105 protein-coding genes and 6 tRNA genes are annotated in these 90,963 nt (G+C 66.7%); 76 read left to right on the forward strand and 35 right to left on the reverse strand.

What is annotated here, in order from left to right:
• Positions 1 to 178: 178 nt before the first annotated feature.
• The gene (locus tag IE191_RS09485) at positions 179 to 451 is read left to right on the forward strand and encodes an HU family DNA-binding protein (RefSeq protein WP_191324124.1); all 273 of its coding nucleotides are present in this window, start codon (positions 179 to 181) and stop codon (positions 449 to 451) included.
• Positions 452 to 541: 90 nt separating this feature from the next.
• Here the strand turns inward: IE191_RS09485 and rlmB are convergent, their stop codons facing one another.
• Positions 542 to 1,390 carry a 23S rRNA (guanosine(2251)-2'-O)-methyltransferase RlmB gene (gene rlmB, locus IE191_RS09490; RefSeq protein ID WP_191324125.1) on the reverse strand — a complete coding sequence of 283 codons (849 nt, stop codon included), beginning with the start codon at positions 1,388 to 1,390 and terminating at the stop codon, positions 542 to 544.
• A 188-nt stretch (positions 1,391 to 1,578) separates the two neighbouring features.
• Between rlmB and IE191_RS09495 the strand changes: the two genes are divergently transcribed.
• Positions 1,579 to 1,664 (forward strand) — tRNA-Tyr (locus tag IE191_RS09495).
• Between the two features lie 52 nt (positions 1,665 to 1,716).
• Here IE191_RS09495 and IE191_RS09500 read toward each other — a convergent pair.
• Entirely contained in the window at positions 1,717 to 1,962 is a 246-nt protein-coding gene (locus tag IE191_RS09500; RefSeq protein WP_229815220.1) for an Ogr/Delta-like zinc finger protein, read from the reverse strand.
• Between the two features lie 103 nt (positions 1,963 to 2,065).
• Here IE191_RS09500 and IE191_RS09505 point away from each other — a divergent pair, with 103 nt between their 5' ends.
• Positions 2,066 to 2,725 carry an XRE family transcriptional regulator gene (locus IE191_RS09505; RefSeq protein ID WP_191324126.1) on the forward strand — a complete coding sequence of 220 codons (660 nt, stop codon included), beginning with the start codon at positions 2,066 to 2,068 and terminating at the stop codon, positions 2,723 to 2,725.
• Here the strand turns inward: IE191_RS09505 and IE191_RS09510 are convergent.
• Entirely contained in the window at positions 2,707 to 3,066 is a 360-nt protein-coding gene (locus IE191_RS09510) for a hypothetical protein (protein ID WP_229815221.1), read from the reverse strand. The genes IE191_RS09505 and IE191_RS09510 overlap by 19 nt on opposite strands.
• A 121-nt stretch (positions 3,067 to 3,187) precedes the next feature.
• Between IE191_RS09510 and IE191_RS09515 the strand changes: the two genes are divergently transcribed.
• Together IE191_RS09515 and IE191_RS09520 are read left to right on the forward strand one after the other, a co-directional pair.
• Positions 3,188 to 3,937: a phosphatidylserine decarboxylase gene (locus IE191_RS09515; RefSeq protein ID WP_191324128.1), complete on the forward strand. Its 750-nt coding sequence runs from the start codon at positions 3,188 to 3,190 to the stop codon at positions 3,935 to 3,937.
• A 5-nt stretch (positions 3,938 to 3,942) separates the two neighbouring features.
• Positions 3,943 to 4,734 carry a CDP-alcohol phosphatidyltransferase family protein gene (locus IE191_RS09520; RefSeq protein ID WP_191324233.1) on the forward strand — a complete coding sequence of 264 codons (792 nt, stop codon included), beginning with the start codon at positions 3,943 to 3,945 and terminating at the stop codon, positions 4,732 to 4,734.
• Here the strand turns inward: IE191_RS09520 and IE191_RS09525 are convergent.
• Positions 4,706 to 5,008, reverse strand: coding sequence for a hypothetical protein (locus IE191_RS09525; RefSeq protein ID WP_191324129.1), 303 nt, complete (start codon positions 5,006 to 5,008; stop codon positions 4,706 to 4,708). The two genes, IE191_RS09520 and IE191_RS09525, sit on opposite strands and share 29 nt — an antisense overlap.
• Before the next feature lie 532 nt (positions 5,009 to 5,540).
• On the opposite strand from IE191_RS09525, the gene rpsB reads away from it, so the two are divergent.
• From rpsB to IE191_RS09665, 28 genes are all read left to right on the forward strand, one after another.
• Entirely contained in the window at positions 5,541 to 6,296 is a 756-nt protein-coding gene (gene rpsB, locus IE191_RS09530) for a 30S ribosomal protein S2 (RefSeq protein ID WP_191324130.1), read from the forward strand.
• A gap of 125 nt (positions 6,297 to 6,421) precedes the next feature.
• The gene (gene tsf, locus IE191_RS09535; protein WP_191324131.1) at positions 6,422 to 7,348 is read left to right on the forward strand and encodes a translation elongation factor Ts; all 927 of its coding nucleotides are present in this window, start codon (positions 6,422 to 6,424) and stop codon (positions 7,346 to 7,348) included.
• Between the two features lie 224 nt (positions 7,349 to 7,572).
• Positions 7,573 to 8,298, forward strand: coding sequence for a UMP kinase (pyrH, locus tag IE191_RS09540; RefSeq protein WP_191324132.1), 726 nt, complete (start codon positions 7,573 to 7,575; stop codon positions 8,296 to 8,298).
• 3 nt (positions 8,299 to 8,301) lie between these two features.
• Positions 8,302 to 8,859 carry a ribosome recycling factor gene (gene frr, locus IE191_RS09545; protein WP_191324133.1) on the forward strand — a complete coding sequence of 186 codons (558 nt, stop codon included), beginning with the start codon at positions 8,302 to 8,304 and terminating at the stop codon, positions 8,857 to 8,859.
• Positions 8,860 to 8,936: 77 nt separating this feature from the next.
• Positions 8,937 to 9,581: a polyprenyl diphosphate synthase gene (gene uppS, locus IE191_RS09550; RefSeq protein ID WP_229815232.1), complete on the forward strand. Its 645-nt coding sequence runs from the start codon at positions 8,937 to 8,939 to the stop codon at positions 9,579 to 9,581.
• Between the two features lie 73 nt (positions 9,582 to 9,654).
• Positions 9,655 to 10,311 (forward strand): phosphatidate cytidylyltransferase, encoded by a 657-nt coding sequence (locus IE191_RS09555; RefSeq protein ID WP_229815222.1) that lies wholly within the window; start codon positions 9,655 to 9,657, stop codon positions 10,309 to 10,311.
• A complete protein-coding gene (locus IE191_RS09560; RefSeq protein WP_229815223.1) occupies positions 10,308 to 11,501 on the forward strand; it encodes a 1-deoxy-D-xylulose-5-phosphate reductoisomerase in 1,194 nt (397 codons plus the stop codon). The genes IE191_RS09555 and IE191_RS09560 overlap by 4 nt, the downstream gene beginning before the upstream one ends.
• Positions 11,498 to 12,646, forward strand: a complete 1,149-nt coding sequence (rseP, locus tag IE191_RS09565; protein ID WP_191324136.1) for an RIP metalloprotease RseP — start codon at positions 11,498 to 11,500, stop codon at positions 12,644 to 12,646. The genes IE191_RS09560 and rseP overlap by 4 nt, the downstream gene beginning before the upstream one ends.
• Before the next feature lie 230 nt (positions 12,647 to 12,876).
• Positions 12,877 to 15,525, forward strand: a complete 2,649-nt coding sequence (bamA, locus tag IE191_RS09570) for an outer membrane protein assembly factor BamA (RefSeq protein WP_191324137.1) — start codon at positions 12,877 to 12,879, stop codon at positions 15,523 to 15,525.
• Complete coding sequence (locus tag IE191_RS09575; RefSeq protein WP_191324138.1) at positions 15,525 to 16,217, forward strand: OmpH family outer membrane protein; 693 nt, start codon at positions 15,525 to 15,527, stop codon at positions 16,215 to 16,217. The genes bamA and IE191_RS09575 overlap by 1 nt, the downstream gene beginning before the upstream one ends.
• Before the next feature lie 20 nt (positions 16,218 to 16,237).
• A complete protein-coding gene (gene fabZ, locus IE191_RS09580) occupies positions 16,238 to 16,711 on the forward strand; it encodes a 3-hydroxyacyl-ACP dehydratase FabZ (protein ID WP_191324139.1) in 474 nt (157 codons plus the stop codon).
• A gap of 232 nt (positions 16,712 to 16,943) precedes the next feature.
• Positions 16,944 to 17,174 (forward strand): 50S ribosomal protein L31, encoded by a 231-nt coding sequence (gene rpmE / locus IE191_RS09585; RefSeq protein ID WP_191324140.1) that lies wholly within the window; start codon positions 16,944 to 16,946, stop codon positions 17,172 to 17,174.
• Positions 17,175 to 17,346: 172 nt separating this feature from the next.
• Positions 17,347 to 17,838: a MarR family winged helix-turn-helix transcriptional regulator gene (locus tag IE191_RS09590; protein ID WP_191324141.1), complete on the forward strand. Its 492-nt coding sequence runs from the start codon at positions 17,347 to 17,349 to the stop codon at positions 17,836 to 17,838.
• Between the two features lie 107 nt (positions 17,839 to 17,945).
• Entirely contained in the window at positions 17,946 to 18,416 is a 471-nt protein-coding gene (locus tag IE191_RS09595; protein ID WP_191324142.1) for a GspH/FimT family pseudopilin, read from the forward strand.
• Positions 18,413 to 18,796: a type II secretion system minor pseudopilin GspI gene (gspI, locus tag IE191_RS09600; protein ID WP_191324143.1), complete on the forward strand. Its 384-nt coding sequence runs from the start codon at positions 18,413 to 18,415 to the stop codon at positions 18,794 to 18,796. The genes IE191_RS09595 and gspI overlap by 4 nt, the downstream gene beginning before the upstream one ends.
• The gene (gene gspJ, locus IE191_RS09605; RefSeq protein ID WP_191324144.1) at positions 18,793 to 19,362 is read left to right on the forward strand and encodes a type II secretion system minor pseudopilin GspJ; all 570 of its coding nucleotides are present in this window, start codon (positions 18,793 to 18,795) and stop codon (positions 19,360 to 19,362) included. Before gspI ends, gspJ begins: the two co-directional genes overlap by 4 nt.
• A complete protein-coding gene (gene gspK / locus IE191_RS09610) occupies positions 19,359 to 20,297 on the forward strand; it encodes a type II secretion system minor pseudopilin GspK (protein WP_229815224.1) in 939 nt (312 codons plus the stop codon). The genes gspJ and gspK overlap by 4 nt, the downstream gene beginning before the upstream one ends.
• A 130-nt stretch (positions 20,298 to 20,427) precedes the next feature.
• A tRNA-His gene (locus IE191_RS09615) sits at positions 20,428 to 20,504 on the forward strand.
• A 205-nt stretch (positions 20,505 to 20,709) separates the two neighbouring features.
• Positions 20,710 to 21,438, forward strand: coding sequence for a heme ABC transporter permease CcmC (ccmC, locus tag IE191_RS09620; RefSeq protein WP_191324146.1), 729 nt, complete (start codon positions 20,710 to 20,712; stop codon positions 21,436 to 21,438).
• A 28-nt stretch (positions 21,439 to 21,466) separates the two neighbouring features.
• Positions 21,467 to 21,622: a hypothetical protein gene (locus IE191_RS09625; RefSeq protein ID WP_191324147.1), complete on the forward strand. Its 156-nt coding sequence runs from the start codon at positions 21,467 to 21,469 to the stop codon at positions 21,620 to 21,622.
• Positions 21,619 to 22,071 (forward strand): cytochrome c maturation protein CcmE, encoded by a 453-nt coding sequence (ccmE, locus tag IE191_RS09630; protein ID WP_191324148.1) that lies wholly within the window; start codon positions 21,619 to 21,621, stop codon positions 22,069 to 22,071. Before IE191_RS09625 ends, ccmE begins: the two co-directional genes overlap by 4 nt.
• Positions 22,068 to 24,011, forward strand: coding sequence for a heme lyase CcmF/NrfE family subunit (locus IE191_RS09635; protein ID WP_191324149.1), 1,944 nt, complete (start codon positions 22,068 to 22,070; stop codon positions 24,009 to 24,011). The genes ccmE and IE191_RS09635 overlap by 4 nt, the downstream gene beginning before the upstream one ends.
• Complete coding sequence (locus IE191_RS09640) at positions 24,008 to 24,568, forward strand: DsbE family thiol:disulfide interchange protein (RefSeq protein ID WP_191324150.1); 561 nt, start codon at positions 24,008 to 24,010, stop codon at positions 24,566 to 24,568. Before IE191_RS09635 ends, IE191_RS09640 begins: the two co-directional genes overlap by 4 nt.
• The gene (locus tag IE191_RS09645) at positions 24,565 to 25,005 is read left to right on the forward strand and encodes a cytochrome c-type biogenesis protein (RefSeq protein ID WP_191324151.1); all 441 of its coding nucleotides are present in this window, start codon (positions 24,565 to 24,567) and stop codon (positions 25,003 to 25,005) included. Before IE191_RS09640 ends, IE191_RS09645 begins: the two co-directional genes overlap by 4 nt.
• Complete coding sequence (locus tag IE191_RS09650; RefSeq protein ID WP_229815225.1) at positions 25,002 to 25,715, forward strand: tetratricopeptide repeat protein; 714 nt, start codon at positions 25,002 to 25,004, stop codon at positions 25,713 to 25,715. The genes IE191_RS09645 and IE191_RS09650 overlap by 4 nt, the downstream gene beginning before the upstream one ends.
• A gap of 142 nt (positions 25,716 to 25,857) precedes the next feature.
• Positions 25,858 to 27,837, forward strand: coding sequence for a potassium transporter Kup (locus IE191_RS09655; RefSeq protein ID WP_191324152.1), 1,980 nt, complete (start codon positions 25,858 to 25,860; stop codon positions 27,835 to 27,837).
• A 95-nt stretch (positions 27,838 to 27,932) separates the two neighbouring features.
• The gene (locus tag IE191_RS09660; protein ID WP_191324153.1) at positions 27,933 to 28,970 is read left to right on the forward strand and encodes an HWE histidine kinase domain-containing protein; all 1,038 of its coding nucleotides are present in this window, start codon (positions 27,933 to 27,935) and stop codon (positions 28,968 to 28,970) included.
• The gene (locus IE191_RS09665) at positions 28,967 to 29,335 is read left to right on the forward strand and encodes a response regulator (RefSeq protein ID WP_191324154.1); all 369 of its coding nucleotides are present in this window, start codon (positions 28,967 to 28,969) and stop codon (positions 29,333 to 29,335) included. Before IE191_RS09660 ends, IE191_RS09665 begins: the two co-directional genes overlap by 4 nt.
• A gap of 19 nt (positions 29,336 to 29,354) precedes the next feature.
• Here IE191_RS09665 and IE191_RS09670 read toward each other — a convergent pair whose 3' ends face one another.
• From IE191_RS09670 to IE191_RS09695, 6 genes are all read right to left on the reverse strand, one after another.
• Positions 29,355 to 29,702: a hypothetical protein gene (locus IE191_RS09670; RefSeq protein WP_191324155.1), complete on the reverse strand. Its 348-nt coding sequence runs from the start codon at positions 29,700 to 29,702 to the stop codon at positions 29,355 to 29,357.
• A gap of 68 nt (positions 29,703 to 29,770) precedes the next feature.
• Complete coding sequence (locus IE191_RS09675) at positions 29,771 to 30,427, reverse strand: inner membrane-spanning protein YciB (RefSeq protein ID WP_191324156.1); 657 nt, start codon at positions 30,425 to 30,427, stop codon at positions 29,771 to 29,773.
• Positions 30,424 to 31,350 carry a signal recognition particle-docking protein FtsY gene (ftsY, locus tag IE191_RS09680; RefSeq protein WP_191324157.1) on the reverse strand — a complete coding sequence of 309 codons (927 nt, stop codon included), beginning with the start codon at positions 31,348 to 31,350 and terminating at the stop codon, positions 30,424 to 30,426. Before ftsY ends, IE191_RS09675 begins: the two co-directional genes overlap by 4 nt.
• The gene (locus IE191_RS09685; RefSeq protein WP_191324235.1) at positions 31,347 to 32,495 is read right to left on the reverse strand and encodes a MiaB/RimO family radical SAM methylthiotransferase; all 1,149 of its coding nucleotides are present in this window, start codon (positions 32,493 to 32,495) and stop codon (positions 31,347 to 31,349) included. The genes ftsY and IE191_RS09685 overlap by 4 nt, the downstream gene beginning before the upstream one ends.
• 55 nt (positions 32,496 to 32,550) lie before the next feature.
• Entirely contained in the window at positions 32,551 to 33,372 is an 822-nt protein-coding gene (gene dapF / locus IE191_RS09690) for a diaminopimelate epimerase (RefSeq protein ID WP_191324158.1), read from the reverse strand.
• A 51-nt stretch (positions 33,373 to 33,423) separates the two neighbouring features.
• Positions 33,424 to 35,091 carry a putative bifunctional diguanylate cyclase/phosphodiesterase gene (locus tag IE191_RS09695; protein WP_229815226.1) on the reverse strand — a complete coding sequence of 556 codons (1,668 nt, stop codon included), beginning with the start codon at positions 35,089 to 35,091 and terminating at the stop codon, positions 33,424 to 33,426.
• A 322-nt stretch (positions 35,092 to 35,413) separates the two neighbouring features.
• Here IE191_RS09695 and ffh point away from each other — a divergent pair, with 322 nt between their 5' ends.
• From ffh to IE191_RS09740, 9 genes are all read left to right on the forward strand, one after another.
• Positions 35,414 to 36,901 carry a signal recognition particle protein gene (ffh, locus tag IE191_RS09700; RefSeq protein WP_191324159.1) on the forward strand — a complete coding sequence of 496 codons (1,488 nt, stop codon included), beginning with the start codon at positions 35,414 to 35,416 and terminating at the stop codon, positions 36,899 to 36,901.
• 38 nt (positions 36,902 to 36,939) lie between these two features.
• Positions 36,940 to 37,326, forward strand: a complete 387-nt coding sequence (gene rpsP / locus IE191_RS09705; RefSeq protein WP_191324160.1) for a 30S ribosomal protein S16 — start codon at positions 36,940 to 36,942, stop codon at positions 37,324 to 37,326.
• Between the two features lie 15 nt (positions 37,327 to 37,341).
• The gene (gene rimM, locus IE191_RS09710; protein WP_191324161.1) at positions 37,342 to 37,830 is read left to right on the forward strand and encodes a ribosome maturation factor RimM; all 489 of its coding nucleotides are present in this window, start codon (positions 37,342 to 37,344) and stop codon (positions 37,828 to 37,830) included.
• A 30-nt stretch (positions 37,831 to 37,860) separates the two neighbouring features.
• A complete protein-coding gene (locus IE191_RS09715) occupies positions 37,861 to 38,133 on the forward strand; it encodes an AbrB/MazE/SpoVT family DNA-binding domain-containing protein (protein WP_191324162.1) in 273 nt (90 codons plus the stop codon).
• Positions 38,133 to 38,519: a type II toxin-antitoxin system VapC family toxin gene (locus IE191_RS09720; protein ID WP_191324163.1), complete on the forward strand. Its 387-nt coding sequence runs from the start codon at positions 38,133 to 38,135 to the stop codon at positions 38,517 to 38,519. The genes IE191_RS09715 and IE191_RS09720 overlap by 1 nt, the downstream gene beginning before the upstream one ends.
• An 81-nt stretch (positions 38,520 to 38,600) precedes the next feature.
• Positions 38,601 to 39,503: a tRNA (guanosine(37)-N1)-methyltransferase TrmD gene (trmD, locus tag IE191_RS09725; protein ID WP_191324164.1), complete on the forward strand. Its 903-nt coding sequence runs from the start codon at positions 38,601 to 38,603 to the stop codon at positions 39,501 to 39,503.
• Positions 39,481 to 39,861 carry a 50S ribosomal protein L19 gene (rplS, locus tag IE191_RS09730; RefSeq protein ID WP_191324165.1) on the forward strand — a complete coding sequence of 127 codons (381 nt, stop codon included), beginning with the start codon at positions 39,481 to 39,483 and terminating at the stop codon, positions 39,859 to 39,861. The genes trmD and rplS overlap by 23 nt, the downstream gene beginning before the upstream one ends.
• Positions 39,862 to 39,956: 95 nt before the next feature.
• Complete coding sequence (locus IE191_RS09735; protein WP_191324166.1) at positions 39,957 to 42,215, forward strand: S9 family peptidase; 2,259 nt, start codon at positions 39,957 to 39,959, stop codon at positions 42,213 to 42,215.
• 98 nt (positions 42,216 to 42,313) lie between these two features.
• Positions 42,314 to 43,339 carry an aspartate-semialdehyde dehydrogenase gene (locus IE191_RS09740; protein ID WP_191324167.1) on the forward strand — a complete coding sequence of 342 codons (1,026 nt, stop codon included), beginning with the start codon at positions 42,314 to 42,316 and terminating at the stop codon, positions 43,337 to 43,339.
• Between the two features lie 81 nt (positions 43,340 to 43,420).
• Here the strand turns inward: IE191_RS09740 and IE191_RS09745 are convergent, their stop codons facing one another.
• The gene (locus tag IE191_RS09745) at positions 43,421 to 44,089 is read right to left on the reverse strand and encodes a hypothetical protein (protein ID WP_191324168.1); all 669 of its coding nucleotides are present in this window, start codon (positions 44,087 to 44,089) and stop codon (positions 43,421 to 43,423) included.
• Positions 44,090 to 44,417: 328 nt separating this feature from the next.
• Here IE191_RS09745 and IE191_RS09750 point away from each other — a divergent pair, with 328 nt between their 5' ends.
• From IE191_RS09750 to IE191_RS09765, 4 genes are all read left to right on the forward strand, one after another.
• The gene (locus IE191_RS09750; protein WP_191324169.1) at positions 44,418 to 45,218 is read left to right on the forward strand and encodes a sulfite exporter TauE/SafE family protein; all 801 of its coding nucleotides are present in this window, start codon (positions 44,418 to 44,420) and stop codon (positions 45,216 to 45,218) included.
• The gene (locus IE191_RS09755) at positions 45,218 to 45,988 is read left to right on the forward strand and encodes an alpha/beta fold hydrolase (protein ID WP_191324170.1); all 771 of its coding nucleotides are present in this window, start codon (positions 45,218 to 45,220) and stop codon (positions 45,986 to 45,988) included. The genes IE191_RS09750 and IE191_RS09755 overlap by 1 nt, the downstream gene beginning before the upstream one ends.
• 81 nt (positions 45,989 to 46,069) lie before the next feature.
• Entirely contained in the window at positions 46,070 to 47,905 is a 1,836-nt protein-coding gene (locus IE191_RS09760) for a M2 family metallopeptidase (RefSeq protein ID WP_191324171.1), read from the forward strand.
• 189 nt (positions 47,906 to 48,094) lie between these two features.
• Positions 48,095 to 48,616, forward strand: coding sequence for a YbjN domain-containing protein (locus tag IE191_RS09765; RefSeq protein ID WP_191324172.1), 522 nt, complete (start codon positions 48,095 to 48,097; stop codon positions 48,614 to 48,616).
• 103 nt (positions 48,617 to 48,719) lie between these two features.
• Here IE191_RS09765 and IE191_RS09770 read toward each other — a convergent pair whose 3' ends face one another.
• Entirely contained in the window at positions 48,720 to 49,178 is a 459-nt protein-coding gene (locus IE191_RS09770; protein ID WP_191324173.1) for a hypothetical protein, read from the reverse strand.
• Between the two features lie 66 nt (positions 49,179 to 49,244).
• A complete protein-coding gene (locus tag IE191_RS09775; protein ID WP_191324174.1) occupies positions 49,245 to 49,754 on the reverse strand; it encodes an SspB family protein in 510 nt (169 codons plus the stop codon).
• 83 nt (positions 49,755 to 49,837) lie between these two features.
• Between IE191_RS09775 and hisB the strand changes: the two genes are divergently transcribed.
• From hisB to IE191_RS09855, 16 genes are all read left to right on the forward strand, one after another.
• Positions 49,838 to 50,431: an imidazoleglycerol-phosphate dehydratase HisB gene (gene hisB, locus IE191_RS09780; protein ID WP_191324175.1), complete on the forward strand. Its 594-nt coding sequence runs from the start codon at positions 49,838 to 49,840 to the stop codon at positions 50,429 to 50,431.
• Complete coding sequence (hisH, locus tag IE191_RS09785) at positions 50,424 to 51,053, forward strand: imidazole glycerol phosphate synthase subunit HisH (protein WP_191324176.1); 630 nt, start codon at positions 50,424 to 50,426, stop codon at positions 51,051 to 51,053. The genes hisB and hisH overlap by 8 nt, the downstream gene beginning before the upstream one ends.
• Before the next feature lie 124 nt (positions 51,054 to 51,177).
• Positions 51,178 to 52,341: a glycoside hydrolase family 130 protein gene (locus IE191_RS09790; protein WP_191324177.1), complete on the forward strand. Its 1,164-nt coding sequence runs from the start codon at positions 51,178 to 51,180 to the stop codon at positions 52,339 to 52,341.
• Between the two features lie 227 nt (positions 52,342 to 52,568).
• Positions 52,569 to 53,294, forward strand: coding sequence for a 1-(5-phosphoribosyl)-5-[(5-phosphoribosylamino)methylideneamino]imidazole-4-carboxamide isomerase (gene hisA / locus IE191_RS09795; protein ID WP_191324178.1), 726 nt, complete (start codon positions 52,569 to 52,571; stop codon positions 53,292 to 53,294).
• A gap of 29 nt (positions 53,295 to 53,323) precedes the next feature.
• Positions 53,324 to 54,085: an imidazole glycerol phosphate synthase subunit HisF gene (gene hisF, locus IE191_RS09800; protein WP_191324179.1), complete on the forward strand. Its 762-nt coding sequence runs from the start codon at positions 53,324 to 53,326 to the stop codon at positions 54,083 to 54,085.
• A 64-nt stretch (positions 54,086 to 54,149) separates the two neighbouring features.
• Positions 54,150 to 54,479, forward strand: a complete 330-nt coding sequence (locus tag IE191_RS09805; protein WP_191324180.1) for a phosphoribosyl-ATP diphosphatase — start codon at positions 54,150 to 54,152, stop codon at positions 54,477 to 54,479.
• A 58-nt stretch (positions 54,480 to 54,537) separates the two neighbouring features.
• Positions 54,538 to 54,915 (forward strand): histidine triad nucleotide-binding protein, encoded by a 378-nt coding sequence (locus tag IE191_RS09810; protein WP_191324181.1) that lies wholly within the window; start codon positions 54,538 to 54,540, stop codon positions 54,913 to 54,915.
• A gap of 72 nt (positions 54,916 to 54,987) precedes the next feature.
• The gene (gene ybgC / locus IE191_RS09815) at positions 54,988 to 55,455 is read left to right on the forward strand and encodes a tol-pal system-associated acyl-CoA thioesterase (protein WP_191324182.1); all 468 of its coding nucleotides are present in this window, start codon (positions 54,988 to 54,990) and stop codon (positions 55,453 to 55,455) included.
• Positions 55,452 to 56,162, forward strand: a complete 711-nt coding sequence (gene tolQ / locus IE191_RS09820; RefSeq protein WP_191324183.1) for a protein TolQ — start codon at positions 55,452 to 55,454, stop codon at positions 56,160 to 56,162. The genes ybgC and tolQ overlap by 4 nt, the downstream gene beginning before the upstream one ends.
• Before the next feature lie 3 nt (positions 56,163 to 56,165).
• The gene (gene tolR, locus IE191_RS09825) at positions 56,166 to 56,657 is read left to right on the forward strand and encodes a protein TolR (protein WP_191324184.1); all 492 of its coding nucleotides are present in this window, start codon (positions 56,166 to 56,168) and stop codon (positions 56,655 to 56,657) included.
• Positions 56,658 to 56,662: 5 nt separating this feature from the next.
• Entirely contained in the window at positions 56,663 to 57,673 is a 1,011-nt protein-coding gene (gene tolA / locus IE191_RS09830) for a cell envelope integrity protein TolA (RefSeq protein ID WP_191324185.1), read from the forward strand.
• Positions 57,670 to 59,073, forward strand: coding sequence for a Tol-Pal system beta propeller repeat protein TolB (tolB, locus tag IE191_RS09835; RefSeq protein ID WP_191324186.1), 1,404 nt, complete (start codon positions 57,670 to 57,672; stop codon positions 59,071 to 59,073). Before tolA ends, tolB begins: the two co-directional genes overlap by 4 nt.
• An 88-nt stretch (positions 59,074 to 59,161) precedes the next feature.
• On the forward strand, positions 59,162 to 59,683 hold the full coding sequence (gene pal / locus IE191_RS09840; RefSeq protein WP_191324187.1) for a peptidoglycan-associated lipoprotein Pal: 522 nt from the start codon (positions 59,162 to 59,164) through the stop codon (positions 59,681 to 59,683).
• 121 nt (positions 59,684 to 59,804) lie between these two features.
• Positions 59,805 to 60,347, forward strand: coding sequence for a J domain-containing protein (locus IE191_RS09845; RefSeq protein WP_191324188.1), 543 nt, complete (start codon positions 59,805 to 59,807; stop codon positions 60,345 to 60,347).
• Positions 60,348 to 60,376: 29 nt separating this feature from the next.
• A complete protein-coding gene (locus IE191_RS09850) occupies positions 60,377 to 61,558 on the forward strand; it encodes an acyl-CoA dehydrogenase (RefSeq protein WP_229815227.1) in 1,182 nt (393 codons plus the stop codon).
• A gap of 139 nt (positions 61,559 to 61,697) precedes the next feature.
• Complete coding sequence (locus IE191_RS09855; protein WP_191324189.1) at positions 61,698 to 62,087, forward strand: hypothetical protein; 390 nt, start codon at positions 61,698 to 61,700, stop codon at positions 62,085 to 62,087.
• Between the two features lie 188 nt (positions 62,088 to 62,275).
• On the opposite strand, the gene IE191_RS09860 is transcribed toward IE191_RS09855, so the two are convergent.
• A complete protein-coding gene (locus IE191_RS09860; RefSeq protein ID WP_191324190.1) occupies positions 62,276 to 63,229 on the reverse strand; it encodes a glutaminase in 954 nt (317 codons plus the stop codon).
• Positions 63,230 to 63,321: 92 nt separating this feature from the next.
• On the opposite strand from IE191_RS09860, the gene trhO reads away from it, so the two are divergent.
• Positions 63,322 to 64,164 (forward strand): oxygen-dependent tRNA uridine(34) hydroxylase TrhO, encoded by an 843-nt coding sequence (trhO, locus tag IE191_RS09865; RefSeq protein WP_191324191.1) that lies wholly within the window; start codon positions 63,322 to 63,324, stop codon positions 64,162 to 64,164.
• Between the two features lie 6 nt (positions 64,165 to 64,170).
• On the opposite strand, the gene IE191_RS09870 is transcribed toward trhO, so the two are convergent.
• From IE191_RS09870 to IE191_RS09890, 5 genes are all read right to left on the reverse strand, one after another.
• Positions 64,171 to 64,247: transfer RNA gene (locus IE191_RS09870), tRNA-Pro, on the reverse strand.
• 66 nt (positions 64,248 to 64,313) lie between these two features.
• The gene (locus tag IE191_RS09875) at positions 64,314 to 65,123 is read right to left on the reverse strand and encodes a GNAT family N-acetyltransferase (protein ID WP_191324192.1); all 810 of its coding nucleotides are present in this window, start codon (positions 65,121 to 65,123) and stop codon (positions 64,314 to 64,316) included.
• A gap of 142 nt (positions 65,124 to 65,265) precedes the next feature.
• Positions 65,266 to 65,341, reverse strand: a tRNA-Ile gene (locus IE191_RS09880).
• Positions 65,342 to 65,404: 63 nt separating this feature from the next.
• The gene (locus IE191_RS09885) at positions 65,405 to 66,391 is read right to left on the reverse strand and encodes a polysaccharide deacetylase family protein (RefSeq protein ID WP_191324238.1); all 987 of its coding nucleotides are present in this window, start codon (positions 66,389 to 66,391) and stop codon (positions 65,405 to 65,407) included.
• A 56-nt stretch (positions 66,392 to 66,447) separates the two neighbouring features.
• A complete protein-coding gene (locus tag IE191_RS09890; protein ID WP_229815228.1) occupies positions 66,448 to 68,343 on the reverse strand; it encodes a histidine kinase dimerization/phospho-acceptor domain-containing protein in 1,896 nt (631 codons plus the stop codon).
• A 317-nt stretch (positions 68,344 to 68,660) separates the two neighbouring features.
• Between IE191_RS09890 and IE191_RS09895 the strand changes: the two genes are divergently transcribed.
• Positions 68,661 to 69,128 carry an Lrp/AsnC family transcriptional regulator gene (locus tag IE191_RS09895; protein ID WP_191324193.1) on the forward strand — a complete coding sequence of 156 codons (468 nt, stop codon included), beginning with the start codon at positions 68,661 to 68,663 and terminating at the stop codon, positions 69,126 to 69,128.
• A gap of 45 nt (positions 69,129 to 69,173) precedes the next feature.
• On the opposite strand, the gene IE191_RS09900 is transcribed toward IE191_RS09895, so the two are convergent.
• The 9 genes from IE191_RS09900 to aroA form a co-directional block, all read right to left on the reverse strand.
• On the reverse strand, positions 69,174 to 70,637 hold the full coding sequence (locus tag IE191_RS09900; RefSeq protein ID WP_191324194.1) for an AMP nucleosidase: 1,464 nt from the start codon (positions 70,635 to 70,637) through the stop codon (positions 69,174 to 69,176).
• A gap of 110 nt (positions 70,638 to 70,747) precedes the next feature.
• The gene (gene rplI / locus IE191_RS09905; RefSeq protein WP_191324195.1) at positions 70,748 to 71,341 is read right to left on the reverse strand and encodes a 50S ribosomal protein L9; all 594 of its coding nucleotides are present in this window, start codon (positions 71,339 to 71,341) and stop codon (positions 70,748 to 70,750) included.
• A gap of 12 nt (positions 71,342 to 71,353) precedes the next feature.
• Positions 71,354 to 71,578: a 30S ribosomal protein S18 gene (rpsR, locus tag IE191_RS09910; protein ID WP_011445073.1), complete on the reverse strand. Its 225-nt coding sequence runs from the start codon at positions 71,576 to 71,578 to the stop codon at positions 71,354 to 71,356.
• 3 nt (positions 71,579 to 71,581) lie between these two features.
• Positions 71,582 to 71,944: a 30S ribosomal protein S6 gene (rpsF, locus tag IE191_RS09915; RefSeq protein WP_191324196.1), complete on the reverse strand. Its 363-nt coding sequence runs from the start codon at positions 71,942 to 71,944 to the stop codon at positions 71,582 to 71,584.
• 142 nt (positions 71,945 to 72,086) lie between these two features.
• Positions 72,087 to 73,235, reverse strand: a complete 1,149-nt coding sequence (locus IE191_RS09920; protein ID WP_191324197.1) for an acyltransferase family protein — start codon at positions 73,233 to 73,235, stop codon at positions 72,087 to 72,089.
• A gap of 133 nt (positions 73,236 to 73,368) precedes the next feature.
• Positions 73,369 to 73,788: a PilZ domain-containing protein gene (locus IE191_RS09925; protein WP_191324198.1), complete on the reverse strand. Its 420-nt coding sequence runs from the start codon at positions 73,786 to 73,788 to the stop codon at positions 73,369 to 73,371.
• A 162-nt stretch (positions 73,789 to 73,950) separates the two neighbouring features.
• Positions 73,951 to 74,577, reverse strand: a complete 627-nt coding sequence (locus IE191_RS09930) for a (d)CMP kinase (RefSeq protein WP_191324199.1) — start codon at positions 74,575 to 74,577, stop codon at positions 73,951 to 73,953.
• Positions 74,574 to 74,849 (reverse strand): CBU_0592 family membrane protein, encoded by a 276-nt coding sequence (locus tag IE191_RS09935; protein ID WP_191324200.1) that lies wholly within the window; start codon positions 74,847 to 74,849, stop codon positions 74,574 to 74,576. Before IE191_RS09935 ends, IE191_RS09930 begins: the two co-directional genes overlap by 4 nt.
• The gene (aroA, locus tag IE191_RS09940; RefSeq protein WP_191324240.1) at positions 74,846 to 76,168 is read right to left on the reverse strand and encodes a 3-phosphoshikimate 1-carboxyvinyltransferase; all 1,323 of its coding nucleotides are present in this window, start codon (positions 76,166 to 76,168) and stop codon (positions 74,846 to 74,848) included. The genes IE191_RS09935 and aroA overlap by 4 nt, the downstream gene beginning before the upstream one ends.
• A 235-nt stretch (positions 76,169 to 76,403) precedes the next feature.
• On the opposite strand from aroA, the gene IE191_RS09945 reads away from it, so the two are divergent.
• The 3 genes from IE191_RS09945 to IE191_RS09955 all read left to right on the forward strand — a co-directional run bounded on the left by IE191_RS09945 (position 76,404) and on the right by IE191_RS09955 (position 77,128).
• Positions 76,404 to 76,721, forward strand: coding sequence for an FYDLN acid domain-containing protein (locus IE191_RS09945; protein ID WP_191324201.1), 318 nt, complete (start codon positions 76,404 to 76,406; stop codon positions 76,719 to 76,721).
• Positions 76,722 to 76,907: 186 nt separating this feature from the next.
• Positions 76,908 to 76,983 (forward strand) — tRNA-Ala (locus IE191_RS09950).
• A gap of 69 nt (positions 76,984 to 77,052) precedes the next feature.
• Positions 77,053 to 77,128: transfer RNA gene (locus tag IE191_RS09955), tRNA-Ala, on the forward strand.
• Between the two features lie 67 nt (positions 77,129 to 77,195).
• Here IE191_RS09955 and IE191_RS09960 read toward each other — a convergent pair.
• Positions 77,196 to 77,762, reverse strand: coding sequence for a carboxymuconolactone decarboxylase family protein (locus IE191_RS09960; RefSeq protein WP_191324202.1), 567 nt, complete (start codon positions 77,760 to 77,762; stop codon positions 77,196 to 77,198).
• A gap of 74 nt (positions 77,763 to 77,836) precedes the next feature.
• A complete protein-coding gene (locus IE191_RS09965; RefSeq protein ID WP_191324203.1) occupies positions 77,837 to 78,772 on the reverse strand; it encodes an isopenicillin N synthase family dioxygenase in 936 nt (311 codons plus the stop codon).
• 63 nt (positions 78,773 to 78,835) lie between these two features.
• On the opposite strand from IE191_RS09965, the gene IE191_RS09970 reads away from it, so the two are divergent.
• The 3 genes from IE191_RS09970 (at position 78,836) to IE191_RS09980 (ending at position 79,982) form a co-directional block, all read left to right on the forward strand.
• Complete coding sequence (locus tag IE191_RS09970; protein ID WP_191324204.1) at positions 78,836 to 79,270, forward strand: EVE domain-containing protein; 435 nt, start codon at positions 78,836 to 78,838, stop codon at positions 79,268 to 79,270.
• Between the two features lie 126 nt (positions 79,271 to 79,396).
• Positions 79,397 to 79,579, forward strand: coding sequence for a CsbD family protein (locus IE191_RS09975; protein ID WP_191324205.1), 183 nt, complete (start codon positions 79,397 to 79,399; stop codon positions 79,577 to 79,579).
• 154 nt (positions 79,580 to 79,733) lie between these two features.
• On the forward strand, positions 79,734 to 79,982 hold the full coding sequence (locus tag IE191_RS09980; RefSeq protein WP_191324206.1) for a hypothetical protein: 249 nt from the start codon (positions 79,734 to 79,736) through the stop codon (positions 79,980 to 79,982).
• 6 nt (positions 79,983 to 79,988) lie between these two features.
• On the opposite strand, the gene IE191_RS09985 is transcribed toward IE191_RS09980, so the two are convergent.
• Complete coding sequence (locus IE191_RS09985; protein ID WP_191324207.1) at positions 79,989 to 81,407, reverse strand: MFS transporter; 1,419 nt, start codon at positions 81,405 to 81,407, stop codon at positions 79,989 to 79,991.
• A gap of 236 nt (positions 81,408 to 81,643) precedes the next feature.
• Here IE191_RS09985 and pgsA point away from each other — a divergent pair, with 236 nt between their 5' ends.
• The gene (pgsA, locus tag IE191_RS09990) at positions 81,644 to 82,237 is read left to right on the forward strand and encodes a CDP-diacylglycerol--glycerol-3-phosphate 3-phosphatidyltransferase (RefSeq protein ID WP_191324241.1); all 594 of its coding nucleotides are present in this window, start codon (positions 81,644 to 81,646) and stop codon (positions 82,235 to 82,237) included.
• Positions 82,238 to 82,303: 66 nt separating this feature from the next.
• Here pgsA and IE191_RS09995 read toward each other — a convergent pair whose 3' ends face one another.
• The 4 genes from IE191_RS09995 to rnd all read right to left on the reverse strand — a co-directional run bounded on the left by IE191_RS09995 (position 82,304) and on the right by rnd (position 85,475).
• The gene (locus tag IE191_RS09995) at positions 82,304 to 82,627 is read right to left on the reverse strand and encodes a GIY-YIG nuclease family protein (protein ID WP_191324208.1); all 324 of its coding nucleotides are present in this window, start codon (positions 82,625 to 82,627) and stop codon (positions 82,304 to 82,306) included.
• A gap of 126 nt (positions 82,628 to 82,753) precedes the next feature.
• Positions 82,754 to 83,359 carry a YitT family protein gene (locus IE191_RS10000; protein ID WP_191324209.1) on the reverse strand — a complete coding sequence of 202 codons (606 nt, stop codon included), beginning with the start codon at positions 83,357 to 83,359 and terminating at the stop codon, positions 82,754 to 82,756.
• Positions 83,356 to 84,252, reverse strand: coding sequence for a hydrogen peroxide-inducible genes activator (locus IE191_RS10005; RefSeq protein ID WP_191324210.1), 897 nt, complete (start codon positions 84,250 to 84,252; stop codon positions 83,356 to 83,358). Before IE191_RS10005 ends, IE191_RS10000 begins: the two co-directional genes overlap by 4 nt.
• The gene (gene rnd / locus IE191_RS10010; protein ID WP_191324211.1) at positions 84,249 to 85,475 is read right to left on the reverse strand and encodes a ribonuclease D; all 1,227 of its coding nucleotides are present in this window, start codon (positions 85,473 to 85,475) and stop codon (positions 84,249 to 84,251) included. The genes IE191_RS10005 and rnd overlap by 4 nt, the downstream gene beginning before the upstream one ends.
• A gap of 183 nt (positions 85,476 to 85,658) precedes the next feature.
• Between rnd and aspS the strand changes: the two genes are divergently transcribed.
• The 5 genes from aspS (at position 85,659) to IE191_RS10035 (ending at position 90,886) form a co-directional block, all read left to right on the forward strand.
• On the forward strand, positions 85,659 to 87,440 hold the full coding sequence (gene aspS, locus IE191_RS10015) for an aspartate--tRNA ligase (RefSeq protein ID WP_191324212.1): 1,782 nt from the start codon (positions 85,659 to 85,661) through the stop codon (positions 87,438 to 87,440).
• Between the two features lie 139 nt (positions 87,441 to 87,579).
• Entirely contained in the window at positions 87,580 to 87,816 is a 237-nt protein-coding gene (locus tag IE191_RS10020) for an acyl carrier protein (RefSeq protein ID WP_028657713.1), read from the forward strand.
• A 127-nt stretch (positions 87,817 to 87,943) separates the two neighbouring features.
• Complete coding sequence (gene fabF, locus IE191_RS10025) at positions 87,944 to 89,200, forward strand: beta-ketoacyl-ACP synthase II (protein WP_191324213.1); 1,257 nt, start codon at positions 87,944 to 87,946, stop codon at positions 89,198 to 89,200.
• A gap of 56 nt (positions 89,201 to 89,256) precedes the next feature.
• Entirely contained in the window at positions 89,257 to 90,240 is a 984-nt protein-coding gene (mltG, locus tag IE191_RS10030; RefSeq protein WP_191324214.1) for an endolytic transglycosylase MltG, read from the forward strand.
• Between the two features lie 121 nt (positions 90,241 to 90,361).
• Positions 90,362 to 90,886 (forward strand): 2'-5' RNA ligase family protein, encoded by a 525-nt coding sequence (locus IE191_RS10035; RefSeq protein WP_229815229.1) that lies wholly within the window; start codon positions 90,362 to 90,364, stop codon positions 90,884 to 90,886.
• Positions 90,887 to 90,963: the final 77 nt, after the last annotated feature.

Consider the following 90,963-nt stretch of genomic DNA (forward strand, 5'->3'; position numbering starts at 1 on the left):
CGCAACATCGTTGCGCGCGGCTTTCTCATGGCTGGAACGGCCCCGTTTTCCGGGATAAATTACGGGTTTCCCCTGCTTTTGCCTTTGACAGCAGTTTTTTTCTCGGCTCTTTTCCGCCGCACCCAAAATCGTGATTTTCCAACGCTTGCTATCCTGTAATTGGTAGGGGGTTCCGCACATGAACAAGAACGATCTGATCAGCGCTGTCGCCGACGTGAGCGGCCTGTCGAAGGGCGATGCCGTCAAGGCCGTGGAAGCCGTGTTCGAATCCATCACCGGCGCTCTGTCCAAGGGTGACGAAGTGCGCCTGGTCGGTTTTGGCACGTTCTCGGTGGCCAAGCGCAAGGCGTCGACCGGCCGCAACCCCCGCACGGGCGAACCGATGGCGATCAAGGCTTCGGCCCAGCCCAAGTTCAAGGCGGGCAAGGGCCTCAAGGACGCGGTGAACTGATCGCGCCAATTCCCGCAAGGCAAAAAGGGGCCGCGTCGCATGCCGACGCGGCCCCTTTTTTGTTGTGGAAAAAGAAATGCGTGCGGGCTGTCAGTCTTCCTCGGTCGCGCGCGTGGCGGCGGCATAGAGCGCAATGGCGGCCGCGTTGGAGACGTTGAGGCTTTCGATCGCCCCGCTGATCGGCAGCCGCGCGATGGAGTCGCAATGCTGCATCACGTTGTGGCGCATGCCTTCGCCTTCGGCGCCCAGCACCAGCGCCACCGGGCCGGCCGGCAGGGCATGGGGAAATTCGCTGGTGCCTTCGCCATCCAGGCCGATGCGCCAATAGCCGGCCTCGGAAATCGATTCGAGCGCGCGGGCCAGATTGACCACGCGCACCCACGGCACCACTTCCAATGCGCCCGATGCCGACTTGGCCAGCGTGCCCGATTCGGGCGGGGCATGGCGATCCTGGGTGATCAGCGCGGCCACATCGAACGCGGCGCAACTGCGCAGAATCGCGCCGACGTTGTGCGGGTCGGTCACCTGGTCGAGCAGCACCAGAGTGCGGCCTTCGGCTTCATCCAGCACGTCATCCAGCGCCACGTCATCCAGCGGCAGGCATTCCAGCACCAGGCCCTGGTGCGGCGCGTCGCGCGCCACCAGCCGGGCCAAGTCCACCGCCTGGGCATATTCCACCGGCAGGTCGCGCGGTAGTTCGGCGTCATGATCGTCCAGCATTTCCTGGATCGCTTCGCGTGTGCCCCACAGCTTCTTGGCCGTGCGGTTCGGGTTGGTCAGCGCCGCTTCCACCGCGTGGCGGCCCCACAGCCGCACCGTTCCGGTGCTGCCCCGGCCCGATCCGCGCCCACCCTGGTTGCGCCCGGCCCGGCCGCGCAACGCGCGCCCCTTCTTGCCACCATCGCGGCGGTTGTCTTGGTCATCATCGTGGCGGGGCATGGCGAACACCTGTGCATAAAAATCAAAAACTGCACTGCCCTTAGCCAGCCCCCCCATTGACAGGCAAGCGATGGTTCGCCAAAGGGCCTCTCACTCGGCCGGACGGACCGGATCGCTTCTCGCGAAACGGCCCATCAAACGCAGGAAAGCCTTGGAAAAGGCGCTCCTCGCACCGGCAAATCTGGTGTGGACAGGTGGCCGAGTGGTTAAAGGCAGCAGACTGTAAATCTGCCCGCGCAAGCGTACGCTAGTTCGAATCTAGCCCTGTCCACCACCAGTACTTCAGCCCGAGCCGGGGGCTGTTCTCCAACAAGCCATATAGCCATTCACGTCCTTTCCGGGCGCTGCGGCAGCGTTACGCGCGGATCGGGCGTGGCGCTGGGGACCAGGCCATAGTCATAGGTCTCGCTGGCCTTCCAGGTATGGCCGCAAACCAGATTGGTGCATTGATAATAGATCTCGCGGTGGGTGTCGGTCACCGGGCGGCTGGACCTGCGCTGGCCCGGCATGCGGCAGTGCGGGCAGCACAGCCGGCCGTGGCGCGCGGGCGGTGGGTTGGTGGGAAGGGACATCGTTCGACTCCGTGTATAGATATATCTATAATGCATTTTCCTATGCGACTGGCAATAGATATATCGATTGCATTTTATAGCTTTATCTATATTCTCGGGGCCCATGACACTGGGTGACCGCATTTCCGCGCGAATCGGCGCGCTGGGGCTTTCGCAGGCCGAACTGGCGCGGCGCGTCGGCATCTCGCAGCCGAGCGTGAACCATCTGATCCGCAAGGGCGCGCAAGGCTCGCGCCATATCCACGCGATTGCGCGCGCGCTGGAAACCAGCGTGGAATACCTTACCGGCGAGACCGACGATCCGGCGCTCGATGGCGAGCGCGCGCCCTCGGTGGCGGTTGTTGCCGGGGCGATGGGGCTGGTGCCGGTGCGCGAGGTCGACCTGGCGATCGGCTTGGGCGCGGCCTATCTCGATCAGCCGATTTCCGATGTGCAGCGCATGTTCCCGCGCGAATGGCTTGATCTCTACACTCGTGCCCCGGCCGAAAGCCTGATCATCGCGCGTGGATCGGGTGACAGCATGATCCCGACCATTCTCGACAACGACTTGCTGCTGATCGATACCACCCAGGCCGTGCCGCGCCTGGCGGACCAGGTCTGGGCCGTCAGCTATTGCGGCCTGGGCTGCGTCAAGCGACTGCGACCGAGCAAGGACGGCGGCTGGCTGTTGATGGCGGACAATCCCGCGATCAGCCCGATCACCGCCTATGACGACGAATTGCACGTGCTCGGCCGCGTCGTCGCCTATTTCCGCAAGATGTAGCGCAGCGCCACGCGCTCCAGCCGGCGCGGGCCGAGCAGGGCCAGTGCTGCCGTGAGGAGCGGAGCGGCGTCTTGCGGCAGCACGCCCAGGCGCATGCCGTACAGGGCAGCCGCCATATAGAGCGGGATGGCCAGGCTTTCGCGCCAGATCAGCCCGGCGCGGCTTGTGGGAAACAGTCGTGGTCCAAGGCGGACCAGCGCCGCGCAAGCGCTCGCGCTGAGGCAGATGATCGCATTGGTCCATAGGGCGGTGTTGAATAAGGGCATCGCAGGTCTCCATTGCTGATAGCCCGGTGTGCACTCGTCTGGCGGCCGGCGCGATGCCATCACGTTGTAGAACAAGGCTTTACAACGAGGTTGCGACATCTTGCGCCATGGCGTCCGTCGATTGGCGCAGGCCCGCGATCGAATGCCTGCATGCCACACGCTTGCCGCGCGCCGCGGCAACGCCTAGACCGCTGCCATGCCTGGTGACATTTTTGACAATCGCGGACGCGGCCATGCCGGTTGGTCCTGGCCCTCCATCCATCCCGAAGGACGCAAGTTCGGCGCCATAGCCGGTGCCATTGCCCTGGCGGCGGCCATATTCGGTGGCAGCATCGTGGCCTGGCCCTTTGTGTTCCTCACGCTGGGCGTGCTCGCGTTCTTCCGCGATCCGGTGCGCGTCACGCCGCGTGACGATCGCTTTGTCGTGGCGCCAGCCGACGGCCTGATCACGCTGATCCAGAAGGTGGCACCGCCGCGTGAACTTTCTGCCGATGATGGCAGCGGCCTGACCGCGATGGACCCGACCCCGGTCACGCGCGTGTCGATCTTCATGTCGGTGTTCGACGTGCACGTGAACCGCTCCCCGATTGGTGGCACGATCCGGCGCGTGGTCTATATCCCGGGCAAGTTCCTCAATGCCGATCTCGACAAGGCGAGCGAGGAAAACGAGCGGCAGCACTTCCTGGTTGAGCGCAGCGACGGCGTGAAGATCGGCTTCACCCAGATCGCCGGCCTCGTGGCGCGGCGCATCGTGCCTTTCGTCAAGAGCGGAGACATTGTTGCGGTGGGCCAGCGCGTGGGCCTGATTCGCTTCGGCAGCCGCGTGGACGTCTATCTGCCGGTGGGCACCGAGCCCAAGGTGTTGATCGGCCAGCGTGTGGTGGCCGGGGAAACGATTCTGGCTGAAATCGGTGATGCGCCGTTGATCGAGGGCATCAGCCAGTGACATCCATCGGGGATGAAGAAGCGTTTTCGGGCGAGGATTTCGGCCGGCACCGGCTGCCGCGTGGGTTGACCCTGCGCGCGCTGGTGCCCAACGCCATCACCTCTGCGGCGCTGTGCTGCGGGCTGACCGGTATTCGCTTTGCCATTGGCGGGGATTTTCGCGGCGCAGTGCTGGCGGTGATCCTTGCCGGCATGCTCGACGGCATCGATGGCCGGGTGGCGCGCCTGATGAAGGCGCAGTCGCGCTTTGGCGCGGAGCTGGACAGCTTGTCCGACGCCATCTCGTTCGGCGTGGCCCCGGCGCTCATCCTCTATCTTTGGTCGTTGCAGCAGATGCCGCGCTTCGGCTGGTTTGCCGCACTGGCCTTGGCGGTGTGTTGCGCGCTGCGCCTCGCGCGTTTCAACGCGCGGATCGACATGGAAGAGCAGCCGCACAAGTCGGCTGGCTTCCTCACCGGGGTTCCGGCGCCGGCCGGGGCAGGGCTGTCGTTCCTGCCGCTCTATCTGTGGATTGCCAGCGGGCGTGACGAACTGCGCCATCCCGTCTTCGTCGCCGCCTGGGCCGCGCTGATCGCGTTCATGATGATCTCGAACATGGCCACGCCGGGCTGGTCCTCGTTCCGTCCGCGAAAGACCATTCGTCTCGAACTGATTGCGCTGACCGGACTGGTCTTCGCCGCCTTGCTGACCGAACCCTGGCTGACGCTGGTGGGCATCTGTGCGCTCTATCTGGCGCTCATTCCGGTCGGTGTCGTGCGCTACGCCCGCCTCAAGCGGCAGCGCGGCGCGCTTTCGTAACAGTCACCGCAGGGGAAGCCACCGGACGGGGGGCGGCGCGACGCACGGTGCGCGGTACCGGCAGCATGGCCGGGGCGATATCGACCATCGGCGCCTCGATCAGGCGAGCGAGGAAGACACGATCGCGGTCCAGCGCGTCTGCCTGCTCCAGTGCGCGCGCATCGGCGAGCACCTGGCGGATGGCGCCGAGCTGGCCACGCCAGGTAGCCGCGACGGCAACCAGGGCTGCAACGCCGGCGCCGGCAATGACGAGCGAAGCGAGAGTGGCGAGCATGGCGATGCCTTTCCGAAGACAAGAGGGCTGGTGGCCAAACCGGGCGACCTGTGCCCAAGGCTTGACAGCAAGCGCTTGTGTTGTGGATAACTCGATCATTCCTGAACGGTTCCTGTTTGAACCGTTGACGTCCTGAATGTTCCACTTTTGTTCCAGCGCGTCAACTGGAATTTCAAGCGCTTTGGTGCGGTCACTAAGTGCTTGTGCTTATATCGAAAATCGATGGAACTCCGCGGGCCGTCCGCGCGCCTGGTGATCGAATCGGTCGCGATCAGGCGTTTCGGGGCTGCGTCGGGCGGCTTTTGAGTCTGGGTCCGAAAGTTATCCACGCGAATCACCACTAGGGGTGTTTCCGGTGGCGTTGCGGTTTCCCCCGCGCTATGGGCGCCGCAGCCCAGCGGTGATTCGCGGCAGTTCCGCCGCCATCATGACAGCAGGGCCAGTCCACATGGGGCGCGCACATACCGGTGCCAGCAGCGGGTTTCTCCGCGCGGTTCCAGCGCTCCAGAGGTGAAACCGGAAGGAAATGACTATGGCGGCTCCCGTCGTCACCATGCAGCAATTGATCGAGGCCGGCGCCCACTTCGGCCACCAGACCCACCGCTGGAACCCGCGGATGAAGCCGTACATCTTCGGCGCCCGCAACGGCATCCACATCCTCGACCTGTCGCAGACCGTTCCGCTGATGTCGCGCGCGCTCGAATTCATTGCCGCCACGGTCCAGGCCGGTGGCAAGGTGCTGTTCGTGGGCACCAAGCGCCAGGCGCAGGAACCGATCGCCCAGGCCGCTCGCGCCGCTGGCCAGCACTATGTCAACCACCGCTGGCTGGGCGGCATGCTCACCAACTGGAAGACCATCTCGGGCTCGATCAAGCGCTTCAAGGCGCTGGAAGAACAGCTTTCGGGTGACACCACCGGTCTCACCAAGAAGGAAGTGCTCCAGCTCACCCGCGAGCGCGACAAGTTCGAACTCTCGCTCGGCGGCATCCGCGACATGGGCGGCATTCCCGACGTGATGTTCGTGATCGACGCCAACAAGGAAGAGCTGGCGATCAAGGAAGCCAACGTCCTGGGTATCCCGGTCGTCGCCATCCTCGACTCGAACGTGTCGCCCGAAGGCATCGCGTTCCCGATCCCGGCCAACGACGACGCCAGCCGCGCCATCCGTCTCTACTGCGAAGCCGTGGCCGCTGCGGCCACCAAGGGCGGCCGTGACGCTGCCTATGCTTCGGGCGTGGACCTGGGCGCGATGGACGAACCGGTTGCCGAAGAAGCCATCGAAGGCTGATCGGTTTCCGGCATGACGGCGGCGGCGCTCATCCGGGCGCCGTCACCGAATTGTCCCGTTTCATGAAGTAGGGCCGCGGCGCGTGTTGCTGCGGCCGCACCGTTTCAGACATAAGGACCAACGCGATGGCTTACACCGCCGCTGACGTGAAGAACCTGCGCGAGCGCACTGGCGCCGGCATGATGGATTGCAAGAAGGCGCTCGACGAAGCCGCCGGCGATTTCGAAGCCGCCGTTGACGCGCTGCGCGCCAAGGGCCTGGCCGCTGCCGCCAAGAAGTCGAGCCGCACCGCCGCCGAAGGTCTGGTGGGCGTGGCCGTTTCGGGCACCAAGGGCGTGGCCGTCGAAGTCAACTCGGAAACCGACTTCGTCGCCAAGAACGACCAGTTCCAGGACTTCGTGCGCAAGGCGACCGAAGTGGCCCTGGAAACCGGCGCTGCCGACGTGGAATCGCTCAAGGGCGCTGCCTACCCCGACGGTGGCACCGTAGCCGACAAGCTGACCAACAACGTCGCCACCATCGGTGAAAACCAGCAGCTTCGCCGCATCAAGCACGTCGCCGTGTCGAACGGCATCGTCGTGCCCTACATGCACAACGCCGCTGCCACCAACCTCGGCAAGATCGGCGTGCTCGTCGCGCTCGAATCCGAAGCCGGCGCCGACGTGCTGGAGCCGCTGGGCAAGCAGATCGCCATGCACATCGCCGCGGCTTTCCCGCTGGCGCTGAACGCTGACGACCTCGATCCCGAGCTGATCGCCCGCGAACGCAAGATCGCCGCCGAAAAGGCCGCCGAAAGCGGCAAGCCCGCCGAAGTGCAGGCCAAGATGGTCGATGGCGCCGTGGCCAAGTATGCCAAGGAAAACGCCCTGCTGTCGCAGTTGTTCGTGATGGACAACAAGACCCCGATCTCGCAGGTCGTGGAAGCCGCCGGCAAGGCCGCTGGCACCAAGATCGCCCTCGTTGACTACGTCCGCTTCCAGCTTGGCGAAGGCATCGAGAAGGAAGAGACCGACTTCGCTGCCGAAGTGGCGGCTGCTGCCGGCCTCAAGTAAGCTTCGCTTGCTGTGCGTCCCCGCGCGGCGGGGGCCGGCCTTGCCATCGGGCAAGGCGCAGGCCCCTGTTGCAGCGGGGACGTTTGCGTTTGCGAAAACCGCACCCGCGCCCTTGGCACGGCCGGTGCGCTGCGTATAAGGGCGCGAACCGAGGGTGGTGGGGGCCACAGGTCGTGCCAGCCGCCATCCCACCCGACCCCCTAGTTGCGAGATCCGGACGCCCCATGACCAGCCCTGCAAAGTTCAAGCGCATCCTGCTCAAGCTTTCGGGCGAAGTGCTGATGGGCAACCAGCAGTTCGGCATCGACACCGATTTCGTCGCCGCTCTGGCCGCCGAAGTGAAGGCGGCAAAGGAAACCGGCCTGGAAATCTGCCTGGTGATCGGCGGGGGCAACATCTTTCGCGGCATGGCCGGCGCGGCCAAGGGCATGGACCGTGCCCAGGCCGATTACATGGGCATGCTCGCCACGGTGATGAACGCGCTGGCGATGCAGTCCGCGCTGGAAAAGCTCGGCGTCGATACCCGCGTGCAGTCGGCCGTGCAGATGGACCAGGTGTGCGAGCCGGTGATCCGCCGCCGCGCCGAGCGTCACCTGGCCAAGGGCCGCGTGGTGATCTTCGCTGCCGGCGTCGGCGCGCCCTATTTCACCACCGATTCCGGCGCGGCCCTGCGCGCGGCGGAAATGCAGTGCGACGCGCTGTTCAAGGGCACCAGCGTCGATGGCGTCTATAACGCCGATCCCAAGAAGGATCCGGCGGCCAAGCGCTTCGATACCATCGACTATGACACCGTCCTGGCCCACAACCTCCAGGTGATGGACGCCTCGGCCGTGGCGCTGTGCCGCGACAACAACATTCCCATCGTCGTGTTCTCGATCCGCGAGCAGGGCAATCTTGCCCGCGTGCTGGCCGGAGAGGGCACGCAGACCATCGTTCGGAAGGAAGCCTGATCCATGGCAAAGTATGACAAGGCGGACCTTGAGCGCCGCATGAAAGGCGCCGTCGAATCGCTCAAGGGCGATCTTGCCGGCCTGCGCACCGGCCGCGCCAACACCGCGCTGCTCGATCCCATCACGGTCGAAGTCTATGGCAGCCACATGCCGCTTAACCAGCTCGCCACCGTCTCGGCGCCCGAACCGCGCCTGCTCTCGGTGCAGGTGTGGGACAAGTCCAACGTCGGCCCGGTGGAAAAGGCGATCCGTTCGGCCGGCCTGGGCCTCAACCCGATCAACGACGGCAACAACCTGCGCCTGCCGATCCCCGATCTGACCGAGGAACGCCGCAAGGAACTGGCCAAGCTCGCCAGCAAGTATGCCGAAGGCGCGCGCGTCGCCGTGCGCAACGTGCGCCGCGATGGCATGGAAGCCTTGAAGGCCGACGAGGCCAAGAAGGAAATCTCGGAAGACGAGCGCAAGCGCCTGGAAACCGAAGTCCAGAAGCTGACCGACGACACCATCAAGGCCGTCGACGAAGCCGCTGCCCATAAGGAAAAGGAAATCCTGGGCAAGTGAGCGCCGCGCCGGTTCCCGTGCCGCAGGTGCGCGATGGGGGCGATGGCGCCCCCCTGGCCCGCCACGTTGCCATCATCATGGATGGCAACGGGCGCTGGGCCAAGAAGCGCTTCATGCCCCGTGCCTTTGGTCACAAGCGCGGCGTCGAAGCCGTGCGCGCGGCCGTCCGCGCCGCCGGAGACCTGGGGCTGGAGGCGCTGACGCTCTATGCGTTCAGTTCCGAGAACTGGAAGCGCCCGGCCGACGAGATTTCCGACCTCATGGGCCTGCTGCGCACGTTCATCCGCAGCGACATCGACGAGATCGACCGCAACGGCGTGCGCCTCAAGATCATTGGCGAATATCGCGCGCTGGCGCCCGATCTGGTTCAACTGATCGACGATGCCGTGGCGCGCACGGCCGGCAACACCCGGCTGACTCTGGCGATCGCCCTCAACTATGGCTCGCAGCAGGAAATCGCCCGTGCGGCGGCCCGCGCGGCGGCCAAGGGCGAAATCACTCCCGAAACCATCGCGGCCGAGCTGGACACGGCAGACCTGCCGCCGCTCGACCTGCTGATCCGCACCTCTGGCGAAGTGCGCCTGTCGAACTTCCTGCTGTGGCAGGCGGCCTATGCCGAGATGGTGTTCACCCCGGTGCTGTGGCCCGATTTCACCCCCGATCACCTGCGCCAGGCGCTGGACCAGTTTGCCGAGCGGGAGCGGCGCTTTGGCGGACGCTGAGCCTTCGGAGGCCACGAGCACCGCACCGGCCAAGCGCTCCGACTTGCCGGTCCGCGCAGCGTCGGCTGTGGTCATGCTCGCTGTTGCGGGCCTGGCGGTGTGGCGCGGCGGTGTGGCGCTCGATGCGTTCATCGCGCTGGTCGGCCTCGTCGTGTTCGGCGAATATGTCCGCCTGGTGGCGCGCATCGCGCCCGATCCGGCGCGGATGGGCGCGGCGGTGATCACCGGGGCAATCTACATCGGCTGGGGTGCGCTGGCGCTGATCGTGATGCCCACGCCCTTGCTGGTGGCGGTGATGGGGCTGGTCATCTGCACCGATACCGGCGCCTATTTCACCGGCCGCGCGCTCGGCGGCCCCAAGATCGCGCCGCGCATCAGCCCATCCAAGACCTGGTCGGGCCTGGCGGGCGGCATGGCGGCGGCCGGGCTGTGGACCGGGTTGTTCACGCTGGGTGGCGCCTGGATGATCAGCGGGCTCGGCCCCACCGGCCCGAGCCTTGCCGAAGCGCTGCACATCGCCAACCTCGGCGTTGCCGTGCTGGCCGGGGCGGTTCTCGCCGTGGCGGCGCAGGCCGGCGATTTCTACGAATCCTGGCTCAAGCGGCGGGCCGGCGTAAAGGATTCCTCGCGCCTCATTCCCGGCCACGGCGGCTTTTTCGATCGGGTTGACGGGCTGCTGCCGGTGGCGATCATCGTCGGCACGGCCTGGGCGCTGGGCGCGCCGGCATGAATTCGATCTTCGACATGAGCAACGGCATGAGCGTGCAGCGATCCATCACCGTTTTGGGGGCAACCGGCTCGATCGGGGCTTCCACGCTCGATCTGGTCCGGCGCAATCCCGGCGCGTTCCGCGTCGAGGCGCTGACGGCCCATGCGCAGGTGGCTGAACTCGCGGCGCTGGCGCGGGAATTTTCCGCGCGCCTGGCCGTCGTGGCCGATCCGGCGCGACTGGCTGACTTGCGCGCGGCGCTGGCCGGCTCCGGCGTGGAAGCGGCAGCCGGCCCCGAGGCCCTGGTCGAAGCCGCCGCGCGCGGCGCCGACATCACTGTGGCTGCGATCGTCGGCTGCGCAGGGCTGGCCCCGACCATGGCCGCGATCGAATGCGGCAAGATCGTTGCGCTCGCCAACAAGGAAGCGCTGGTTTCGGCGGGCGAGGTGATGACTGCTGCCGTCGCGCGCAGCGGCGCGACGCTGCTGCCGGTCGATTCGGAGCACAACGCCATCTTCCAGTGCCTGGCCGGCAACGCGCCCGAGCATGTGCGGATGATCACGCTGACCGCCAGCGGCGGCCCGTTCCGCGATTGGACCGCCGATCGCCTGGTTCACGCCACCCCGGCCGAGGCGGTCAAGCATCCCAACTGGTCGATGGGCGCCAAGATCAGCGTCGATTCGGCCACGATGATGAACAAGGGGCTGGAGTTCATCGAGGCCTACCACTTGTTCCCGGTGGGCGTGGAGCGGCTGCGTATCCTGGTCCACCCGCAGTCGATCGTCCATTCGATGGTCGAATATCGCGATGGCTCCACCCTGGCCCAGCTCGGCCCGTCCGACATGCGCGTGCCGATTGCCTCGTGCCTTGCCTGGCCGGCGCGGATGGACACGCCGTGCGCGCCGCTCGACCTGGCCGAGATTGGCGAGCTCACGTTCCGCCGCCCCGATGAATCGCGCTTTCCCGCCACGCGCCTGGCGCGTGAGGCGGTCCTGGCCGGTGGCGCCGCGCCGGCTGTGCTCAACGCCGCGAACGAAATTGCGGTGGCCGCGTTCCTGGCCGGTAAGATCGGGTTCACCCGGATCGTGGCATGCGTGGAAGCCGTGCTGGATCGGGGCCTGCCGCCGCCGCCCGCGTGCCTCGCGGATGTGATTGCGGTTGACCACGAAGCCCGCTTGCGCACACATGCGTGCATGGAGCCCGTTCGTTGATGCAGACCCCCGGCGTATTGATCAGTTTCCTGGGCTTCGTGCTCGTGCTGGGGCCGCTGGTCTTCCTCCACGAGCTGGGGCACTACCTCGTCGGCCGCTGGTGCGGGGTCAAGGCCGATGTCTTCTCGATCGGCTTCGGCCGGGAACTGGTCGGCTGGACGGACAAGCGCGGCACCCGCTGGAAGCTCTCGCTGCTGCCCCTGGGCGGCTATGTCCAGTTCGCCGGCGACATGAGCCCGACCAGCAAGCCCTCCGCCGAATGGCTCGCCCTGCCGGCGGCCGAGCGCAACCGCACGTTCCAGGCGAAGGCTTTGTGGCAGCGCGCGCTGATCGTGCTGGCCGGGCCGGTCACCAATCTGCTCGTCGCGCTGGTGATCCTGTCCGGCTTTACCATGGCCTATGGCAAGCTGGTGGTGCCGCCTGTGGTTGGCGTGGTCCAGCCCGGCTCGGTGGCGGAAAAGGCCGGCATCCGCGTGGGCGATCGCATCGTGGCGCTGCGCGGTGGTGCGGTGGATACGTTCCTCGACGTCAAGCGGCTGGTGGCCGAGCATCCCGGCGAACCGCTGGGCCTGGTGGTGGAACGCGACGGCAAGCGCCAGGCGCTGCCGGTTGTCGCGGCGCTCCGCAGCGACGCTGATCGCTTTGGCAATGTTCAGAAAATCGGCTTCATCGGCATCGGCCCGGCCAGTGTGCAACTGGTGCGCGTCGGTCCGCTCCAGGCCGTGGGCGAGGGCGCCCGGCAGATGCGCGACATCGTCGACACGATGGTCACCGGTGTGGTCCAGATCGTCACCGGCCGGCGCGAAGTGAAGGAACTGGGCGGCCCGATCAAGATCGCCAAGTTCTCGGGCGAGCAGCTCGTCTCGGGTTGGCAGCCGTTCGTGTTCTTTGTTGCGCTGATTTCGATTAATCTGGGATTCATCAATCTCTTGCCAATTCCTGTGCTCGACGGTGGGCATCTGGCCTTCTACGCGGCAGAGGCGGTGCGCCGCCGGCCGGTCAGTGCGCGTGGCCAGGAATGGGCTTTTCGCACCGGGCTGGCGCTGGTGGTGGCGCTGATGCTGATCGTCACGGTCAACGATGTCGCCTCGCTCGACCTGTTCGGTGCGCATGGCCTGTTTGGAGCAAAGGTTTTCGGCGGCTGATCCGTTGGATCAGGGCCGCAAGCGCACACGATGATGGGCCAGGGGCCGGGCAGGGGGCCTGGCATGGCCGGTGGCGCATTATTTTCCACAATCTGCGGGGCGAATGCGGTGCCTTGCACCATGCTTGCTTGATTGGCACAGCGGCATCGGGCACAGGGCTGCGGTGCCGGAATCCGGCAACCGCCGATCGTGGCGGAACATTACGAATTCAGACGGGATGGCGCTTGGTGATGAATGAACGGTACGCGAGCCTGACCGCCCCCACCGCTGGGCGGGCATCGAGCCCGGCGGCGGCGCGGGTTTCGACTCTCGCGGTGGCGCTGCTCGCCTCGACCACGCTGGCCAATCCGGCATTGGCGCAGGCCGTAGCCAAGGCCAAGCCGGCCGATGCTGCTCCGGCCACGGCGCCCGCGCCGGCAGCCCCGGCCCAGCCGGTCGAACTGGTCCGCTCGATCACCATCGATGGCGCGCAGCGCCTGGAGCCGGACACGATTCGCTCCTACATCCGCCTGCGCGAAGGCGATCGCTATACCCAGGCCGCGGCCGACCAGGTGCTCAAGGACCTGTTCGCCACCGAACTGTTCGCGGATGTCCAGGTGCGCAACAACGCCGGCGCGGTGACCATCCAGGTCAAGGAAAACCCGGTCGTCAACCGCATCATCCTGGAAGGCAACAAGCGCCTCAAGGAAGACAAGATCCTGCCCGAGATCAAGCTCGCGGCGCGCCAGATCTTCACCCGTTCCAAAGTGCGCGCCGACGTCTCGCGCATCATCGAGCTGTACAAGCGCCAGGGCCGATTCGCCGCCTCGGTCGAGCCCAAGATGGTCATGCTCGACCAGAACCGCGTCGATATCGTGTTCGAGATCAGCGAAGGGCCCAAGTCCAAGGTTCGCCAGATCAACATCATCGGCAACCAGCAGTTTTCCGATACCGAACTGCGCAGCGAGATGGTGACCAAGCAATCGCGCGCGTTCCGCCTGTTCTCGTCGGGCACCAGCTACGATCCCGATCGCCTCGCGTTCGACCAGCAGAAGCTGCGCCAGTTCTACCTGACCAAGGGCTATGCCGATTTCCGCGTGGTTTCGGCCGTGGCCGAACTGACGCCGGACAAGAAGGACTTCATCATCACGTACGTGGTGGAGGAAGGGAAGCGCTACAAGTTCGGCGACGTGAAGGTCGATAGCCAGTTGCGCGAGATCGACGGCGACAGCCTCGTCAAGAAGCTGCCGATGAAGCCGGGCGACTGGTACAACGCCAAGCTGGTGGAAGACACTGTCGACAGCCTGAGCGAAACCGCCGGCAGCCTGGGCTACGCCTTTGCCAACGTGCAGCCCGATTTCGCGCGGAACAAGGATGACCTCACCATGGGCATCAACTTCCGCATCGCGGAAGCGCCGCGCGTCTATGTCGAGCGGGTCGATGTCAATGGCAACACGCTGACGCAGGACAAGGTAATCCGTCGCGAATTCCGCCTTGCCGAAGGCGATGCGTTCAATTCCTACCAGATCAAGCGCTCGTCCAACCGCATCAAGTCGCTGGGCTATTTCCAGGAAAAGTTCGAGGTCGAGCAGAAGCCGGGCACCACGCCCGATCGCATCGCGCTCGAAGCCAACGTGGAGGAAAAGCCCACCGGGCAGCTCCAGCTCTCGGCCGGCTTCTCCAGCCTCGAAAGCTTCATCTTCCAGGCCTCGATCCAGCAGAACAACTTCCGCGGCCGCGGCCAGACGATCGGTCTCTCGGTCGACTATTCGTACTATTCGCGCAGCGTGCAGGTGAGCTTTACCGAGCCCTATCTGTTCGATCGCAACATCTCGATGGGCGTGGACGTCTATCGCCGCGATTACAACAGCTTCAACTACCTCAATTCCAACCGCAACACGACCTACAAGCAGACCACCACCGGCTTCCAGGTGCGCGCCGGCGTGCCGCTGACCGAGTACATGTCGCTGATCGGTCGCTACACGTTCAACGTCGACGACGTGACGCTGGACGAGGCCACCTATTATCTCAACGGCGTTTGCAGCCCGCTGCTTGCCGGCCGCTACCTGTGCGATGCCATCGGCCATCGCACCAGCTCGATCTTCGGCACCTCGATCGTCTATGACACGCTCGACAACCGCATGCGCCCGACCAAGGGCACCTCGTGGCTGCTCAGCGGCGACATCGCGGGCCTGGGCGGTTCGGTGAAGTATGCCCGCATCACCGCCAATGCGGCGCATTACTGGCCGCTGGGCAAGGGCTTCGTGTTCAGCCTGCGCGGCGAGGGCGGCGCGATTCACGCGCTGGCCAGCCGCTCCACCGATCCGACCATCGACGACGTGCGTCTGACCGACCGCTTCTTCCTGGGCCAGCCCCAGATGCGCGGCTTCGACATTCGCGGGGTGGGCCCGCGCGTGCTGCGCAAGTACTACTCGCGCAATTCGGACGGCACGTTCGGCGCGATCACCACCGACCGCAACTCGTGGGCCGACGACGCGCTGGGCGGCAAGTACTACTACATCGGCCACGCCGAGCTGGAGATCCCGCTGGGCGCCGGCGCCCGCGAAATGGGCCTGCGTCCCTCGATCTTCATGGACGCGGGCGCGGTGTGGGGCGTGACCAAGCCCGCCACCAGCACCGGCGTCGTGCTCTATACCGATGCGCTGACCGGCAAGATCACCACGGCCGCCAATGCGTCCGACGGTACGGCCAACAGCACCTACCAGAAGTACGACGAAGTCTACGTCGGCAATTCGCCGCAGCCGCGCGTCTCGATCGGCATCGGCGTCAACTGGAACTCGCCGTTCGGCCCGTTCCGCATCGACTTCGCCAAGGTCTTGAAGAAGGTCGACGGCGACGACACCCAGCCCATCACTTTCAACGTGGGAACCCAGTTCTGATGAAACTCCGCTTTGCCTCGGCCCTGATCGCGGGCCTGATGATCTCGGCTGCCCCCGCAGCCATGGCTGCCGCTCCCGCAGCGCCGGCCGCTTCTTCCGGACCGGTTGCCAATGGCATCGCCTTTGCCAACCCGCAGGCGATCGTCGGCTCGTCGTCGGCCTACCAGACCGCGATGCAGCAGCGCCCGGTGACCTACAAGGCCCAGATCGACCAGGCCAAGACCCGCAGCGACCAGATCAACGCCCAGCTCAAGCCGCTGGCCGACAAGTTTCAGGCCGACCAGAAGAACCCCAAGGCCGATCGCGCCGCGCTGGAAGCCGAACTGGGCCAGATCCAGCAGATCCAGGAAGACGGCAAGCGCGAAATCCAGCAGATCCTCGCGCCGCTCAACCTGGCCGAGCAGTATGTGATCGAGCAGATCTCGGACAAGCTGGACGATGCAACGCAGCGCGCCATGACCAAGCGTGGTGCCAAGATCCTGCTCGACAGCCAGGCCGTGGTGAAGGCGGACCCCTCGTCCGATATCAGCCGCGATATCCTGACCGAACTCAACGCCCTGATCCCCACCGCGCAGCTCGTGCCGCCGGCTGGCTGGATGCCGCGCGCGCAGCGTGAAGCTGCCGCCCAGCAGGCGCAGCAGCAGCAGGCAGCGCCGGCCGCTTCGGGCGCCAAGGCGCCGGAAGGCCGCTGAGCCAAGGCACCGGGGGCAAGATGACTCAGGACGTCCAGGCCGAAACGGCCACGCCGCTGTCGTTCGACGTGACCAAGGTGATGGCGGCGCTGCCGCATCGCTATCCCTTGTTGCTGGTCGATCGTGTCGCCTCGCTCGTGGTGGGTGAACGCATCCACGCGATCAAGGCGGTGACCATGAACGAACAGTTCTTCCAGGGTCACTTCCCCGGCCGCCCGATCATGCCCGGCGTGCTCCAGATCGAGGCGCTGGCCCAGGCGGCCGGCGTCCTCGCGGTGGAATCGCTCGGCCTCGCGGGCTCTGGCAAGCTGGTCTATTTCATGGCCATCGAAGACGCCAAGTTCCGCACCCCGGTGGAGCCGGGCTGCCTGCTCGATCTTCACGTGGAAATCACGCAGATGCGTTCGCGCGTCTGCAAGTTCGCAGGCAAGGCCATGCTGGGCGACAAGATCGCCACGGAATGCAGCTTCACCGCGATGATCGCCGATAGCTGACGCTTTTATTCGGCGTTTGCACGCCGAAGTGCGGCGCCGGCCCTCTCCCCCACCCGGCCTCCCATAAGATACCTCTGTAGGAAGACCGGGCGACGGAGAGGGCCGGCGCCGCACCAAGCTCAATACGCAGACTCGACAAGCGGCGCCCTTTCGATTAGGGGCGCCGCTTTCGAGATTACATCACCCGTTTCCCAGCCGCCGGTCGGAACCGGCGGCCCATCGGAGCAGTCCCATGAAGGCCAACATCCACCCCGACTACCACTTCATCAAGGTGCAGATGACCGACGGCACCGTGTTCGAAACCCGCTCCACCTGGGGCAAGGAAGGCGACACGCTGGCGCTCGACATCGATCCCACCTCGCACCCGGCCTGGACCGGTGGCAACCAGCGTCTGCTGGACCAGGGTGGCCGCGTGGCCCAGTTCAACAAGCGTTTCGGCGGCCTCACCCTCAAGAAGGGTTGAGCGTCCGTGCCGTGCGGGTGAGGCCTTTGGGCTTGGCCCCGGCGCAGGAAAGGGCGGCTTCGGCCGCCCTTTTTCGTATCTGGCCGGTCCGATGCGCCCCCACGTGGCACTCCTGTGAAATCTGCCGTCATGCGCGCTTGCCATGGCCCGCCCGCGCCATAAAGGTAACGCGATGCAGCCAACCTCTTCCCATCCCGCTTCCGCAACGCCCGGTTCGTCGACACCCGGCACTTCAGGCACGTCGCTCGATCGCCTGCTGGGGTATCAGTTGCGCCGCGCCTCGGCAGTGATGATGGCCGATCTCGCGCGCGAACTGGCCGACCTGGAAATGCGCCCGGCGGAAGTCACCGCGCTGCTGGTGATCGCCGAAACGCCGGGCTGTTCGCAGACCGAAGTGGGGCAGGTGTTGGGGATCAAGCGCGCCAACATGGTGCCGATCGTATCCCGCCTGATGGATCGCGGCCTGATCGATCGCGAGCGTGCCGATGGCCGCAGCCACGCCTTGCGCGTGACCGAGACCGGCGCAGAAGTGGTGGCCGACGCGCTTGCCCGGATCGAGCGGCACGAAGCGCGTTTCTCCAGCCTGTTCGACACGGCCACGCTCGATGCGCTGCACGCCGCCTTGCCCCTGATTCGCGGCCAGCGCGACGATAGCGACGGCTGAACGGCGCGGCGCCGGCAGCAGGATCACTCGAAAGCGGAGCGGCTTGGCTCCGAACCGGCCCCGGCCGTGCTTGCTCGCGCGGCCCATGCGGCGCAATCGCTGGCAGCATGAACCCTCCGCGCGCGCCGCTGGCCGAGGCCGGCTTTTCCCTGGTGGAACTGATCGTCGCGCTGGCGATCGCCGCGCTGGCCGCCACGGCCGTGGTGCTCGCGCTGCCCGGCCGCGCCGCGACGCCCGCGCAAGAGGCACAGCGCCTGGCCGCCCGCCTGGCCGCTGCGCGCGATCTCGCGGTGATCGGCGGGCATCCGGTTGCGGTCACGATCGATCCGTCCGGTTATGCCTTTGCCGTGCGCCGCGATGGCCAGTGGACGGTGCCAGCCGATCCGCGCCTGCATCGGCGTGTCTGGCCTGTCGGGCTGGCCGTGACCGGAGCGGCCACGGCGCGGCGCGCGGTCTTCGATGCGATGGGCCTGCCTAACGCGCCTTTCGCCGTGCGCCTGCGCGCCGATGGCGCCACGGTGCAAGTGTTGGTCGCTGGCGACGGCGCGGTCACCCTGGGCGGCGCGGCTCCGCCATGACCCATCCCGCATCACGCTCTCGTCGATCGGTCGAAGCCGGTTTCACCCTGCTCGAAGTGCTGGTGGCGCTGGCGATTTTTGCCCTGGCGGCCCTGGCCCTGTTGCGCCTCCAGGCCACCAGCCTGGCCAGCAGCGGCGCGCTTGACCGCCGCCTGGTGCGCGCGGTGGAGGCAGACAATCGCGCCGTCGAATGGCGCACCGATCCCGCGCCGCCGGTTGCCGGCGTGGCGGGTGGTGTCGTGGTCAATGGCGGCCGGCGTCTCGCCTGGCAGCGGGTGGTGCGGCGCGATGGGCCAGTCTGGGTGGCGCAGATCACCGTGCGCGCACTCGATGCGCCGCAAGAGGCCAGCGTCGCGCGCGTGGTCCGGGCCGCGCCATGACCGGCACACGGTTCCCGTCGGAGCGCGGCTTCACCCTGGTGGAAATGCTGGTGGCCCTTGCCATCTTCGCGCTGATCGCGGGCGCGGCGCTCGGCCTGTTGCGCGGCGCGGTCACCAGCGAGGCTGCCCTGCGCCGCCATGATGCCACCGCCGGCCAGGTGCGGCGCATGCTCGCGCTGTGGCAGGCAGACCTCAGTCAGGCCGAGCCCCGCCTCGGGTTTGCCGCCAATGGCGGGGAGGGCGCTCCGCTCGTGGCGCTGGTGCGCGATGGCTGGGCCAACCCGGACGGCGCGCCGCGCCCGCCGCTCCAGCGTCTGGACTATCGCTGGACCGGGCAGGCCCTCGTGCGGCGTAGCGCTTCGCACTTGGACGGGGCAGCGCCCGATACCACGCTCGTCGTCCTGCCGCTCTCGACCGTTCCACGCCTGCGCCTGCGCGATGCCGCCGGGCAATGGCACGATGGGCCTTGGCAGGGGGAGGGCCTGCCCGTTGCCGCCGAACTGGTCTTGCAGCCCGCCGGCTTTGCCGGCCCCTTGCGCGTGGTCACCCCGGTGGGGCAGCCGTGACTCCCGTGCCGGCAGGCCATGAACGGGGCGCGGCCCTGCTCGGCGTACTGTTGCTGGTGGCGATCATGGCCGTGCTGGCCAGCCTGATGCTCGATCGGCTGGGCCTGGCGGCTCGCCTTGCCGGCAATCTCGAAGCGCAGGCCGCCGCCCGCCGCGCCCTTGCGGAAGGGGAAGTGCGGCTGCTGGCCGCCATGCGCGATCCGGCCCATCGGCAGGGTGGCGGTGCCTGGCCGGTGCCGCGCGGGCGCATTGCCTGGACGGTGGCGCCCGGCGGCAACTGCTTCAACGTCAACGCACTGGTCGAAGCCATGCCCGATGGGGTGCTGCGGCCACGCCCGGCGGGCCAACTGGAACTGCGCACGTTGATGGTCACGTTGGGGCTGGCGCCGGGCGAGGCGGGGCCACTCGCAGCAGCCATGACCGACTGGATCGATACCGACGGCCTGGCTTTGCCCGATGGCGCGGAAGACACCGCCTATGCAGGTGGACCGCATCCCTATCGCACCGCAGGGCGCCCGCTGGTCACGGTGGGGGAACTGCGCGCCGTGCGCGGCATGACCCCGGCGCTCTATGCCCGGCTTGCGCCATGGCTTTGCGCGCTGCCCGAAGTGGGCACCTCGCCGGTCGCGCTGGCCAGCCTGGTGCCGGGGCAGGGCCGGCTGCTGACGATGTTCGCCCCCGATGCCCTGCCGGTTGCCTGTGCCGAGCAGGTCATCGCCCAGGCGCCGCCGGGCGGCTATGCCGAATTGCCTGCGGCCTTGGGTGCCGAACTCGGGTTGGGCATGGGCGAAATCACGCGCTCCGATCGCTGGCTGCGCGCCCGGTTGGAGGCGACCATCGATTCGCAGGCGTGGCAGGAAGAGCTGTTGATCGACGCCAGCCAACCGCGCCCGGCGATCGTGGCGCGCCATTGGGGTGATCCGGCCGATCGCTGAAAAAGTTATCCCCGGATGCAAGTTTTCGCTTTTCAAGGCGGCGGGATTGTTGCAAGGGCGGCCACCCGAACGGAGCATGCAGCGCAGGCCCCGGACGGAACGCGGAACAACGCCCCAGGGCGCCGCCGTGGCGATCGTAGCTCAGTTGGTTAGAGCGCCGGTTTGTGGTACCGGAGGTCGAGGGTTCGAACCCCTTCGATCGCCCCATTTTCTGCCCTGGGACGCACCACTTCGCAGCGTTCGGGCCTTTCATGCCCTCTTCCCGTATGCTCCGCGCCAGCGATCCGGCGCCGGCATTCTCCCAAAGGCCAGCGGGATAAATCCGCTGTTTCGCTTGCCCTTGATCTGGCGCAATGGCACAGCATGAGGGCCGCGCCATGGCGTGGTGGAGAAGGATCCCAAGTTCAAAAACATGCACGGTTTTGCCAACCCCGCTCGCTTCCTGCGGCTTGCCCGCTGGCTCATGCCACTGTTGCTCGGGGTAGGGCTGGTGCTGGCCTTTGGCGCGCTGGCCTGGGGCCTGCTGATGGTGCCGCCCGACCGGCTGATGGGGCAGACCGTGCGCATCCTGTTCATCCACGTGCCCTGTGCCTGGCTGGGCATGGCCGGCTGGAGCACGATTGCCGTGTCGAGCCTGGTCGAACTGGTCTGGCGCCATCCGCTGGCGGCGATCGCGGCGCGGGCGGCAGCGGTGCCGGGGGCGGTGTTTACCGCGCTCTGCCTGATCACCGGATCGATCTGGGCGCGCCCCACCTGGGGCACCTGGTGGGTGTGGGATGGTCGGCTGACCAGCTACCTGATCCTGCTGTTCCTCTATTTCGGCTATATCGCGCTCGCTGGCGCGGCGCAGCGCGATGCCGCTGCCGGCGGTGGGGCCAGCCGCGTCACGGCGGTGTTCGGCATGGTCGGCGCGATCAACATCCCGATCATCAACCGCTCGGTGGTGTGGTGGAACAGCCTGCACCAGCCCGCCTCGATCACGCTGGGCAAGTCCTCGATCGATCCCACGTTCCTGTGGCCCCTGCTGATCGGCGCGCTGGGCTTTTCCTGCATCTTTGGCGGCGTGGTGCTGGCGCGCATGCGCACGCTGCTGGCCGATATCCAGGCCGAGGCGCGCCTGCGCCGCAAGGCCATGGCCTGACCCGGCCGCTTCACGGAAAACCCCCTCCATGCACGAACGACTCGATCAATGGCATTACGTGGCAGCGGCTCTCACCATCGGGGTGGTGGGCACGCTGCTGCTGGTGGGGCTGACGCTGTGGTCCATGCGGCGGGCCGAGGCGCGGCGCGATGCCGTGCGGAACAAGCGAAAGAACGAGGCATGAGCGCGATCAAGGCCAAGCATCAACGCCTGGTGCTGCTGGTCATTGCCCTGGCGGCACTGATCGGGGCCGGCCTGCTGGCCGCCTGGGCGCTGTCGAAGCAGGCCAGCTATTTCTATGTGCCGAGCGATCTGGTCGCCCATCCCCCCGAACAGGGCCGCGCCGTGCGCCTGGGCGGCATGGTGCAGCGCGGCTCGATCAAGACCATGCCCGATGGCGTGACGATCACCTTCGTGGTGGGCGATGGCAAGGCCACCGTGCCGGTGCGCTATGCCGGGATCACGCCTGACCTCTTCGTGGAAGGATCGGGCGTGGTCGCCGAAGGCCGCATGGAAGGTACCACGTTCGTGGCCGACAACCTCCTGGCCAAGCATGACGAGAAATATGTGCCGCGCGAGATGAAAGACATGACGCAAGCCCAGGCCAAAGCCGTGGTGGCGGAAACCAAATGATCGCCGAACTCGGTCTTGCCGTCCTGTGGATGGCGGCGGCGCTGGCGGTGCTGCAACTGGTCGCTGGTGCCCTGGCGCTGCGGCCCCAGGGCGCGGCGATGCGCGGCGTGGTGCGCCCGGTGGCAGTGATGCAGGGCGTGCTGGTGGCGCTGGCCTTTGCCGCGCTGATCACGCTGTTCATCACCACCGATCTCTCGGTCAAGCTGGTGGCGGAAAACAGCCATTCGGCCAAGCCCTTGATCTTCAAGATCGCCGGCACCTGGGGCAACCACGAAGGCTCGATGCTGCTGTGGGTCACGATCATGAGCCTGGCCGGCGCGTTCGTGGCGCTGGTGGAAAAGCGGCTGGCGGAAAACACCCTGCTCGCCACGCTGGCGGCCCAGGCTTTCGTCAGCCTTGGCTTCTATGCATTCCTGCTGCTTTCTTCCAATCCCTTTGCCCGCCTGCCGCAGCCCGCGCCCGAGGGCGCCGGGCTCAACCCGCTGTTGCAGGATATCGGCCTCGCGTTCCATCCGCCCACGCTCTACGTCGGCTATGTCGGGCTTTCGATCGCCTTCAGCTTTGCCGTCGGCGCGCTGATCACCCGCGATGTCGGCCCGGCCTTTGCCCGCGCCATGCGGCCCTGGGTGCTGGGCGCCTGGATTTTCCTCACCGTGGGCATCACCGCCGGTTCCTATTGGGCCTATTACACGCTCGGCTGGGGCGGCTGGTGGTTCTGGGATCCGGTCGAGAACGCCTCGCTGATGCCCTGGCTGGCGGCCACCGCGCTGCTCCATTCGGTCTCGGTGCTGGCCGCGCGCAACGCCTTGCGCGCCTGGACGGTGATGCTCGGCGTGATCGCCTTCTCGATGTCGATGGTCGGCACGTTCCTGGTGCGCTCGGGCATTCTCACCTCGGTCCACGCCTTCGCCGTCGATCCCGCGCGCGGCAGCTTCATCCTGGCGCTGCTGGCGATCTACATTGGCGGCGCCCTGCTGCTGTTTGCCTTGCGCGCCGGCACGGTGACCGAGGGCGCGCGCTTTGCCTTCGTCAGCCGCGAGGCGGCGCTGGTGTTCAACAACGTGATGCTCTGCGGCATTCTCGGCATCGTGCTGGTCGGCACGCTCTATCCGCTGCTGACCGAGGCGTTCGGGGTCAAGGTTTCGGTGGGTCCGCCCTATTTCAACCCGGTCTCGGCGATCTTTGCCTTCCCCATGCTGGTGGTCATGGCGGTCGGCCCGCTGCTGCGCTGGAAGGATGATCGCGGCGGCCGCGTCGCGCCGATCCTTGCCGTGCCGGCGCTGGTCGCGCTGGCGGCTGGCGGGGCGGCGCTGGCGGCGGGCGTGCGCCTCCTGCCCACGCTGGGCCTCGCCCTTGGGGCCGGGCTTGCCGTGGCCAGCCTGCTGCCCCTGCGCGGGCGCAACCTGCGGCGCACGCCGCTGCCGATCTGGGGCATGGTGGTCAGCCACCTGGGCCTGGCCGTGGCGGCGATGGGCATGGCCAGCGAAAGCGCGTTCTCGATCGAGACACTGGCGGCGCTCAGCCCGGGCGAGACTCGCCAGGTCGGTCCTTATGCGCTGACTCTCGATCGCATCGATCCGGTGGCCGGCCCGAACTGGACCGCGCTCCAGGCCACGGTCTCGGCCCGCTATGCCGGGGGTGAGGCCGACACGCTCACGCCGCAGGCCCGTGTCTTTGCCAATCCGCCGGGTACGCGCACCGAATCCGCGCTGAAAACGCGCTGGAACGGCCAGCTCTACGTGGTGCTGGGGGAAGAGGCGCAGGACGGCCGCTGGCAGATGCGCTTCTGGTGGAAGCCGTTCGTGCCGCTGATCTGGCTGGGCGGCTTGCTCGTCGGCCTGGGCGGTTTCCTGGCCCTGATCGGCCGCGTCGCGCGCGATGTGAAGCGGCTGGTGGCGATCGACAAGATCGCCTTCCGCCGCGAAAGGCAGGGGCGATGAGCGAGACGGTCTCTCCGCCCGCCAAGAAGCCGGGCCTGGCGCTGTGGCTGCCCTTGCTGCTGTTCGGCGGGTTCCTGGCCCTGGTCGTCTATGGCCTGGTCCGGCCAGACAATCGCGAAGTGGCCAGCACGTTCATCGGCAAGCCGATCCCGGCGTTCAGCCTGCCCCCGGCCAGCGCCGATCGCCCCGGCCTGTCCAACGCGCAGTTCGTGGGCGGTAAGCCGCGCCTGCTCAACATCTTCGCCTCGTGGTGTGGCCCTTGCGCGATCGAATCCTCGCAACTGGCACAACTGGCCAAGGCCGGCGCCGAAATCGATGGCGTGGCCATTCGCGACCGCAAGGACGATCTCGCCCGCTTCCTGGCCGCCAACGGCAATCCCTTTGCCCGCATCGGCCAGGACGATCTCAGCAAGGTGCAGATCGGCATCGGCTCGTCCGGCGTGCCGGAAACTTTCGTGGTCGATGCCCATGGCGTGATCCGCCACCAGCATATCGGCGCGATCATGCCCGAAGACGTGCCGGTGATCCTGCAAAAGCTGAAGGAGGCGGAACAATGAAACGGCTTCGTTTCATTCTTGCCGCCGGCCTCGCGCTGGCCACGCCGCTGGCGCCATTGGCCGCGCAGGACAGCCTGCCGCCGGCGCCCTATGCCTATCGCCAATTGCCCGATCCGGCGCAGGAGGCCAAGGCGCAAGCGCTGATGGAAACGCTGCGCTGCCTCAAGTGCCAGAGCCAGTCGATCGCCGATTCCGACGCCTCGATGGCCGGCGACATGCGCAACGAGGTGCGCACCCGGATTGCCGCGGGGGAGGATCCCGAGGCAATCCGCCAGTGGCTGATCGAGCGCTATGGCGATTATGTGAGCTATACCCCGCAGGTGAAGCCGCTGACCTGGCCGCTGTTTGCCGCGCCGGCGGTGTTCCTGGGGCTGGCGGCCCTGCTGCTGCGCGGGCGTTTCCGCCGCGCGCGCCATCTGCGCAAGGATAAGGCATGAGCGTGGGCATGACCTGGGTGATCGTTCTGGGCCTGGCGGCGCTGGTCTTTGTCGCGCTGGTGCTGGTGGCGCGCCTGCCGCGCAGCGGCTGGGAAGTGACCGGGGCGGCGCTGCTGTTCGGCCTGGCCGGCTATGCGCTGCAAGGGCATCCCGGCCTGGCTGGCGCGCCCACGCCGGCGGTGGAAAACCCCGCCGTGGCCGATGCCACGCTGCTGAAAGAACGGCAGCAGATGGGCAACGCCTTTGGCAAGGGGCGCAGTTGGCTGATCCTGGCCGATGGGCTGACCCGGCAGGGGCAATATCGCGCCGCCGCCGATGTGCTGGCCAAGGCGGCGCAGGAAAATCCCGACGATGCCGATATCGAGGTGGCGCTGGGCAATGCGCTGGTGGGGCACAGCGAGGGGCTGATCACCCCGGCCGCGCAATATGCCTTCCGCCGCGCGGCGGAGATCGATCCCACCCATCCCGGCCCGCCGTTCTTCATGGGGCTGGCCATGGCCCAGTCCGGCCGCCTGGCCGATGCCCGCGCACTCTGGGCCGATCTGCTTGCCCGCGCTCCGGCCGATGCGCCCTATCGCCAGGATCTGGCGATGCGCCTGATGCGGTTGGACCAGATGATGGGCGCCACGGGCGAAGCGACGCCGGCAGCCGGGGGCAAACCCGGCGCGGCCACCCAGGCACCGGCCGCCAGCGCGCCTGCGGGACAGTGAAAAATCGGGAACCGCTTGCCACGGATGGCGGTTTGGTCACCATTGCTTCAGGTTGGGCGCCGGTGCTAAGCGCCGCCCCGATTCGGTTCTATTGCGGACCGGACGGTACAATATGGCCCGCGTGGCCGGGGGCAGTTTGGCCATGAACAATGCCGTGGGTGATGCCGTGGGGAGTGCTGCAAGCGCAGGAAATCCGGCCACGGCCAGCGCGGTTGCGCCTGCCGCAACCCAAGAGACCGCAGCTCATCCACACGGTCATGGCCACGGCCAGGCCAGCCTGATCAAGATGGCCGTCGGTGCGGTCGGCGTCGTGTTCGGCGATATCGGCACCAGCCCGCTCTATGCGCTGCGCGATACCTTTGCCGGGCATCATCGCCTGCCGCTGGACCAGACGCATGTCTATGGCATCGTCAGCCTGATGTTCTGGTCGATGATGATCATCGTGACGCTGAAATACGTCTCGGTGATCATGCGGGCAGACAACAAGGGCGAGGGCGGCAGCCTGGCCCTGCTGGCGCTGATCAACCAGCATACCGCCGGCAAGCGCTGGGGGCGCGGCATCGTGCTGCTGGGCGTGTTCGCCACGGCGCTGTTCTATGGCGATTCGATGATCACGCCCGCCGTGTCGGTGATGGGCGCGATCGAGGGCCTGTCGGTCTATCAGCCCAGCATGCAGAGCTGGGTCGTGCCGATGGTGGTGGCGATCCTGATCGCGCTGTTCCTGATCCAGAGCCGGGGCACCGAGCGCGTCGCCACGTTCTTTGGGCCGATCATGCTGGTCTATTTCGCTACGATCGCGGTGCTGGGCGCGGTGAGCATCGCGATGCTGCCGGAAGTGATCGGCGCGCTTTCGCCCCACCATGCCGTGGCGATGTTTGCCGCCGATCCGTTCCGCGGCTTCTTGGCGATGGGCGCGGCGGTGCTGGCCGTGACTGGGGCCGAGGCGCTTTATGCTGACATGGGCCATTTCGGGCGCAACCCGATCCGCGTTTCCTGGCTGGCGCTGGTGCTGCCCGCGCTGGTGCTCAACTATCTGGGCCAGGCCTCGCTGCTGATGCGCGAGGGGCAGGCCGCGCTGGTCAGCCCGTTCTATTACCTGGCGCCCGACTGGTTCCAGTGGCCGCTGCTGATCATTGCCAGCCTGGCGGCGGTGATCGCCTCGCAGGCGGTGATCTCCGGGGCGTTCTCGGTCACGCAGCAGGCGATCCAGCTCGGCTTCATTCCGCGCATGACGATCCGCCACACCAGCACTTCGGCCGGGCAGATCTATATCCCGGTGATCAATTCCGCGCTGATGGTGGCGGTGATCCTCCTGGTGCTGATGTTCCGTCACTCGTCCAACCTTACGGCGGCCTATGGCATTGCCGTGACCGGGGCGATGATGATTGACAACGTCCTGCTGGGCGTGGTGCTGGTCAAGCTGTGGCACTGGCGGCCGGTGCTGGCCTCGGGCCTGCTGGCGCTGTTCATGGCGATCGACCTGGGATACCTGGGCGCCAACCTGACCAAGATTCCCGATGGCGGCTGGGTGCCGCTGGCGATGGGCATCACCATCTTCACGCTGCTGACCACCTGGTCGCGCGGGCGGGCGCTGATGCGGGCAGGGATGGCCGAAGGGTCGATCCCGCTGGAAGTCTTCACCAAGTCTGCCCATTCCAGCGCGGCGCGGGTGGCGGGCACGGCCATCTTCATGGCTTCGGCCTCCAACGGCGTGCCTTCGGCGCTGCTGCACAACATCAAGCACAACAAGGTGCTGCACAATCGCGTGGTGATCCTGACGGTGCAGATTCAGGACGAGCCCTATGTCGATCCGGCGCAGCGGTCAGACGTGAAGGACTTCGGCAATGGCTTCTATCGCCTGAAACTGCGCTTCGGGTTCCTGGAAGAGACCGACGTGCCCGCCGCGCTCAAGACCATCACCACTTGCGGCGAACCGTTCGACATGATGAAGACCAGCTTCTTCCTCTCGCGCCAGACGCTGATCCCGTCGGACAAGCCGGGCATGGCCTTGTGGCGCGAAAAGCTGTTCGCCTGGATGCTGCGCAACGCGGCCAGCGCGATGGAATTCTTCCGCTTGCCGACCAATCGCGTGGTCGAACTGGGCAGCCAGCTAAGGATTTGATCGGAAACGGCGCGGTATCGTCTTGGCGCTTGCGATGGACGTAGCAAACTGCAAAGTCTGGTAAATTCCCTGCGCACAAGGGGGACCGCCCGCGCATGAACGAAGCCGATATCCTGCGCGACATCCTTGATGCGCAGTTGGACATGCTGTGCCGCTTCACGGCCGATGGCACGATCCTGTTTGCCAACACCGCCTATGCGCGGATGATGGGCCATGCGCGGGAAGACCTGACCGGGCGCAACCTGTGGCAGTTCGTCCCGGAAAGCGAGCATGCGGCGATCCGCGCCGAATTGGCCGATCTCACCCCGCAAAATCCTTCGCGTACGATCGAGAACCGGCTGGAGGCGGCCGATGGCAGCGTGCGCTGGACGCTGTGGCGCAACCATGCCTTGGCGTTCGACGCGCAGGGGCGCTGGCAGATGGCGCAGTCCACCGGCATCGACATCACCGAGCGCAAGATGCTGGAAGACCGCCTGCGCCTGTTGCTGGAGGAATTGAACCATCGCGTGAAGAACACGCTGATGGTGGTGCAGGCCATGGCCTGGCAATCGTTTCGGGGCATGGACGGGGCAGCGGAGGGGGTGGAGAACTTCACCGCGCGGCTTCACGCGCTGGCAGCGGCGCACACCATTCTCAGCCGGCGCCAATGGGCCGGAGCGCCGATGGCCGACGTGGTGCGGCAAGGCCTGACAGTGTGCAACGGCGAACTCGGCATGGGCGGGGCGCGGCGAGTCACGGTATCCGGCCCAGACCTGACGATCGGCGCGGCGCCCACCGTGTCGCTGGTGTTGGTGCTGCACGAGTTGGCCACCAATGCGATCAAGTATGGCGCCCTGTCCAACGCGACCGGCACGGTGTCGGTTTGCTGGACGGTGGAAGCCGATGGCCGGGTCAGCCTGGAATGGCGCGAGCAGGGTGGCCCTTCGGTCAGCCCGCCCAAGCGCAGCGGCTTCGGCACCCGGCTGATCCGGGATGCGATTACCCGGCAACTGGGTGGTGAAGCGCTGGTCGATCATGCCCATGATGGCGTGGTGGCGCGCTTCGTCCTGCCGACGGGGCATTTCAATCCCACCGGCATGGCGGCTATCGTCACCAATCCAGAGCTTTCCAATCCAGATGGGGAATCCGCATGACTGACTCCACCTTGCCCCTGGCGGGCCGCCGCGTGCTGGTGGTGGAAGACGAATTCATCGTGGCGGCCATGCTGGCCGATGCCCTGGAAGATGATGGCGCGGACGTGGTCGGCCCGGTCGGCACGCAAGCCGAAGCCGTCGCCGTCGCGCAAGCGGAGGCCATCGATCTCGCCGTGCTGGACTGGAACCTCAATGGCGAGCCGGGATCGCCGGTGGCGCGGGCCTTGCGCGCGCGGGGTGTGCCGTTCGTGATTTCGACCGGCTATGGCGCGGTGGAGGCGGAATTCGCCGATGTGCCGATCCTGCACAAGCCCTATGCCCCAGCTCGCCTCACCGCGTGTCTCGTGGACCTGCTTGGAGGTTGAGCCAGGGCGGCACGGGCGTTCAGTGCTTGAGCGTGTCCGAGGCTTCGTCGGCGCCCTGCTTCACGCGATTGCCAAACTTGTCGGCAGCAGCGCCAGCCTTGTCGGCCGCCTTGTCCAGCTTGCGACCGGCATCGTCTGCCGCCTTGTCGGCAGCCTTGCTGGCGTTGTCGAGCGCCTTGTCTGCTGCGGCAGAGACGCTGTCGGCGGCCTTGTCGGCAGCGCGGCCCGCGTCCTTGGCAGCATCGCGCGCGTCATCGGCGGCGGAATCGGCAGCAGCGGCCGTCTTGTCCTGGGTCTTTTCCGAGCAGGCGGCCAAGCCGGCGCCGGCAAGCAGCAGGGCGGGCAGGGCGAAATAAAGGCGACGCATGTGACGGTCACTCCCGTTCGAGGTGGTTTGCTGTGGCCAACGCAGGACCGGTTTGCGCGGTTCCCCGCTCAATCGTGGGGCGTGGTCGTTTCCGCTTCTTCCACGGCCTGCTCGCCGCCCAGGCCATGGCGCAGCAGCATCGGGATCTGCACGAAGGTGAACAGGAACGAGAGCGCGCTGACGCCCCAGACCTTGGCCGCCAGCCAGCCATCAAAGGTGAGCGCATGGCGCAGCACTTCGTTGAGCGCGGCCAGGAACAGGAAGAACCAGGCCCAGTTGCGCGAGAGCTTGCGCCAGCCGGTTTCGTCCAGCCCGTCGAACGCGCTTTCCAGCAGCATGCGCAGCACGGCCTTGCCGCGCGCCAGCCCGATGAACAGGCCCCCGGCAAACAGCAGGTAGATCACCGTGGGCTTGATCTGGATCCAGAACGGATCGCCCAGGAACACGGTGAGCGTGCCGAAACCCAGGATCAGCGTGGTCGAAAGCCACAGCATCGGCGAAATCCGGCCCAGGCGCCATTTCGACACCACGAGCGCGAGCACCGTGGCGGCCATGAACACCACCGTGCTCTTGGTGATCGCCACCACCGCGCCCACGCCCGAATCCGCGCTCTTGTCCGGGCTGAAATGGCGATAGGCGAGGAAGAACACCAGCAGCGGGCCATAATCGACCGCCAGGTTCACCCACGAAGACTTGGGCTTGGCCTTGTTCTGTGGCTCGCTCACTGGAACACCCCCGCAATCACCTTGGCGACCAGGTCGGGATCGAACGGGCGAAGGTCGTCGATGGTTTCACCCACGCCGATGGCGTGGATCGGCAGGCCATATTGCTCGGCCGCCGCCACCAGCACGCCACCGCGCGCGGTGCCGTCCAGCTTGGTCATGATCAGGCCGGAAACGCCTGCCACATCCTTGAAGATTTCAATCTGTTGAAGTGCGTTCTGCCCGTTGGTGGCATCGAGCACCAACACCACGTCGTGCGGGGCTTCCGGGTTGAGGCGGCCGAGCACGCGGCGCACCTTGGCAAGCTCGTCCATCAACTCGCGCTTGTTGTGCAGGCGCCCGGCCGTGTCGACGATCAGCACGTCGGTGCCCGCGTCAGTCGCAGCCTTGACCGCATCGAACACGATGGAGGCGGGATCGCCACCTTCCGGGCCGGTGACGATCGGAATGGCCAGGCGATCGGCCCAGACTTTCAACTGGCCGATGGCGGCGGCGCGGAACGTGTCCCCGGCCGCGAGCATCACCGAATAGTCCAGTTCCTGGAACAGATGCGCCAGCTTGGCGATCGTAGTGGTCTTGCCCGAACCGTTGACGCCGATCACCAGGATCACCTGCGGGCGCGGGAAAGCCACGATATCGAGCGGCTTGGCCACGCCGCGCAGGATCGTGGCGATTTCCTCGGCCACGGCGCTGCGCAAGGTGAGGTCGTCCAGCCCCTGTTCGAACCGGGCGGCGGCGAGCGTCTTGCGGATGCGGGCGGCGGCGCGCGGGCCAAGGTCCGACATGATCAGCGCATCCTCGATATCGTCGAGCTGCGTATCGCTGAGCCGGGTGGCGCCGCCAAAGCCCGCCAGATTGCCGGCCAGGCGCTCCGAGGTCTTGCGCAGCCCGCCGACCAGACGTTCCGACCAGCTTTCGCTACTCATGCCAGCATTCCTTCTTCGATTCCTTGCGGTGTCAGCGTGATCAGGCTGCCCGGCACGGTGCCGGCAGGCAGGCGATAGGGCGCGAAATCCGGGCCATGGCCGGTGCCGTCGCGTTCGGCAAGCACTTGTGCAGGGCGGCCGACCAGGCCGTGCAGCCAGTCGGCGCGGGTTTGCGCCACGGCGGCGCGCAACTGCGCCGCGCGTTCGCGCACCAGCGGCGGCGGCACGGGCGGCATGCGCGCGGCGGGCGTGCCGGGGCGCGGCGAATAGGGAAAGACATGGCCATGGACGATGCCGGCAGCCGCCACGATGCTCAGGTTGTCGGCATGCATCGCGGCATCCTCGGTGGGAAAGCCGGCGATCAGATCGGCGCCGATGGCCATGTCCGGGCGGTGGCGGCGCAGGGTGTCCACCAGGTCCAGCGCCTGCGCGCGGGTGTGGCGGCGCTTCATCCGCTTGAGCACCATGTCCGCCCCCGATTGCAGCGAAAGGTGCACATGGGGCATCACGCGCGGCTCGTGGCACAAGAGGTCCAGCAGCAGCGGGTCGATCTCGACGCCATCCACCGAAGACAGGCGCAGGCGGGGCAGGGCGGGGAAAGCGCGCAGGATCGCCGCGACCAGATCGCCCAGCCGCGCCGGCTCGGGCAGATCGGCGCCCCAACTGGTCAGGTCCACGCCGGTCAGCACCACTTCCGCCACGCCATGGGCCAGGTGCCCGGCCAGGGTTTGCAGCACCTGCGCGATCGGCGCGGAGCGGCTGGCGCCGCGCCCGGCGGGAATGATGCAGAACGTGCAGGCATGGTCGCAGCCGTTCTGCACCGCCACGAACGCGCGGGTGTGGCGTTCTGATGCCGCCACCGGCACGGGTGGCGCAGGCACCTGCCAGCGCGCGGGATCGAGCTTGGCCGAATTTTCGATGACGCCGTCGACTTCTTCCATCGCGGCAAAGGTGGCCGGATCAATCGTGGCCGCGCAACCGGTCACCAGCAGGCGCGCCTGCGGGTGGTCGCGGCGCAGGCGGCGCACGGCGCGGCGCGACTGGCGCACCGCCTCGGCCGTGACGGCGCAGGAATTGACCACGACGGTGGCGGTCGGCGCGGCGGCCAGCAGGCCCCGGATGGCCTCGCTTTCCGAAAGGTTCATCCGGCAGCCGAGCGTGACGACTTCGGGTGGGGCGGCCTGTTCGGGCAAAGTCGCCTCAGAGGGGGTAGAGCGCGTCGTCGAAAGCGCCTTCGAAGCTGGTGGTGGCCGGGCCGGTCATGGTGATCGTGCCGCCTTCGGGCCAATCGATGCGCAAGCTGCCGCCGGGCAGGTCCACCGCCACGCTGCGCCCCACCAGCTTGCGCCGCATCGCCGCCACGGCCGTGGCGCAGGCGCCGGTGCCACAGGCGCGGGTCAGCCCGGCGCCGCGCTCCCACACGCGCAGGGCAAGGTGATCGGGGCCGATCACGCTGGCGACATTCACATTGACCCGCTCGGGAAAAACCGGGTCGTTCTCGATGATCGGGCCAAGCCGGGCGAGGTCCACCGCGTGGACATCCGGCACGAAGAACACCGCATGGGGATTGCCGACGTTGACTGCCACCGGGTTTTCCAGCGTCTCCCAGCCGAGCGGCATGGCCATGGTGTCCATCGCATAGGCAAGGGGGATGGCGTTCCAGTCGAACCGGGGGGCGCCCATGTCCACGGCGATTCCGGCGTCGGTGGCCTGCGCTTCGATCAGGCCGCCGGCGGTTTCGATGCGGGTGTGCCCGGCGCGTTCGGCGCCGAGCAGCAGGCCCACGGCGCGGCTGGCGTTGCCGCAGGCGCCCACTTCGCTGCCGTCGGGATTGAAGATGCGCATCTTCACGTCTGCCAGCGCCGAAGGTTCGAGTACGATGAACTGGTCGCAGCCGATGCCGGTGTGGCGATCGGCCAGCGCCGCAGCGCGCGCGGGCGAGACCGGCAGCGCGGTTTCGCGCGCGTCGATCACGACGAAATCGTTGCCCAGGCCGTGCATCTTGATGAAGGGAATGCGCATGGCCCGCGATCTAGGCGCCAATGGCCCCCCGCGCAATGCCTGCGCAGTGGATCAGCCGTTCGCGGCGCGATCCTGCGCCGGGGCAGCATCGGCGTGATCGTGGCCGCCGACCAGCAGATCCTCGGCGGCCAGCGCGGCGCGCACGGTCTGCGCGTCCTGCGGTTGGCCATAGAGGAAGCCCTGGCCCTTGAACGAGCCGAGCTTGCGCAGTTCTTCCAGCACGCCTTCGGTCTCGATGCCCTCGGCGGTCAGCGGCAGGTCCAGCCCCTGGCCCAGCGAGGTGATCGCGGCGACGATCGTGGCGCTGTCCTTGCAGCGATCGAGCGTGGACACAAAGCTGCGATCGATCTTGATCCGGTCGAACGGCAGCGAGCGCAATTGCGCGATCGAGCTGTAGCCGGTGCCGAAATCATCCAGGCTCAGGCGGATGCCCTGGTTCTTGAGGCTGGCGACGAGCGAGCGCACCAGCGGCAGGTTTTCGTGCAGGCAGGTTTCGGTGATTTCCACATCCAGCCGGTGCGGCGGGAAATTGGCTTCGACCAGCAGCTTGAGCAGGCGCTGCGCAAACCACGGATCGCGCAGTTGCAGCGGCGAGACGTTGACCGAGAGCGTGAGCGAGGGATCCCATTCGCGCGCATCGATCAGCGCTTGGCGGATCAGCGCTTCGGACAGCTCGGCGATCACGCCGATTTCCTCGGCCACCGGGATGAACACATCGGGCGCAATCAGGCCATGACGCGGCGATTGCCAGCGCGCCAGCATTTCAAAGCCGGAGAGACGGCCGGTGTCGATATCGATCTGCTTTTCGTAATAGGGCACGAATTCGCCCCGCGCGATGCCTTCGCGAATGCCGCTTTCCAGATCGGCGCGAAAGCGCAGTTCCTTTTCCATCGCCGGATCGAACCAGCAGAAGCGGTTTCGTCCGCTGCTCTTGGCCTGGTACATGGCCAGATCGGCGTGGTGCTGGAGCCGCGCCGCGATGGCCGCCTCGTCGGCCTCCTGCGGTATCATCGCGCCATCGCTGCGCGCCAGGCCGATCGATCCGGAAATGTCCACGTTGCAATCGGTCAGATGCACTGGTTCGGCGAGAGCGGCGTTGAGCTGGCTGGCCACCTGTTCGACCATCGCCGCGCGGGCCGGGTCGAAGCGCAGGGCGCAGGTGAATTCGTCGCCGCCGATGCGGGCGATGATCGCGCCGGGCGGCAGGGTTGTGCGCAGGCGCTCGGCCGTGGCGACAAGCACCGCATCACCGGTCTGGTGCCCGTGTAGGTCGTTGGCGCGCTTGAACTTGTCGAGATCGAGCATGAACAGCGCGACCGCTTCGCCCTGGGCATGGGCCTCGCGCACCATGGCCTCGATCGCACTGTCCAGGCTGCGGCGGTTGAGGCAGCCGGTGAGGGGATCAGTGAACGCCAGGGTGCGCGCGGTTTCCTCGGCGCGGCGGCGTTCGCGCACTTCGCCGGTCAGTTCCACGTAGCGGCGCCAGCCGAAGATGATCAGCGCGATGTTGAGCAGCAGAGCGTTGGCCAGGATCGAATCGACGCTGGCCCCGCCGAACAGCACATGGCGCACGGTGCGGGTAAGCACGGCCGAGCCCGAGCCGACGAACAGGATGATCGCCGCTGCGATGATTCCCAGAGCCACGATATCCCGCTCCGCGCGCGGAATGCCGGGCGTTCCTGACGCGGTATTGCCGCTGTCCATTGCCGCGCTTGCCATGCCGTACCCTGCTCGTCTTCCCCCAAGACCGCCCCCTGGCCGTCCTGTCTTGCACTTGCGGGAACTTACGTGGGGGCTGTTGAAATATTGGTTAAGACTTGCGCGATGGCCGGATTCCGCCGGGTTTGGCGCAGGTGCAGGGTTGCAATCAAGCAGGGCGGGGGGTAAGGGCGGCCCACTGTGGAAGCCGGGAATCGCCGGCATCCGGCAGATTCGTTTTGTACGCCCCTGATGGATGGCGCACGCTGGTCGGCGAGGTTTCGCCCACCGGCGTTTTTCGCGTTATCGACCAGAGGCGCTCGCTTTGGCAATGGAGCAGCGCGTGTTCGACAGTCTTTCCGACCGGCTTGGCGGCGTATTCGACCGCCTGCGCGGGCGCGGCGCGCTTTCCGAAGACGACGTGCGTGGCGCCATGCGCGAAGTGCGCATTGCCCTACTGGAGGCCGACGTGGCCTTGCCGGTGGTGCGCCGCTTCGTCGATCGCGTCACCGAAGAGGCGGTGGGCCAGTCGGTCCTGAAGTCGGTCACGCCCGGCCAGCAGGTCGTCAAGATCGTCAATGATGCCCTGGTCGAAATGCTCGGCAGCGAGGCGGCCGATCTCGATCTGGCGGCCACTCCGCCGGTCGTGATCATGATGGTCGGCCTGCAGGGTTCGGGCAAGACCACCAGCACGGCCAAGATCGGCAAGCTGATCAAGGAAAAGCGCGGCAAGAAGGTGATGATGGCGTCGCTCGACGTCAATCGCCCGGCCGCGCAGGAACAGCTCAAGGTTCTGGGCGAGCAGGCCGGCGTCGCCACGCTGCCGATCGTGCCGGGCCAGTCGCCGGTCGAAATCGCCACCCGCGCGCTCAATGCGGCCAAGCTCCAGGCCGTCGACGTGCTGCTGCTCGACACCGCCGGGCGTCTCCATGTCGACCAGGCGCTGATGGACGAGATGAAGGCGGTGGCCGCCATCTCGACGCCGCGCGAAACCCTGCTCGTCGTCGACTCGCTGACCGGCCAGGACGCGGTCAACGTGGCGCAGGCCTTTGCCGGCGAAGTCGACCTGACCGGCGTTGTGCTGACCCGCATGGACGGCGACGCGCGCGGCGGTGCGGCGCTGTCGATGCGCGCCGTCACCGGCAAGCCGATCAAGTTTGCCGCCACGGGCGAAAAGCTGGATGCCATCGAGCAGTTCCAGCCCGAGCGCGTGGCCGGCCGCATTCTGGGCATGGGCGATATCGTCTCGATCGTCGAAAAGGCGGCCGCGACGATCAAGCAGGACGAAGCCGAAAAGCTCGCCGCGCGCATGGCCAAGGGCCAGTTCGACATGAACGACCTGCGCACCCAGTTGCAGCAGATGCAGCGCATGGGTGGCCTGGGCGCGCTCGCGGGCCTGATGCCGGGCATGAAGAAGGCCAAAGCGGCGATGGCCCAGTCCGGCATGGACGACAAGGTGCTGCTGCACATGGACGCGATCATCGGCTCGATGACCGTCAAGGAGCGCGCCAAGCCCGAACTGCTCAACGCCAAGCGCAAGATCCGCGTGGCCAAGGGTTCCGGCACCACGGTGCAGGACGTCAACAAGCTTCTGAAGATGCACATGGAAATGGCCAAGGCCATGAAGCAGATCAAGAAGATGGGCGGCCTCAAGGGCCTGGGCGCGCTGTTCGGCAAGGGTGGCCTGGGTGCCGCCATGCCGGGGCTGGATCAGCAGGGCGGCGGTATGGGCGGCCTTGGTGGCTTGGGTGGCGGCGGCCTGGGTGGCCTGCCGGGCCTGGGCAGCGGCGGTCTGCCCTCCAACCTGGGCGATCTGCTCAAGAAGAAATGATTTTTCCGGTATTCTCAATTTAGTCGAAAGGTAGTCGAATGTCTGTTTCTCTGCGTCTGTCGCGTGGCGGTTCCAAGAAGCGCCCCTATTACAAGATCGTCGCTTCCAACAGCCGCGCCCCGCGCGACGGCAAGTATCTGGAGCAGGTGGGCACCTACAACCCGCTGCTCGCCAAGGACGCCGAAGACCGCGTGCGCCTGGTCGAAGACCGCGTGCGTTACTGGCTCGGCGTTGGCGCCCAGCCGACCGACCGCGTTGCCCGCCTGCTCGACAAGGCCGGCATCAAGGAGCGCAAGCCCACCAACAACCCGCAGGCTGGCGAACCCGGCAAGAAGGCCAAGGAACGCGCCGAAGACAAGGCTGAAAAGGCCGCAGCCGCCGCTGCTGCTGCTGCCGAAGCGGCCGGCGAAACCGCCGAAGCCTGAGGCCTGTAGAACGGCATGACGCACGATCGTCCGGTTACGCTGGCGGCCATCGCCGGCGCGCATGGCGTAACCGGCGAGGTGCGTCTCAAGCTGTTTGGCGAAGGCGTGGCGGCGTTGAAGGCCTACAAGGCGTTCAACGGCGGCACCCTGACGCTGCAAAAACTGCGCGACGACGGCAAGGGCGGGGCGATTGCCCGCTTTGCCGAAGTCACCACGCGCAATGCCGCAGAAGCCCTGCGCAGCACGGCGCTGACCGTGCCGCGCTCGGCCCTGCCGCCGCTCGCCGAGGGCGAGTATTACCACGCCGACCTGATCGGCCTGCCCGCCCATTCCACCGACGGCACCGTGCTCGGCACCTGCGTGGGCGTGGACAATTATGGTGCGGGCGACGTGCTCGATATCGAGCGACCCGACGGCAAGCGTTTCATGGTGCCGATGCGCGCCGAAGCCGTGCCCGAGTGGGACGCGAGCCGCCTGGTGATTGACGCGCTTTACGCGGAATAGTATATACCTCCGGGATATACGGAGGCTGCGATGGCCGAGCAATTCACTGTCCGAAGTTTCAAGTCCGGCAATTCGGTGGCCCTGCGCCTGCCGAAGGGGCTTGGCATCGAGGCCGGGGAGGAACTGATCGTGGTTCCCCACGCCGACGGCAGCATGACGGCATGGCGCAAGGCGCTGTCGCGCGAGTCCTTCCTGCGGCTTTTCGGCAGCGTGTCCGAAGGCTTCATGGCGCAGGGGCGCGGCGATACCGACCAGGGCGACTATGACTGGCCCGAAACGCCGGACCATCCGGCAGCGGCCTGATGTACCTGCTCGACACCAACGCCTGCATCGATTTTCTGGCCGGGCGCAGCGAACCACTCGCGGCGCGCATGGGTAAGCATTTCGGCAAGCTGTTCGTTTCCACGATATCGGTCGCCGAACTGATGGCCGGTATCCGCACCTCCACCGAACCTGAGCGGGATGCCAAGAAGATCGATATCTTCGTTGCCAGCTTGGAAACGCTCGATTTCGACCGTGCCTGTGCGCGTCGTTATGGCGACGTTGTGCGCGCCATCGGCGTTCGGCGGAAAAGCTTCGATCGCTTGATCGGCGTGCAGGCGCTGGAACGCGGTTTGACGCTGGTTACGCGCAATGCGCGCGATTTTGCCGATGTGCCGGGGTTGAAGATCGAGAACTGGGCGGATTGAAGCCCGGTTGCCAAGGCCCCTCCACCAGCCTGCGGCTGGTCCCCCTCCCCGTGTCGGGGAGGATCGAGCAGGACTTTTTGCATGACTTTCCACGCTGCCGTTCTCACGCTTTATCCCGAGATGTTTCCCGGGCCGCTGGGGGTGAGCCTGGCCGGGCGCGCGCTGGGGGAGGGCAAGTGGACGCTCGATCCCGTGCAGATCCGTGATTTTGCTGCCGACAAGCATCGCACGGTGGATGATACGCCCGCTGGCGGTGGGGCGGGCATGGTGCTGCGTGTGGATGTGCTGGCCAGAGCCATCGACTATGCGCGTGAGAGAATGGGGGAGAGGGTAGCGGCGGATGACCCCCTCCACCAGCCTGCGGCTGGTCCCCCTCCCCCGATGGGGGAGGACCTTCTCGATCCTCCCCATGCAATGGGGAGGGGGACCGCCGCCGCAGGCGGTGGTGGAGGGGCCGAGGCCATTCCCGTCATCGCCATGACGCCCCGGGGCAAGCCCTTGACCCAGGCGCGGGTGCGCGAGCTGGCGGCGGGGCCGGGGGTAATCGTTGTCTGCGGGCGGTTCGAGGGGTTTGACGAGCGCATTTTCGAAGGCCGCCAGGTGGAGGAAGTCTCGGTGGGAGACATCATCCTCTCGGGCGGCGAATGCGCGGCGCTGATGCTGCTGGATGCTTGCATTCGCCTGCTTCCCGGCGTAATGGGCGCGGCTTCCAGTGGGCATGAAGAGTCGTTCGAAAACGGGCTGCTCGAATATCCCCACTATACCCGCCCCCAGGAATGGGAAGGGCGCATGATCCCGCAAGTGCTGCGATCGGGGGATCATGCGAAGATCGCGGAATGGCGGCAACGCCAGTCCGAGGATGACACACGGTTACGCAGGCCGGACCTTTGGGAGCGCCACGTCGGCGCTCGGGCCCAGTCTGCCTCTGGCGCGCGGCAAAAAAGTGCAGGACGTTTGAAAAATGAACCTGATTCAGCAGCTTGAAGCTGAAGCCATCGCCGAATTCAAGGCGAAGAAGTCCATTCCCGAATTCCGCGCCGGCGATACCGTCCGCGTGGGCGTGCGCGTTGTCGAAGGCGACCGCACCCGCGTTCAGGCTTACGAAGGCGTGGTGATCGCGCGTTCGAACCGTGGCCTGGGCTCGAACTTCACCGTCCGCAAGATCTCGTTCGGCGAAGGCGTGGAACGCGTGTTCCCGCTCTACTCGCCCAACATCGATTCGATTACCGTCGTCCGTCGGGGCGTGGTGCGTCGTGCGAAGCTGTACTATCTTCGCGGCCGCACCGGCAAAAGCGCCCGTATTGCCGAGCGCCGTGACACGCGCCCTGGCCAGGAAGGCTGAGAAGCCACCGCTTCGACACGGAAAAGACCGTGAAAAGGGCGTCCTGGTATATCCGCCAGGGCGCCCTTTTTGCTTATTGGGACCTATCCCTTGCCATGCGTTTTCGCTCTGCCCTGCTTGCTACGGCGCTGCTTTGCGCCCCTGCCTTCGTTCATGCCGCGTCATCTGGAACCGCAACGGTGAGTGCGCCCGCCCAGCCGGGGAGGCTCACGCTCGAGCGCGTCTTTGCCAGCCCTTCGCTCAACGGGCCAAGCCCGCGCGGCGTGCAGGTCTCGCCCGATGGGCGCTATCTCACTCTGCTCAAGAACCGCGCCGACGATCGCGAGCGGTTCGACCTGTGGGGGTTCGATCGCAAGAGTGGCAAGTGGTCGATGCTGGTCGATTCGCTCAAGCTCTCGTCGGGCCGCGTGCTGAGCGAGGCGGAGAAGATGCAGCGCGAGCGCCAGCGTATCGGCGATCTCAAGGGCATCGTCAGCTACGACTGGGCGAGCGACAGCAAGACCGTGCTGGTGCCGTTGGATGGCGACCTGCTGCTGGCCGGGCTTGACGGCACGGTGCGCAAGATTGCCGGCACCACCGGCGACGAGTTGAACCCGCGCCTGGGGCCGCAGGGCGATCTGCTGGCTTTCGTGCGCGATCGCCGGCTGTGGGTCGTGCCCGCCAATGGCAAAGCCGCGCCGCGCGCGATCACGCCCGAGGAAAGCGCTGCAACGATCCACTGGGGCGAAGCCGAATTCGTGGCGCAGGAAGAACTGGCGCGGATGAGCGGATTCTGGTGGGCGCCCGATGAAAAGCGCCTGGCCGTGGAGCGGTTCGACGAAGCCGCCGTGGGTGTGGTGACGCGCGCGGCGATCGGCGCGGATGGCACGCGCACGTATGACCAGCGCTATCCGGCCGCCGGCGGGGCCAATGCCGATGTCTCGCTGTGGCTGATGGACGCCGATGGCGGTCACCGGGTGCAGGTAGACCTCGGGGCGGACAAGGATATCTACCTCGGCCGGGTGGACTGGGCGCATGACGGCAAGACCGTCTATGTGCAGCGCCTGAACCGCGCTCAGACGCGGCTGGACATGCTGGCCGTGGACCCGGCGACGGGCGCCGCGCGCGTGCTGTTCACCGAACAGGCCCGCGACAAGAGCTGGATCAACCTGTCGAGCAACTATCGCTTCCTCGATGACGGCAGCCTGATCTGGTGGTCGGAACGCGATGGTTTCGGCCACCTCTATCGCTTCAAGAATGGCCAGTGGCAGCAGTTGACCAAGGGCGACTGGGTGGTGACCGACCTGGTTGGCGTGGACCAGAAGGCCGGCCGCGTGGTCTTTGCCGGCACGAAGGACGATGTGCTGGCGGGCCAAGTCTATGCCCTGTCGCTCAAGGCGCCCGAGAAGATCGAGCGGCTGACCGACCTGGGCTTTGACAACAAGGCGAGCATGGACGGCAAGGGCCAGACCCTGATCGTGACGCGCAGCGCCGATGCGCAGCCGCCGCAATCCTACCTGGCCGATGCCACGGGCAAGCGCCTGGCCTGGATCGAGGAAAACAAGGTGGACGCGGGCCACCCCTATGCACCTTATCTAGCGGCGCATCGGCCGGCCACCTTCGGCACGATTCCCGCTGCCGACGGCACGCCGCTGCACTACATGATGATCACCCCGCCGATGGAGCCGGGCAAGCGCTATCCGGTGTTCACCTATCACTATGGCGGCCCGACCGCGAACGTGGTGCACGAGGGCTGGCAGGGCGCGCTGGCCCAGGCGATCGTGGCCAAGGGCTATATCTATTTCGCGCTGGACAATCGCGGCTCGGAACACCGCGGCGTCGATTTCGCCAGCAAGATCTGGCACGCGATGGGCACGGTGGAAGTGGAAGACCAGCTTGCCGGGGCGCAGTGGCTGAAAAGCCAGCCCTATGTCGATCCCAAGCGGGTGAGCACGTTCGGCTGGTCCTATGGCGGCTACATGACGGTCAAGATGCTCGAAGCCCATCCGGGCGTCTGGGCGGCGGGCATTGCCGTGGCCCCGGTGACCAAGTGGGAGCTTTACGATACCGCCTATACCGAGCGCTATCTGGGTAACCCCAAGCAGGTGCCCGAGGTCTACAAGGCGGCCGGCGCGCTGGAGCGGACGGGGCAGATCCGCGATCCGCTGCTGCTGGTGCACGGCATGGCCGACGACAACGTGGTGTTCGAGAACAGCTCTGCCCTGATCGCCAAGATGCAGGGCGAAGCAGTGCCGTTCGAGATGATGCTCTATCCCGGCTACACCCACCGCATCAGCGGCCCCAAGGTGAGCCAGCATCTCTATGAAACGATGTTCCGCTTCCTCGATCGCAACGGGGCGGGCAGCGGGAAATAAGACGTTTGAGGGGCACAAGCCCCTTTCACTTGGCTGGTTGGAACCAGCCGCTAAGGAACGGGCGCGCGCAAGGCGCCCGCAAGGGAGTGTAAGTTACCATGGGTTATCGGGTTGTAGTGGTGGGTGCGACGGGCAATGTCGGCCGCGAGATGCTCAACATCCTGGCCGAGCGCGAATTCCCGATCGACGAGATCGCGGTGCTGGCGTCCTCGCGCTCGCAGGGCAGCGAGATCGACTTCGGCGAAACGGGCAAGAAGCTGAAAGTCCAGAACGTCGAGCATTTCGACTTCACGGGCTGGGACATCGCGCTGTTTGCCGCCGGTTCCGCGCCGACCAAGATCTATGCGCCCAAGGCCGCGTCGCAGGGCTGCGTGGTGATCGACAACTCGTCGCTCTATCGCATGGACCCCGATGTTCCGCTGATCGTGCCCGAAGTGAACCCGGACGCCATCGACGGCTATACCGCGCGCAACATCATCGCCAATCCCAACTGCTCCACCGCGCAGATGGTCGTGGCGCTCAAGCCGCTGCACGACAAGGCCAAGATCAAGCGCGTGGTCGTGGCCACCTACCAGTCGGTGTCGGGCGCCGGCAAGGAAGGCATGGACGAACTGTTCGAGCAGAGCCGCGCGATCTTCGTGGGTGACCAGGTGGAGCCCAAGAAGTTCACCAAGCAGATCGCGTTCAACGTGATCCCGCATATCGACACGTTCCTGGACGACGGCTCGACCAAGGAAGAGTGGAAGATGGTGGCCGAAACCAAGAAGATCCTCGATCCCAAGGTCAAGGTCACGGCCACGTGCGTGCGTGTGCCGGTGTTCATCGGCCACTCCGAAGCGATCAACCTGGAATTCGAGAACGAAATCTCGGCGGCCGAGGCCCAGGACGTGTTGCGCGAAGCGCCCGGCGTGATGCTGGTCGATAAGCGCGAGAACGGTGGCTATGTCACCCCGGTGGAATGCGTGGGCGACTATGCCACCTACGTTTCGCGCGTGCGCGAGGATTCGACCGTGGACAACGGCCTGTCGCTGTGGTGCGTGTCGGACAACCTGCGCAAGGGCGCCGCGCTGAATGCCGTGCAGATTGCCGAGCTGCTGGGCCGCCGCCACCTGAAGAAGGGCTGATTGCGGCCCGCCAGCCTGGCGTCATGAAAATGGCCCCGGTATCCAGCGCGGATACCGGGGCCTTTTTGCATGTGCGTCGGCTTACTGACCCTGGGTGATCCGCGTGGTCGTGGTCACCGTGCCGGCGGCCGAGGCGGTGCGCACCGGGCTGTGCGTGGTGCGACGCGCGACCTTCTTCACCGTCACCTTCTTCACCGGGGCGCGGGCGGAGCCTTGCGTGGTAACGGTGGTTTCGACCGTGGCCGGGGCAGGCTGCGGCGTGGTCATCGCCACGGCGGCAGCTTCGCGCGCGGCGGCGGCATCGGCGGCCGAGGATTGCGCGGCGGCCGTCGCCACGTCGGCGCGGGCGTTGGCGGCGTCTGCCTGTTGCTGGGCCGCCTGGGCCTGCGCCTGGGCATCGGCAACGGCGGCGGCGGACTGGCGATCGGCCATTTCCGCCTTGTGCTTCTGCATCATGCCGATCGCGGTATCGGCCAGGGCCGAGGCGTGGATCGCATCGTCGATCGCTTCGGGCTTGTGCCCGGCCGCAAGGTTTTCCTGGGCATGGGCGAGGGCTGCCTTGGCCTGGGCGGTTTCGCCGGGGCGGAACTCGGCGGTGCCGAGCTGTTCGGCCGTGTCGATCTTGGCCTGGGCGGCGGCAATCGCCTGGCGGGCGCGTTCGGCTTTGCCGGCGGCATGGGCGGGGGCCGAGAAACCGGCGATCATGGCAGTGGCCGCCAGCAGCGGCGCGACGAGCTTGGTCTTGGTCATCGAACGAACTCCATAACGGGATGGGCTCAAAGGGTCTGGCCGGGGACGTGGCCGTGTTGGCAGGGGGAACCGCAAGCCCTGCGATTGCGTTCCGCCCGGCTTTCGGTTCATCGCCATGGGCGCGCGCCTGGGCTTGAAGCTGTTTCCCGCGCGCGGCGAACCGAACGGAAAGGGCTTGCGCGCCGCAGCGGCAAAAGAAAGAATGCCAAGTCCAAAACTAGAGATTGGTGCACCAGGCATTGCCGAGGCGCACCCGCCGCCAGTATGGCCGCCGACAGTTGGTCTTTTTGCAGGGCCGGGTTGGTCTTTGCACGTTGCCGGAGGGACAATGCTGGAACACTTCGACGCCCTGCATGCGGTTGCCGGCCTGCTGGTCGGCATTCTGGTGGGCTTGACGGGTGTGGGCGGCGGCTCTTTGATGACGCCGATCCTGGTGCTGATCTTCGGCATCAATCCCGGCACGGCCGTGGGCACCGACCTGCTGTTTGCCTCGCTGACCAAGATCGTCGGCTCCACCGTGCATGGCAAGCGCAACACCATCGACTGGCCGATCATGGCCCGGCTGGCCGCGGGCAGCGTGCCCGCCGCGATTGTCGCGCTGGTCGTGCTGTCGTGGGCGGGCAAAGTGGGCAAGCAGACCAGCCACACCATCCTGCTCGTGCTCGGGGTCATGCTGGTGCTCACGTCCATCGCCACGCTGTTCCAGAAGCGCATCGTCGCGCTGGCGCGTGGGGTGGAGGCAACGCAGGTGGGGCAGGGCACGGCCGATGTCGCCAAGCCGGTCTGGGCCACGGTGGTGCTCGGCGTGGTGCTGGGCGTGCTCGTCTCGATCTCGTCGGTAGGGGCGGGCGCGATCGGCGTGACGGCGTTGCTGATGCTTTATCCCACGCTGCGGATTTCCCGCATCGTCGGCACCGACATTGCCCATGCCGTGCCGCTGACGCTGGTGGCCGGTTTCGGCCACTGGATCATCGGCGATGTCAATCTGGCGCTGCTGGCGGCACTGCTGCTTGGCTCCATCCCCGGCGTTATCGTCGGCAGCCTGTTGTCCACCCGCGCGCCCGACCGTATCCTGCGCCCGGCGCTGGCCGCCGTTCTGCTGATATCCGGGATCAAGTTGCTGAGCTGATGGACACGACGACGACGTTTTTCGAGAGTTTCGACGGCACGCGCCTGGCGCTGCACGAAGTGGCGCCGGAAACCGGCCATGGGCGCCCGGTGATCCTGCTGCACGGGCTGTTTTCGTCCGCCCAGGTCAACTGGATCAAGTTCGGCACGGCGGCGCAACTGGCCGCCGCCGGGTTCCGGTGCCTGATGCCCGATCTGCGCGCGCATGGGCAAAGCGCGGCGCCGCATGGGGCGCAGGCCTATCCCACCGACGTGCTGGCGCGCGATGCGCAGGCACTGGTGGCGCATCTGGGCCTCGATCACTTCGATCTCGTCGGCTTTTCGCTCGGCGCGCGGACGGCGGCGCGCAGCGTGATCGCGGGCATGGCGCCGCGCCGCCTGGTGCTGGCGGGCATGGGCCTGGAAGGGCTGGCCGGCTGGAACCATCGCATGGCCTTCTTCCGCAAGGTGATCGACGGGTTCGGCACGTTCCGCCATGGCGATCCCGAATACCTGTCACAGCAGTTCCTCAAGACCAGCGGGATCGACCGCGTTGCCGTACGCGAACTGCTCGGCGCGATGGAAGATACCGATCCGGCGGCGCTGGCAGCGATCACCATGCCCACGCTGGTGCTGTGCGGAGACCAGGACAACGACAACGGCAGCGCCGACAAGCTGGCGCAGGCGCTGCCCGACGCGCGGCGCGCCACCATTCCCGGCACGCACATGGGCTGTGTCACGCGGCCCGAGCTGGGCGCGGAACTGGTTTCATTCCTCACCACTTCGGCTTGACCTGAGGGCGTTTGGGCGGCACCCCATGGGACACAAGCCGGGCGGCAAGCCCGGCTCGTGTCCCCAGGGAGTGCCCCTTTCATGAAAACCCTCGTTTCAACCATGGCGCTGGTGGTGGCCGCGCTGGCCGCGCCGGCTGCCATCGCTGCGCCAGCCGCACCCGCCACCGCAGCCACCGCCACCCCTGCTGATGTCGATGCCTGGCTGGCCCAGGCCGACAAGGCCTATGCCGAGCAGACAGTCACCTCGGGCCGCGCCGAATGGGTCTATGAGACCTATATCACCGACGACACCGCGCAGATCACGGCAGACGCCGGCGCGACGATGAGCAAGCTTCAGGTCGCCCAGGCCAAGCAGGCCGCCGAATTTGCCAAGGTGCCCGGCCTTTCGCCCGAAACCCTGCGCAAGCTGACGATGATCCGCACCCAGATCACCAGCCCGGCGCCCTCCACCCCCGGCGCGGCGGAAGAGTTCTCCGCGCTCCAGGCGCGTATCCAGGGTCTTTATGGCAAGGGCCATGGCACCCTGCGCGGCCAGCCGATCAACGGCAGCGACATCGAAGAGGCGATGGCCACCGATCGCAATCCCGACGAGCTGAAGGAAATGTGGCTGTCGTGGCACGACAGCGTCGGCACGCCGATGAAGGCCGATTACGTGCGGATGGTGGACATCGCCAATGCCGGCGCGCGCGAGCTGGGCTATGCCGATACCGGCGCCTTGTGGCGCGCGAACTATGACATGAGCCCCGACCAGTTCGCGGCCCTGACCGAAAAGGTCTGGGCGCAGGTCCGCCCGCTCTACCAGCAGTTGCACTGCTATGTGCGAGGCAAGCTCAACGCCAGGTATGGCGACGCGGTGCAGCCCAGGAAAGGCCCGATCCGCGCCGACCTTCTAGGCAACATGTGGGCGCAGGAATGGGGCGGCATCTATGATCTCGTCGCGCCGCAGGGCGCGGGCGACATCGGCTATGACCTGACCAGCCTGCTCAAGGACAAGGGCTATGACCCGCTGAAGATGGTCAAGACCGGGGAAGGGTTCTACACCTCGCTCGGCTTCCAGCCGCTGCCCGCCACGTTCTGGCAGCGTTCGCAGTTCACCAAGCCGCGCGACCGCGAGGTGGTGTGCCATGCCTCGGCCTGGGATCTCGACAATGTCGACGATCTGCGCGTGAAGATGTGCATCAAGGTGGATGCCTCTGACTTCGTGACGATCCACCACGAGCTGGGCCACAACTTCTACCAGCGCGCCTATAACCAGCAGCCCTCGCGCTGGTACATGGAAGGCGCCAACGATGGCTTCCACGAAGCGATCGGCGACACCATGGCCCTGTCGATCACGCCCGATTACCTGGTCAAGCTGGGCCTGCTTGATCCCGCCCGCGTGCCGGGGCCGGACAAGGATATCGGCCTGCTGCTGCGCCAGGCGATGGACAAGGTGGCGTTCCTGCCGTTCGGCCTGCTGATCGACCGCTGGCGCTGGGGCGTGTTCTCGGGCGAGATTGCCCCGGCCAACTATGAAAAGGCGTGGAACGACATGCGCCTAAGCTATCAGGGGGTGGTGCCGCCGGGGCCGCGCGGGGCCGATGCTTTCGATCCGGGGGCCAAGTATCACGTGCCGGCGGGCGTGCCCTATACCCGCTATTTCCTGGCACGGATCCTGCAATTCCAGTTCTACGAAGCGGCCTGCAAGGAAGCCGGCTGGAAAGGCCCGCTGCATCGGTGCAGCTTCTATGGCAATCCCAAGGTGGGCGCCAAGCTCGACGCCATGCTCAAGATGGGCGCGTCAAAGCCCTGGCCCGACGCGCTGGAAGTCTTCACCGGCACGCGCGAGATGAGCGGCGGGGCCATGCTGCGCTATTTCGCGCCGCTTTCGGCCTGGCTCAAGAAGCAGAACGCGGGACAGGATTGCGGCTGGTAAATCCCGCAGCGCAACCGGGCATGGCATGCCTTGATGGAGGCCGGATTCTTCGCGAATCCGGCCTCTGTTGTTGTGCGGCGCAGCGTAACTTCACGATTTCACTGGGTGAATTTACACGCTTGCCAGTCGTGGGCGAGTGTGAGACGCTTTCCTCAACAAACAAGAACATGTTTTTTGAGGATGCTGGGGATGGAAATCAGACTTCCCGCCATTGCCTGCGCCGTGATCGGCGGCATCATGCTGGCGACCGCGCCCAGCGCCCGGGCGGAAACGGTTTCGGCCATGACGCCGGCCAGCGTGGTCACCGCGCTCAAGGCGCAGGGCTATCAGGCCACGCTGGGTGAGGATTCCTCGGGCGATCCGCTGGTCACGGCCGATATCGGCGGCTGGCGTTCGCAAGTGGTGTTCTACGATTGCAACGAAGTAACCCACGCGGCTTGCCAGTCGTTGCAGTTTTCCAGCAGCTTCCACCCGGAACGGCCATTCGACGCGGAAAAGGCCGTGGCCTTTGTCAACGCCAACCGCTTTGGCGCGGTCTCGGTGGCGGCGGACAAGTCCGTCACCGTGTCGTGGGACGTGATCACCGGCAGCGGCATCGACACCTCGGTCTTCGCCATGGTGGTCAAGTCCTATCGCATGGCGCTCGATTCGATCGGCAGCGAAGTGTTCCTCGCCAGCGGCCACCCGCAACTGGCCAGCGCCGCGCGCTGAGCGCGCGCCACCTGACCGAGCTATGGGGAGAGCGGGACGCGAGCCGTTCCATCCCTGCGGGCTGATCTTGTCGAAGCCTTCCGGCTGCCAATCTTCCCGCCGCTTAGCGCGGCTTCCGGGGCGTAATCGTCGCCGCCTTGGCTGCGCGCCGGCTCTTGCGGCGTTCATAGAGAGCCTTGGCCACCAGGCCGCCGCCGACGAGAATGGCGCCGGGCACGGAGCGGGTGGCCACGCGGGCAATCGCCGTGCCGACCAGGCTGCCGGCAAGCGAGGGTGCCGGCAGCAGGCCACCGGGGCGGCGCAGCGGCAGGGCCTTGCCCAGCACGCGCCCGGCCATGCCACGCCCCGCCACACTGCGCGCCAGCAATGCGCTGCCTGCGCTCATGGCAATGTCGGTGAGGATCAGCGTGGTCAGCGGCGTGCCGCCAGCCTTGTCCTTTGGCGCTTCTTCTGCGGGCGCAACAGTGCCTTTCGCCGGCGCCGCAGTGGTCTCGCCAGTGGTGCCGGTGGCGTCAGTCGCCCCGTGCTGATCGATCTTGGCCGCTTTGCCCTTGGAAACCATCTGTGGACGCCCCGTATGCCTTGCAGGCCCGCGGCAAGACCCGATTACCTGGGCTGCGGCGGGCGGTTACTTCTTGCGGCCGAAATCGACCGTGACGACGTTGGAGCCGTCGTCGCTGCGTTCAACGGCGGGCTTGTCGGAAGTTTCCCCGTCGAGCGCCGAAGAATCGTTCTCGGCGTCCTCGTGGCCTTCCTCGTCCAGATCGTCGGCGGCCTGGAATTGCAGGCCGAAATCCACCGCCGGATCGACAAACGCGGTGATCGCGCGGAATGGAATGATCAGCGTGGATGGTACCTGGTTGAAGCTCAGCCCCACCGAGAAGCTGTCTTCCTCCACCTTCAAGTCCCAGAACTTGTTCTGGAGCACGATGGTCATCTCGTCGGGGAAGCGTTCCTTCAGGCGGTTGGGGATCGAAACCCCCGGCGCCCCGGTGCGGAACGTGATGTAGAAGTGGTGCTGGCCGGGAAGCATCCCGCCGGATGCCTCCACCTGGCCCAGGACGCGGCCTACCACGGCGCGCAGGGCTTCCTGCACGATTTCGTCGTAGGGGATCAGGCTGTCGGGCGTTTCGCTCATATCCAGCACAACTGGCGCTGGCACGGGCGCGGGTCAAGAGGGAGAGATTGATTCTCGCCCCTCTGGGCGTATAGGCATGCGCCATGCGCACCGGATCGATCACCCGCACCACCGCCGAAACCGACATCAAGGTCAGCGTCAACCTCGATGGCACCGGGGTCTATGACGTGAACACCGGGGTCGGTTTCCTCGATCACATGGTCGAGCAGTTCTCGCGCCATTCGCTGATCGACGTGACGCTGCACGTGAAGGGCGATCTCCACATCGACGCGCACCACACCGTGGAAGACAGCGCGATCGCGCTGGGCCAGGCGATCGCCCAGGCCCTGGGCGACAAGAAGGGCATCACCCGCTACGGCTCCACCTACGCCCCGATGGACGAGGCGCTGGCTCGCGTGGCGCTGGACATTTCCGGCCGCCCGATCCTGGTGTGGAAGGCTGCGTTCAGCCAGCCGCGCCTGGGCACGATGGATACCGAGATGTTCGAGCACTGGTTCCAGTCGCTGTCGCAGGCGGCCGGCATCACGCTGCACATCGAATGCCTCTATGGCACCAACAACCACCACATCATCGAGGGCATCTACAAGGGCTTTGCCCGCGCCATGGCCCAGGCCATCGCGATCGACCCGCGCAAGGCCGATGCCATTCCCTCCACCAAGGGGATGCTGGGTGGCTGAGCGGCTCGCCCTGATCGATTATGGCGCGGGCAACCTGCGCTCGGTGGCCAATGCGCTGAAAGTGGCCGGGGCCGACGATGTCCTGCTGACATCCGATCCCGATGCGGTGCGCCGGGCCGATCGCGTGGTGCTGCCCGGCGTTGGCGCCTATCGCGCCTGCGCGCAGGCCTTGCGCGGGGTGGCCGGCATGATCGATGCGCTGGAAGAGCGCGTGCTGGTCGACGGCGTGCCGTTCCTGGGCATTTGCGTGGGCATGCAACTGCTTGCCTCGCGCGGTGTGGAGCACGGCGTGACCGAGGGGCTCGACTGGATTCCCGGCGAAGTGCGCCTGATCGAGCGGACCGACCCGGCGATCAAGGTGCCGCACATGGGCTGGAACGATGTTTCGCCCATGCATCACGCCGATGGCGCCGCGCTGATCAAGGGTGGCGAGGCCTATTTCCTGCATTCCTACCACTTTGCCGTGGAGCAGGGCAGCGACGTGGCCGCGCTGACCGACCATGGCGGCGGCCTGGTCGCGGCGGTGGCGCGCGACAACATCCTGGGCGTGCAGTTCCATCCGGAAAAGAGCCAGGCCTATGGCCTGGACCTGCTGTCCCGTTTCCTCGCCTGGAAGCCCTGAACAAGGGGCAGGCGGAGGAACTGCCAGGCGCCTGACGCTTTCCTGACCATATGCATTCAGGAACAACGACAGGAGCAGGCATGGCCATCGCAACGCGGAACATCGGCGCGCGTGGGGCGGCGGCATGACGGCGTTTCCCCATGATCGTCTGGTGATCACGCCCCATGTGATCGATCTGGCGCGTTCGCCGCTGGCCGGGCATTTCGACGCCGAGACTTATGTGCTCGGCGCGTTCAATCCGGGCATGACGGTGCTGCCCAATGGCAATGTGCTGTTGATGGTGCGCGTGGCCGAGGCGCTGCGCGAGCCCGTGCGCGACGGCAAGGTCCACGCCATTCGCTGGGACGGCGATGGTCGCGAAATCGGCGGGCAGGCCTTTGGGCGCTACGTACTCGATGCCTGGCCGCTGGAACTGGTGGACACGCGCGATCCGCGCAAGTTCATGGTGCCCGGCGGTGGCTGGAAAGTCATGGCGCTCACCTCGCTGTCGTGGTTGCTGCCGGTGGAAATGACGCCGGACGCGATGGACATCGTGGCCATCCACTATGACAAGGCCATTGCGCCGCAAGGTCCGTGGCAATGCTATGGCCTGGAAGACGCGCGGATTTCGCGCGTGGCCGAGGGGCAATATCTGATGACCACCTGTTCGGTCAGCCCGGAGCGGCATTCCACCACGCTCTATTCCTCCAACAACGGCCTGGACTGGACGTTCGAGGGGCTGGTCCTCGATCACCAGAACAAGGACATGCTGATCTTTGAAGGCTTGGTGAACGGGCAGTACTGGGCCCAGACGCGCCCGCTGGGGGACTTGTGGTTCGCCTATCCCCCTGGCAGCCCCTGGCGGGCCGGCCCGTCGATCAACCTGGCCACCTCGCCCGATGGCCGCCACTGGAAGCCGCACCTTTCGCCCCACATCCGCCCACGCACCGACAGCACCGCCAGCGCGCGCATGGGCGGCGGCGCGCCGCCGATCCTGACCGAAGTGGCCGGCCGGCGCGGCTGGCTGAGCCTGTGGCACGGGGTGGAACCCAAGGAAATCGTCGGCGTCTACCGCACGTTCTGGACGCTTCTCGATGAAAACGATCCGACCCGCGTCCTGGCGCAGGGCGAGGCGCCGCTGCTGGAACCCGATGCCGAACTGACCCGGCCGCTGGAAGACCTGCTCTATCTGCGCGACGTGGTCTTCACCACCGGCGTGATCGACCAGGGCGACCGCTTCATCATCGCCTCGGGAGAAGCGGACCTGGCGTGCCGGATCACCCATGTGCCCAAGGATGCGATTGGGTAAGCGGCTGGAATGGGGTTTGAAATCAGGCATTTTCTCCCCTCCTCTTCAGAGGAGGGGCCGGGGGTGGTGCCGGGCCTTGCGCGAGGTATCCACCACCCCCCAACCCCCTCCTCTGAAGAGGAGGGGGCGTAAGCGAACCGTTCGCCCTGAGCTTGTCGAAGGGCACCCGCGCAGCGCCAGAGCAAAACCCGTTGGACATGGCCGCGCGCGATGCTAGGCGCGCGGCCATGATCGTATTTCCCGCCATTGACCTCAAGGGAGGTCAGGTCGTCCGCCTTGCAGAAGGCGATATGGATCGCGCCACCGTCTATGGAGACGATCCCGCGCACCAGGCCCGCCTGTTTGCCGAGGCAGGTTCGCAATATCTCCACGTGGTCGATCTCGACGGCGCCTTTGCCGGCGAAGCGCGCAATGCCCAGGCGGTGGAAAGCATTCTCAAGGCCTTTCCCGGCCATGTGCAACTGGGCGGCGGCATCCGCAATCGCGTGGCCGTGGACGGCTGGTTCGACCTTGGCGTGTCGCGCGTGGTGATCGGCACGGCCGCGCTGAAAGACCCGCAGTTCGTCAAGGACATGGCCAAGGCCTATCCGGGCGGGATCGTGGTGGCGGTGGACGCGCGCGACGGCATGGTCGCCACGGCCGGTTGGGCCGATGTCTCGGACGTGTCGATCGTCGACATGGCCCGCCGCTTCGAGGATGCCGGCGTTGCCTCGCTGCTGTTTACCGACGTGGGCCGCGATGGGCTGCTCAAGGGCTGCAACATCGAAGCCACGGTCAACCTCGCGCGGGCCACGCGCCTGCCGGTCATCGCCAGCGGCGGGGTGAAGGGCATCGATGACATTGCCATGCTGAAAGTGCATGAAGCCGATGGTATCGAAGGCGTGATCACCGGCCGCGCACTCTATGACGGGCGGCTCGATCTGGCCGCCGCGATCCAGATCGCCGAACGCTAAAAGCCAAGGCAACGAAAGGCGCCCCTGTCATGACCGTGCGTGTCCGTGTCATTCCCTGTCTCGACGTGGCCGAGGGCCGCGTGGTCAAGGGCGTCAACTTCGTCGACCTGCGCGATGCCGGCGATCCGGTGGAGCAGGCCCGCGCCTATGACGCGGCAGGGGCCGACGAATTGTGCTTCCTCGATATTTCCGCCACGCACGAGGGGCGCGGCACGCTGCTCGACGTGGTCGCCCGCACGGCGGAAGTGTGCTTCATGCCGCTGACCGTGGGCGGCGGCGTGCGCGCGGTGGAAGACGCGCGCGCCCTGCTGCTGGCCGGCGCGGACAAGGTTGCGGTCAACAGCGCGGCGGTGGCCCGGCCCGAGCTGGTGCGCGAGATTGCCGAGAAATTCGGCGCGCAATGCGTGGTCGGCTCGGTCGATGCGCGGCGGGTGGCGCCGGGCAAGTGGGAAATCTTCACCCACGGCGGGCGCAAGGGTACCGGCATCGATGCCCTCGTCCATGCCGAGCGGCTGGCCAGCCTGGGCGCGGGCGAACTGCTCGTCACGTCGATGGATGGCGATGGCACCAAGGCCGGTTATGACCTGGAACTGACCCGCGCGATTGCCGATGCGGTGCCCGTGCCGGTGATCGCCAGTGGCGGCGTCGGCACGCTCGATCACCTGGTCGCGGGCGTGACGCAAGGCCATGCCAGCGCGGTGCTGGCCGCGTCGATCTTCCATTTCGGCACCTATTCCATTGCCCAGGCCCATGCCGCGCTGCGCGCCGCCGGCCTGCCGGCGCGGGGCTGACACAACCGGGACGGGCACCGGACAGGGGCTTGACCCATGCCCCGCGCCGTTCCATGCCCCCGCCATGGACCAGACCAACGCGACCCTCGCCCGCCTGGAAGCGACCATTGCCGCGCGCCGCAGTGCCGATCCCGATGCCAGCTATGTCGCGCGCCTTCATGCCAAGGGGCTGGGCAAGATCGCCCAGAAAGTGGGCGAAGAGGGTGTGGAGACCGTCATTGCCGCGCTTTCGGGCAGTGCGGACGAACTGGTTGGCGAGGCGGCCGATCTCGTCTTTCACCTGATGGTGCTGCTCGGCGCGCGGGACGTGCCGTTCGCCCGCGTGCTGGCCGAGCTGGACCGCCGCGAAGGGCTTTCCGGCCTGGCGGAAAAGGCCGCGCGCCCGCGCGATTGAGGCTGTTTCACAAGTCTGAAAACTTCACCATATCGAACCATCTGCGGGAGCCTGTCCCATGCCGATCGATGCCACGCTGCCCTATGACGATCAGAACGTCTTTGCGAAGATCCTGCGCGGGGAAATTCCCTTGAAGAAGGTCTACGAAGACGCCTTCGCCCTGGCGTTTCACGACATCGCGCCGCAGGCGCCGGTGCATGTGCTGGTCATCCCCAAGGGGTCTTATGTAAGCTGGGACGATTTTTCCGCCCATGCGCCGGCAGAGCTGATTGCCGGTTTCGTGCGCGCGGTGGGCAAGGTGGCGCGCGATCTCGGGCTCGTGGAGCCGGGCTATCGCCTGCTGGCGAACCTGGGTGGCCATGGCGGGCAGGAAGTGCCGCACCTGCATGTCCACCTGTTCGGTGGCGCGCCGCTTGGGCCGATGCTGGTTGGTTAATCCTTTCGCAGTGCAGCACTATGGGGTAACACCTATCCCGGCATTCCGTCGCAACGCAGGCACACTTCGTCCATGACCGGCCCGGACATTCCCTCTGGCTGCCTCGACGGCAAGGTCCATCGCTTTGCCGTGCGCGTCTATTACGAAGACACCGACCTGTCGGGCGTGGTCTATCACGCCAACTACCTGCGCTGGTTCGAGCGCGCACGGTCTGACCTGTTGCGCCTGATCGGCATCGACCAGCGCCGCGCCCACGAAGCGGGCGAGGGCGCCTTTGCCGTGGCCGACATGGCGCTGCGCTATGCCAGCCCGGCGCGGCTGGACGATGGCGTGGTGGTCGAAACCCGTCTTGCCGCGCTGAATGGCGCCAGTTGCACCCTGCTTCAGCAGGCGTTCAGGCAAGAAATCCTTCTTTGCGCCGCGCGCGTCCGCGTCGCCTTTGTCACGCCAGGGGGACGGCCGCGCCGTCTGCCGCGCGCGTGGCACGATGCCTTTGCCGCCCTGATTGACTCCGCACAGGATCTTGAGAAAGCCCCATGACTTTGGCCCTTCTTGCCGCCGCCGCAAGCGTGACTGCCGGCGCCCCGACCCGCCTCAACCCGGTCGCCCTGTTCCTGCATGCCGATATCGTGGTGCAGATCGTGATGAGCGCGCTGGTGCTTGCCAGCGTGTGGGTGTGGATGATCATCGTTTCGTTCAGCCTGCGCATGGCCGGTGCGCGCCGCCGGTCCGACCGCTATGAGCAGGGGTTCTGGGACGCGCGCGACATCGACGCCTATCACAAGGACAACGGCAAGGGCGACGTGCCCGCCGCCCGCGTGGTCAGCGCCGCGCTGGGCGAATGGCGCCGCTCCACTGCCGGCAAGAACGTGGACCGCGAAGGCACCCGCCAGCGCCTGCAAGTGGCGATGGACAGCGCGGTGGCAGCCGAGACCGACCGCCTGTCGGGCCGCCTGAATTTCCTGGCCACGGTTGGCTCGGTGGCGCCGTTCGTGGGCCTGTTCGGCACGGTCTGGGGCATCATGGACAGCTTCTTCAACATCGGCGCGCAGGCCAATTCCTCGCTCGCGGTGGTGGCGCCGGGCATTTCCGAAGCGCTGTTCGCCACGGCGATCGGCCTGGTCGCGGCGATCCCTTCGGTGATTGCCTACAACCGCTTCAGCAACACCGTGAACCGCTTCGAAGCGCGCCTGTTCCGCTTTGCCGACCGGTTCCACGCCACCCTCAGCCGCGAGCTGGAGCAGTAAGCCATGGCCATGAACCTGGGCCAGGGCGGGAGCAGCGGAGGCGGCCGCCGGCGCCGCTCACGCGGCGCGCCGATGGCGGAAATCAACGTCACGCCGCTGGTGGACGTGATGCTGGTGCTGCTGATCATCTTCATGGTCACCGCGCCGATGCTGACCGCCGGGGTGCCGATCGACCTGCCCGACAGCAAGGCCGAGGCGTTGCAGGAGCAGAAGCACGAGATCACCATCAGCATGGATGGCCAGGGGCGCATGTTCCTGGATGACCAGGAACTGGCACCGGGCGAACTGGGCGAGCGGCTGGCTGCCGTGCAGAAGCCCGAAGGCAAGGCACCGCTGGTGACGCTGCGCGCGGACAAGGCTCTCGATTATGGCCGGGTCATGGCCGTGATGGGCGAACTGAACGCCGCCGGGTTCAAGCAGATCTCGCTGGTCAGCAATGGTACGGCAGGTGGCGGGGAAGCCGCCACGGCGCCGGCAGCGGAAAGCCAGCCCTGATCCCCATGGCGACGCGCGATCCCCTTGATCCCCAAACCACCGGACTGCACCGGGAAGAGGCCCTGGCGCTGGGGCTGGCGGTGGCGGCGCACGCGGCGCTGATTGCCGCGCTCACGCTGTCTCCGCCGGGCAAGAGCATCAAGCCGCCGCCCGAGCGCATGGTGGTGACGATTGCCGACCAGGTGGCCGATACCGCCACCTCGCCCGATCCCAATGCCCAGGCCGCGCCCGACGTGGCGCCGGAACTGGGCGAGCAGCAGGCCGCCGCCGAGCCCGAGCCAGCGCCGCCCGCGCCTGTGCAGAAGCCGCAACCGGCGCCGCCCCAGCCGACTCCCCCTAAGCCGGCGCCGCCAAAGCCCGTTCCGCCGCAGCCCGCACCCCGGCCGCAGCCGGCGCCCCGGCCCGTGCCGCGCCCGGAACCAAGGCCGCAGCCTGCGCCGCCTAAGCCGGCCCCGCCCAAGCCTGCGCCTCCCCGGCCTGCACCTGCCAGGCCGGCTCCGGCCAAGCCCGCGCCGGCCAGGCCTGCGCCCGAAGCGCCGCGCCATGCCGAGCACGCGCCGGGCCGGGCCACGCCTGCGCCCACGCCGCCGCACAAGGCGCCACAGGGCGGCAACCGCATCGGCAAGGATTTCCTCGCCGGCGTGCCCAGCACCAGCAACCCTGGCACATCGCGCACGCCGCCGGCGCAGACCGCCGGACCTGACGTGCGCGCCTCGCTCGGCATGGCACTCTCGCGCCAGATCAAGCCGCACTGGCTCGGCCCGTCCGGCGTGGACGTGGACAAGCTGGTGACGGTGGTGGCCTGGAACCTCAATCCCGACGGGTCGTTGGCCGGGAAACCGGTGGTGGTATCGCAAAGCGGGATTACCGACGCCAACCGTGCCCAGGCCCGGCGCCACGCCGAACTGGCCATCCGCGCGGTGGAACTGGCCGCACCGTTCGATCTGCCGCCGCAATACTACAATAGCTGGAAGCGCGTTTCGGCGTTTCGCTTTGACTGGAAGCTGTCGCAATGAAGCCTTTGTCCTTCGCCGTTTTTGGCATTTTCCTGGCAGGCCTTGGCGCTGCCCCGGCCCTGGCGCAGCAGCAGGCGCTGCCCGCCTCCAGCGCACCTCAGGCTGCGCCTACCGCCGCCGCGCCCGACGATGGTGGCCTGACCGGCTCGGTAACCGGCGAGGGCGCCTGGCAGGATCTGGGCGTGGCGATCCCCGCGTTCCCCACCGACAATCCGGTGCCCACGGCGGCCGAAGGCGGCAACACCGGCGCCCTGGGCAAGAGCCTGGCGCAAGTGGTCTACAACGATCTCAAGAACAACGGCCTGTTCAAGCCGACCGGGCCAGATGCGCTGCCCGGCATTGCCTATTCCGAAGTTTCGGCCCCCAATTTCGGCAATTGGCGCGCTCGCTCGGCCGAAATGCTGGTGCAGGGCTTCGTGCGGGCCGCGCCCGACGGGCGGCTGACGGTGGGCTGCTATCTCTATGACGTGGCGCTGGGCAGCGAACTGGCGCGCCAGGGCTATGTCGTGCAGCCGGCCGACTGGCGCCGCGCCGCGCACAAGTGCGCCGACATGGTCTATTCGCGTCTTTCCGGCGAAAGCCCGTTCTTCGACAGCAAGATCGCCTATATCGCCGAGACCGGCCCCAAGGACCACCGCCGCAAGCAACTGGCGATCATGGATTCCGATGGTGCCAACCACCGCTTCATCACCAATGGCCAGGCCACGGCGCTGACCCCGCGCTATTCGCCCGATTACCAGCAGATCGCCTATCTGTCGTATCTCAACGGCAATCCACGCATCTATGTCTATGACATCGGCACCGGCACGCAGCATCTCGTGCTGCAAAGCCGCAACCCCACGTTCGCCCCGCGCTGGTCGCCCGATGGCAAGTCGCTGCTGTTCTCGATGGCGATCGGCGGCAATACTGATATCTATCGCATTCCCGCCACAGGTGGCGAGCCGGTGCGGCTGACCAACACGCCGGGCATCAATGTCGGCGGCTCCTATAGCCCCGATGGCAAGCGCATCGTGTTCGAAAGCGATCGTTCGGGCAGCCAGCAGGTCTACGTGATGAACGCCGACGGCACCGACCAGAAGCGCATCAGCTTCTTCGGTGGCCGCGCCGCAACCCCGGAATGGAGCCCGCGCGGCGACCAGATCGCGTTCACCTGCATCTGCGGCAACCTGCGCGTGGCGGTGATGAACCCGAGCGGCGGCGACATGCGCTTCCTGACCAATAGCTGGCAGGACGAGGCGCCGACCTGGTCTCCCAATGGCCGCATCGTGCAGTTCTTCCGCACCGAAAAGAACACCGGCCATACCTCCATCTGGCAGGTCGACCTGACCGGCCGCAACGAACGCAAGCTCAATACCCCGGTCGATGCCTCCGACCCGGCCTGGGGTCCTGTCTTGCCGTAACCGGTGCAGCCTTCGGGCTGCGCCATCCCTCTGACCCTACCGTTTTGTGCCCCTGCAAAACTTTCTCATCCGCCCTGAGGAGAATATCATGAAGCGCACACTTGTTGCCGTCACCCTCCTGGCAGGCAGCATTTCGCTGGCCGCCTGTTCGTCGAATTCGGCGAAGAACCGCACGGCCGCCGAACTGCCGCCGCCGCCGGCTTCGTCCACCACGACCACGCCGCCGCCCGCGCCAACTGGCCCGGCTGCCGGCAGCCAGGCCGATTTCGTCGCTTCGGTGCAGTCGGACACCATCCATTTCGACACCGACCGCTACAACGTCGATGCGCAGAGCCAGGCGATCCTGCAAAGCCAGGCACAGTGGCTGGCGCGCTACCCCAACAAGCGCGTGACCATCGAAGGCCACTGCGACGAGCGCGGCACGCGCGACTACAACATCGCGCTGGGCGAACGCCGCGCCAATGCTGCCAAGAACTATCTGATCAGCCTGGGTATCGACGCCAGCCGTATCAGCACGGTGAGCTATGGCAAGGAACGCCCGATCGCGCTGGGTTCGGACGAAGCGGCCTGGGCGCAGAACCGTCGCGCGGTGACGGTCACCATCCAGTAAGGGACGGCTTGCGCCGGAGGGCCGCCGGCGGTTAAGAGCGAATCCGTCTTAGAGGGGGCGCCTTGTGCGGCAGTGGCCGTGCGGGGCGCCCCGTCCGCGTTTGGAGAAAGTGGCAGGGCCGATGGCACGGCAAGGGCGATCCACCGACTGGGGCTTTCCCCGTTGGCGCGGCTATGGCAGCGCGCGCGAGGCCGTGAACGTGCGCCTGTGCGACCGCGCCGGCTGCAACGAGCCTGGCAACTGCCCGGCGCCCAAATCGCCCAACAGCCCCGATCGCTGGTATTTCTGCGAAAAGCATGCGGCCGAATACAACGCTGGATGGGACTATTTCGCGGGCCTGGACAAGGAAGAGGCCGCCGCGCGCGAGCAGGCCGAACGGCGCACCAACGAAGGCTATCGCGATGCCTCGTGGAAAGCCTGGGCCGGGCCGGGCGACGGCAGCCGCAGCCGCGATGAACTGCGCGCGCTCGAAGCCTTGGGGCTCGATCCCGATGCCGCGTTCGAAGATGTGCGCAAGGCCTGGCGCACCCGCGCCAAGGAAGTGCACCCCGACGTGCGCCCCGGCGACGAACAGGCCGCGGCCGAATTCCAGAAGCTGCAACTGGCCTACGAAGTGCTGCGCGCGGCCGAGGAACGGCGGACGTGGAAGGGCACGGCCGGATAGGGACACTTCGGGGGGAGGAGGCAAAGGCTGTGGCCAAGGTTCGGTTCGATTGGGAAGATGCGCTGGGGCTGGACAGCCAGTTGACCGGCGAGGAGCGGATGATCCGCGATGCCGCGCGCGCCTTTGCCCAGGATCGCCTGCAATCCCGCGTGATCCAGGCCTTTGCCGACGAGACCACCGATCCCGAGATCTTTGCCGAAATGGGCGCGCAGGGCCTGCTCGGCGTGACTCTGCCCGAACGCTTTGGCGGGGCGGATGCCTCCTATGTCGCCTATGGCCTGGTGGCGCGCGAGGTGGAGCGGGTCGATTCCGGCTATCGCTCGATGATGAGCGTGCAGTCGAGCCTGGTGATGCATCCGATCCATGCCTATGGCTCTGACGCGCAACGCGAACGCTATCTGCCCCGGCTGGCGCGGGGCGAGGCGATCGGCTGCTTCGGCCTGACCGAGCCCGATGCCGGATCGGACCCGGGCGGGATGCGCACCCGCGCCGAGAAGATCGACGGCGGCTATCGCCTCAACGGCACCAAGACCTGGATTTCCAACGCGCCGATTGCCGATGTCTTCGTGATCTGGGCCAAGAGCGACGCGCATGGCGGGGCGATCCGGGGCTTCGTGCTGGACAAGAGCACCAAGGGGCTTTCGGCGCCAAAGATCGCTGGCAAGATTTCGCTGCGGGCCTCCGTCACCGGGCAGATCGTGATGGAGGACGTGGTCGTGCCGGAGGAGGCGCTGCTGCCCGGCGTGGAAGGGCTGAAAGGGCCGTTCGGCTGCCTCAACCGGGCGCGCTACGGCATTGCCTGGGGGGCGATGGGCGCGGCCGAATTCTGCTTTGCCGCCGCGCGCCAATATGGGCTGGATCGGCACCAGTTCGGCCGTCCGCTGGCCGCGACGCAGCTTTACCAGAAGAAGCTGGCCGACATGCTGACCGAGATCACCCTGGGCCTGCACGCGGTTCTGCGGCTGGGGCGGATGATGGACGAAGGCGCCTGCCCGCCCGAGGCGATCTCGATCCTCAAGCGCAACAACGTGGGCAAGGCGCTGGAGATTGCCCGCATGGCGCGCGACATGCACGGCGGCAACGGCATTTCCGGCGAATACCAGGTGATCCGCCACATGGTGAACCTGGAAACGGTGAACACCTATGAAGGCACGCACGATATCCATGCCCTGATCCTGGGCCGGGCGATTACCGGAATCCCGGCGTTCTGAGCCAGGCCCTCTGCCCGGCGCAAATGCCGCAGGCTACACGGCCAAGTGGTTGACAAGGCTAGTCCATGGCTTTGATGGTGCCTGGCGCAGGGATAACCGCGGGGGCGGAAAGCATGGGGTTGCGATGAAGCATGGCGTGATGGCGGTGGCTTTGTTGGCGGGCGCAATGGCGTGCCCGGCTCTGGCCCAGGCCAAGGGACTGGGCGTGGAAGCCACGGGCGGCAAGGCCGATGGCGAGTGGGGCGCGGAACTGGGCGCCAGCTACAGCATGGGGTTTGGCCCGTTCACCGTGCGGCCGGTGGTGGGTGCGTTCATTCCCACCGAGGATGGGGCGAGCACGTCGGTCTATGCCAAGGGCGAGGCGACGTTAACCATTCCGGCCGTCGCCGAACTCGGCCTGGGCGCGCGCCTGGCCCATGAAAAGGTGCGGGCCTATGCCCTGGCGGCCTTTCCGATCATGCCCAAGTTCAAGCTGACCTTGCAGGGCGGCGAGCACTATGGGGCGGCTGGCCTGAGATTTTCATTCTGATCCAAAATTCGCCAATGGCGAATTTTGGGTTCGGCGCCGGCCCGCTCCCGTCCCGAAGGCACCGAAAACGTCCGGGGGACGTTTTCGCTGAGGGGGCCGACCTCCCATAGGGTACTATCGTTGGGAGGCCGGGTGGGGGAGCGGGCCGGCGCTGAACCATTACAACTCCGTCAACGACGGAGTTGTAATCAAACAACCACCGCCTGGCCCAGGCCGGGCTCGAACACCGACCAGCCGGTGGCCTGCACCAGGCGTTCCAGCGCCAGGGTGCCGGCCAGCGAATTGCCGCGCTCGTTGAGGCCGGGCGCCCATACGGCAATGCTGGCCACCCCCGGCGCGATCGCCAGGATGCCGCCGCCCACGCCCGATTTGCCGGGCAGGCCGGTGCGGAACGCGAATTCGCCCGATCCGTCATAGTGCCCGCAGGTGAGCATCAGCGCGTTGATGCGTCGTGCCCTTTGCGGCGAGACCACGCTGCGCCCGGTATCGGGATTTTGCCCGCGCGCCATCAGATAGCGCCCAGCAAGCGCGAGCTGACGGCAGCTCATCGCCAGGGCGCACTGGTGGAAATAGAGGCCCAGCACCTTTTCCACCGGATGGCGGATGTTGCCGAAGGCGCGCATGTAGTTGGCCAGCGCCATGTTGCGATAGCCGGTCTCCTGCTCGCCGCGCGCGACGTCCTCGTCCACCACGATGCTGTCATCGCCAGCCAGGGCGCGCACGAAGCGCAGCATCTCGCCGATCGCCTCGCGCGGTTCATAGCGGCCGAGCAGGATATCGCTGACCACGATGGCCCCGGCATTGATGAACGGATTGCGCGGGATGCCGTGTTCGCTTTCCAGCTGGACGATGGAATTGAACGCGCTGCCCGAAGGTTCGCGCCCCACACGCTGCCACAGCGCATCGCCCACCGCGCCCAGCGCCATGGTCAGGGCAAAGACCTTGGAAATGCTCTGGATCGAAAAGGGGACGTCGGCGTCCCCCGCCTTGTGGCAGGTGCCATCGGCCATGACCGCGGCCATGCCGAAGCGATCGGGGGCGATGCCGGCCAGCGCGGGAATGTAGTCGGCCACTTTGCCCTTATCGGGCAGTGCGCGCATTTCCTCGGCAATGTCGCGCACGATGGCGCCCAGATCGGCCATGGCATCCTCCTGGTCCGTGCCGTTCCACAAGCTGCGCCGGCGGGCAAGTGCGGGATAGCCAGCGCAGGCTGTTAAGGGTTATGGGCCGGGCCATGGAACCTCTCACCGTTGCCGCGCTCTATCAGTTTGCCCCCTTTGCCGATCCGGCGGCGCTACGCCCGCCGCTGCTGGCGCTGTGCCAGGAGCAGGGCATCAAGGGCACGCTGCTGCTGGCCGGGGAAGGGATCAACGGCACCATCGCCGGCCCGGCACAGGGCATTGCCGCCGTGCTCGATCACGTGCGCGCATTGCCCCATTGCGCCGGGCTGGACGTGAAGTATTCCACCGCCGCCACGATGCCGTTTGCGCGGATGAAAGTGCGCCTCAAGCGCGAGATCGTGACGATGGGAGTTGAAGGGATCGATCCGCTCGCCAGTGTCGGGACGTATGTCGAACCGCAGGACTGGAATGCCCTGATCGCCGATCCCGACACGATCGTGATCGACACGCGCAACGATTATGAAGTGGCCGTGGGCACGTTTGCCGGGGCGATCGATCCGCATACGCGCAGCTTCCGCGAATTCCCCGCCTGGTTTCGTGGGCAGCGCGAGGCCCTGCTGGGCCAGGGGCGCACGCCCAAGGTGGCGATGTTCTGCACCGGCGGGATTCGCTGTGAAAAGTCCACCGCCTTTCTCAAGAGCGAAGGCGTGGAGCAGGTCTATCACCTGAAAGGTGGCATTCTCAATTACCTGGAACACGTGCCCGAGGCGGAAAGCCTGTGGCAGGGCGAATGCTTCGTGTTCGACGAGCGGGTGGCCATCGGCCATGGCCTGGCGCCCGGCAGCCACGTGCTGTGCGGCCCCTGCGGTCGCCCGGTGGACGCCGCCGGCCAGCAATCGCCACGCTATCGGCCGGGCGTGTCTTGCCCGGCGTGCCATCAGGATGGTGATCAATAGGGGAAGTGGTCGGGGAGACAGGATTCGAACCTGCGACCCTCTGCTCCCAAAGCAGATGCGCTACCAGGCTGCGCTACTCCCCGACACGGAGACCGCCCTTAGGTATGCTGCCCGGATCGCGCAAGCGGGAAGTGCGCGATAACGGTGGATCAGGCTGCCACGCTGAAGCGCGTGGCATAGCGCTGGCTGATCTGTTCGACCGGGAGCACGACGCAGACGTCCACGGTGTTGAACGCATGATCGATGAACGCGCCATCGCCGAAGCGGGCGCCGCAGCGCAGGTAGCCCTTGATCAGCGGCGGCAGGGCCAGCATCGCGCGGCGCTCGTCATAGCTGCCGCGCGGCAGGCGTTCGAGCGCCACGGCGCAACCGGCGTTGGGGCGCACCTGCGGGCGCTGCGCGGCCGGGGCCAGGCAGGTGTGCGCCAGCAGCGACAGCGCCGGGGCATGGGCATCGGGGTCTATGCCGGGAAACGAGGCGCAGCCGAACATCAGGCCGATATCGTGCGCCGCGATGTAATCGGCGATGCCACGCCACAGCAGCGAGATCGTCGCGCTGGTGCGAAACGCCGGCAGTACGCAGGAACGGCCTAGTTCGAGCAGTTCGCCACCCACCCGGCCTTCCCCGGCCATGAGCGGAGCGAGATCGAATTCGCCGGCGCTGTAGAACCCTTGCGCGGCGCGGGCGACGCTTTCGCGCAGCAGGCGATAGGTGCCCACCACCGCGCCATCGGCGACCAGCGTGCCGGGCTGGTCTTCGTCGATCACCAGCAGGTGATCGCACAGCGCATCATAGGGATCGGCATCGAGCTGATCGAGCAGGCCCTGGGCGCGGGCGCCCATCTCGTCGAAGAACACCTGCCAGCGCAGATGCTGCACCGCCGCCAGATCGGCCGCATCGCGCGCCAGGCGCACGGCCAGGCGGCGCGGCCGCTTTTCGATCCCGATCACATCACCCATGCCTTGCGCCCTCCGTTCGGAACGGTTTAGCGCGTGGGCATGACGCCGATTTTGCAGAACGATGATGGTCTTGCGTCAATTGCCGCCGCGCTGTCGCGCCGCTGTCGCAATTGCGGGGAAGTATCGACCGGGGGAAAGGGTTTGGTAGGCCCGGCAGGATTTGAACCCGCGACCTAGCCGTTATGAGCGGCCAGCTCTAACCACTGAGCTACGGGCCCCCGTTGCGCTTCCTGCCGTTAAAGCGCCGCCGCGCACTTGGCAAGAAAGCGTGTGCATGCGCGCTAAATCTGCGCCGCCTGCATGATTTCCTGCACCCCGGCCGGCTTGATCCCGCAGCGCTGCAAATGGCTGAACACCGCGCGCCACCAGTCATAGAGCTGATCGAGTTGCCGGGCGTCGCGCACATAGGGCGTGTGCCCCGGGCGCAGCGAAGGGCTGTGGAACGAGAAGACCAGGATCGGCAGGCCATCGGCGAGGCTGAGGTCGATGCAGCGGATCGCCTCGGCGGGGGTCACGCCTTCGGGCGTGAGGGGCACGCGGTTCATCAGGCCGGTCCGGGCCATCGCTCCGCGCAGGCGCGGCACCCGCCACAGGCGCGGGAACAGCCATGGCCCCTGGCGCCGCAACAGGCCGGAAAAGACCGTGGTCAGCGGCAGTTCCATCAAGCCGCCGACCTTGTCCACCCACCAGGGATGCAGCGGCAGTTCGGTGAAATCGGGGCCGCCCTGGCTGGAATAGTCGAAATGGCTGCGCACCGAGGTGTCGATGGCGAGGCCGGATTCGGCCAGGATCTGCGCCGTTGCCGGCCCCACGCCATAACGCCCGGCGCGATAGATGCGCGGCGCATCGCCAAAGGCAGTGGCGATCGTGTCGCGCAGCTTGACCAGCTTGGCCCGCTCCAGCGCCGGGGGCAGGTTGCCGGCAAAGCTGTTGTAAACAGTCAGGTCTTCGCGATGCGGCGGATTGACCCAGGGGTGGAGCTGGATGCCGATTTCGGCACGCCCGGCGCACACCGCCGCGCCCAGGGCATCGGTCACGGCCGGATCGCTGGCGATGGGATAATCGATCAGATAGACCGGCGCGACGCCGAAACTTTCGCAGAACTGCTGGAACTTGGCGAGGCGCGGCACGTGGCCCAGGCCATGGCCGGTGCGCTCGAACGGCTTGGCCCAGTCGAATTCCTCTTCGGTGTCCACCGTGACGATGAACCGCTGGCCAAAATCGGGCGCAAAGCGGACGCGCGCCTCGGGCAGGGGTGGGGCGGTGATCCGCGCCGGGGCCTGGTGGCCCTGTTCCGCACCCGCACGCCGGGATGGCACGATGGCTAACCCGCTTGCGCCGGGGTGGCGCCATGGGCGCCGTCGGTTTGATCCGGTGCCAGCGCGGCAGGCAGCCGCACCAGCAGGCGCGCGCCATCGCGATGCAGGCTGCCGCCCATGGCGCGCAGTTCGGCCGCGGCCAGGCGCAGGGCAAAGCCGTTGCCCATCATCCCGCCTGCGCCCAGGCTGCTGCTGCCCTGGCCGCGCGCGCTGTCGGCGGCAAACAGGGTGGCATCGTCACGCATGGCCAGCGTGGCGGGCAAGGGCAGGTCGAGCCGGGCCTGATCCCCGTCTGTATCGAGCGCAATGGCCAGGCGTTCGCCCGGTGCGGCGGTGCTGGCGATCACGGCGAGCAGGCGCCAGACGGCGTGCTCCAGCTCTGCGGCGGGTGCCCGGACCGGTAGCGGCGCGGCAGGGGCAGTCCAGCGCAGCCGCACTTCGCGCGGGCCGATCACCGGATCGAGCTGGGCGATCTGGCGCGCCAACAGCGCGGCAAGGTCCGTATCGGCTTGCGGTGCCGGCATGTCTGCCGCGCCGGTTTCCAGCCTGGCCAGGCGCTCCAGGTCTTCAAAGCCGGCCAGCATGCGCGCGGCATCGGCCGCGATGCTGGCTGCCAGGCTGCGATACTGGTGCGGCGTGGCGCCGAACACCTGCTGCTGGATCATCTCGGCAAAGCCCTGGATCGCGTTGATCGGCGTGCGCAGCTCGTGCAGCGTCTGGCGCAGGCGATCGGCGCCCTGCGTTGCCGGGGCTTCGCTCTGCGCCGGGGCGCTGGCTTCGCCGGGGGTGGGGCGGCGCAGCCGGGCGCGATAGCCGGCAAAGGCGCCACCGGCGCGGGCGAAGACCGGCACGGCATCGATCTGCCAGGCACCGGCGATGGCCGGCGCGCCTTCGAGCAGCAGCAGGCCGGCGGTGATCGGGCGCCGCGCGGCAAAGGCGCGAATGCTGCGCCCATCCAGCCGGGCCGGCGCGTGGGGCTGCCCGGTGAACGGGCGGTGGCCCACCAGCATCGGTGCCCAATCGGCATCGGCAGCGACCACCGTGCCGAGCGAGTCGATCGCCAGGTCGATGCTTTCAGGATGGAGTGCGGTGGGCGGCGGTTCGTCGGCAAACGGCAGGCGCGGATGCGGATCGGCGGGCGAGGCGGTTGCTCCGCCAGCCGGCGCCTGTCCGGCAGGCCGGGTTTCCCGATCGCGGCGGAAGGCCTCGATCCGGCGGACGATCGCGCCGATGCCTTCGCTGGCGGCGGGTGACAGCAGCGGTGCGGGCTGCTCGAATGCGATCACTTCGGCGCTGGCGAGAGCGGAGTCCGGCTCCGGTTCTGGTTGGGCCATGGCTGCCGGTTCGGCTGGCGGCAGATCGGGCGCAGCAAGGGCAAAGTCGTCGATGCCGAGTTGGCTCAGCAGCGCCTCCACCGCCGGGCCGAGATCGCGGCGGTGGCGCAGGAAGCCGCGCGCCTGGATCGGCAGGCGTGGCACCAGCGCCAGCCAGGTCGCTTCGTCCAGCCGCGCGGCGCGGATCGCGGCGAGTGCATGGCGCGGCGCGAGGGCGGCAAAGTGCGCCACCAGGCGGGCATGGGCCAGCGGCGTACCGGCAAGCAGCGCGGCAGCGCTTTCGTGGCCGCCGGGGGCGCCGCCGATCGCCTGGAACAGATCATCGAGCCGGGCCAGCGCCTCGTCATGCCGCGTGGTCCATGTGCCCGGCGTTACGCGCCCGAGCAGGTCGGCAAGCTGGCGAAACTGCACGCGCATGCCGGCCGGCCCTGCCGCGCGCGTGCGCAGCACGGTGTCGAGCCGATCATCCACCACCAGCGCGGCGCCGTCCGTCATGCCGACGGCCGGTGCGGCACCATCCGGCGCGGGCGGCACCGACGGAAAAGGAGGATCGAGATCGGCAGGCATCGGTGTGGCGCCAAGGCTTCCCTTTTGTGCGGTGCTCTGCAATGGGCCATCGCCCCGCGCGAGGCAAGCCGGTTACGGACCGTTTCGAAACACAGGCCCCGGCTTTAACGCTGAGGCATTTAACAAAGTGTGCCGATCTGGGGCGGCGCCTGGCAGGCTCGGTTCGTTCATCGTGGAGCGGGTTTTTGCCGGCTATGCACCGCCTTTGGTGATGGTGCGTTGCATTGTAGGACAATTGCGATATGAGCTAATAATATTAGCTTCACTGCCAGCGGTGACGCACAATCTTGCGGATCGAGCGGCTAACGAACACGAACATGGCAACATTGGACGGAATTGACAGAAGGCTGCTGGCCGAGCTTCAGGAAGAGGGTCGCGTCACCAACGTGGAACTGGCCCAGCGCGTGGGACTGACCGCGCCACCCTGCCTGCGCCGCGTGCGCGCACTGGAAGAGGCGGGGGTGATCCGTGGCTATCACGCCGATCTCGATCCGGCCAAGCTCGGTTTCGCGATCACGGTCTTTGCGCTCGTCAGCCTGAAAAGCCAGGCCGAGGAATCGCTGCGCCAGTTCGAGGAGCACATGCGGACGCTGCCCGAAGTGCGCGAGTGCCACATGCTCAACGGCGAGATCGATTTCATCCTCAAGATCGTCAGCCGCGACTTGCAGAGCTTCCAGGAATTCCTGACCAGCAAGCTCACGCCCGCGCCCAACGTGGCCAGCGTGAAGACCTCGCTGACCATCCGCACCGCCAAGCAGGTGCCTGGCGTGCCGTTCTCGGAATAACCCGCTGGCACGGGCGCGCCGCCGCAGCGGCGCACCCGTTGCCGCTCAGCGGAACGGCGGCTCGTTGAAAGCGCGCAGCTTGCGGCTGTGCAGGCGATCGCCCTCGGCACGCAGCAGGGCGCAGGCGGTCGTGCCGATTTCGAGGTGGGCGGCAATCGCTTCCTCGTAGAACCGGTTGGCCTGGCCGGGCAGCTTGATTTCCCCGTGCAGCGGCTTGTCCGACACGCAGAGCAGGGTGCCATACGGCACGCGGAAGCGATAGCCCTGCGCGGCGATCGTGGCGCTTTCCATGTCGATCCCCACCGCGCGGCTCAGGCTGAGGCGGCGGGCGGAATGGGCATAGCGCAGTTCCCAGTTGCGATCGTCGGTGGTGACGATCGTGCCGGTGCGCATGCGGGTCTTGAGGTCCGCGCCGCCGCTGCCGCTGACCACTTCGGCCGCCTGGGCCAGGGCCACCTGCACTTCGGCAATGGCCGGCACGGGAATCTCCGGCGGCAGCACATCGTCGAGCACGTGATCGTCGCGCAGATAGGCATGGGCCAGCACATAGTCGCCGATCTTCTGCGTCGGGCGCAGGCCGCCGCAGTGGCCGATCATCAGCCAGGCTTCCGGGCGCAGCACGGCGAGGTGATCGCAGATCGTCTTGGCGTTGGACGGCCCCACGCCGATGTTGACCAGCGTGATGCCCGAGCGATCCGGGCGGATCAGGTGATAGGCGGGCATCTGGTGGCGGCGCCAGGCGGTGTCTGACAGGCGTTCGCGCGCATGGGGCGTCGCCGCGTCCAGCGCCAGGCCGCCGGCACCGGTCAGCGCCACGAAATCGTCCTGGCCCAACTGGCGCCCGGCCCAATCGACGAATTCATCGACATAGCGGTGATAGTTGGTGAACAGGATATAGCGCTGGAAATCGGCCGGATTGGTGCCGGTGTAGTGCGCCAGGCGGGCCAGGCTGAAATCGGTGCGCAGCCCATCGAACAGCGCCAGCGGCGCCGCGCCTGGGCCGCCATCGAGGCTGGCATCGAGCGCGTCGGCAATCTCGTCGCCGATATGGGCCAGGTCGGTGGTGGGGAAATGCTTGGCCAGCTCGTTGGGCGAGACGGTGCCGAAGCCCAGGCTGCCATCGACCACGTAGGGGAAGGGGATTTCCTGGCTGGAGGTCGCCACTTCGAGCGTCACCTCGTAATCCACCATCAGCAGGCCGAGCTGCTCTTCCAGGTAATCGGCAAACAGCGCGGGCCGGGTGATCGTGGTGGCATAGCTGCCGGGACGGGTAAGGCGGCCAAAGGCGCGGCCGGCGGCAGTGCCGTGGCTCACCCCGTCGAAATGCAGGCGCAGTTCGGGATAGCAATAGGCGCCGCCCTGGCGCCGGGCGGGATCGGGCAGCGTACCATCGGCGATATAGCGCGTGATATCGGCGCGCAGCCGGGCGCAGGCCGCGTCATGGCGGGCGGCGAGTTCGGCAACGATGGCGGCGGGGGAAGTGGCGGTGAAAGTGTCGCTTGCGTTCATGCGAATGGTTTAGCGTTCAGTGATGACAGCGCAAGGGCGGGAACCCCAAACAAAAAAGGGCGCCCCGGAGGGGACGCCCTTTTTGCTTTGCCGGACCGGCAGGAGAGAGATCAGGCTTGCGCCTCGCCTTCTTCCAGCAGATCGGCCGGGATTTCGCCCGGTTCGGCATTGGGATCGTAGTCTTCGGTGAAACCGCCGGTTTCGCCCTCAAACATGGCGTCGATGACGTCCACGCCCTTCGACTGGAGTTCGGCTTCGTCGGGCGAACGGGCGACGTTCACCTTGACGTTGACCGAAACTTCGGGGTGCAGGGCGACGCGCACGTCGAACACGCCGATGGTCTTGATCGGGCGTTCGAGCACGATCATCGCCTTGGTCACCTTGGCGCCGGTGGCGACCAGGGCATCGACGATGTCACGCACGGAAACCGAACCATAGAGCTGGCCGGAGTTGGACGAGGCGCGGATGAGCACCACTTCCTTGCCTTCGACCGAGCCGGCTTCGCCCTTGGCTTCTTCGCGGCGGGCCGCGTTTTCAGCTTCGATGCGGGCGCGGTTGGCTTCGAAGACCTTACGGTTGGCTTCGTTGGCGCGCAGGGCCTTCTTGTTGGGCAACAGGAAGTTGCGGGCGTAACCGTCCTTGACGGTCACTTCGTCACCGATGAAGCCCAGCTTCTCGATGCGCTCGAGCAGGATGATCTGCATGGCTGGCGCTCCTTACTTCACGATGTAGGGCAGGAGGCCGATGTGCCGGGCGCGCTTGATCGCCTGGCTCAGCTCACGCTGCTTCTTGGCCGAAACGGCGGTGATGCGCGACGGGACGATCTTGCCACGTTCGGACATGAAGCCCTGGAGCAGGCGCACGTCCTTGTAGTCGATCTTCGGAGCGTTCTTGCCCGAGAACGGGCAGCTCTTGCGACGGCGGAAAAACGGACGAGCCATGGCTTATTCCCCTTCGCGTTCGCGGCGGCGGCTGCGCTCGCGGTCGTTCTTGCGCATCATCACCGACGGGCCGGCTTCGTGTTCGTCCACGCGCACGGTCATGTAGCGGATGACGTCTTCGTTGATCGCGGTCTGGCGTTCCAGCTCGGCCACGACGCCCGCGGGGGCTTCGATGTTGAGCATCACGAAGTGCGCCTTGCGGTTCTTCTGGATCTTGTAGGCCAGCGAGCGCAGGCCCCAGGTTTCGGTCTTGGTGACCTTGCCCTGGTTCGATTCCACGATTTCGGTGGCGGCGGCGGCAAGCGCATCGACCTGAGACTGGCTCAGATCCTGGCGCGCCAGAAACACATGCTCGTAAAGCGGCATGCTTCGCGTCCTTTATCTAGTCTAACCGATCGCTGGCTTGTCCGCGGGATTGCGGGGCCCCTCCGGCTTTCTTCCGTTTCCTGCGGCGATTCGCGCGCAAGAGAGGTGGCCCTTAGCCGTTCTGGGCCGGATTGCAAGCCATTCAGCCCTGCGGCGCCCGCGCGCGGGGCGAGACACGCTGCCCGCCAAACACGACCGCCAGCAGCGGTACACGCCGCACGACGAGGAAGACGAGGACGGAGAGGCCCAGGACCAGCGCGGACAGCGCCATCCACTGCATCGTGGGGAAGGGCCAGTTCGCGGCGCCGAGGTGCGCCATGGCGAGGATCACCAGCATCGCCACGATCATGTGGAACAGATAGATGGTCATCGCGCCATCGACCAGGAACGAGACGGCCCGGCTCGGCTTGTCGAACAGGTGGGCGAGCAGGCGGAACACGATCAGCGCCATGGCATAAGTGAGCGCGCAGGCCAGCGCGCCGTCGAGCACGCGCAGCGGCGCTGTGGGATCGGCCTCCCATCCCAGATGCGGGCGCACCAGTGGATCGAGCAGGAAATGGCCGATCATCAGCGGCGGCGCCGCCCACAGCGGCCAGCGTCCGGTAAACGCGAACAGGCTGTTGCCCAGCTTGAGCCGCCAGCCCAGCGCGCCGATCGCGAAGGCGGGCAGGTATTGCAGATAGCGCAGCAGCAGTTCCTGTTCGAACACCGCTTCGCTGTCTTGCAGGCCCAGGGTCTGCGCCGTCCAGGCCAGCCCGGCGCCCCAGAGCGCCAGGGCCAGCAGGGGCAGGGCAGCCGTCCAGGGATCGAGCCCGAGCAGCGGGCGCCACGCGGAATCGGGCACCAGCCGCCGCGCCGGGCGCAGCGCATACGTGAAAATGAAGCCGAGCAGCACGATCAGGAACCACAAGTGCTCGAACGCCAGCGGCCAGCCATAGAGCCCCGGCGCCCAGGCGGCCGAAAGCATGACCTTGAGATGATATTGAACCACTGCAAGGCTGGCGACGCTGGCCACCAGCGGCAGGGCCACGCGCATCATCCGGTCGGCCAGCCAAGCCGAACGGCCGCGCCGGGCGCTGGCCATGCCGGAGAAATAGCCGGCCAAGATGAAGAACGCCGACATGCGGAACGAGTGGATGAACGACAGGCCCACGCCCAGCACCGGATTGGCCATCCACGCCGGAAAGCCGGGCGAAAGGATCATCGTGGCCGTGGTGCCAACGTGAAAGGGAATGCCCAGCAGCAGCAGCACCGCGCGCGCCGCGTCGAGATGATGGAGGCGTTGCGGCATCAGCGCGGATCAGGGGGCAGGAATGGCGGCGGGGCGAAGCGCATGGCCTGCCCGTAACCCCGCCTTGCGTGTGCGTCCATGGCCAAGCGGCGCCTTGCCGGCAAATGCGGGTGATTGGCGACAGGCGACGGGATCAGGCCGCGTCGCGCAGGTTCCGCTTGCTGCTGCCCTCGCTGCCTTCGGCATCGGCTGGCGTCGCGACGGCCGGCCGCGCGCGGCCTGTAGCCATGCGGCGGTAATGGCCCACGGCAAAATCGCTGACCAGTGCCGCGAACACGTCTTCGTGCAGCGGATGGTCGAACTCCAGCCCCGAGGTCATCGGTTCGGACCAGGCGACGAACGCCAGCTTGGGCTTGAGGCCGGGCAGCATCAGCATGATCGGCTCGCCGATGCGCTGTTTGTCCATGCCCTCGATCCGCGCGCCATAGGGCGTCAGATCCTTGAGCATGACGGTCGAGCGCACCACGCCATGCTTGACGCGCACCGGCAGTTCCACGCCGATTCGCGGGAAGCGGCGCGCTTCCGCGCTGTCCGCGCCGGGGGTGGGGGGCATGCCGGGGCCGCCTTCGCGCGGACCGGATTCGTCCAATTCCTGCTTGCGAAACATGGTGTTCTCCACTGGCATGGGCCTTTGCCAGGGAAGAACGGTGGGTTTGCGGAGGCTTTCAGTCGGCGCTGAAAAATAATGGATTACCCTTATGACCCGGTAAGGGATTCATCGCTGGGCCAATTGCTTTTCGACCAGGGCAATCGCGGCGGCGACGGCCGCTTCCCGGCCCAGGGCCGAGGTGTCGAGCAAGGCGGCGCCTTCGGCCTGGCGCAGCGGCGCGGTGGCGCGGCCGGCGTCGCGCGCATCGCGGGCGGCGAGGTCGGCCTCGATCGCCTCGCGCGACACCTGCCGGCCCTGCGCGGTCATTTCCGCCCAGCGGCGCAGCGCGCGCGCGGCCACGCTGGCGGTGATGAACAGCTTGGCATCGGCGTGGGGAGCGATCACCGTGGCGATATCCCGCCCATCGAGCACGGCGCCGCCGGGCTGGTTGGCAAAGGCCTGCTGCCGCGCGAGCAGTGCGGCGCGCACTTCGGGGTGGATCGAGACGCGGCTGGCGAGGCCGCCGCTGGCTTCGGAGCGCAGTTCGGGATCGGCCAGCAGGCTTTCGGGAAAGGCCGTGGCGGCGAGCGCATCGGCGGGATCGTCGGGATTGCCGCCGTTCAGCGCCACCTGGCGGCCGACCGCACGATAGAGCAGGCCGGTATCGAGGTGTGGCAGCCCGAAATGGGCAGCCAGCGCGCGGGCAATCGTGCCTTTGCCCGAAGCAGTGGGGCCGTCGATGGCGATGATCATGATGGGGAACGCTTTCTTTCGCGCAGGGCCTTGGCCAGGCCCCAGATGGCGATGGCCGACCAGAACCCTTCCAGCACGAGCGAGGCGGGGTTGAGGTTGACCATCAGCGACACGGTGAGCAGGGCCGCGCCGGCCAGGTTGGTGCCGTGCTGCACGAACGGATTGGGCCGTCGGCCATTGCCGTTCTCGCGCGTGGTATAGCCATAGGCCACGATGATGCAGGCCATGCCGATGAACCCGCAGATATTGGCAAACAGCGGCGAGAGAGTCATGCGGCGGTGGCAGACGCGATAAGCTGCTCGAACACCGGGAAGCTGGTGGTGATCGGGCGGGTATCGTCCACTTCCACGCCGCCCTGGCTGGCCAGGCCCGCCACGGCCATCGACATGGCGATGCGATGATCGAGATGGGTGGCAACCGGCTGGTTGTTGGCGCCGCGCAGCCCTTCGCCGCCGGTGCCGTCGATGATCAGGCCATCCTCGGTTTCCTGCACACGCGCGCCGGCCTGCTCCAGCGCCACGCGCATCACGGTGATGCGGTCGGATTCCTTGACGCGCAGCTCTTCCAGCCCGCGCGTGACGGTGCGGCCCTGGGCATGGGCGGCGGCGACGAACAGCACCGGGAATTCATCGACCATGCTGGGCACGACCGCCGGATCGACATCGATGCCGGTCAGCGTGGAAGCGCGCACCCGCAAATCGGCCACCGGCTCTCCGCCCACGTCGCGGCGATCGAGTTCCTCGATACTGCCGCCCATCAGGCGCAGCACGTCGAACAGCGCGGCGCGGGTGGGGTTGAGGCCGACGTTCTCGATCACCAGGTCGGACCCCGGCACGATCAGCGCGGCCACCACGAAGAAGGCGGCCGAAGACGGATCGCCCGGCACGGTGATCGTTTGCGGTTTGAGCTCGGCTTCGCCCGACAGGCGGATGACGCGGGCGCCATCGCTGTCGATTTCCACCGACAGGTCTGCGCCAAAGCCGCGCAGCATGCGCTCGGAATGGTCGCGCGTGGGGATCGGCTCGATCACCGTGGTCACCCCCGGCGTGTTGAGTCCCGCCAGCAGCACGGCGCTTTTCACCTGGGCCGAGGCGACCGGCAGGCGATAGGTCAGCGGCACGGGCGTGGCCGCGCCTTCCACGATCAGCGGCAGGCGTCCGCCGGGATAGGCCGTGAAGCGCGCGCCGGTTTGCGAGAGCGGATCGATCACCCGGCCCATCGGCCGCTTGGACAGGCTGGCATCGCCCACGAAGCAGGCAGTGATCGGGTGGCTGGCCACAAGGCCCATCAGCAGGCGGGTGGACGTGCCCGAATTGCCCATGTCGAGCGCGCCGGTGGGTTGCAGCAGGCCGCCCACGCCCACGCCGGCCACCAGCCAATCGCCATTGGCCTGGCGCTCGATCGTGGCGCCCATGGCGCGCATCGCGGCGGCGGTGGACAGCACGTCTTCGCCTTCGAGCAGGCCGGTGACGCGGGTTTCGCCCACGGCCAGCGCGCCCAGCATGATCGAGCGATGGCTGATCGACTTGTCACCCGGCACGCGAATCCGGCCCTTGAGAGGCCCCTGGGCGGAAAAGCGACGGGGGCGCATCTGGGCGAGGTCGGAATGGCTGCTCACGGTCCTGGTCTTTCCAAACTGGCAAAAGGGCGGCAAAAACGCGCGGCTTTTGACAGCGCGCGGCCACTATGGCAAGGCGCGCGCCGCGGTCTGTCGTGCGCACGCTTGATTTCCGGGCAACGCGCCCCCAAGACGGCTTTTGGCACGACGCTTTTTTGGTTTCGGCCCGCGCCCCAAGGGCAGCGGGCGAGCTTTTCGAGGATTATTCATGGTCAAGCCTGAATGGGGCGCCAAGCATAGCTGTCCGAAGTGCGGCACCCGCTTTTACGACCTCGGCAATGCCGATCCGGTGACTTGCGTGGAATGCAAGTATGCCTGGCATCCCGAGCCGGTTCTCAAGTCCAAGCAGCCGATTCCCTATGAAGAAATTCAGAAGGAGAAGGTGGAAGCCGACGCCGACGTCGATCTGGCCGACGAGGATCTGGACATCGACGACGACGGCGATTCGCCCGACAACGACGTCGACCTGGGTGGCGACGACGACCTGGGCGTGGGCGCCCACGAAGGCGAGGACGACGAAAACTAAGGGTTTTGCGGGCCCGGCGAAGATGTCCACAGGACTTTGATCGCCGGGTCTGCTAAAAACGGCGGGAGGCCAAAAAAGCCTCTTGCCAGCCGCCAACCTCTCCCTTAGAGGCGCGGCTCCCGGCGATGATCACCACCTGATCGGCGGCGGGACGGATCACCTCCCAGGGTGTTCCGGCAGACTTTCGGGGCCGTAGCTCAGCTGGGAGAGCGCTACAATGGCATTGTAGAGGTCAGGGGTTCGATCCCCCTCGGCTCCACCAGTCTGCGAAAAACCCTGATCCCTCAGGGCGCGTCGCTTTCTTGTGGGCGATGCATCAACATGAACACGTGGGGCCGTAGCTCAGCTGGGAGAGCGCTACAATGGCATTGTAGAGGTCAGGGGTTCGATCCCCCTCGGCTCCACCAGTTCACCCAAAAAAGCCCCGCTTGCGCGGGGCTTTTTGCGTTTCGGCGCTTATTCGCGTTCCGGCGACTATTCTCGTTCCGGTACAGGCACGTTGAAGCCGTTGAGCGTGACCGAAACCATGGCATAGAGCCCGACCAGGAAGATCAGCTCGTTGGTGCCGGCCTGGCCGAAGGTCTTCACCGCCAGGGCATAGACCGGCTCGGGCAGCACGCCGCCGCGCGCCAGGGCATAGGCGAGATCGAAGGCCACGCTTTCATCGGCGGCAAGGTCAGCCGGCTTGAGATCGGCGGTCAGGGTGGCCAGCCGCTCGGCGCTCATGCCTTCCTTTTCCGCCACGGCGACATGGGCATAGATTTCATAGGCGGCATCGAATCGCGCGCCGACCGCCAGGATCACGATCTGGCGCACGCGATCGGGCACGGTTGCTTCGGCGGTGAGGGCCAGGGTCAGATCCCAGATGGCCTTGCCGATGCGCGGCGAATGGAGCCAGGGGTTCCATGGCCCCATCAGCGCGCCTTGCTCGTCGATCACCTTGAAGGCGTTGAAATTGCTGGCGATGCCTTGGCGCATCGCCTCATAGAGCGGCTTCTGCTCGTCGGTCAGTTGCGAAGGCGGAATAAGCGGCAGGCGCATGGGCGTTCCTTTTTGTGCGGTGCAACAGGTCCCATGCCCGCAATCCGCCCCGCGCCTGCCGGTTCCGCCTCACATCACATTTTCAGGCCGATTTCGCGCAGGCGCTCCTGGAGATAGTCGTCCGCCGTGATCGAGACCGGATAGCGATCCGGGTTTTCTGCCGTGATGCACTGGGGCAGGGTGTGGAACGGAAAATCGCTGCGCAGATGCAGGAAGAACGGCATCGAATAGCGGCTGAAGCCGGCCCGCGCGCCATCGGGATTGCGCACGCGGTGCGTGGTCGAGGGCAGCACGTGGTTGGTCAGGCGTTGCAGCATGTCGCCGATGTTGACCACCAGCGCGCCGGGCGGGGGCGAAACCTCGATCCAGCGGCCATCGCGGGCGAGCAGTTCCAGGCCGGCTTCCTCTGCCCCGAGCAGCAGGGTGATCAGGTTGATGTCTTCATGCGCGCCGGCGCGGATGGCGCCATCGGGCGCGCCGGGCACCGGGGGATAGTGCAGCAGGCGCAGCACGGAATTGCCATCGGCGATCGCGCCGTCGAACCAGTGTTCGTCCAGCCCCAGCCACACCGCGATGCGCGAAAGGATGCGCGCGCCGACTTGGTCGAACGCGGCATAGAGCGTGGCGAAAGTCTCGTGAAAGCCATCGATCTCGGCCGGCCAGACATTGGGCGGCATGGCGCCTGCCAGGGGATGCCCCGCTGGCAGATCGCGGCCCACGTGCCAGAATTCCTTGAGATCGCTGACCTTCGCGCCCTTGGCGATCTCCGTGCGGAACGGGGTGTAGCCACGCGCGCCGCCGATGCCGGGAATGGCATAGGTGCGCTTTTGCGCGTCGGGCAGCGCGAAGAAAGCCTGGGTCTGCGCCCAGGCGCGTTCCACCAGTGCGGGATCGAGCCCGTGGTCCTTGACCATGGCAAAGCCGAATTGCTGGAAACTGGCGCCAAGATCGCGGGAAAGCGCCGCTGGTTCGGCAGCGAGCGAGAGAACGGGCAAGGTATCGAGGTTCATTTGGCTCCCCGGGGGAAAATGCGATATGGGCGCGCTTCTATCCCCATATTCCGCAAGGTTTCCATGATTCAGATCAGTGCCGATACCCAGCTTTGGCTGATGAAGTCCGAACCCGACGTGTACAGTTGGGACGATCTGGTCAGCGAAGGCGAGGGCACCTGGGATGGCGTGCGCAACCATCTGGCGGCGCGGAACCTGCGGACGATGAAGGAAGGCGACCTGGCGTTCTTCTATCACTCCAACATCGGCAAGGAAATAGTTGGTATTGCAACCATCAGCGTGCCCGGGCTGATCGATCCGACCGATCCGGACGGCAAGTGGGCGGCGGTCAAGGTCAAGCCCGTGGCCAAGCTGGCCAGCCCGGTGAGCCTCAAGACGATCAAGGCCACGCCCGACCTGGCCGAGATGGAATTGCTGCGCCTGTCGCGCCTGTCGGTCTCGGCAGTGAAGCGGGCCGAATGGGATCATGTCCTGGCCATGGCTGGCGGAACCATCTGACGGTTCGTCGCACCGCTCGTCGCATCATCCGGAACCAACCCGCCGCGTGGCGCGTAGTGGCTTCGAAGGATGCGGCCGGCCCCCCTCTCACGGCCGCATCCACCCCCAAAGCAAAGGAGATGCACCATGGGTGAGCTCAAGGATCGCGCCAAGGGTCTGGCCAACGAAGCGGTTGGCAACGTCAAGGAAGGCGTCGGCAAGATGACCGACAATGCCAAGCTCCAGGCCGAAGGCCTGGCGCAGCAGGCCAAGGGCAAGACCCAGCAGGCCGCTGGCAAGGTCAAGGGCGCGCTGGGCGACGATATCTGATCGACGCCGCTTCAAGTCCCTGAATTGGTTGGCGGGCCGCCCTTTTCCCGGGGCGGCCCGCTTTCTTTTGGCCTGTCCCATGGCGGAACGGCGGCAAATTGGCGCCATCCGGCCCGGTGCCATTGTGGTTAAGATCGCGTTACAGCGGGCAGCCATGCTTGATTCCGCGCCTCAGCCCGCCGGCCCTTTGCGCCCGCCTGCCCGCCATCCGTTCCGCGCCAGCCTGCCGCGCCGCGTGCTGCTGCCGATGCCGGTTTATGAGCCGGAAGTGCAGGCGGCGATGGCGCGGGCCGCGCTGCGCTCCCAGCCGGTGGATTGGAAGCGCATCACTGTGCAGGACGTGAAGGAATTCCTGATGGCCTATTGCGCCTGCTTCATGGCCATCATCGCCTTCTTCGGCTGAGTTTGATCAGCCGACCATTTCATCGAAGGTGTGTGCTTCACGCTGGCCGAGGTGGGCGATCTCGGCGCGATGGAGCAGCCAGCCAAGCCAGGCGGACACCAGGCAGAGCAGCCCTGTGAGCAGCAACTGGTCGACAATGCGCACGCCCACGGCGGTCAGCCCCATGGCCAGCAGCGAGCCGACCAGCATCGCGGCCGAATTGACGATGTTGTTGGCCGCGATGGTGCGCGCCGCCTCGCACTTTTCCACCACGGTGGTGAGGAAGGCATAGAGCGGCACGATGAACATGCCCCCCGTGATCGAAATCCCCAGCAGCGTGCCGATCAGCGGCAAGGCCAGCGGCGCGGTGACGAACCCGGTGAGATCCAGCAGCTCGCGCTGTTCGGGCACCGGCCAGGCGGCGCAGACGAAGTGGAAGCCGGCCACGAACAGCCCGGTGCCGACCACGCAGATGGGGGCGTAGCGCGCCGAGACCGTGCCCTTGAGCAGGCGGTTGATCGAGATCGAGCCGATCGCGATGCCCACCGAGAAGATCACCAGGAACAGACTGGCCACTTCCTTGCTGCACCCCAGCACGTTCTTGGCAAGTGGCGGGAACTGCACGAACAGGATGGCGCCCACCGCCCAGAAGAAGCTGATCGCCGAAATCGCCAGGAACACGCGCGGGTGGCGCGTGGTGGAATGGACCAGGCGATAGAGCGAGACGACCTGATCGGCGACCACCACTGGCACCAACCCGAGCGCGCGCACGGCGTTGCGCGGGCGCGCCAGGAACGGGCGCAGCAGCGGCAGGGCGAGCGGCTCGTCGGGCTTTTCGGGCGGTGCATCGGGCACGCGACGCCCGGCGAAAAAGCCGATCAGCGCTGTGACGATCACGGTGATCGCCGCGGCCGGCGCGGAAATGTAGCCGGCCACGATGGTGCCGAGCAGAATGGCCAGATAGGTGCCTGCCTCGACCAGGCCGGTGCCGGCCAGCACTTCGTCGGCATGCAGGTGCTGGGGCAGGATGGCGTATTTGATCGGGCCGAAGAACGTGGAATGCACGCCCATGGCGAACAGCGCCAGCAGCATCAGCGGGATGGCGAGGCCTTCCACGTGGAAGCCTTTCCACGCCAGCAGCAGGCCGGTTGCGCCCACGGCCATGATGCCGATTTCGCAGGTTTTCACGATGCGGATGATGCGGGCCTTGTCGCGCATGTCGGCCAACTGGCCAGACAGCGCCGAAAGCGCCACGAAGGGAATGATGAACAGCGCCGTCGCCATGCCGGAAAAGTGCGCCTCGGCCTTTTCCGAATTGTAGACGCTGAACACCACGAACAGCACCATGGCGTTCTTGAACAGGTTGTCGTTGAACGCGCCCAGCAACTGGGTGACGAACAGGGGCAGGAAGCGACGGGCGCGAAGGAGATGCGTGGTAGTGGTCATTCTAAGCGGTGCCGGGCATCCCTGGTCTGTCTCCCGCCTGCCTTAGCGCCCCACGCGGGGTGGGCAAGGGGCAAGCGACAGGACTGCGAGATTTGCCCGCAGCCCATCCTACATGGGTGGCGCCGTGGCGCAGGGCAAGATGGCCCGGCCACGGTCTGCCGCAGGGCCGGTGATGGCACCCCTTTCGTGCACAAACCGTTTCCATGTTGGCGCGTGGCGCCGTATTGCAGGCGGCGATGCTCACGCTGCCCAACATTCTCACGCTGTCCCGCATCGTTGCCGTGCCCCTGCTGGGCGCCCTGTTGTGGTGGCCGCACTGGCCCATGGGCTATGCGCTGGGCTTTGCCATGTATTGCCTGATGGGCGTGACCGACTATTTCGACGGCTACCTCGCCCGCGCGCAGGGCACGGTGTCGAAGCTGGGCGTGTTCCTCGATCCCATCGCCGACAAGATCATGGTCGCCGCCGTGATCCTGGTGCTGACCGCGCAAGGCGTGCTGACCGGCCCCTATGTGGGGGACATGCACGTGATCGCCGGACTCGTCATCCTGCTGCGCGAGATCGCGGTTTCGGGCCTGCGCGAGTTCCTGGGCGGCATCCAGGTTTCGGTGCCGGTGTCGAAACTGGCGAAGTGGAAAACCACGTTCCAGATGATCGCGCTCGGCTCGCTGATCCTGGGCGGCGCCACGCCGTGGTGGACGCTGACCCTGGCCGGCATCGTGATCAACGTGCCGCACACGGTGGGCCTGGCGACGCTGTGGGGCGCGGCAGGGCTGACCGTGATCACCGGCTGGGATTACCTGCGGGTGGGCTTGAAGCACATGGATTGAGGGGGCGGCGGCACGGTAGGCCTCGCCCAACCTCCACCGTCGCCCCGTGCTTGACACGGGGCTTGGCTACTTTGCGCTCTCGCCTTGCGATGCAGCCACTGGATACCATTGGTCCCATAGATCGAGCCAATCGGGATTGTCCGCCTCAATCAATGCGAATTTCCATTCCCGGCGCCATTTTTTGACCAGTTTCTCGCGAGCAATTGCGGGTTCGATTTCCGTGTGCCGTTCGGCGTAGACCAGCTTTGTCTTGCCAAAGTCCCTTGCGCGAATTGAGCCACGGCCCTCGCGATGCTGCCACACGCGCCGGATCAGGTTGGATGTGACGCCAATATACATTCCACCGCGATAGCGGTTCGCCATGATGTAGAGCCAGCCGCCCTTTTCCATTTTGCCAGCATGCCAAAGGCAAGGCCGCAAGGGAAGCCAAGCCCCGTGTCAAGCACGGGGCGACGGGTGGACTGTCGGGCAGGGTTCGCTAACCACCAAATCCCGGCCGTTTGCGTCCCACGCCCCTCACAAACTCTCCGCCAGATAGCGGTCCGGGCGGTGCCAGGTCATCACCATCAGGTTGGCGCAGGTGGCGCTGACCAGGGACCAGATCGCGCGTTCGGGGCCGAGGACGAGGGCCGAGGTGGCGATGATCGTGGCGTCGGTGATCATCAGCAGGCGGCCGAAGTTCCAGCCTTTCTTGCGGCTGAGCCAGCGGGCGATCACGCTCGATCCGCCCACGGCGGTGCCGTGGCGCGTCACGGCGAGGAGGCCCATGCCCATCACCGTGCCGCCGATCACCGCGGCGGCGGCGGGGCTGGCCGAGGTGAGCGGCAGGCCCTTGGCCACCAGCGTTACCATGCCGGTGATGGCCAGCGTCGCGACCAGGCTGCGCAGCGTATAGGGCGTGCCCTGGCTGCGCCAGAAGAGCAGGAAGATCGGCAGGTTGAGCACGGCAAACAGCGTGCCGGGGGAAAATGGCGCGAGGTAGGACAGCAGCAGGGCGAGGCCCGCCATGCCCCCGGTGATCAGCCGCGCCTGGTGCAGCAGGTGCAGGCCGAGCGCCAGGAGCAGGCATCCGGTGGCAACGCCATAGAGATCTTCCAGCGCGTTGTGGCGCTGCACTTTCATGGCGCGCGCAGTTCCTGGGCGAGCAGCCTGAATTCCTCGGCGCGAGGCGAGTTCTTGCGCCAGACCAGCGCGATCTCGCGATAGGCGTGATCGGATTGCAGCGGCCGGGCGACGATGTGGGTATCGTGCAGGATGCCGGCCTCCACCGCCATTTCCGGCAGCATGGTCAGGCCCAGGCCATTGTCCACCATCTGCACCAGGGTGTGCAGGCTGGTGCCGATCATCGTGGCGCTGGCGCGCAGCTCGGGGCGATTGCAGGCGGCCAGCGCATGCTCTTTCAGGCAGTGCCCGTCTTCCAGCAGCAGCAGGCGATTCTCGTCGATCAGCGACGGCGGAATCGATTCGGGCGGGTTGCGCGGGTCATCCTGCGGGAAGGCGACGTAGAGCTTGTCCTTGAACAAGGGCGCCACGTCCACGTCGCCGGTGGCGAAGGGCAGGGCCAGCAGCACGCAATCGGCGCGGCCATGGTGCAGCGATTCGATCGCGGCGGCACTGGGTTCCTCGCGCAGGAACAGCTTCAACTGCGGGCGTTCCTGGCGCAGGCGCGGGAGGATGCGCGGCAGCAGGAACGGCGCGATGGTGGGGATCACGCTCATCCGCAATTCGCCCGCCAGCGGCACGCCGTGCGACTGCACGAGTTCGGAGAGTTCCTCCGCCTCGCGCAGCAGGCGGTGCGCCTTGGCCACCACCTGGTTGCCCAGCGGGGTGAAGCGCACCACGCGGCGCGTGCGCTCCACCAGCGTGACGCCCAGCAGCGATTCGAGTTCGCGCAGCCCCGCCGAAAGCGTGGACTGCGAGACGAAGCACGAATCGGCGGCCTTGCCGAAATGGCCATGCTCGTGCAGCGCGACGAGGTATTGCAACTGCTTGAGCGTGGGCAGGTAGGTGCTCATTCCCCGCCGGACTCTTCTGGCGCCGGAGCGGGGGCGGGCGCGCTGTTGCCGCCGATATCGTCGATGTGCGCCATCTTGAGCTTGCCGTTGACGACGGCAAAGGCGAGGCGCCCTTCGACCAGTTCCAGCGCATCGCGGCCGAACTGTTCGTAGCGCCAGCTTTCCAGCAGGGCCAGGCCCTTGCGCTGCCCGGCGGCGAGCGCCTCCAGGTCGTCGCTGCGGGCGAGCAGGCGCGAGGCCACGTCGATCTCGCGGCTGCGGATCTTGAGCAGCAGCTTGAGCAGGTCGGCCACCAGCGCGCCTTCCTTGCCCAGCGGCGCACCACGCGGCGCGCGCGGGGGCATTTCCGCCTCGGTCAGGGGCTTGGCATCGCTAAGGGTCTGCATCAGGCGGCGTCCGATGTCGTTGTCCTTCCATCCGGTGGAGAGGCCACGCACTTTGGCCAGGTCAGGCTGTTCGCGCGGCGGGTGGCTGGCAATGTCGGCCAGGGTTTCGTCGCGCATGATGCGGCCGCGCGGGATGTTCTTGTCCATCGCTTCGGATTCGCGCCAGGCGGCCAGCGCGCGCAACCGGCCGAGCACGGCGGGATTGCGGCTGGGCGGGCGGATCTTTTCCCACACCTTGCCCGGATCGTTGCGATAGTTTTCCGGGTCGGCCAGCTTTTCCATCTCGATGTCCAGCCACTCGCCGCGTCCGGTCTTGATCAGGCGCTTGAGCATCCGGGGGAAAATCTTGGACAGGTGAGTGACATCGCCGATGGCATATTCGATCTGCCGCTCGGTGAGCGGGCGGCGCGACCAGTCGGTAAAGCGCGCGCCCTTGTCGATCGACAGGCCGAGCCACGCTTCGACCAGGTTGGAATAGCCGATCTGCTCGCTTTGCGAGAGGGCCATCATCGCGATCTGCGTGTCGAAGATCGGGTGCGGGGTGCGGCCCGACAGGTTGTAGATGATTTCCACGTCCTGCCCGCCGGCGTGGAAGACCTTGAGCACGTCCTCGTTGTCGACCAGGAGGTCGAGCAGCGGAGAAAGATCGATGCCCGGCGCCAGCGGATCGATCGCGGCGGCCTCTTCCTCGTTGGCGATCTGCACCAGGCACAGTTCCGGCCAATAGGTGTTCTCGCGCATGAACTCGGTGTCGACCGTGACGAAGTCTGACTTGGCCAGCCGCTCGCACAGATCGGCAAGCGCGGCGGTCGTGGTAATCAGCGGATGTATCTTCATCGTTCTTTTCTGTATGGCCCGATCCATCCGCAGGTGGCAGACACCCGCAAGCTGGCATGGGGCCGGTGGTGCCCCCGTCCGGGAGCGGCGGCTTGACAAACGCGCGGCCATCGCCTCTTGGCCGCGCCTGACATTTAAGCCTGTCTCACCTGCCTTATTGCAGACCGATTGGAAAGAGTTTCGATGCATCCTTATCGTTCCCACACCTGCGGCGCCCTCTCGCGCGAGCATGTCGGCGAAAACGTGCGCCTCTCGGGCTGGGTGCATCGCAAGCGCGATCATGGCGGCGTGTTGTTTGTCGATTTGCGCGATCACTATGGAATCACCCAGATCGTGGCCGATAGCGACAGCGCCGCGCTGCCCCTGCTCGAATCCGTCCGCGTGGAAAGCGTGGTGACGATCGAAGGCGTGGTGAAGGCGCGCAACGAAGCGACCGTCAATGCCAACCTGGCGACCGGCGCGATCGAAGTCTTCGCCAAGGCGGCCACGGTGCTTTCGGCGGCGGAAGAACTGCCGATGCCGGTGGCGGGCGAGCAGGAATATCCCGAGGATATCCGCCTGCGCTATCGCTTCCTCGACCTGCGCCGCGAGACGCTGCACGCCAACATCGTCACGCGCACGCGGATCATTTCCGACATGCGCCGCCGCATGGAAGGGGCCGGGTTCACCGAATATTCCACCCCGATCCTGACCGCATCCAGCCCCGAAGGCGCGCGCGACTTCCTGGTGCCGAGCCGCATCCACGCCGGCAAGTTCTATGCGCTGCCGCAGGCGCCGCAGCAGTACAAGCAGTTGCTGATGGTGGCGGGTTTCGACCGCTATTTCCAGATCGCGCCGTGCTTCCGCGACGAAGACCCGCGCGCCGACCGCCTGCCGGGCGAATTCTACCAGCTCGACCTGGAAATGAGCTTCGTGACCCAGGAAGAGGTGTGGGAAACGATGGAGCCGGTGATCGGCGGCGTGTTCGAGGCCTTTGCCGAGGGCAAGCCGGTGACGCCCGTGGGCCAGTTCCCGCGCATCCCCTATGACGAGGCGATGCTGAAGTATGGTTCGGACAAGCCGGACCTGCGCAACCCGCTGATCATCACCGATGTGTCGCACCACTTCACCCAATCGGGCTTTGGCCTGTTCGAGAAGATCGTGGGCGGCGGCGGCGTGGTCCGCGCCATTCCCGCGCCGGGCACGGCGGACAAGAGCCGCAAGTTCTTCGACGAGATGAACGACTGGGCGCGCGCCGAAGGCCATGCCGGGCTGGGCTATGTCACCCGCAAGGGCGGCGAATTCGGCGGCCCGATCGCCAAGAATCATGGCACCGAAGGCATGGCGGCGCTCTATGCCGAACTGGGCCTGGGCGAAAACGACGGGCTGTTCTTCGCCGCGGGCAAGGCCGACCAGGCCGCCAAGCTGGCCGGCCTGGCGCGCAACCGCGTGGCGGCGCAGCTCGGGCTGGTGGAAGAAGGCACCTACAAGCTGTGCTGGATCGTCGATTTCCCGTTCTATGAATGGGATGAAGACAACAAGAAGGTGGAATTCAGTCACAACCCGTTCTCGATGCCGCAGGGCGGGATGGATGCGCTGACCAACCAGGACCCGCTGACGATCAAGGCGTTCCAGTACGATCTGGTCTGCAACGGCTATGAAATCGCCTCGGGCTCGATCCGCAACCAGTCGCCCGAAACCATGGTCAAGGCGTTCGAGATCGTGGGCCTGACCAAGGCCGACGTGGAGGAGCGCTTCGGCGGGCTCTATCGCGCGTTCCAGTATGGCGCGCCGCCGCACGGCGGGATGGCCGCGGGCGTCGATCGCATCGTCATGCTGCTGTGCGGGGCGCAGAACCTGCGCGAGATCACTCTGTTCCCGATGAACCAGCGGGCCGAAGACCTGCTGATGGGCGCGCCCTCTCCGGCCGAGCCCAAGCAGTTGCGGGAACTCAACATTCGCGTTGTCGAGCAGCCCAAGGGCTGAACGGCGGCGCATTCCGACCGGCGCGCGCGTCCCACGGTTGAAAGGCCAGGATGCGCCCGCCTCTTGCCAGCGGTTCAACAGCCTATTAGGGCGATGCTGACCCGCGACCACCAACCAGTTTCCTGCGAAGGGGCATATAATGAGCGATACCGCCGACCGCGTTAAGAAGATCGTTGTCGAGCACCTCGGCGTCGAGGCCGACAAGGTCACCGAAGACGCCAGCTTCATCGACGATCTCGGCGCCGACTCGCTCGACATCGTCGAGCTGGTCATGGCCTTCGAAGAAGAATTCGGTGTGGAAATCCCGGACGATGCGGCCGAGAAGATCTCGACCGTGTCGGACGCGATCAAGTACATCGACGAAAACAAGGGCTGATCGCCCCGCTTCCCCGTGAGCGCCCCGGCCATCGCCATGGCAGGGGCAACAGGGGATGAATTCGGCAGGCTCAGTCCCCAACTGTGCGGGGCTGGGCCTGTTCGTTTGTGATTTTGCGGAGAAAAGAATGCGTCGTGTCGTCGTAACCGGCCTCGGCCTTGTCACCCCGCTGGGCGCGGACGTCGAAACCGTGTGGGCGAATCTGCTGGCCGGCAAGTCTGGCGCAGGCCCGATCACCCGCTTCGATGCCAGCAACCAGAAGTGCCAGATCGCCTGCGAAGTGAAGCCGGCCGACCATCCCTATGGCTTCGATGCGTCGCGGCGAGTCGATCACAAGATCCAGCGCCAGGTCGATCCGTTCATCGTCTATGGTATCGATGCCGCCGGCCAGGCGCTTGAAGACGCCGGCCTGGTGGACATGGACGACGATCTCAAGGCGCGCACCGGCTGCTCGATCGGTTCGGGCATCGGCGGCTTGCCGGGGATCGAAAGCGAATCGATCGTCCTGCATGAAAAGGGCCCGGGCCGCGTCTCTCCGCACTTCGTCCATGGCCGCCTGATCAACCTGATCTCGGGCCAGGTCTCGATCAAGTATGGCCTGATGGGGCCGAACCATGCGGTCGTCACCGCCTGCTCCACCGGCGCGCACTCGATCGGTGACGCAGCGCGCATGATCAAGGATGGCGATGCCGACGTGATGCTGGCGGGCGGTGCGGAAAGCACGATCAACCCGCTGGGCGTGGCCGGCTTTGCCCAGGCCCGCGCGCTCAATTGCAGCTATAACGACCGCCCCGAACAGGCCAGCCGCCCTTATGACAAGGACCGCGACGGCTTCGTGATGGGCGAAGGCGCCGGTGTGGTCGTGCTGGAGGAATACGAGCACGCCAAGGCGCGCGGCGCCAAGATCTATGCCGAAGTGGTCGGCTATGGCCTGTCGGGCGATGCCTATCACGTCACCGCGCCGCATCCGGAAGGCAAGGGCGCCGAACTGGCCATGCGCATGGCGCTGCGCAAGGCCGGGCTGGAGCCGGGCGACATCGACTATGTCAACGCCCATGGCACCTCGACCATGGCGGACACGATCGAACTTGGCGCGGTCAAGCGCGTGCTGGGCGATGATCTGTCGGGCGCGTCGATGAGCAGCACCAAGTCGGCCATCGGCCACCTGCTCGGTGGCGCGGGCGCGGTGGAAGCGATCTTCTGCATCCTCGCCATTCGCGACCAGATCGTGCCGCCCACGCTCAACCTCGACAATCCCGACGAGGGTACCGAAGGGGTGGACCTGGTGCCGCACGTGGCCAAGAAGCGCCAGGTGCGCGCCGTGCTCAACAACTCGTTCGGCTTTGGCGGCACCAACGCCAGCCTGATCATGAAGGCGGTTTGAGCCGCAAGGCCAAGCGTCGCAAACCCTCAGGCCGCAGAACAAGGAAGCCCACGTCCATGATTGCCCGCATCGGTAAAGTCCGGCTGGTCATCCTGGGCGTGCTGCTTCTGGCGGCGGCCTGGGGCACGCATTTCCTGTGGGGCTGGTATGGCCCCGGCCCGCTGGCCAAGGATACCGCGTTCGTTGTGCCCGATGGCGCCAGCGTCGGTTCGATTGCCGACAAGCTGGAAGCCGAAGGGGCGGTAGCCTCGGCCACCACGTTCCGCGCGCGGGCGCGCCTGCTGGGCGACAAGGCGCCGATCAAGGCGGGCGAGTTCAGCCTGCCGGCCCATGCCAGCGGTTCGACGATCCTGAAAATCCTGCAAGGCGAGCAGGGCACGCTGCGCCGCCTGGTGACCGTGCCCGAAGGCATGCCGGCGATCATGGTGCAGGAACGCCTGATGGCCCAGCCGCTGCTGACCGGCACGGTCGACGTGCCGGAAGAAGGCACCGTGCTGCCCGACAGCTATGAAATCCGCCGCGGCGAATCGCGCAAGGCGGTGCTGGCGCGCATGCAGGCGGCGATGGCCAAGACCCTGGCCGACCTGTGGGCACAGCGCAGCCCGGACACTGTCGCCAAGACCCCGCAGGAAGCGGTGATCCTCGCTTCGATCGTGGAGAAGGAAACCGGCAAGCCGGCGGAGCGTCGCATGGTGGCCGGGCTCTATTCCAACCGGCTGCGCAAGGGCATGCTGCTCCAGGCCGATCCCACGATCATCTATCCGATCACGCGGGGCAAGCCGCTGGGCCGCCGCATCCGCCAGTCGGAAATCCAGGCGGTCAACGATTACAATACGTATTCGATGACCGGCCTGCCCAAGGGGCCCATCACCAATCCGGGCCGCGCCTCGATCGAGGCAGTGCTGCACCCGGCCAAGACGGAAGCGCTCTACATGGTCGCCGACGGCACCGGCGGGCATGTCTTTGCCGATACCCTGGCCGAGCACAATGCCAACGTGGCCAAGTGGTTTGCCATCCGCCGGGCGCGCGGGGATCTGTAAGGCTGGCCTTGGGCGTGGCGAGCGGCTATCACGCTTTAGGGGGTTTTACGGATTTGCCGCCTGAAGCGCTTGCGCCTCGCTCCGGCTGTTCCGATTTCTCCCGCGCGGCGGGGCACGCCGGGTGAGCGGGCCGCTGGTCCTTACCGCCCGGCTGCCCGCCGCGCTGTTTGGCCAGATGCAGGGCTTGCGCGGCGCGCATTACCCGCCCGATCGCAACCACGTGCCGGCCCACGTCACCCTGTTCCACGCGCTGCCGCCTTCGGCGCAGGCCGAAGTGCAGCGGCTGGTCGCGCGCCTTTGTGCCGCCACGCGCGCTCCGGCGGCGCAGCTTGCAGGGGTGGCAGACCTTGGCACCGGAACAGCCGTCGCCGTGCGCAGCCCGGCGCTGGAGGCTGTCCATGCCGATCTGGCAGAAGCGCTCCATGGCCTGCTTGGGCTGGCCGACCAGGGGCGTCCGCGCTTCCACATCACCATCCAGAACAAGGTCGCCCGCCCCGAAGCGCGGGCACTGCAATCGGCGCTGGTCGGACGGTTCGAGAGCCAGACGTTCGCGTTTGCCGGCCTTGATCTGCACGCGCTGCAACGTCTGCCGCAAGGTGGTGGGAGCTGGCAGCCGCTTGGCGCATGGAGCTTTCGCGGACGCTGAATGCCTCCCCGTGCCGGGCAGGGGAATCGCATATGGGCTTGCGCTGCTGATTGAATAGGATTCTTGGGGTGTCTCCG

Origin of the sequence: Novosphingobium pokkalii (assembly GCF_014652855.1) — a bacterium.
GTDB lineage: Bacteria > Pseudomonadota > Alphaproteobacteria > Sphingomonadales > Sphingomonadaceae > Novosphingobium > Novosphingobium pokkalii.

What these genes read in the sequence shown, in the direction of transcription:
- IE191_RS09650 (WP_229815225.1), top strand. Translation starts at nt 25,002, where the DNA reads ATGAGCGTGGGCATGACCTGGGTGATCGTTCTGGGCCTGGCGGCGCTG.
- hisA (WP_191324178.1), top strand. Translation starts at nt 52,569, where the DNA reads ATGATCGTATTTCCCGCCATTGACCTCAAGGGAGGTCAGGTCGTCCGC.
- rpsB (WP_191324130.1), top strand. Translation starts at nt 5,541, where the DNA reads ATGGCGGCTCCCGTCGTCACCATGCAGCAATTGATCGAGGCCGGCGCC.
- rnd (WP_191324211.1), bottom strand. Translation starts at nt 85,475, where the DNA reads ATGAAGATACATCCGCTGATTACCACGACCGCCGCGCTTGCCGATCTG.
- IE191_RS09720 (WP_191324163.1), top strand. Translation starts at nt 38,133, where the DNA reads ATGTACCTGCTCGACACCAACGCCTGCATCGATTTTCTGGCCGGGCGC.
- IE191_RS09735 (WP_191324166.1), top strand. Translation starts at nt 39,957, where the DNA reads ATGCGTTTTCGCTCTGCCCTGCTTGCTACGGCGCTGCTTTGCGCCCCT.
- IE191_RS09770 (WP_191324173.1), bottom strand. Translation starts at nt 49,178, where the DNA reads ATGGTTTCCAAGGGCAAAGCGGCCAAGATCGATCAGCACGGGGCGACT.
- IE191_RS09775 (WP_191324174.1), bottom strand. Translation starts at nt 49,754, where the DNA reads ATGAGCGAAACGCCCGACAGCCTGATCCCCTACGACGAAATCGTGCAG.
- IE191_RS09670 (WP_191324155.1), bottom strand. Translation starts at nt 29,702, where the DNA reads ATGCGTCGCCTTTATTTCGCCCTGCCCGCCCTGCTGCTTGCCGGCGCC.
- trhO (WP_191324191.1), top strand. Translation starts at nt 63,322, where the DNA reads ATGGAACCTCTCACCGTTGCCGCGCTCTATCAGTTTGCCCCCTTTGCC.
- rplS (WP_191324165.1), top strand. Translation starts at nt 39,481, where the DNA reads ATGAACCTGATTCAGCAGCTTGAAGCTGAAGCCATCGCCGAATTCAAG.
- IE191_RS09515 (WP_191324128.1), top strand. Translation starts at nt 3,188, where the DNA reads ATGCCTGGTGACATTTTTGACAATCGCGGACGCGGCCATGCCGGTTGG.
- IE191_RS09635 (WP_191324149.1), top strand. Translation starts at nt 22,068, where the DNA reads ATGATCGCCGAACTCGGTCTTGCCGTCCTGTGGATGGCGGCGGCGCTG.
- tolB (WP_191324186.1), top strand. Translation starts at nt 57,670, where the DNA reads ATGAAGCCTTTGTCCTTCGCCGTTTTTGGCATTTTCCTGGCAGGCCTT.
- IE191_RS09945 (WP_191324201.1), top strand. Translation starts at nt 76,404, where the DNA reads ATGGTCAAGCCTGAATGGGGCGCCAAGCATAGCTGTCCGAAGTGCGGC.
- ccmE (WP_191324148.1), top strand. Translation starts at nt 21,619, where the DNA reads ATGAGCGCGATCAAGGCCAAGCATCAACGCCTGGTGCTGCTGGTCATT.
- dapF (WP_191324158.1), bottom strand. Translation starts at nt 33,372, where the DNA reads ATGCGCATTCCCTTCATCAAGATGCACGGCCTGGGCAACGATTTCGTC.
- IE191_RS09590 (WP_191324141.1), top strand. Translation starts at nt 17,347, where the DNA reads ATGCAGCCAACCTCTTCCCATCCCGCTTCCGCAACGCCCGGTTCGTCG.
- IE191_RS09560 (WP_229815223.1), top strand. Translation starts at nt 10,308, where the DNA reads ATGAATTCGATCTTCGACATGAGCAACGGCATGAGCGTGCAGCGATCC.
- IE191_RS09925 (WP_191324198.1), bottom strand. Translation starts at nt 73,788, where the DNA reads ATGCCCCCCACCCCCGGCGCGGACAGCGCGGAAGCGCGCCGCTTCCCG.
- IE191_RS09930 (WP_191324199.1), bottom strand. Translation starts at nt 74,577, where the DNA reads ATGATCATCGCCATCGACGGCCCCACTGCTTCGGGCAAAGGCACGATT.
- rpmE (WP_191324140.1), top strand. Translation starts at nt 16,944, where the DNA reads ATGAAGGCCAACATCCACCCCGACTACCACTTCATCAAGGTGCAGATG.
- IE191_RS09845 (WP_191324188.1), top strand. Translation starts at nt 59,805, where the DNA reads ATGGCACGGCAAGGGCGATCCACCGACTGGGGCTTTCCCCGTTGGCGC.
- IE191_RS09900 (WP_191324194.1), bottom strand. Translation starts at nt 70,637, where the DNA reads ATGAACGCAAGCGACACTTTCACCGCCACTTCCCCCGCCGCCATCGTT.
- IE191_RS09750 (WP_191324169.1), top strand. Translation starts at nt 44,418, where the DNA reads ATGCTGGAACACTTCGACGCCCTGCATGCGGTTGCCGGCCTGCTGGTC.
- aroA (WP_191324240.1), bottom strand. Translation starts at nt 76,168, where the DNA reads ATGCGCCCCCGTCGCTTTTCCGCCCAGGGGCCTCTCAAGGGCCGGATT.
- tolQ (WP_191324183.1), top strand. Translation starts at nt 55,452, where the DNA reads ATGACTTTGGCCCTTCTTGCCGCCGCCGCAAGCGTGACTGCCGGCGCC.
- IE191_RS09640 (WP_191324150.1), top strand. Translation starts at nt 24,008, where the DNA reads ATGAGCGAGACGGTCTCTCCGCCCGCCAAGAAGCCGGGCCTGGCGCTG.
- IE191_RS09975 (WP_191324205.1), top strand. Translation starts at nt 79,397, where the DNA reads ATGGGTGAGCTCAAGGATCGCGCCAAGGGTCTGGCCAACGAAGCGGTT.
- IE191_RS09525 (WP_191324129.1), bottom strand. Translation starts at nt 5,008, where the DNA reads ATGCTCGCCACTCTCGCTTCGCTCGTCATTGCCGGCGCCGGCGTTGCA.
- hisB (WP_191324175.1), top strand. Translation starts at nt 49,838, where the DNA reads ATGCGCACCGGATCGATCACCCGCACCACCGCCGAAACCGACATCAAG.
- IE191_RS09555 (WP_229815222.1), top strand. Translation starts at nt 9,655, where the DNA reads ATGCTCGCTGTTGCGGGCCTGGCGGTGTGGCGCGGCGGTGTGGCGCTC.
- IE191_RS09960 (WP_191324202.1), bottom strand. Translation starts at nt 77,762, where the DNA reads ATGCGCCTGCCGCTTATTCCGCCTTCGCAACTGACCGACGAGCAGAAG.
- IE191_RS09980 (WP_191324206.1), top strand. Translation starts at nt 79,734, where the DNA reads ATGCTTGATTCCGCGCCTCAGCCCGCCGGCCCTTTGCGCCCGCCTGCC.
- IE191_RS09895 (WP_191324193.1), top strand. Translation starts at nt 68,661, where the DNA reads ATGGCAACATTGGACGGAATTGACAGAAGGCTGCTGGCCGAGCTTCAG.
- pgsA (WP_191324241.1), top strand. Translation starts at nt 81,644, where the DNA reads ATGCTCACGCTGCCCAACATTCTCACGCTGTCCCGCATCGTTGCCGTG.
- uppS (WP_229815232.1), top strand. Translation starts at nt 8,937, where the DNA reads ATGGATGGCAACGGGCGCTGGGCCAAGAAGCGCTTCATGCCCCGTGCC.
- IE191_RS09855 (WP_191324189.1), top strand. Translation starts at nt 61,698, where the DNA reads ATGGCGGTGGCTTTGTTGGCGGGCGCAATGGCGTGCCCGGCTCTGGCC.
- IE191_RS09655 (WP_191324152.1), top strand. Translation starts at nt 25,858, where the DNA reads ATGAACAATGCCGTGGGTGATGCCGTGGGGAGTGCTGCAAGCGCAGGA.
- IE191_RS10000 (WP_191324209.1), bottom strand. Translation starts at nt 83,359, where the DNA reads ATGAAAGTGCAGCGCCACAACGCGCTGGAAGATCTCTATGGCGTTGCC.
- IE191_RS09970 (WP_191324204.1), top strand. Translation starts at nt 78,836, where the DNA reads ATGATTCAGATCAGTGCCGATACCCAGCTTTGGCTGATGAAGTCCGAA.
- IE191_RS09665 (WP_191324154.1), top strand. Translation starts at nt 28,967, where the DNA reads ATGACTGACTCCACCTTGCCCCTGGCGGGCCGCCGCGTGCTGGTGGTG.
- tsf (WP_191324131.1), top strand. Translation starts at nt 6,422, where the DNA reads ATGGCTTACACCGCCGCTGACGTGAAGAACCTGCGCGAGCGCACTGGC.
- IE191_RS09625 (WP_191324147.1), top strand. Translation starts at nt 21,467, where the DNA reads ATGCACGAACGACTCGATCAATGGCATTACGTGGCAGCGGCTCTCACC.
- IE191_RS09760 (WP_191324171.1), top strand. Translation starts at nt 46,070, where the DNA reads ATGAAAACCCTCGTTTCAACCATGGCGCTGGTGGTGGCCGCGCTGGCC.
- aspS (WP_191324212.1), top strand. Translation starts at nt 85,659, where the DNA reads ATGCATCCTTATCGTTCCCACACCTGCGGCGCCCTCTCGCGCGAGCAT.
- IE191_RS10005 (WP_191324210.1), bottom strand. Translation starts at nt 84,252, where the DNA reads ATGAGCACCTACCTGCCCACGCTCAAGCAGTTGCAATACCTCGTCGCG.
- rpsR (WP_011445073.1), bottom strand. Translation starts at nt 71,578, where the DNA reads ATGGCTCGTCCGTTTTTCCGCCGTCGCAAGAGCTGCCCGTTCTCGGGC.
- rpsF (WP_191324196.1), bottom strand. Translation starts at nt 71,944, where the DNA reads ATGCCGCTTTACGAGCATGTGTTTCTGGCGCGCCAGGATCTGAGCCAG.
- rimM (WP_191324161.1), top strand. Translation starts at nt 37,342, where the DNA reads ATGACGCACGATCGTCCGGTTACGCTGGCGGCCATCGCCGGCGCGCAT.
- IE191_RS09660 (WP_191324153.1), top strand. Translation starts at nt 27,933, where the DNA reads ATGAACGAAGCCGATATCCTGCGCGACATCCTTGATGCGCAGTTGGAC.
- bamA (WP_191324137.1), top strand. Translation starts at nt 12,877, where the DNA reads ATGAATGAACGGTACGCGAGCCTGACCGCCCCCACCGCTGGGCGGGCA.
- IE191_RS09740 (WP_191324167.1), top strand. Translation starts at nt 42,314, where the DNA reads ATGGGTTATCGGGTTGTAGTGGTGGGTGCGACGGGCAATGTCGGCCGC.
- IE191_RS09965 (WP_191324203.1), bottom strand. Translation starts at nt 78,772, where the DNA reads ATGAACCTCGATACCTTGCCCGTTCTCTCGCTCGCTGCCGAACCAGCG.
- IE191_RS09595 (WP_191324142.1), top strand. Translation starts at nt 17,946, where the DNA reads ATGAACCCTCCGCGCGCGCCGCTGGCCGAGGCCGGCTTTTCCCTGGTG.
- IE191_RS09685 (WP_191324235.1), bottom strand. Translation starts at nt 32,495, where the DNA reads ATGAACCTTTCGGAAAGCGAGGCCATCCGGGGCCTGCTGGCCGCCGCG.
- trmD (WP_191324164.1), top strand. Translation starts at nt 38,601, where the DNA reads ATGACTTTCCACGCTGCCGTTCTCACGCTTTATCCCGAGATGTTTCCC.
- IE191_RS09875 (WP_191324192.1), bottom strand. Translation starts at nt 65,123, where the DNA reads ATGGGTGATGTGATCGGGATCGAAAAGCGGCCGCGCCGCCTGGCCGTG.
- ftsY (WP_191324157.1), bottom strand. Translation starts at nt 31,350, where the DNA reads ATGAGTAGCGAAAGCTGGTCGGAACGTCTGGTCGGCGGGCTGCGCAAG.
- IE191_RS09745 (WP_191324168.1), bottom strand. Translation starts at nt 44,089, where the DNA reads ATGACCAAGACCAAGCTCGTCGCGCCGCTGCTGGCGGCCACTGCCATG.
- IE191_RS09695 (WP_229815226.1), bottom strand. Translation starts at nt 35,091, where the DNA reads ATGGCAAGCGCGGCAATGGACAGCGGCAATACCGCGTCAGGAACGCCC.
- pal (WP_191324187.1), top strand. Translation starts at nt 59,162, where the DNA reads ATGAAGCGCACACTTGTTGCCGTCACCCTCCTGGCAGGCAGCATTTCG.
- hisF (WP_191324179.1), top strand. Translation starts at nt 53,324, where the DNA reads ATGACCGTGCGTGTCCGTGTCATTCCCTGTCTCGACGTGGCCGAGGGC.
- fabF (WP_191324213.1), top strand. Translation starts at nt 87,944, where the DNA reads ATGCGTCGTGTCGTCGTAACCGGCCTCGGCCTTGTCACCCCGCTGGGC.
- tolA (WP_191324185.1), top strand. Translation starts at nt 56,663, where the DNA reads ATGGCGACGCGCGATCCCCTTGATCCCCAAACCACCGGACTGCACCGG.
- IE191_RS09985 (WP_191324207.1), bottom strand. Translation starts at nt 81,407, where the DNA reads ATGACCACTACCACGCATCTCCTTCGCGCCCGTCGCTTCCTGCCCCTG.
- gspI (WP_191324143.1), top strand. Translation starts at nt 18,413, where the DNA reads ATGACCCATCCCGCATCACGCTCTCGTCGATCGGTCGAAGCCGGTTTC.
- fabZ (WP_191324139.1), top strand. Translation starts at nt 16,238, where the DNA reads ATGACTCAGGACGTCCAGGCCGAAACGGCCACGCCGCTGTCGTTCGAC.
- IE191_RS09995 (WP_191324208.1), bottom strand. Translation starts at nt 82,627, where the DNA reads ATGGAAAAGGGCGGCTGGCTCTACATCATGGCGAACCGCTATCGCGGT.
- IE191_RS10020 (WP_028657713.1), top strand. Translation starts at nt 87,580, where the DNA reads ATGAGCGATACCGCCGACCGCGTTAAGAAGATCGTTGTCGAGCACCTC.
- IE191_RS09790 (WP_191324177.1), top strand. Translation starts at nt 51,178, where the DNA reads ATGACGGCGTTTCCCCATGATCGTCTGGTGATCACGCCCCATGTGATC.
- ybgC (WP_191324182.1), top strand. Translation starts at nt 54,988, where the DNA reads ATGACCGGCCCGGACATTCCCTCTGGCTGCCTCGACGGCAAGGTCCAT.
- IE191_RS09485 (WP_191324124.1), top strand. Translation starts at nt 179, where the DNA reads ATGAACAAGAACGATCTGATCAGCGCTGTCGCCGACGTGAGCGGCCTG.
- IE191_RS09645 (WP_191324151.1), top strand. Translation starts at nt 24,565, where the DNA reads ATGAAACGGCTTCGTTTCATTCTTGCCGCCGGCCTCGCGCTGGCCACG.
- IE191_RS09920 (WP_191324197.1), bottom strand. Translation starts at nt 73,235, where the DNA reads ATGCCGCAACGCCTCCATCATCTCGACGCGGCGCGCGCGGTGCTGCTG.
- tolR (WP_191324184.1), top strand. Translation starts at nt 56,166, where the DNA reads ATGGCCATGAACCTGGGCCAGGGCGGGAGCAGCGGAGGCGGCCGCCGG.
- rpsP (WP_191324160.1), top strand. Translation starts at nt 36,940, where the DNA reads ATGTCTGTTTCTCTGCGTCTGTCGCGTGGCGGTTCCAAGAAGCGCCCC.
- ccmC (WP_191324146.1), top strand. Translation starts at nt 20,710, where the DNA reads ATGCACGGTTTTGCCAACCCCGCTCGCTTCCTGCGGCTTGCCCGCTGG.
- IE191_RS09765 (WP_191324172.1), top strand. Translation starts at nt 48,095, where the DNA reads ATGGAAATCAGACTTCCCGCCATTGCCTGCGCCGTGATCGGCGGCATC.
- IE191_RS09755 (WP_191324170.1), top strand. Translation starts at nt 45,218, where the DNA reads ATGGACACGACGACGACGTTTTTCGAGAGTTTCGACGGCACGCGCCTG.
- IE191_RS09715 (WP_191324162.1), top strand. Translation starts at nt 37,861, where the DNA reads ATGGCCGAGCAATTCACTGTCCGAAGTTTCAAGTCCGGCAATTCGGTG.
- pyrH (WP_191324132.1), top strand. Translation starts at nt 7,573, where the DNA reads ATGACCAGCCCTGCAAAGTTCAAGCGCATCCTGCTCAAGCTTTCGGGC.
- rlmB (WP_191324125.1), bottom strand. Translation starts at nt 1,390, where the DNA reads ATGCCCCGCCACGATGATGACCAAGACAACCGCCGCGATGGTGGCAAG.
- rplI (WP_191324195.1), bottom strand. Translation starts at nt 71,341, where the DNA reads ATGCAGATCATCCTGCTCGAGCGCATCGAGAAGCTGGGCTTCATCGGT.
- IE191_RS09505 (WP_191324126.1), top strand. Translation starts at nt 2,066, where the DNA reads ATGACACTGGGTGACCGCATTTCCGCGCGAATCGGCGCGCTGGGGCTT.
- IE191_RS09890 (WP_229815228.1), bottom strand. Translation starts at nt 68,343, where the DNA reads ATGCCTGCCGATCTCGATCCTCCTTTTCCGTCGGTGCCGCCCGCGCCG.
- frr (WP_191324133.1), top strand. Translation starts at nt 8,302, where the DNA reads ATGGCAAAGTATGACAAGGCGGACCTTGAGCGCCGCATGAAAGGCGCC.
- IE191_RS09805 (WP_191324180.1), top strand. Translation starts at nt 54,150, where the DNA reads ATGGACCAGACCAACGCGACCCTCGCCCGCCTGGAAGCGACCATTGCC.
- IE191_RS09860 (WP_191324190.1), bottom strand. Translation starts at nt 63,229, where the DNA reads ATGGCCGATCTGGGCGCCATCGTGCGCGACATTGCCGAGGAAATGCGC.
- mltG (WP_191324214.1), top strand. Translation starts at nt 89,257, where the DNA reads ATGATTGCCCGCATCGGTAAAGTCCGGCTGGTCATCCTGGGCGTGCTG.
- IE191_RS09810 (WP_191324181.1), top strand. Translation starts at nt 54,538, where the DNA reads ATGCCGATCGATGCCACGCTGCCCTATGACGATCAGAACGTCTTTGCG.
- IE191_RS09575 (WP_191324138.1), top strand. Translation starts at nt 15,525, where the DNA reads ATGAAACTCCGCTTTGCCTCGGCCCTGATCGCGGGCCTGATGATCTCG.
- gspJ (WP_191324144.1), top strand. Translation starts at nt 18,793, where the DNA reads ATGACCGGCACACGGTTCCCGTCGGAGCGCGGCTTCACCCTGGTGGAA.
- IE191_RS09500 (WP_229815220.1), bottom strand. Translation starts at nt 1,962, where the DNA reads ATGTCCCTTCCCACCAACCCACCGCCCGCGCGCCACGGCCGGCTGTGC.
- IE191_RS09935 (WP_191324200.1), bottom strand. Translation starts at nt 74,849, where the DNA reads ATGACTCTCTCGCCGCTGTTTGCCAATATCTGCGGGTTCATCGGCATG.